This window comes from Bradyrhizobium ontarionense (assembly GCF_021088345.1).
In the GTDB taxonomy this organism is placed as follows: Bacteria; Pseudomonadota; Alphaproteobacteria; order Rhizobiales; family Xanthobacteraceae; genus Bradyrhizobium; species Bradyrhizobium ontarionense.
The window spans coordinates 2228350-2341420 of record NZ_CP088156.1 but is presented as its reverse complement, the minus strand read 5'-3'; the positions used below and the strand labels follow the sequence as shown (position 1 = coordinate 2341420).

Annotated in this window: 101 protein-coding genes, 3 tRNA genes and 1 pseudogene; 65 read left to right on the top strand and 40 right to left on the bottom strand. The window is 65.0% G+C overall.

Going from position 1 to position 113071, the window contains the following annotated elements; all coding sequences use genetic code 11:
* Window positions 1–414 precede the first annotated feature (414 nt).
* Together LQG66_RS10690 and LQG66_RS10685 are read left to right on the top strand one after the other, a co-directional pair.
* A complete protein-coding gene (locus LQG66_RS10690) occupies window positions 415–2001 on the top strand; it encodes a Do family serine endopeptidase (protein ID WP_231326185.1) in 1587 nt (528 codons plus the stop codon).
* 291 nt (window positions 2002–2292) lie between these two features.
* Window positions 2293–2973 (top strand): response regulator transcription factor, encoded by a 681-nt coding sequence (locus LQG66_RS10685; protein ID WP_231327742.1) that lies wholly within the window; start codon window positions 2293–2295, stop codon window positions 2971–2973.
* 16 nt (window positions 2974–2989) lie between these two features.
* Here the strand turns inward: LQG66_RS10685 and LQG66_RS10680 are convergent, their stop codons facing one another.
* The 4 genes from LQG66_RS10680 to LQG66_RS10665 are packed head-to-tail and all read right to left on the bottom strand — an operon-like array spanning window position 2990 to window position 6825.
* The gene (locus LQG66_RS10680; RefSeq protein WP_231326184.1) at window positions 2990–3961 is read right to left on the bottom strand and encodes a peptidyl-alpha-hydroxyglycine alpha-amidating lyase family protein; all 972 of its coding nucleotides are present in this window, start codon (window positions 3959–3961) and stop codon (window positions 2990–2992) included.
* Between the two features lie 34 nt (window positions 3962–3995).
* Entirely contained in the window at window positions 3996–4829 is an 834-nt protein-coding gene (locus tag LQG66_RS10675) for an SDR family NAD(P)-dependent oxidoreductase (RefSeq protein ID WP_231326183.1), read from the bottom strand.
* On the bottom strand, window positions 4826–5584 hold the full coding sequence (locus LQG66_RS10670) for an SDR family NAD(P)-dependent oxidoreductase (RefSeq protein WP_231326182.1): 759 nt from the start codon (window positions 5582–5584) through the stop codon (window positions 4826–4828). Before LQG66_RS10670 ends, LQG66_RS10675 begins: the two co-directional genes overlap by 4 nt.
* Window positions 5581–6825 carry an enolase C-terminal domain-like protein gene (locus tag LQG66_RS10665; RefSeq protein WP_231326181.1) on the bottom strand — a complete coding sequence of 415 codons (1245 nt, stop codon included), beginning with the start codon at window positions 6823–6825 and terminating at the stop codon, window positions 5581–5583. The genes LQG66_RS10670 and LQG66_RS10665 overlap by 4 nt, the downstream gene beginning before the upstream one ends.
* A gap of 280 nt (window positions 6826–7105) precedes the next feature.
* On the opposite strand from LQG66_RS10665, the gene LQG66_RS10660 reads away from it, so the two are divergent.
* From LQG66_RS10660 to LQG66_RS10635, 6 genes are read left to right on the top strand one after another with little or no spacing between them, the layout of a single operon-like run.
* On the top strand, window positions 7106–8767 hold the full coding sequence (locus LQG66_RS10660) for a GH3 auxin-responsive promoter family protein (protein WP_231326180.1): 1662 nt from the start codon (window positions 7106–7108) through the stop codon (window positions 8765–8767).
* 27 nt (window positions 8768–8794) lie between these two features.
* Window positions 8795–9877 (top strand): phytanoyl-CoA dioxygenase family protein, encoded by a 1083-nt coding sequence (locus LQG66_RS10655; RefSeq protein WP_231326179.1) that lies wholly within the window; start codon window positions 8795–8797, stop codon window positions 9875–9877.
* A gap of 10 nt (window positions 9878–9887) precedes the next feature.
* Entirely contained in the window at window positions 9888–10724 is an 837-nt protein-coding gene (locus LQG66_RS10650) for an alpha/beta hydrolase (protein WP_231326178.1), read from the top strand.
* Entirely contained in the window at window positions 10721–11719 is a 999-nt protein-coding gene (locus LQG66_RS10645) for an NAD(P)-dependent oxidoreductase (RefSeq protein ID WP_231326177.1), read from the top strand. The genes LQG66_RS10650 and LQG66_RS10645 overlap by 4 nt, the downstream gene beginning before the upstream one ends.
* Entirely contained in the window at window positions 11661–12830 is a 1170-nt protein-coding gene (locus LQG66_RS10640; protein WP_231327741.1) for a 2-hydroxyacid dehydrogenase, read from the top strand. The genes LQG66_RS10645 and LQG66_RS10640 overlap by 59 nt, the downstream gene beginning before the upstream one ends.
* A 5-nt stretch (window positions 12831–12835) precedes the next feature.
* Window positions 12836–13852 carry a quinone oxidoreductase family protein gene (locus LQG66_RS10635; protein WP_231327740.1) on the top strand — a complete coding sequence of 339 codons (1017 nt, stop codon included), beginning with the start codon at window positions 12836–12838 and terminating at the stop codon, window positions 13850–13852.
* A 33-nt stretch (window positions 13853–13885) separates the two neighbouring features.
* Here LQG66_RS10635 and LQG66_RS10630 read toward each other — a convergent pair whose 3' ends face one another.
* Entirely contained in the window at window positions 13886–14818 is a 933-nt protein-coding gene (locus tag LQG66_RS10630) for a DMT family transporter (RefSeq protein WP_231326176.1), read from the bottom strand.
* A 364-nt stretch (window positions 14819–15182) separates the two neighbouring features.
* Here LQG66_RS10630 and LQG66_RS10625 point away from each other — a divergent pair, with 364 nt between their 5' ends.
* On the top strand, window positions 15183–16160 hold the full coding sequence (locus LQG66_RS10625) for a LysR family transcriptional regulator (protein ID WP_231326175.1): 978 nt from the start codon (window positions 15183–15185) through the stop codon (window positions 16158–16160).
* A gap of 13 nt (window positions 16161–16173) precedes the next feature.
* On the opposite strand, the gene LQG66_RS10620 is transcribed toward LQG66_RS10625, so the two are convergent.
* Both LQG66_RS10620 and LQG66_RS10615 read right to left on the bottom strand, forming a co-directional pair.
* Window positions 16174–17379, bottom strand: a complete 1206-nt coding sequence (locus LQG66_RS10620) for an MFS transporter (RefSeq protein ID WP_231326174.1) — start codon at window positions 17377–17379, stop codon at window positions 16174–16176.
* A 30-nt stretch (window positions 17380–17409) separates the two neighbouring features.
* Window positions 17410–17796, bottom strand: a complete 387-nt coding sequence (locus LQG66_RS10615) for an ectoine synthase (protein WP_231326173.1) — start codon at window positions 17794–17796, stop codon at window positions 17410–17412.
* Between the two features lie 105 nt (window positions 17797–17901).
* Here LQG66_RS10615 and LQG66_RS10610 point away from each other — a divergent pair, with 105 nt between their 5' ends.
* Genes LQG66_RS10610 through LQG66_RS10600 form a run of 3 tightly spaced genes read left to right on the top strand, consistent with a single transcriptional unit; the run spans window position 17902 to window position 21610 of the window.
* Window positions 17902–19389: a class I adenylate-forming enzyme family protein gene (locus LQG66_RS10610; RefSeq protein ID WP_256460612.1), complete on the top strand. Its 1488-nt coding sequence runs from the start codon at window positions 17902–17904 to the stop codon at window positions 19387–19389.
* Between the two features lie 51 nt (window positions 19390–19440).
* The gene (locus LQG66_RS10605) at window positions 19441–20442 is read left to right on the top strand and encodes a hypothetical protein (protein ID WP_231326171.1); all 1002 of its coding nucleotides are present in this window, start codon (window positions 19441–19443) and stop codon (window positions 20440–20442) included.
* Complete coding sequence (locus tag LQG66_RS10600; RefSeq protein ID WP_231326170.1) at window positions 20435–21610, top strand: acyl-CoA dehydrogenase family protein; 1176 nt, start codon at window positions 20435–20437, stop codon at window positions 21608–21610. The genes LQG66_RS10605 and LQG66_RS10600 overlap by 8 nt, the downstream gene beginning before the upstream one ends.
* A gap of 28 nt (window positions 21611–21638) precedes the next feature.
* On the opposite strand, the gene gcvA is transcribed toward LQG66_RS10600, so the two are convergent.
* A complete protein-coding gene (gcvA, locus tag LQG66_RS10595; protein WP_256460611.1) occupies window positions 21639–22565 on the bottom strand; it encodes a transcriptional regulator GcvA in 927 nt (308 codons plus the stop codon).
* 364 nt (window positions 22566–22929) lie between these two features.
* Between gcvA and LQG66_RS10590 the strand changes: the two genes are divergently transcribed.
* The 3 genes from LQG66_RS10590 to LQG66_RS10580 all read left to right on the top strand — a co-directional run bounded on the left by LQG66_RS10590 (window position 22930) and on the right by LQG66_RS10580 (window position 28083).
* Window positions 22930–23169: a hypothetical protein gene (locus tag LQG66_RS10590; protein ID WP_231326168.1), complete on the top strand. Its 240-nt coding sequence runs from the start codon at window positions 22930–22932 to the stop codon at window positions 23167–23169.
* 496 nt (window positions 23170–23665) lie between these two features.
* Window positions 23666–25126: an ATP-binding protein gene (locus LQG66_RS10585; RefSeq protein ID WP_231326167.1), complete on the top strand. Its 1461-nt coding sequence runs from the start codon at window positions 23666–23668 to the stop codon at window positions 25124–25126.
* Complete coding sequence (locus tag LQG66_RS10580; RefSeq protein ID WP_231326166.1) at window positions 25123–28083, top strand: bifunctional [glutamine synthetase] adenylyltransferase/[glutamine synthetase]-adenylyl-L-tyrosine phosphorylase; 2961 nt, start codon at window positions 25123–25125, stop codon at window positions 28081–28083. Before LQG66_RS10585 ends, LQG66_RS10580 begins: the two co-directional genes overlap by 4 nt.
* Before the next feature lie 36 nt (window positions 28084–28119).
* On the opposite strand, the gene LQG66_RS10575 is transcribed toward LQG66_RS10580, so the two are convergent.
* From LQG66_RS10575 to LQG66_RS10555, 5 genes are read right to left on the bottom strand one after another with little or no spacing between them, the layout of a single operon-like run.
* Window positions 28120–28362, bottom strand: coding sequence for a formate dehydrogenase subunit delta (locus LQG66_RS10575; protein ID WP_231326165.1), 243 nt, complete (start codon window positions 28360–28362; stop codon window positions 28120–28122).
* The gene (gene fdhD, locus LQG66_RS10570) at window positions 28352–29200 is read right to left on the bottom strand and encodes a formate dehydrogenase accessory sulfurtransferase FdhD (protein WP_231326164.1); all 849 of its coding nucleotides are present in this window, start codon (window positions 29198–29200) and stop codon (window positions 28352–28354) included. The genes LQG66_RS10575 and fdhD overlap by 11 nt, the downstream gene beginning before the upstream one ends.
* 1 nt (window position 29201) lies before the next feature.
* Entirely contained in the window at window positions 29202–32081 is a 2880-nt protein-coding gene (gene fdhF, locus LQG66_RS10565; RefSeq protein WP_231326163.1) for a formate dehydrogenase subunit alpha, read from the bottom strand.
* A 22-nt stretch (window positions 32082–32103) separates the two neighbouring features.
* The gene (locus LQG66_RS10560) at window positions 32104–33660 is read right to left on the bottom strand and encodes a formate dehydrogenase beta subunit (RefSeq protein ID WP_231326162.1); all 1557 of its coding nucleotides are present in this window, start codon (window positions 33658–33660) and stop codon (window positions 32104–32106) included.
* The gene (locus tag LQG66_RS10555) at window positions 33657–34133 is read right to left on the bottom strand and encodes a formate dehydrogenase subunit gamma (RefSeq protein WP_231326161.1); all 477 of its coding nucleotides are present in this window, start codon (window positions 34131–34133) and stop codon (window positions 33657–33659) included. The genes LQG66_RS10560 and LQG66_RS10555 overlap by 4 nt, the downstream gene beginning before the upstream one ends.
* 265 nt (window positions 34134–34398) lie before the next feature.
* Here LQG66_RS10555 and LQG66_RS10550 point away from each other — a divergent pair, with 265 nt between their 5' ends.
* Window positions 34399–35292 carry a LysR family transcriptional regulator gene (locus LQG66_RS10550; protein ID WP_231326160.1) on the top strand — a complete coding sequence of 298 codons (894 nt, stop codon included), beginning with the start codon at window positions 34399–34401 and terminating at the stop codon, window positions 35290–35292.
* Between the two features lie 266 nt (window positions 35293–35558).
* Window positions 35559–36230, top strand: coding sequence for a toll/interleukin-1 receptor domain-containing protein (locus tag LQG66_RS10545; RefSeq protein WP_231326159.1), 672 nt, complete (start codon window positions 35559–35561; stop codon window positions 36228–36230).
* A gap of 15 nt (window positions 36231–36245) precedes the next feature.
* Here the strand turns inward: LQG66_RS10545 and LQG66_RS10540 are convergent, their stop codons facing one another.
* The gene (locus LQG66_RS10540) at window positions 36246–36767 is read right to left on the bottom strand and encodes an isoprenylcysteine carboxyl methyltransferase family protein (RefSeq protein WP_231326158.1); all 522 of its coding nucleotides are present in this window, start codon (window positions 36765–36767) and stop codon (window positions 36246–36248) included.
* Between the two features lie 1165 nt (window positions 36768–37932).
* On the opposite strand from LQG66_RS10540, the gene LQG66_RS10535 reads away from it, so the two are divergent.
* Window positions 37933–38772, top strand: a complete 840-nt coding sequence (locus LQG66_RS10535) for a sensor histidine kinase (RefSeq protein WP_231326157.1) — start codon at window positions 37933–37935, stop codon at window positions 38770–38772.
* On the opposite strand, the gene LQG66_RS10530 is transcribed toward LQG66_RS10535, so the two are convergent.
* Window positions 38750–39667 carry a DMT family transporter gene (locus LQG66_RS10530; protein ID WP_231326156.1) on the bottom strand — a complete coding sequence of 306 codons (918 nt, stop codon included), beginning with the start codon at window positions 39665–39667 and terminating at the stop codon, window positions 38750–38752. The two genes, LQG66_RS10535 and LQG66_RS10530, sit on opposite strands and share 23 nt — an antisense overlap.
* Before the next feature lie 227 nt (window positions 39668–39894).
* Between LQG66_RS10530 and LQG66_RS37240 the strand changes: the two genes are divergently transcribed.
* On the top strand, window positions 39895–40029 hold the full coding sequence (locus LQG66_RS37240; protein WP_256460610.1) for a hypothetical protein: 135 nt from the start codon (window positions 39895–39897) through the stop codon (window positions 40027–40029).
* Window positions 40030–40219: 190 nt separating this feature from the next.
* On the opposite strand, the gene LQG66_RS10525 is transcribed toward LQG66_RS37240, so the two are convergent.
* From LQG66_RS10525 to LQG66_RS10505, 5 genes are all read right to left on the bottom strand, one after another.
* On the bottom strand, window positions 40220–41392 hold the full coding sequence (locus LQG66_RS10525) for a M20 aminoacylase family protein (protein WP_231326155.1): 1173 nt from the start codon (window positions 41390–41392) through the stop codon (window positions 40220–40222).
* Window positions 41393–41599: 207 nt separating this feature from the next.
* Window positions 41600–41812 carry a zinc-ribbon domain-containing protein gene (locus tag LQG66_RS10520; protein ID WP_231326154.1) on the bottom strand — a complete coding sequence of 71 codons (213 nt, stop codon included), beginning with the start codon at window positions 41810–41812 and terminating at the stop codon, window positions 41600–41602.
* 85 nt (window positions 41813–41897) lie between these two features.
* The gene (locus tag LQG66_RS10515; RefSeq protein WP_231326153.1) at window positions 41898–43643 is read right to left on the bottom strand and encodes a CYTH and CHAD domain-containing protein; all 1746 of its coding nucleotides are present in this window, start codon (window positions 43641–43643) and stop codon (window positions 41898–41900) included.
* 250 nt (window positions 43644–43893) lie between these two features.
* On the bottom strand, window positions 43894–44835 hold the full coding sequence (locus LQG66_RS10510; RefSeq protein ID WP_231326152.1) for an exopolysaccharide biosynthesis protein: 942 nt from the start codon (window positions 44833–44835) through the stop codon (window positions 43894–43896).
* A 31-nt stretch (window positions 44836–44866) separates the two neighbouring features.
* On the bottom strand, window positions 44867–45844 hold the full coding sequence (locus tag LQG66_RS10505) for a TerC family protein (protein WP_231326151.1): 978 nt from the start codon (window positions 45842–45844) through the stop codon (window positions 44867–44869).
* A gap of 554 nt (window positions 45845–46398) precedes the next feature.
* Here LQG66_RS10505 and LQG66_RS10500 point away from each other — a divergent pair.
* Window positions 46399–47352: a lipid kinase gene (locus LQG66_RS10500; RefSeq protein ID WP_231326150.1), complete on the top strand. Its 954-nt coding sequence runs from the start codon at window positions 46399–46401 to the stop codon at window positions 47350–47352.
* A gap of 66 nt (window positions 47353–47418) precedes the next feature.
* Entirely contained in the window at window positions 47419–49269 is a 1851-nt protein-coding gene (ftsH, locus tag LQG66_RS10495; RefSeq protein ID WP_231326149.1) for an ATP-dependent zinc metalloprotease FtsH, read from the top strand.
* 260 nt (window positions 49270–49529) lie between these two features.
* On the opposite strand, the gene LQG66_RS10490 is transcribed toward ftsH, so the two are convergent.
* Complete coding sequence (locus LQG66_RS10490; RefSeq protein ID WP_231326148.1) at window positions 49530–50084, bottom strand: cytochrome b; 555 nt, start codon at window positions 50082–50084, stop codon at window positions 49530–49532.
* A 382-nt stretch (window positions 50085–50466) separates the two neighbouring features.
* Here LQG66_RS10490 and LQG66_RS10485 point away from each other — a divergent pair, with 382 nt between their 5' ends.
* Window positions 50467–52902, top strand: coding sequence for a DUF2235 domain-containing protein (locus tag LQG66_RS10485; protein ID WP_231326147.1), 2436 nt, complete (start codon window positions 50467–50469; stop codon window positions 52900–52902).
* A 12-nt stretch (window positions 52903–52914) separates the two neighbouring features.
* Here the strand turns inward: LQG66_RS10485 and purB are convergent, their stop codons facing one another.
* Window positions 52915–54225, bottom strand: a complete 1311-nt coding sequence (purB, locus tag LQG66_RS10480; RefSeq protein WP_231326146.1) for an adenylosuccinate lyase — start codon at window positions 54223–54225, stop codon at window positions 52915–52917.
* A gap of 280 nt (window positions 54226–54505) precedes the next feature.
* On the opposite strand from purB, the gene LQG66_RS10475 reads away from it, so the two are divergent.
* Together LQG66_RS10475 and LQG66_RS10470 are read left to right on the top strand one after the other, a co-directional pair.
* Window positions 54506–54679: a hypothetical protein gene (locus LQG66_RS10475; RefSeq protein WP_231326145.1), complete on the top strand. Its 174-nt coding sequence runs from the start codon at window positions 54506–54508 to the stop codon at window positions 54677–54679.
* Window positions 54676–55272, top strand: a complete 597-nt coding sequence (locus LQG66_RS10470; protein ID WP_231326144.1) for a TetR/AcrR family transcriptional regulator — start codon at window positions 54676–54678, stop codon at window positions 55270–55272. Before LQG66_RS10475 ends, LQG66_RS10470 begins: the two co-directional genes overlap by 4 nt.
* A gap of 190 nt (window positions 55273–55462) precedes the next feature.
* Here LQG66_RS10470 and LQG66_RS10465 read toward each other — a convergent pair whose 3' ends face one another.
* Together LQG66_RS10465 and LQG66_RS10460 are read right to left on the bottom strand one after the other, a co-directional pair.
* Window positions 55463–56110, bottom strand: a complete 648-nt coding sequence (locus LQG66_RS10465) for a response regulator (protein ID WP_231326143.1) — start codon at window positions 56108–56110, stop codon at window positions 55463–55465.
* 17 nt (window positions 56111–56127) lie between these two features.
* Window positions 56128–57486, bottom strand: a complete 1359-nt coding sequence (locus tag LQG66_RS10460) for a sensor histidine kinase (RefSeq protein ID WP_345778956.1) — start codon at window positions 57484–57486, stop codon at window positions 56128–56130.
* Between the two features lie 194 nt (window positions 57487–57680).
* Here LQG66_RS10460 and LQG66_RS10455 point away from each other — a divergent pair, with 194 nt between their 5' ends.
* From LQG66_RS10455 to LQG66_RS10440, 4 genes are all read left to right on the top strand, one after another.
* On the top strand, window positions 57681–58460 hold the full coding sequence (locus tag LQG66_RS10455; RefSeq protein ID WP_231326141.1) for a MotA/TolQ/ExbB proton channel family protein: 780 nt from the start codon (window positions 57681–57683) through the stop codon (window positions 58458–58460).
* A complete protein-coding gene (locus LQG66_RS10450) occupies window positions 58457–59128 on the top strand; it encodes a hypothetical protein (RefSeq protein ID WP_231326140.1) in 672 nt (223 codons plus the stop codon). Before LQG66_RS10455 ends, LQG66_RS10450 begins: the two co-directional genes overlap by 4 nt.
* Window positions 59125–59733 (top strand): hypothetical protein, encoded by a 609-nt coding sequence (locus LQG66_RS10445; RefSeq protein ID WP_231326139.1) that lies wholly within the window; start codon window positions 59125–59127, stop codon window positions 59731–59733. Before LQG66_RS10450 ends, LQG66_RS10445 begins: the two co-directional genes overlap by 4 nt.
* 338 nt (window positions 59734–60071) lie before the next feature.
* Window positions 60072–60581: a DUF2867 domain-containing protein gene (locus LQG66_RS10440; RefSeq protein ID WP_231326138.1), complete on the top strand. Its 510-nt coding sequence runs from the start codon at window positions 60072–60074 to the stop codon at window positions 60579–60581.
* 184 nt (window positions 60582–60765) lie between these two features.
* On the opposite strand, the gene LQG66_RS37395 is transcribed toward LQG66_RS10440, so the two are convergent.
* Window positions 60766–61125 (bottom strand): 7-cyano-7-deazaguanine synthase, encoded by a 360-nt coding sequence (locus LQG66_RS37395; RefSeq protein ID WP_425601335.1) that lies wholly within the window; start codon window positions 61123–61125, stop codon window positions 60766–60768.
* Between the two features lie 1708 nt (window positions 61126–62833).
* Between LQG66_RS37395 and LQG66_RS10435 the strand changes: the two genes are divergently transcribed.
* From LQG66_RS10435 to LQG66_RS10425, 3 genes are all read left to right on the top strand, one after another.
* Window positions 62834–63574, top strand: a complete 741-nt coding sequence (locus LQG66_RS10435) for a metallophosphoesterase family protein (RefSeq protein ID WP_231326137.1) — start codon at window positions 62834–62836, stop codon at window positions 63572–63574.
* 4 nt (window positions 63575–63578) lie between these two features.
* Window positions 63579–65033, top strand: a complete 1455-nt coding sequence (locus tag LQG66_RS10430) for a serine/threonine protein kinase (protein ID WP_231326136.1) — start codon at window positions 63579–63581, stop codon at window positions 65031–65033.
* 552 nt (window positions 65034–65585) lie between these two features.
* Window positions 65586–66917: a dicarboxylate/amino acid:cation symporter gene (locus tag LQG66_RS10425; RefSeq protein ID WP_231326135.1), complete on the top strand. Its 1332-nt coding sequence runs from the start codon at window positions 65586–65588 to the stop codon at window positions 66915–66917.
* Window positions 66918–67058: 141 nt separating this feature from the next.
* On the opposite strand, the gene LQG66_RS10420 is transcribed toward LQG66_RS10425, so the two are convergent.
* Genes LQG66_RS10420 through rpe form a run of 4 tightly spaced genes read right to left on the bottom strand, consistent with a single transcriptional unit; the run spans window position 67059 to window position 69701 of the window.
* Window positions 67059–67574 carry a hypothetical protein gene (locus tag LQG66_RS10420; RefSeq protein WP_231326134.1) on the bottom strand — a complete coding sequence of 172 codons (516 nt, stop codon included), beginning with the start codon at window positions 67572–67574 and terminating at the stop codon, window positions 67059–67061.
* Between the two features lie 42 nt (window positions 67575–67616).
* Entirely contained in the window at window positions 67617–68447 is an 831-nt protein-coding gene (locus LQG66_RS10415) for a bifunctional allantoicase/(S)-ureidoglycine aminohydrolase (protein WP_231326133.1), read from the bottom strand.
* 51 nt (window positions 68448–68498) lie between these two features.
* Window positions 68499–68984 carry an ureidoglycolate lyase gene (locus tag LQG66_RS10410; protein ID WP_231326132.1) on the bottom strand — a complete coding sequence of 162 codons (486 nt, stop codon included), beginning with the start codon at window positions 68982–68984 and terminating at the stop codon, window positions 68499–68501.
* A 15-nt stretch (window positions 68985–68999) separates the two neighbouring features.
* Window positions 69000–69701, bottom strand: coding sequence for a ribulose-phosphate 3-epimerase (rpe, locus tag LQG66_RS10405; protein ID WP_231326131.1), 702 nt, complete (start codon window positions 69699–69701; stop codon window positions 69000–69002).
* Between the two features lie 227 nt (window positions 69702–69928).
* Here rpe and LQG66_RS10400 point away from each other — a divergent pair, with 227 nt between their 5' ends.
* Window positions 69929–70699 carry an EF-hand domain-containing protein gene (locus tag LQG66_RS10400; protein ID WP_231326130.1) on the top strand — a complete coding sequence of 257 codons (771 nt, stop codon included), beginning with the start codon at window positions 69929–69931 and terminating at the stop codon, window positions 70697–70699.
* A gap of 2 nt (window positions 70700–70701) precedes the next feature.
* On the opposite strand, the gene LQG66_RS10395 is transcribed toward LQG66_RS10400, so the two are convergent.
* Together LQG66_RS10395 and LQG66_RS10390 are read right to left on the bottom strand one after the other, a co-directional pair.
* Window positions 70702–71700, bottom strand: a complete 999-nt coding sequence (locus LQG66_RS10395) for a P1 family peptidase (protein ID WP_231326129.1) — start codon at window positions 71698–71700, stop codon at window positions 70702–70704.
* A 57-nt stretch (window positions 71701–71757) separates the two neighbouring features.
* A complete protein-coding gene (locus LQG66_RS10390) occupies window positions 71758–74535 on the bottom strand; it encodes a PAS domain S-box protein (protein ID WP_231326128.1) in 2778 nt (925 codons plus the stop codon).
* 236 nt (window positions 74536–74771) lie between these two features.
* Here LQG66_RS10390 and LQG66_RS10385 point away from each other — a divergent pair, with 236 nt between their 5' ends.
* Window positions 74772–75173: a response regulator gene (locus LQG66_RS10385; protein ID WP_231326127.1), complete on the top strand. Its 402-nt coding sequence runs from the start codon at window positions 74772–74774 to the stop codon at window positions 75171–75173.
* 137 nt (window positions 75174–75310) lie between these two features.
* Here the strand turns inward: LQG66_RS10385 and LQG66_RS10380 are convergent, their stop codons facing one another.
* The 5 genes from LQG66_RS10380 to LQG66_RS10360 form a co-directional block, all read right to left on the bottom strand.
* Window positions 75311–76429: a branched-chain amino acid ABC transporter substrate-binding protein gene (locus LQG66_RS10380; protein WP_231326126.1), complete on the bottom strand. Its 1119-nt coding sequence runs from the start codon at window positions 76427–76429 to the stop codon at window positions 75311–75313.
* A gap of 318 nt (window positions 76430–76747) precedes the next feature.
* A complete protein-coding gene (locus tag LQG66_RS10375) occupies window positions 76748–77479 on the bottom strand; it encodes an ABC transporter ATP-binding protein (RefSeq protein ID WP_231326125.1) in 732 nt (243 codons plus the stop codon).
* A complete protein-coding gene (locus LQG66_RS10370) occupies window positions 77476–78309 on the bottom strand; it encodes an ABC transporter ATP-binding protein (RefSeq protein ID WP_231326124.1) in 834 nt (277 codons plus the stop codon). The genes LQG66_RS10375 and LQG66_RS10370 overlap by 4 nt, the downstream gene beginning before the upstream one ends.
* Window positions 78306–79634 (bottom strand): high-affinity branched-chain amino acid ABC transporter permease LivM, encoded by a 1329-nt coding sequence (gene livM / locus LQG66_RS10365; RefSeq protein WP_231326123.1) that lies wholly within the window; start codon window positions 79632–79634, stop codon window positions 78306–78308. The genes LQG66_RS10370 and livM overlap by 4 nt, the downstream gene beginning before the upstream one ends.
* A 13-nt stretch (window positions 79635–79647) precedes the next feature.
* Window positions 79648–80565 carry an ABC transporter permease subunit gene (locus tag LQG66_RS10360; RefSeq protein WP_015667827.1) on the bottom strand — a complete coding sequence of 306 codons (918 nt, stop codon included), beginning with the start codon at window positions 80563–80565 and terminating at the stop codon, window positions 79648–79650.
* A 556-nt stretch (window positions 80566–81121) separates the two neighbouring features.
* Between LQG66_RS10360 and LQG66_RS10355 the strand changes: the two genes are divergently transcribed.
* Window positions 81122–81679, top strand: a complete 558-nt coding sequence (locus tag LQG66_RS10355) for a hypothetical protein (protein ID WP_231326122.1) — start codon at window positions 81122–81124, stop codon at window positions 81677–81679.
* Window positions 81680–81722: 43 nt separating this feature from the next.
* Here the strand turns inward: LQG66_RS10355 and pcaD are convergent, their stop codons facing one another.
* Window positions 81723–82505: a 3-oxoadipate enol-lactonase gene (gene pcaD / locus LQG66_RS10350; protein WP_231326121.1), complete on the bottom strand. Its 783-nt coding sequence runs from the start codon at window positions 82503–82505 to the stop codon at window positions 81723–81725.
* Between the two features lie 229 nt (window positions 82506–82734).
* On the opposite strand from pcaD, the gene LQG66_RS10345 reads away from it, so the two are divergent.
* The 17 genes from LQG66_RS10345 to LQG66_RS10265 all read left to right on the top strand — a co-directional run bounded on the left by LQG66_RS10345 (window position 82735) and on the right by LQG66_RS10265 (window position 98864).
* On the top strand, window positions 82735–83181 hold the full coding sequence (locus tag LQG66_RS10345) for an SRPBCC family protein (RefSeq protein ID WP_231326120.1): 447 nt from the start codon (window positions 82735–82737) through the stop codon (window positions 83179–83181).
* Between the two features lie 135 nt (window positions 83182–83316).
* On the top strand, window positions 83317–83802 hold the full coding sequence (locus tag LQG66_RS10340; RefSeq protein ID WP_231326119.1) for a (2Fe-2S)-binding protein: 486 nt from the start codon (window positions 83317–83319) through the stop codon (window positions 83800–83802).
* A 28-nt stretch (window positions 83803–83830) separates the two neighbouring features.
* Window positions 83831–84688, top strand: a complete 858-nt coding sequence (locus LQG66_RS10335) for an FAD binding domain-containing protein (RefSeq protein ID WP_231326118.1) — start codon at window positions 83831–83833, stop codon at window positions 84686–84688.
* Window positions 84689–84722: 34 nt separating this feature from the next.
* Window positions 84723–85631 carry an AAA family ATPase gene (locus LQG66_RS10330; protein ID WP_231326117.1) on the top strand — a complete coding sequence of 303 codons (909 nt, stop codon included), beginning with the start codon at window positions 84723–84725 and terminating at the stop codon, window positions 85629–85631.
* Between the two features lie 134 nt (window positions 85632–85765).
* Window positions 85766–86971, top strand: coding sequence for a vWA domain-containing protein (locus LQG66_RS10325; RefSeq protein WP_231326116.1), 1206 nt, complete (start codon window positions 85766–85768; stop codon window positions 86969–86971).
* 13 nt (window positions 86972–86984) lie between these two features.
* Window positions 86985–87308, top strand: a complete 324-nt coding sequence (locus LQG66_RS10320; protein WP_231326115.1) for an XdhC family protein — start codon at window positions 86985–86987, stop codon at window positions 87306–87308.
* A gap of 3 nt (window positions 87309–87311) precedes the next feature.
* The gene (locus LQG66_RS10315) at window positions 87312–88013 is read left to right on the top strand and encodes an XdhC family protein (RefSeq protein ID WP_231326114.1); all 702 of its coding nucleotides are present in this window, start codon (window positions 87312–87314) and stop codon (window positions 88011–88013) included.
* Window positions 88010–89614 carry an NTP transferase domain-containing protein gene (locus LQG66_RS10310; protein WP_231326113.1) on the top strand — a complete coding sequence of 535 codons (1605 nt, stop codon included), beginning with the start codon at window positions 88010–88012 and terminating at the stop codon, window positions 89612–89614. Before LQG66_RS10315 ends, LQG66_RS10310 begins: the two co-directional genes overlap by 4 nt.
* A 323-nt stretch (window positions 89615–89937) precedes the next feature.
* Complete coding sequence (locus tag LQG66_RS10305) at window positions 89938–90342, top strand: DUF4189 domain-containing protein (protein WP_231326112.1); 405 nt, start codon at window positions 89938–89940, stop codon at window positions 90340–90342.
* Between the two features lie 117 nt (window positions 90343–90459).
* Window positions 90460–90873 carry a DUF2000 family protein gene (locus LQG66_RS10300; protein ID WP_231326111.1) on the top strand — a complete coding sequence of 138 codons (414 nt, stop codon included), beginning with the start codon at window positions 90460–90462 and terminating at the stop codon, window positions 90871–90873.
* Between the two features lie 135 nt (window positions 90874–91008).
* Window positions 91009–92034 (top strand): alcohol dehydrogenase AdhP, encoded by a 1026-nt coding sequence (adhP, locus tag LQG66_RS10295; RefSeq protein WP_231326110.1) that lies wholly within the window; start codon window positions 91009–91011, stop codon window positions 92032–92034.
* 158 nt (window positions 92035–92192) lie between these two features.
* The gene (locus LQG66_RS10290; RefSeq protein WP_231326109.1) at window positions 92193–92867 is read left to right on the top strand and encodes a TetR/AcrR family transcriptional regulator; all 675 of its coding nucleotides are present in this window, start codon (window positions 92193–92195) and stop codon (window positions 92865–92867) included.
* Window positions 92864–93640: an HlyD family secretion protein gene (locus LQG66_RS10285; RefSeq protein ID WP_231326108.1), complete on the top strand. Its 777-nt coding sequence runs from the start codon at window positions 92864–92866 to the stop codon at window positions 93638–93640. Before LQG66_RS10290 ends, LQG66_RS10285 begins: the two co-directional genes overlap by 4 nt.
* The gene (locus LQG66_RS10280) at window positions 93637–94575 is read left to right on the top strand and encodes an ABC transporter ATP-binding protein (RefSeq protein WP_231326107.1); all 939 of its coding nucleotides are present in this window, start codon (window positions 93637–93639) and stop codon (window positions 94573–94575) included. Before LQG66_RS10285 ends, LQG66_RS10280 begins: the two co-directional genes overlap by 4 nt.
* Window positions 94572–95732 carry an ABC transporter permease gene (locus LQG66_RS10275; RefSeq protein WP_231326106.1) on the top strand — a complete coding sequence of 387 codons (1161 nt, stop codon included), beginning with the start codon at window positions 94572–94574 and terminating at the stop codon, window positions 95730–95732. Before LQG66_RS10280 ends, LQG66_RS10275 begins: the two co-directional genes overlap by 4 nt.
* A 39-nt stretch (window positions 95733–95771) precedes the next feature.
* Window positions 95772–97085: an adenylate/guanylate cyclase domain-containing protein gene (locus LQG66_RS10270; protein WP_231327739.1), complete on the top strand. Its 1314-nt coding sequence runs from the start codon at window positions 95772–95774 to the stop codon at window positions 97083–97085.
* 93 nt (window positions 97086–97178) lie between these two features.
* Window positions 97179–98864, top strand: coding sequence for a tannase/feruloyl esterase family alpha/beta hydrolase (locus LQG66_RS10265; RefSeq protein WP_231326105.1), 1686 nt, complete (start codon window positions 97179–97181; stop codon window positions 98862–98864).
* A gap of 3 nt (window positions 98865–98867) precedes the next feature.
* Here LQG66_RS10265 and LQG66_RS10260 read toward each other — a convergent pair whose 3' ends face one another.
* Window positions 98868–99329 (bottom strand): DUF488 domain-containing protein, encoded by a 462-nt coding sequence (locus tag LQG66_RS10260; protein WP_231326104.1) that lies wholly within the window; start codon window positions 99327–99329, stop codon window positions 98868–98870.
* Window positions 99330–99343: 14 nt separating this feature from the next.
* Entirely contained in the window at window positions 99344–100168 is an 825-nt protein-coding gene (locus LQG66_RS10255; RefSeq protein ID WP_231326103.1) for a DUF72 domain-containing protein, read from the bottom strand.
* 156 nt (window positions 100169–100324) lie between these two features.
* Here LQG66_RS10255 and LQG66_RS10250 point away from each other — a divergent pair, with 156 nt between their 5' ends.
* From LQG66_RS10250 to LQG66_RS10240, 3 genes are all read left to right on the top strand, one after another.
* Window positions 100325–100525: a hypothetical protein gene (locus LQG66_RS10250; protein ID WP_231326102.1), complete on the top strand. Its 201-nt coding sequence runs from the start codon at window positions 100325–100327 to the stop codon at window positions 100523–100525.
* A 357-nt stretch (window positions 100526–100882) separates the two neighbouring features.
* On the top strand, window positions 100883–102016 hold the full coding sequence (locus tag LQG66_RS10245; RefSeq protein WP_231326101.1) for a glycosyltransferase family 2 protein: 1134 nt from the start codon (window positions 100883–100885) through the stop codon (window positions 102014–102016).
* Complete coding sequence (locus LQG66_RS10240) at window positions 102013–103530, top strand: glycosyltransferase family 39 protein (protein ID WP_231326100.1); 1518 nt, start codon at window positions 102013–102015, stop codon at window positions 103528–103530. The genes LQG66_RS10245 and LQG66_RS10240 overlap by 4 nt, the downstream gene beginning before the upstream one ends.
* Window positions 103531–103538: 8 nt before the next feature.
* Here the strand turns inward: LQG66_RS10240 and LQG66_RS10235 are convergent, their stop codons facing one another.
* Window positions 103539–104339, bottom strand: a complete 801-nt coding sequence (locus LQG66_RS10235; protein WP_231326099.1) for an FkbM family methyltransferase — start codon at window positions 104337–104339, stop codon at window positions 103539–103541.
* Window positions 104340–104397: 58 nt separating this feature from the next.
* Here LQG66_RS10235 and LQG66_RS10230 point away from each other — a divergent pair, with 58 nt between their 5' ends.
* From LQG66_RS10230 to LQG66_RS10180, 11 genes and pseudogenes are all read left to right on the top strand, one after another.
* Window positions 104398–104703: a hypothetical protein gene (locus LQG66_RS10230; protein ID WP_231326098.1), complete on the top strand. Its 306-nt coding sequence runs from the start codon at window positions 104398–104400 to the stop codon at window positions 104701–104703.
* Window positions 104704–104984: 281 nt separating this feature from the next.
* Window positions 104985–106121 (top strand): DUF2778 domain-containing protein, encoded by a 1137-nt coding sequence (locus LQG66_RS10225; RefSeq protein WP_231326097.1) that lies wholly within the window; start codon window positions 104985–104987, stop codon window positions 106119–106121.
* Between the two features lie 1028 nt (window positions 106122–107149).
* The gene (locus LQG66_RS10220; protein WP_231326096.1) at window positions 107150–108337 is read left to right on the top strand and encodes an OpgC domain-containing protein; all 1188 of its coding nucleotides are present in this window, start codon (window positions 107150–107152) and stop codon (window positions 108335–108337) included.
* Between the two features lie 68 nt (window positions 108338–108405).
* Window positions 108406–108894, top strand: a complete 489-nt coding sequence (locus tag LQG66_RS10215; RefSeq protein WP_231326095.1) for a DUF2059 domain-containing protein — start codon at window positions 108406–108408, stop codon at window positions 108892–108894.
* A gap of 518 nt (window positions 108895–109412) precedes the next feature.
* Entirely contained in the window at window positions 109413–109601 is a 189-nt protein-coding gene (locus tag LQG66_RS10210; protein WP_231326094.1) for a hypothetical protein, read from the top strand.
* Window positions 109602–109653: 52 nt separating this feature from the next.
* Window positions 109654–109728: transfer RNA gene (locus tag LQG66_RS10205), tRNA-Asp, on the top strand.
* 43 nt (window positions 109729–109771) lie between these two features.
* Window positions 109772–110308, top strand: coding sequence for an HNH endonuclease (locus LQG66_RS10200; protein WP_231326093.1), 537 nt, complete (start codon window positions 109772–109774; stop codon window positions 110306–110308).
* A gap of 334 nt (window positions 110309–110642) precedes the next feature.
* A tRNA-Ser gene (locus LQG66_RS10195) sits at window positions 110643–110712 on the top strand.
* Window positions 110713–110714: 2 nt separating this feature from the next.
* Window positions 110715–110780 (top strand) — tRNA-His (locus tag LQG66_RS10190).
* Window positions 110781–111149: 369 nt separating this feature from the next.
* Window positions 111150–112301: a slipin family protein gene (locus LQG66_RS10185; protein WP_231326091.1), complete on the top strand. Its 1152-nt coding sequence runs from the start codon at window positions 111150–111152 to the stop codon at window positions 112299–112301.
* A gap of 287 nt (window positions 112302–112588) precedes the next feature.
* Window positions 112589–112878, top strand: a pseudogene (locus tag LQG66_RS10180) (GIY-YIG nuclease family protein).
* The last annotated feature ends 193 nt before the right edge of the window (window positions 112879–113071 follow it).

Below are 113071 nucleotides of genomic sequence, written 5' to 3'. Positions count from 1 at the left end.
GCTGCCCAGGCGCAGCCGCGACGGGAGGGCGGATGGGCGCGAGCATCATCGGCCGTGGTGGCCGGGCGGTGGAGCGGCGGCGGGTTACGCCTGCGGCTAACCCGCCCTACGGAGTGAGGGTGGGGCGCATACGGAGCGAGGGCGGGGCGCTATGCGACTTTGGTCGGGCCGGCCACATTGATGGCGGTCTTGCGGCCTCAAGGGACTTCGGCAAGCGGCTGAAAAGGAAGGGATTTTTGCCTGTGGCCCACCATCTGCGCCATTCCGCCACAGTCCCGATGTCCATCTATTACAAAAGTTTAACGCCGCAGCCAGCGCGCCGTAAGGCGGCAGGGACCATGTTCACTGCCGAACGGGGCGCACAGCCCGGGACCGAGTTTCATCTTGACCAAAATCGCTTGCGGAGAAAACCGTATGACTGACCGTCCGACCGACCTGTCTTCCCTTCCGTCCTATCGCCCGTCGCGCCGCGGCCTGTTCTCGGCGCGCAAGTTCGCGCTGATGGCCTCCGTCGTCGCGGGCCTCGGTGTCGCCGCCTATGGCCTCAGCCCCTCGAACGCGCCGCTCGATCTGTTTGCGACCCCGGCGCATGCGCAGGTCGCCAATGAGGTCAGCAAGGTCGCGCGCCCCGTCGGCTTTGCCGACATCGTTGAGCGGGTGAAGCCGTCGGTGATCTCGGTCAAGGTCAACATCCAGGAGAAGGTCGCCAAGGACGACAGCGCCGACGAGGATACGCCGTTCCAGCCGGGCTCGCCGATGGAGCGCTTCTTCCGCCGCTTCGGCGGTGAGAACGGCATGCCCGGAATGCCGGGCGGGCGTGGCGGCCGCGGCGGCCGTGCCGTGACCGGGCAGGGCTCCGGCTTCTTCATCTCCGCCGACGGCTATGCCGTGACCAACAACCACGTGGTCGACGGCGCCAACAAGGTCGAGGTGACGACCGACGACGGCAAGACCTACAGCGCCAAGGTGATCGGCACCGACCAGCGCACGGATCTGGCGCTGATCAAGGTCGAGGGCAGCTCGAACTTCCCGTTCGCCAAGCTCGCCGACGGCAAGCCGCGCATCGGCGACTGGGTGCTGGCGGTCGGCAATCCGTTCGGCCTCGGCGGCACCGTGACCGCGGGCATCGTCTCGGCCGTCGGCCGCGACATCGGCAACGGCCCGTATGACGATTTCATCCAGATCGATGCGCCCGTGAACAAGGGCAACTCCGGCGGGCCCGCGTTCGACGTTGACGGCAACGTCGTCGGCGTCAACACCGCGATCTATTCGCCCTCCGGCGGCAGCGTCGGCATCGCGTTCTCGATTCCCGCCTCGACCGTCAAGACCGTGATCGCGCAGCTCAAGGACAGCGGCTCGGTCAGCCGTGGCTGGATCGGCGTGCAGATCCAGCCGGTCACGCAGGACATCGCCGACAGCCTCGGCATGAAGAAGGCCGAAGGCGCGCTGGTCGCCGAGCCGCAGGCCAACGGTCCGGCCGCCAAGGCAGGCATCGAATCCGGTGACGTCATCACCTCGGTCAATGGCGAGGCGGTGAAGGACGCGCGCGAGCTCGCCCGCACCATCGGCGGCCTCGCGCCCGGGGCCTCGGTCAAGCTCAACGTCCTGCACAAGGGCCAGGAGAAGGCCATCAACCTGACGCTCGGCAAGCTGCCCAACACGGTGGAAGCCAAGGCCGACACCGGCGGCGACAGTGCCAGCCCGACCCGCGGCGCCGACGTGCCGAAGCTCGGCATGACCGTCGCGCCGGCCTCCAGCGTGGCCGGTGCCGGCAAGGATGGCGTCGTCGTCACCGAGGTCGATCCGAAGAGTGCGGCGGCCGATCGCGGCTTCAAGGAAGGCGACGTGATCCTCGAAGTCGCCGGCAAGACCGTCGCTTCGGCCGGTGATGTGCGCGACGCCATCAATGCGGCCAAGTCCGACAACAAGAACAGCGTGCTGATGCGGGTGAAGAGCGGCGGCCAGTCGCGCTTCGTCGCGGTGCCGCTGGCCAAGGGCTGAGCAAGGGCTGAGCCGGAGGTTTCACGAGATGGGAGGGTCGCCGGCACGTTGCCCCCGCGTCGGCGGTCCTTCCTGGGGGCGGGCGAAGTCCTGCTCCCATTACACCTTCCGTTGGACAACGCCCCCCTCCGTCGGAAGGAACTCGGGCGGTGAAGTCCCCCAGCTTCACCGCCCACCTTACCAGCCAGGCTTGCGCGCTCCGTTAACCCCCCTGGTGCGGTCCGCCTTGCGCGGAAACCGCGGCCGCGCCATGTAGATGGACATCGAACCGTGACCGCCCCCGTTTCCGAAATGCGCCTCCTGATCATCGAAGACGACCGCGAGTCCGCCGACTATCTCGTCAAGGCGTTCCGCGAGGTCGGCCATGTCGCCGATCTCGCCAGCGATGGCGAGGAGGGCCTGTCGATGGCCGAGAGCGGCGATTACGACGTGCTGGTGGTCGACCGCATGCTGCCGAAGCGCGACGGCCTGTCGCTGATCGGCCTGTTGCGCGACAGGGGCAACCGCACCCCGGTTCTCATTCTGTCCGCGCTCGGCCAGGTCGATGACCGCATCAAGGGCCTGCGCGCCGGCGGCGACGATTATCTGCCGAAACCCTATGCCTTCGCCGAGCTGCTCGCCCGCGTCGAGGTGCTGTCGCGCCGCCATGGCGGTCCCGCCGAGGAGACGACCTACAAGGTCGGCGATCTCGAGCTCGACCGTCTCTCCCATCGCGTCGCCCGCGGCAAGGACGAGCTGACCTTGCAGCCGCGCGAATTCCGCCTGCTCGAATATCTGATGAAGCATGCCGGCCAGGTGGTGACGCGCACGATGCTGTTGGAAAACGTCTGGGACTATCACTTCGACCCGCAGACCAACGTGATCGACGTCCACATCTCGCGGCTGCGCTCCAAGATCGACAAGGGCTTCGATCGCCCGCTGCTCCATACCATCCGCGGCGCCGGGTACATGATCCGTGACGGGATGAGATGAGATCCAGACCGCGGCCTCAAGCAGGCGCCGAGGCAAGCCTGGTCAGCTTCTGCAGGCAGCGCAGCTCCCGCGGCGGCTCGAGCGGCGGCTTGATGGACGGCCAGACCGCATTGGACACTTCGGCAACATAGATGTCTCCGTGGGAATCGACGGCCACACCATGCGGCGCGATGAACTGACCGGGCGCTTCGCCGGCATGCAAATGGCCGAGCCGAACGACGGTCGCGCCGCGGCTGTCGACGATGGTCACGCGCGGTCCGAGATTCGGGGCATTCTTGTTGACGGGAAGCGAGGGGCCGAGCTCTCCGACGTAGCAGAGCTGCTGCTTTCCCGGCGGCATGTAAAGTCCGCATGGACGATGAAGGTTGTTCCATTGAGTCTCGTAGCGACCGTTCGCATCGAACACCTGGATGCGGTGGTTCTCTCGATCCGCGACATAGACCCATCCCTCCGCGTCGCAGCAGATGTTGTGCACGATGTTGAACTGGCCCGGGTCGCTGCCGGATTCGCCCCATGACATCAGATGTTTCCCAGATGGCGAGAATTTGTGGCAGCACGCGTTGCCATAGCCGTCGGACACGTAGATGTCGCCGTTCGGCGCGTGAGCCGTATGCGTACACCGATGGAACGGCTCTCCACTCATGTAGGGCGACGGCCGCATCGGAATTCCGATCGTGAGCACAACCTTCCCATCCAACGTGCACTGTCTGATGGTATGATCGCCGTCGTCGGTCAGGAAGATCGTGTCGTCCGGTCCCATGTGCAGCCCATGCGGCCGCGCGAACAAGCCTTCACCCCAGGACCGGAGGAACCGGCCGTCCTGATCATAGACGATCACGGGATGCGCGCCGCGGTTGAAGACGTAGACGCGATCCTTCCGGTCGACGCCGACCGCGGCGACGTCGCCATAAGACCAGCCGTCCGGCAGCTCGCCCCAGCCCTCGGTGACCATGTAGCGAAAATCGCCGCTGCCCAGGATGACTGACATTCGCTGCTCCTCCATCGATACGCGCTTCCGGCCGTTATTTGCGTTCGGCCACCAACGCCTGCCCGGCCGTGACGCCGCCATCGACCACCACGGTCTGCCCCGTCACATAGGAAGCCATGGGAGAGCAGAGCCAGAGAACAGCCTGTGCAATCTCATCCGGCTGTCCGATCCGGCCGAGTGGCGCGCGTGATCCGCGAGCGCTCAGTTGCCCCTCGGTCGGGTAGATGCTCCTGAGCATCGGCGTGTCCGTGCTGCCGGGGCTCACCGCGTTGACCCGAATGCCGCGGCGCGCGTATTGAAGTGCGGCCGACTTGCTGAGGCCGATGACGCCATGTTTGGTTGCGCTGTAGATGGCGCTCTGGGCATGTCCGATATGCCCCGCGACCGATGCGCAATTGACGATCGCGCCGCCGCCCGACTCCAGCATCGCGCGAATCTCATGCTTGGTGCACAGCCATGTTCCGCGCAGATTGGTCGCGACGACCTGATCGAAATTGTCGCGATCGTCCTCGTGGAGCGGAGCGAATTTGCCGAACGTGCCTGCGTTGTTGAACGCAGCGTCCAGCCGGCCAAACCGGCGGACGGTCATGTCGACGAGACGCGTGACGCTCTGCTCGTCCCGCACGTCGGTCGGCACGATCATCGTTTGATCCGGCGGGAGCGCGGCCAACGCCTGATCGCTGGAGCCGATCTGTCGTCCCGCCAGGACGACACGAGCTCCGCAGGCCGCGAATGCCAGCGCGGCGGCGCGGCCGATGCCTCGGCCGGCGCCGGTGACGATGATGACCTTGCCGCCTAACCCGTAGTCCGCTGATGGGCTGGCGACCCGCTCGGCCGTCGCCGTTCGTTCCGTGGTCGTCCAGTTCATATGAACAGCCCCCCATTGATGTCGATCACCGTCCCGGTGGTGTAACCCGCCTCCTGCGAACACAGATGGATCACAATGGCAGCTGCCTCATCCACAGTGCCCAGTCGCCCGATCGGAATGCGTTCGGTAATATTTCGTCGCCGCTCAGGGCTATGCTTCGCCCAGGCTGCCTGGATGCGGTCGGTGGCGATCGGGCCGTGCGCGACTGCATTGACGCAGACGCCGTCGGCCGCAAGCTCATAGGCCGTTTGCTTGGTCAGCCCGATGACGGCCGCCTTTGCTGCGACATAGGCGGCGTTGCTGAAGTAGGAGTAGGTGCGGCCGGCGATCGACGCAAAGTTGACGATGCGACCCCACCGTCGCCGACGCATCGCCGGCGCGCAGAGACGCGTCATGGTGAAGGCGGTCGTCAGATTGTGCCGCACCGATGTCTCCAGGTAAGTTTCATCGAGGTCCGCAAGCGGGATGGAGTTCGCGTCGCCTCCGACGGCATTCACCAGGATGTCCGGACGCTGGGCATCCGAGAGCCCTTGGATGGCGTCGCTGATTGCTGCGATATCGGTGACGTCGATCGGCAGGCACAGGGCACGGTGATCGCCGATCTGACGGCGGAGGGCGTTGAGTGCGGCCGTGTCTTTGTCGACCAGCAGGAGCCGTGCTCCTGCATCTGCAAGCCGGCGCGCGACCTCGGCGCCGATGCCGGCGCCCGCTCCGGTGACGAGGGCCATTTTGTGTTCGATCGACGATGTCGTCATCCCCGAGCCTCAGCGTTCCAAGTGGTAACGCGCCGTTCTGCCTCGACGAGAGCGGAACGAGGTGTTGTCGCGACATGCGAGAAGGCGTGCCTTGCGTGCGCCCACAACGCCGGTCCCGGAACGAGACCGTGCCCGTGGCCAGACAGTGGCGGCGCAAGATAGGTTTTGCGATCAATCTGGAAGGGAGGGATCGTCGTGTCGTGAGGAAACCATTCGTCTGCGCGTCCAACCTCGCAGGCGCTGGCGTGACGTAGCGATGTCGCGAGCGCGCGTCCCGCGGCCCAGAGCGGGCCATGTTCGCCAACCTGGACGCCGATCTGATAGCCGAGGCCGGAATGAAACGCCGTATCGGCCAGGCCTGCCGCTCGAAGTGGGCCACCACATTTCGATACGCGGATATTGACGAGATCGCAGGCGCGCTGGTCGATCGCCGCGGCGAGATCGTTCTCTTCCACGAATGATTCATCCAGCATCAAAGGGATGCCGGTCTCCTCGCGCAATTGCCGGAGGCCCGCCCAGTCCCTGGGCCGCAGCGGTTCCTCGAGCCATGCCACGCCAAGACCCTGCAACTGCCTGCAGGCGGCAATCGCCTGTGGCAGAGTCCATGCCGCGTTCACATCCACGGAAAGCGAGATCGATGGCGCAATCAGGTCGCGAAACCGTCTCACGCGTTCCACCGCCTGATCGCCATCCGCTCCGACTTTCAGCTTGACGTGCTTGATGCCGTTCGCCAGTGCGAGCTCGTGCGCGACCATCTCCTCTGGAGAGGTCGAGAGGTCGACGACCAGAGCGGCTGAAATGGCGCAAGGCACGGGTCGCAACATGTCTTCGCCGAGGCCTGCGGCGTGCAATGCAGAAGCCATTGGTCGGCCGTGGAGTCGGCAGGCCACGTCAAGAAGGGCCATCTCCAAGGCGCAGGCCGCAGCGGGCGACAGCCGACCATCGACGGACAGCATCTTCGGCAGCGCCAGATCCTTCAGGCTTGCGACGACGGCCTGAAGCGAACGCCAGTCGATCAGCGCATCGAGTTCGTTCAATGCGCAAGAGGCGAGGGCCTTCAGAACGGTCCCGGTGGTTTCGCCCGTGACGTAAGGACGAGGGGCTGCTTCGCCATAGCCGGTTACGCCATCGACATCGACGCAGACCAGAATGCCATCGCTCTCGTGGCGCGCCATGGTTGCATGAACGAAGACCCGGTGCATCGGCATCGCAATCGCGTAGACGTCCATCAACTGTATCATTGCATCCGTCCGATCCGCTGAGACCAAGACATTGCCAAACTCCGAAGTGAACGTCGTTTTAGAATTTCTAGAACCGGGACAGGAAATCTAAATTGACGCTTTGCGCGAGCCGTCAGTATCAATCCCTGCGAGACGTCGATGATCTACAAATGAAGATAGGTCGGACATCATGCAGGACCTTTCCACAGAACAGAGTCGTGTTTCCCGCATCCAGCATGGTGGAACGGCTGGCGTCCGAACGACGAGCGTCGTCGGAGGCGGCGCCGACGACGTGAGCCGCATGGCCCGCTTTTGCGCGCAGAGCGAGGCGGCGCTCGATCGCCAGCGCCTGATCTGTCAATCTCCGCATGCGACTGTTGGGACGGTCTTCCACGATGTGTTGCGCGAACTGACTGGAACGGCATTCGAGCGGGAGCACGCGCTCGCGGGCGTGTGCAGCTTCGATGAATTCAGGCGGGCAGTGCCGATCCGCAGTTACGGTCAGCTCAGGGGCTATATCGATCGACAGCTTTCCCGGGAGCGAAAGGTACTTACGCGGGACGATCCCTATGCGTTTCTGAAGACGTCAGGAACCACCGGCCAAGAAAAGCTGGTCCCGACGACACGGCATTGGCGGCTCGCCTATCGCGGACCGGCGCTTTACGCGCAATGGGGCCTCTATTTCAGGCTGCTCCGGCTGGATACGCCGAAGGTCGAGAACGTGCTGGATCTGTCATGGGAGCCGCAGACCGCGAGGCAGAGCATTCAGGGATTTCCCGTCTACAGCATTACACAGCGGCCGGAGCCGCTCGGGGAGTCCGACTGGTTGCCGCCATGGTACGGCGCGCCCTGGTTCTCATGCGAGAGCGATCCCGACGGGTATGCCGAGCGGCTCTACCAGCGGCTGCGCATGCAGGCATTCTGTGACGTGCGGCTGATCGTTTCGGTGAACCCGAGCAAGATCATCATGTTGGCGGAGACGCTGCGGCAATTTGCAACGCGGCTGATCCGCGACGTCAGGGGCAGCGCCTCGGCTCCGGGCGGTCAGGACCTCGCGCGACGCCTGGAAGGGCAGCTCAAATTGCGCGGCGGTGAATTGCTTCTCTCTGATCTCTGGCCCAATCTGTCGCTCATCGTCTGCTGGAACAGCGCGTCAGCGCAGCTCTACGAGAATTGGCTCGATCGCCTGATCCCCGATGCTACGCGGCTTCCCTTCAGCACGACGGGTACCGAAGGCATCGTCACGCTGCCGGTCGACATGCACCGCAGTGCCGGCCCTCTCGCCGTGACCCAGGGACTCTACGAGTTCGTTCCGGTCGACGATATTCTGGAAAACGTCGCGCCATCGGAAAGTGCCGAAACGCTGACTTTCGAGGAGCTGGAGTTCGGGCGCTGCTACAGGCTCGTGATGACCCAGGCCAACGGTCTCTATCGGTATGACGTCGGCGATGTGTATCGCGTTGTGGGCTGGGTTGGGGCGGTGCCGAGGCTCGAGTTCGTCGGAAGAAGCGGCGCATGTAGTTCGTTCACCGGCGAAAAGCTGACCGAAGCTGATGTGTTCTCGGCGGTGTCGCGTACGATCGAATCTGGGTCGGCCGAGACGCCGAACTTCTGCTGCTTCCCGGTCTGGGGCACGCCGCCTCACTACGCTGTCGCGCTCGAGTGGTCGCCGAAGCTCGAGCTGATGCAGGCGACACTGGCAACGCGCATCGATGCGGCGCTCGGCAGGGTCAATCTGGAATACGGCGACAAGCTGTCCAGCGGCCGACTGGCGCCGCTGACGATAGTCAAGCTGGTCCCCGGCGCCTTCACCAGGCTTGCCGAGCACAGGATCAGCGGTGGAGTGGCTTCGGCGCAGGTCAAGCATCACTGGCTGCAGCGCGACGCCTCGGGGCTGAAGATCCTTCGCGATATTGGCATGCTGCTCGACGGGGCAGGCTCGTTCATTCCGTCATCGACGTGAATCGATCCATAGATGGAGTTGGCCACCATGACCGTATCAGGTTTGCGCATGCCGGCGCTCGACGCAGCCGACGTCGCTCGCTTCCAGGAGCAGGGATATCTGGTCGTCCGAGGTGTTCTGGACGAGGCGGATTTCGTTCCCGTGAGACGTGAGTACGACGAGTTGTTGCGGGAGCGGGTCAGGACGTGGCGCGCAAAAGGACTGTTCTCGGGCGGTGAGGATCATGGCGGGCTGCCGTTCCAGGAACACCTCAGGCGGCTGGTCGAGCTTCCGGGGTTTCCGCTTACGCTGCTTGCCGAGCTCGATATCACGTTGCCGCACATGCCGTTCTCGTTCATCCAGGATGACAGCGAGTTTCATGTCGGCCCCGGCGTGTTGTCGCTGGTCCAGAATCCGAAGGTGCTGGATGTGGTCGAGTGCATCCTCGGATCCGAGATCAATGCAAGCCCGAATCAGCATTGCCGGATCAAGCTGCCGGCGCGGGAGGTCCAGCAGTTCGGCGGCCGGAAGGGCGAGACGATCTACGCGCCGACCCTCTGGCACCAGGACGCGATGGGCCAGCTCCCGCAGTCGAACGACACGACCGTGCTGACGGTCTGGATTCCGACGACTGATGTCGACGAGGAGAACGGATGCTTGGCTGTCGTGGGGGGCGAACATAATGACGACTCGTTGCTGCCTTGGCCGATGGACGCTGCGCTGATCGATCGTCTTGAGAGGAAGAGCATCCCGTTGCCGGTCAAGTTCGGCGATATCGTGCTGTTGGACAAGAAGGCGCCGCATGGCTCCAGGTTGAACAAGACGGCACAGGTGCGCTGGAGCTTCGACTTCCGCTACTACCCGGCGCATCAACCGACCGATCGGCCGTGGTTCCCGAATATCCGCGTACGCAGCAAGGCGGACCCCGGTTCTGCCGTGGTTGATGCAGGAGCATGGCGGAAATCCTGGGAGGACGCCCGCGCGATGCTTGCGGGTCAGAAGCTGCCGCTGCCAGGGCGGCGTGAGTTCGCACAGGTCGTCGCGGACGGAATGATCCGGCGGTGGGAGGCCGGCGAATATCCGAGCTTTCCAGTGAAGGACGTTGCCGCAGCTTCGACTCCCACAGCCTGAGGCGCCTGAGATGGAGCGGGCGGCGATCAAGTGGATACGGGCGGTCGATGGCACCGAGCTCGCGCTTCATTGCTGGGCGCCTGCCAAGCCGAGAGCTGCCCTGTTCTACATCCACGGCATCCAGAGTCATGCCGGATGGTTGTTCGAGACGGGGCCGCAACTGGCGGCCAGGGACGTGGCAGTTGTCGCGCTGGACCGCCGCGGATCGGGCCGGAGTGGCGGCGAGCGTGGTCACGTCGCCACGCTCGAGCTTCTGCTGTCGGACTATCTGATGGGCATAAAGGCCGCGCGGGAGGTGATGCCGGATGCGCCGCTGGCGGTGCTGGGCCAGAGCCTGGGCGGCAGCATTCTCGCAGGATTATGCACCAGTGGGCGGTTGCGCGCGGAGGCATTGATTTTCTGCGCGCCCGCGCTGGGGCAGCAGCGGGCTCGCCATGATCCGGACAAGCTCGGCCGGTTCCGCGCGTGCAGAGGTCTTAGCCGATCCGCGGTCACGCTCAAGGACGAGGACTACACGGAGGAGGAGGTCTATCTGCGCTTCATGTTGGCGGATGCCCTGATGCTTCGCGAGGTTACTGACAGCACGCGGTCGACGCTGGTCCATCTTGAAGACGCATACGCGGAGACTGCAGCGACGCTGAGAGTGCCGACCTTCCTCGCCGCGCCGGAGCGCGATCCGATCATCGATCTCGCCGTTGCCCGCCGGTGGCTCGGCCGGCTGGTCGGGCCCTATCGCGAAACGGTCTTCGCAACCACGCATCACTATATCGAGTTCAGCCGGCAACAAGAGAGCTATTGGGACTGGCTTGCGGCGTGCGCGATTCCAGTCGAGGAGTTGCAGAGATGACCGACGGACGACGTCTTGCCGTATCCGGGTCGCTTCTGCACGATCGTCGCGTCGACATCACCGTTCCGGATTGCGGCGGCAACCCAGTCATTGAAGCCGCCTTTCGGCGACACCTGCAGGGGCAGGCCGGCGTGTTCATCCATCACGACCGTCCGGAGGACGCCGATGCGCTGGCGCGGCGGATCGGCGACGTGACAACGGTGCTCCAGTTCTTCTCGGCGCGCCCGCTGTCTGCCGGGGTGCTCGAGGCGTCGTCGGCCAAGCGGATCATTGTGGCGGGCCCGATCGGCGCGAGCGTCGATCTCGAAGCCGCCAGACGCAGGAACATGGCGGTCTACGAGACCCCCGGACTGGCGTCGGCCTCGGTTGCCGAATACACGATCGCGCTGGCGCTCGCCCTTGGCAGGCGGATGACGGATGGGTGTCTGGAGCTGAGGTCCGGACGATGGCATGCGACCTTCGGCCGGGGGCTGTTCGGCAAGACGGTCGGTATCGTCGGACTGGGCCGCGTCGGAGGCCGTGTCGCGGACCTGTGTAAGGCGTTCTCCGCGCGGGTTCTCGCCTGGAGCCCGTCGCTGACGGATGTGCGAGCCGCCGAACTCGGTGTCCGGCGAACGGAGCTGGACGAACTCGCAGCCGGCAGTGACGTGATCAGTCTGCATATGAGACTGAGCCCGACGACGAAAGGCTTGTTCGATGCGCGATTGATCGATCTGATGCGACCCACGGCGTTTCTGATCAACACCGCCCGCGCGGGTCTCGTGGATGGGGAAGCATTGCGGCAGGCGTTGAGCGCGCGTCGGATCGCCGGTGCGGCACTCGACGTTTTTGATGATGAGCCGATCGGACCGGGATCGCCCTGGCTCCAGACCGACAACGTCCTGCTCTCGCCGCACATGGCATGGATGAGCGAGGAGGCGCTGGAGGCATTTGTCGGTGCTGCCGTCGATTTTGCCATTCGTGGAGACGAATCGCGTGTCCGTCGTGTTGTCTGAGCCGGCGCAAGCCCGAGTAGCTGGCGTCACGGTGTTCGTCGGGAGCGACCGGGTTCTCGGTGACACCTTGGACCACGCCGCCGCAGCCTTGGGAGCGGCAGGTTGCAATGTTATCCGCGGACACAGCGAACCGCCGCCACACCGCACGCGCTACCAGCTTCCGACCGCCCGACGATACTTCGAGGCGGCATCTGTGCTCCTGATCAGCTCGCGGACCATCATCGATGCGGCGACGCTCGAGGTCGCGCCGCGGCTACACGGTGTCGTCTTCGCCTCGATAGGCACGGATTCGATCGATCTGCCGGCGGCGACCGACCGCGGCATCATCGTCGCAAACGGCGCGACGGCCGAAAACGTGGAAAGCCTGGCGGAAGCGACCGTGATGCTCATTGCGGCTCTCCTGCTGGACCTGCCGCGCAAGCAGCGCCAGTTCGCGTTGCGGTCCGCCCGTGCGCGGGCGGATGAACTTTCGGCGCGCATGGTGTCCGGCAGGACCATCGGGCTGATCGGGTTCGGTCGCATCGCGCGCTCCGTCACGCGACGTCTGCACGGCTGGGGCACCGAGATTCTGGCCTATGACCGACATCCGGATGATACGCCGGTCGCCGGCGTGCGCTTCGTGGAGCTTGACGAATTGCTGGCGCGCAGCGACGTCGTCAGCGTTCACTTGCCGTTGACCGCCGAGACGCGCGGGCTGCTCGGACCCGCGGAGTTCGCGCGGATGAAGCGCGAGGCCTGCGTCATCAACACCTCGCGCGGTGGCATCGTCGACGAGGCGGCGCTGGCGCAGGCGCTTTCTGCCGGACGGATCGCCGGCGCGGCCATCGACGTCTTTGAGACGGAGCCTCCCCCTGCAGATCATCCGCTTCGCGGCCTGGAGAATGTCATCCTCACCGAGCATACGGTCGGCTGTACGCGGGAGCTGTTCGCCTCGCTCGCGCCGACCGCGGTTGAGAACGTCATGTGTGTGATCCAGGGGCGGGATCCGCGGCACATCCGCAATCCGGCCGTGCTGCTCCGCTGGCGCGAACGATTTCGGCGGCTGTCGGCGCAGCAGCCGTGGCCGGGCGGCGACGCGAATTTGCAGTACGGGACAGGGGAGTACCGATGACCGCGATGCCATTGAAGGCTGTGGGCCGCACCGACGCGCTCGCCGAGGACACCGAGGTTGTCCTTATTCGTCAAACCGGCGGACCGGAGGTGCTCTCTGTCGAGCAGTCGAGGCTCGATCCGCCAGGGCCGGGCCAGGTGAGGTTGCGGCAGACCGCCATCGGCCTGAACTATGTCGACACCTACTACCGCACCGGGCTCTACAAGGCGCCGCTGCCCAGCGGCATCGGCTTCGAAGCCGCCGGGGTCGTCGAATGCCTCGGAGAAGGAGTGGCCGGTCTGCGGCCCGGAGATCGTGTCGTCTACGCGATTGCGAGCCTGGGCGCCTACGCCCGACTGCGCAACGTTCCCGCAGAGCGGCTGGTGAAGCTGCCCGATGACATCACCGATCATCAAGCCGCCGCCATCGCGCTTCAGGGCATGACCGCGCACTATCTGCTTCGGCGCGCCTATTCCGTGCAGCCCGGCGACACGATCCTGGTGCACGCTGCCGCCGGCGGTGTCGGTCTCATTCTCTGCCAGTGGGCGGCCAGCCTCGGTGCGACCGTCATTGGAACCGTAGGCACGGAAGAGAAGGCCGAGTTCGCACGCGCCAACGGATGCACTCATACGATCCTGTATCGGAGCGAGAACCTGGTCGAGCGTGTCTGCGACCTCACCAAGGGCGCAAAGCTGCGCGTGGTCTACGACTCGGTTGGCCGCGATACCTTCGTGAGCTCGCTGGATTGCCTTCAGCCGTTCGGGCTGCTGGTCTCGTTCGGCCAATCCTCCGGCGCGATCGGGCCCTTCGAGACGCGAATTCTCGCCGAAAAGGGCTCGTTATACCTGACGCGGCCGACGCTTTGGACGTACATCGCACGTCGCGAGGATCTCGTGGCGTCTGCTTCGGAGCTGATGGCTGCGGTCTCGCGAGGAACCATCAAGCCAAGGATCAGCCAGACCCTTCCCTTGGTGGAGGCGGCCCAGGCGCACCGTGATCTTCACAGCCGCAAGACGGTCGGAAAGACACTTCTCATCCCCTGAGCAGCATGTGCTGCGGCCGGGCCGGATGATCGGCTATTTCTTGTCCATGGCGCGGGCCTGGGCGGCAACGATGAGCACGCCGATCACGACCAGCAGGCCGCCGGCCGACTGAAGCGGCGACATCCTCTCGTCCAGCCCGAGATATCCTGAAACGACGGTGGCCACAGGACCGAGGGCGCTGATCATCGCGACGCGGCTTGCGCCGATCCGGCGCAGCGCCTCGGCCATCATGAAGACGGGCATCACGGTGCTGAACAGCGCCATGCAGAGGGCGAGCAGGTAGACCCGGGTGGGCAGCACGAGCGCGCTCAGCGGGCGGAGCGCCATGAACTGGACGATGCAATATACGCTGGCCGTGGTCGTGGCATAGGCCGTGAAGCGTATCGAACCGAGCCTCGGCACGACCTCGCCGCTTCCAACGAGATAGACCGAGAAACTCACCGCGCTCAGCATGACGAGCAGTGCGCCGAGCCAGAAATTTTCACTGCTCTTGTCGAACTGTCCCGAAAGAACCAGCGCGACACCGATATACGTGATCGCCAGCGCGATCAGCTCGCGTCGGGTAATCGGCTTCCTGAGGACGACCGAGGAGATCACCACCACGATGGTCGGGTACACGAACAGGATCAGCCGGCCGACGCCGGCGGCGACATATTGCAGCCCGATCATGTCGAGGAAGCTTGACAGATAGTAGCCGACGAAGCCCAGGGCGGCGAGCGCCATCGCGTCGTGCACGGTGATCGGCGGAAGCTTCCGGCCGCCGGAAGGCCCCCGATACACGGCGAGCGCAATGACGAAGAACGGCAGTGAGAAGATCATTCTCAGGGCCAGCAGCGTCACGGGATCGCTCATGTCCTCATAGGCGAGCTTGACGAATATCGCGCGAAGGGAAAACGCCACCGCCCCGATAGCCGCCAGCGATACACCGACAATATTGTGTGTCCTGGACACGGTCGTCGTTGACATGCCGGGGCCGAGCGTCTCCGGCGCAGGCCCGAGCGGCCGCGAGATTGCAAGGTCATGTCTTTCGGAGATTCCGGCCATCGTCCGTCTCACTGACTCCCAGGTGGTGGCAGGATGATGAGCCCTGCCGGAGAGCGCCAACGCTTTTTAGGCAAGGCACCATTCGCATTCGACGAAGGCTTGCCGGCAGCTGCGGCGAGACATGGGACCTCGAAGATCACTCACGCCCTGGAGGGATTTACGGCTTCTTTCGACCTTGACCGGCGCGTGGTGGGTCGGGCTTACTTGCGGTCGTGGCGCGCACTGGCCGCGCGGCGGCGGAGGTCGTCGGGAGGATCGCTCATGGCCTACGGGACTTGAAGGACTGATGCGGCAAATCAACAATCTCATCCGGCGTATCGATTTGACGTCGCTCCAGCTCTTCGTCGCGGTGTGCGAGGAGGGGACGCTGACGCGCGCGGCGTCGCGGGAAAACATTGCCATGAGCGCGGTGAGCAAGCGCCTGGCGGAGCTTGAAGAGGCGCTTGGAACCGACCTCTTTGTCCGGCACTCCAAGGGCATGATGCTGGCTCCCGCCGGGGAATCCCTGCTGCATCACGCGCGATCGATGCTGACGAGCGTCGAGAAGATGGGGGCGGAGCTCGACGAATACCGCATGGGCATCAGGGGCCACATCCGGATGCTCGCGAACGTGTCGGCCATCGTCGAATTCCTTCCCGACGAGCTGCCGGCCTTCTTCGCGACCCACAGCCTGGTCAAGATCCATCTTGAGGAAAGACTGAGTGCGGGTGTCGTCAAGGCCGTCGAGGAGGGGTATGCGGAAGTCGGGATCTGTGTGTCCACGACCAACAGCCGTGACCTCTTTGCGCGTCCCTATCGCAGCGACCGGCTTGCGCTGGCGGTGCCGCAGGATCATCCGCTGGCTGATCGGGCATCGATCGATTTCGTGGAAAGCCTGGATTTTGATCACATCGGCTTCCACGCCGACAGCGCGATCTACACCCGTTCGCGCGCGGCAGCCGCCGAGGCGGGAAAGGCGGTCAATCTGCGGATCAACGTACCGAGCTTTGATGCCATTTGTCGGATGGTGCAGTGTGGCCTGGGTGTCGGGTTGATCCCGGATCGGGCGTTCGAAGTGTTGGCTTCAGGCATGGGCATCAAGGCGGTCCAGCTCAGAGATGACTGGGCCTATCGGGAATTGAAGATCGTGACCCGCGATCCTGCCGGGCTCTCGACCGTGACCAAGATGCTCGTTGAGCATCTGGCGCAATCGGGCAGCAATCGCGCGCCGGCGTCAACGGCGGCAGCTGCGGTGTCGGCGCCGAGCCCCCGCCAAGGTCGATGACGCGGCGGGGACATCATCGTTGGTCCAGCTTGACCGTTCGGGCGGTCCGGCGAAGCCAGATCGCCGCGACCAGCGGGCCGAGCAGGCCCATGAAGAGAGACAGCGCGACAATGACCGTGCCTGCGCCGTAGAGGCCGGCGAACAGGCTGACCAGGAGGCCGGCGAGAGGTTGGGACAGGTTGTTCAGCATGATGATGAGGCCCGTCGTCTTGCCGAGATCTTCCCGGGGAATGATCTTCATGCGCAGGCTGCGAATGAAGACACTGAACATCTTGTCGAAACCGACAATGAGAACGAAGCCGAGCGCGTAGACGTGGGCGTCGGAAGCCAGTCCCGAGACGGCGCCGCCGGCAAAGATCATCGCATAGCTGATGACGCCCAAGACCTGCAAGGACGCGGGCGCATGCGCGGTGGCGAACAAGATGGCGACGGTCGCAATCGCGCCTGCGGCCTGAAGAACGGCGTAATAGGAGTCTGTTTCTCCGTGGACACCGGTCACCATCGCCGCTGACGTTGCGAGGGTCACGCCAATGATGAGGTTGACGGCGGCTGCGAGAAGAACGGTCTCCACCAGGCCCGGTCGTCCGATGACGTGCCGCAGTGCGGTTTTCATCGGCAGGGCCCAACCGCTTGGCGCCGGCGTCGGTTCGGCCAATGCCGGCCGGACGAATCGCTGCCAGATGATCATGGCGCCGTCAGCCGCCATGAACAGGGCGGTCGTCGAGACCACCACGTATTCCCAGGACCATAGCTTGAGAAGGCCGGCGGCGACCAGCGGCCCGAGCACCATGCCGAGCTGATCGGCAATCTGGGTGTAGGAGGCGACCTTCTCGAACCTGTGCCGATGAAAGACTTGAGGCAGCAGAACCTCGCGCGCCATCAGCCCCTGCGTCGTCAGAACGCCGCAGGCGACGGATATCCCGATCAGCCAGCCGACTCCGCCGAAGCCCGCGTAGGCGGTCATGCCTGCGAAGCAGGCCACGGCACGAAACTGCTGACTAATATGCAACAGCGCCAAAGGTGATTTTCGATCGCACAGCACGCCGCAGATCGGAAACGACAAGTAGCGCGGCAATGTCTCGAGCAGGAATGCCGCTCCCGACCAGGCGACGCTGCCGGTCAACTGGAAAATGACCAGCGGGACCAGAAACAGAAGGATCTGGTCCGCGAGCCGTGAGAGGAAGAGAGAGTAGAAGAAGGCTTGATGCTTCAGTTCCAACGAGCAACCCCAACCAGCTGATGAACCGCCTCAGTAAGACGATCCGCTGTCTGCGTCGAGATTGTGCTGCTCGTGGCCGGCGAGCGGCGGGTTGAACACGCTTACCAGCACCAGATCCTGCGCCGGGCCGCCGCGCAGATAGTGTTCGTCATGTTCGTTGAGAACATAGATGCTGCCCGGGCGGAGCCGATACACATTGCCTTGCATGTCCTCGACTTCACCTTCCCCCGCAATGCAATAGCATGCTTCCAGGTGAGATCGGTATTGCAGCCTTGATACTGTGCCGGCGCGAACCACGGTGTGGCATACGGCGAAACCCATTCCATCGCTTGCCGTCAATAGCCGGTGGCTCGTGCCATTTCCCCACTCGACGAACCTGCCTGTTTTTTCGACTTCTTCGAGATCGCGTACAAACATGTTTCCTCAGTCATTTTGCACAACACGACGTGTAACGGAATTCTCCTACCATGAGCTGCGACTCTTTGTTATAAAAACTCATCCAGAGGTTGCGGGAGCTTCCGAGTGTGCCTTTTCCATCACTATATTGAACGCAGTGTTCGAGACTATCCAGAGAAGATCGCAGTGAAGATCGATGGCGCGCGCGCGACCTATCGCGAGCTGGATGATATCGGCAATCAGGTCGCCGCTCGCCTCGTCGATGACGGCATCCGTGCTGGAGACAGGGTCGCGATCTATGGCGCGATTTCCGTTCGTTTGCTCGGTGTTGTTCTCGGCATATTCAAGGCCGGTGCGGTTCTCGTGGGAGTTCATCACACCTTCGGGCTCCGAAAGCTGATGTTCGAGCTTCAGGATTCCGGTGCTTGTGCGGTGATCACCGATCGGGCGGCCGAATTGCGGGAGCTCCAGTCAGGCATCACAATCTATGGTTGTGAAGACGATTTTTCTGCCGCCGTGCCAGAACGCGACTGTTCGTTTTGCCGGGAGGTGCGGGAAGAGGATATTTCAGTCATCTTCTATACGTCGGGCTCGACGTCGCGCCCGAAGGGCGTCGCCGTCAATCACAAAAATATGATCGCTGCGTTCAAATCGGTGACCGGCTATCTCAAGAACACATCCGAGGATGTGGTTCTGAGCTATTCGACCTTGGGCTCCGACTACGGCTTCTATAATGTGATGATGCCGCTCATGTTCGGGGGGACCGCGCTCGTCGAGCGGGCTTTGCCGGATGACCCCGATGAGATCATCGATCTGATCGACGCACACGGCGTGACTGGGCTGCAGGTTTTTCCTCCCTTCATCTTCCACCTGTTAAAGGCGACCGCGCTGGGAAGGCGCGCGCCGAGATCGCTGCGTTACATCTCCACGAGCGGCCAGGCCCTGCCGGTGAAGCATATCCGCCGCTTGCGAGAGGCGTGGCCGAGCGTCCAGATCTTCTCCAACTATGGGCTCACGGAGTGCAAGCGCGTCTCGTTTCTGCCGCCCGACGAGATCGATCAACGGCCGCAGTCGGTCGGCCGGGCCATTCCCGGCGTGCGGACCTATCTGTTTGGCGAGGATCGCTCCCTCATGGCCGAGCCGGGGCAGGTCGGCGAGCTCGGTGTTGCCGGCGATCTGCTGATGCAGAAATATTGGAACATGCCGGAAGAGACCTCCGACCGAATGATTGAGGGGGTGGCCGGTGAAGCTCGGGTGTTCCTGACGGGCGACCTGTTCCGCGTCGATGGCCAGGGGTATCTCTATTACGTCGCAAGGAAGGACGACGCCTTTGCGCGGAGCGGGTTCAAGGTCAATCCGCGAGAGATCGAGCAATTGCTCATAACCCACCCCGCGGTTTCGGAAGCCGCCGTAGTCCCCGTCGCCGACGAAACCGTCGGACATCTCCCCAAGGCATTGATCGTGGCGGAGCAGGCGACGTCCATCACGAGCCAGGAACTGGTCGAATACTGCACGATGCATCTCGATTGGCACATGGTGCCTGCCTTCGTGGAGTTCGTACCGGCGCTGCCGCGGACCGCGTCGGGAAAAACCGCGACCCGCGCATTGTCCTGATCCCTATCCCCATCCTCATCCTCGGCCCAGCATCAGTGGAGGTCTTCGGGCATGACCAATCGACCTGCGACCGACGTCGACGCCTATCTTCAGCAATCTTCGATGATCCGATTGGCGCGGCAATTCGAGCAATTGGCGACCGGAGCGGCACAAGTGCCGCGGCAGCCGGTGCTGACGCGGATCCGCAACCGGATAGCGGATGCCGACGTGCTGGAGTATCACGACCGGCTGGTACCGAAGGCAGGACCACTGTTCTCGCATTTCCTCGCCAGCATTCCAGGCATCCTCGAGGAAATGTCGCGCGTGGGCGTGGCGCTGAGCCGTCTGTCGAGACCGCGGGCCGAAAGCAGCGGTCGGCCCTGCCTGCTTTATGAGATCGATGCCTTCGATGGCTCCAACGCGCGGACGCTTGCCGCGTTTTCCGGCGGCGCCGTCAAGACACTGACTTGTTCTCCGAACAAGGCGAACGAGGAGCACTTTGATCGCTTTGCCGATCCGGCCCTGTCGAGATTCGTTCCGATGTCGTTCCTGAAGCTCGACCAGGACGTCCTTCGCACGCTGGTGGACGACGAGGATTTCCACGGCGGCTTTGATTATATCTACGAAACCGCCGCCTTTCAGTTTTACGGCAAGGACCGCGATTTCCAGATCGAGCAGGGCTGTCGCATGCTCAGGGACGATGGGCTGGTCTTCTTTCTCGAAAAGCTCAATCACACCGACCGCCTCGAGTACGAACGACGGGAACGCGTCAAGGACGAGCAGCACAAGGCGCATTATTTTACGCTCGAAGAGATCGAGTGGAAACGGCAGCAGATGCTGCTGCGCATGTATGAGGGGGAGGTTCTCCTCGACGAGCTCGTGAGCTCGATTGGACGACACTTCTCGCACTGCTATCTGTTGTGGAATAGCACGAATTTCTACGAGTTCGTCGCCTCGAACGACGGGCAGCGCATCGAAGAGTTCGTCCGCCTTCTCGGCCCGCCCTTGATTGAAGATCAGTTCGTCTTCGAGCAGCCAATGTTGCGAAAGGTTCTGGAGCGTGCGCATGGATAGGCTGGACGGGACGGTCTATTGGGGAGCGGACCAGCCGTCGCTTGCGACGCTCTATGCGACAGTCGAGGCGCTGCTCCCACGATGGCGCAAACGTGCGGAGGAAGCCCGCAGGCTTGGGAAGCTGCCGCGCGAGTCGGTCGATGAGCTGTTCGACGCCGGATTGCTTCAGCTCGCGATGCCGAAGCGTTTCGGCGGCCTCGAATTGGATTGGCCCGTCCTAGCAGAAGTGGCAAGGCTCGCGGCGCGCGCGTGCCCTTCGACAGCATGGATCGTGGGCCTGGTCGGAGGACACATTCAGATCGTATCGCGATTTCCAGCAGAGGCCGTGAACGCGGTCTTCCGGAGCGGGGCCCGTCAACTTGTCGCGACGGGATCGGCGACGGCGGCCGGCGGAATATCCCTGGACGGTGGCGCATATCGGGTCGATGGTCGGTGGCGACTCGGCTCCGGCGTGGACTATGCGACATGGGTGGTCGTGTCCGGTCCATGCCTGCATCCGTCCCGACGCGACGCCCGGACGGTTATGGCGCTGCTGCCAGCCATCGACATCGAGATCGGCGATGATTGGCAGGCCATCGGAATGGCAGGGACCGGTTCGCGCGACATCATTATCCGCGATCGTTCGATTTCAGAAAGCTGGGCGCAGCCGCTGGACAATGTTCTGGGGCGTTCGGCGGAACGCGGTGGTCACTACTTGCAGTCGGTTTCTCTTATTCCCTATCTGACCAGCGTCATCGTCGGCCCTCTGCTCGGCTGTGCGGAGGGAGCGGTCGCGGCGGGACTTGCGATCATGCGAGAGCGCCATGGACGGCAGCCGAATGGGAATCAATGGGCGTTCGCCATGCGCGCCGGCGAGATCATCGCCGATATCGAATGCGCACGACTTTTGTATCGCAGCATTCTATCAAGACTGCATGAGGCGGGTTGCTACAGCCGCGATCTCTCCGATCGAGACTATGCAGCGATCAAGCGGGATCGGGCCAGGCTGACCCGCTTGTGCGTGAACGCCGTGCAACAACTGGTGTCCCAGCTTGGAACCTCCGTCATCGCACAGACGCACCCGGTGCAGCGCCACTGGTGCGATCTCCAGGTCATGGCTGCACACATGGATGTGAATTGGGATCGCGCGATGGCAGACTACGGCACGGCTCTTCTTGCGCAGCCCTGAAAACAAGTGCTTGAAGCGCGCTGATGGTCTAAGGATCGGATCGCCGGATGTACTTCTTGATCGCCTCCATCGTTTCGATACCTTCATTTACGATCCAGTCGCGAAATCGGGCAATCTCGGGGCGTCGTGCGGCGGTGTCCTGACAGACCAGATAGTAGGACATAGGATTTGACATCCGCGCCGCAAATGGCGCCACCAATCGTCCTGATGCGAGTGCGGAAATGACCAGCGGCGTTCGGCCGATCGCAAGTCCCAACCCGTATTCGGCCATCTCGAGCGCGAGCGCAGAATTTTCACAATGAAATCCTGAGGTGGCATCGAAATCCTCGAGTCCGGCCTCGACCTGCCAAGCGTGCCAGTCCGTCGGCCGAACGATGGTGTGGACCAGCGAATGGCAACGAAGCAGGTCTGATCCAGCAGGGAGTGTCGCTTCGCGCAGCAGGGTGGGCGAGCAGACCGGGAACAGTTCTTCGTTCATCACGAACGTCGAATGGAGCCCCGGCCAGGATCCGTAGCCGAGCCGCAAGGCGACATCGATATCCTCTCTCGTAAAATCGACCAGGCGGAACGACGTTGAGACGGCGACGGCAATATCCGGGAATTGTCGCCGAAACCCGATCAACCTCGGCGCCAGCCATCTCTGGGCGACGGTCGCCAGAAAGCTGGTTCTGAGTTTCGTCGCGCTATGCGACGTCAGCCCGGTGACTGCTGACGAAATATCCGAAAAGGTTCGGCAAAGGACGGGAAAGAGCTGCTGGCCGTTTTCTGTCAACTCTACGCCGCGGCCGACGCGGCGGATCAAGCGACGGCCAAGCGCGTCTTCCAGAATCTTGAGCTGCTGTGTCACTGCGGCCGGCGTTACGCAGAGCTCGTCGGCTGCTTTCGTGACACTGAGGTTGCGAGCCGCTGCTTCGAAGGCGCGAAGCGCGTTCAACGGGGGAAGGCGGGGTCGCATCTGCAGACCATTCCGTGAAGCCCCGTCCAATACTCAACGCAGATCGGAAACCATCAGCAGAAACAGGCTCTATCGTTTAGCTCTAGCCGATGGGCGCCAGCCTTGACTAACTGTCCAGTGTTCGTTCCAGCCCTTCGCACGGCGACTGCCTCCCCGTCGATTGCATGGTAATAGAATACAAACTTAAGGTGGAATCAAGAGTTTCGAGTGAGATGGCTTCGTGAGACCCGATGTGCGCGCGCGTGTGCGGCGCTCCCGCCGGCCGATACGCCGTCCTTCACTGATTAGGTCGAATTGTTGCCTTCCAACTAACATCTGATTCATCTCGAATGGGCCACGGAGCCGCCCTCGTCGGCCTTCGGCGATGATCAAGGGCGTTGTAGTTCGCGGTTCGGAAACGCCGAACGTCACCTGGAGTTCGAATGTCGCCGGCATGGTCGGCCTCATGGTGACGGCATTCGCGGCCAGCAACCTCGAATGTGTTCGCCCAGGGGCCGTCGTTAGGTATCGGCAATCGCGACAACGCGTCGATTCCATCGTGCTGCGTCAGATGGCGGAATTGGTTGCGGCGCGCTCTTCCGTATGCGCGATCGCGACGCGCTGAGTGGGCAGGGCCCGCCTCGTTTGCGTCGAAAAACTCGGTGTCAATCCATGTCGCGGGCACTGCGATCAATGACCGGCAAGTCGAGTTCATCCAAGCCGGCTGCCCTATAGGCGACCGCTCTCGAGGTCGTTCGCGTCTCCGCCGGTGACGCGCCTTCGTACTGACCGCGTCCTCCGAGCTCACTCGTGGACAAGGGCCACGTTCCCGGATCAGTGGAAGGCTTTTCTTGTCGGTAAAATGGTAAAAGCCGCTTGTGCCCGACGGCGTCGTTTCACGATCTTTGTAACAAAAATGCTTCAAATCCGTCCTTTGGTGGTTCAATGCCTTCAATTGCGATCTTGGCGTGTCTTTGCGGGGCGCTGCGACGCGCGGGTTTGCGCTCACGTGAACGATTTGTCACTTCTGGCGCTCCGGAGAAACGGCTAGATTTGAGGGCATGCAAGACGCCAGCAAAATCATCCGCTTACAAAATCAACCGCTTAGAAGTACATGATCCGTGACGGCCTTCGGTAAGCTGATCCGAACCACCGCGTTCCGGCTGACGCTGGTCTATCTGCTGTTGTTCGCGCTGTTCGCGGCTTCGCTGCTCGGCTATTTCGCCTGGAATACGCGCCGCCTCATCACCGAGCAGATCTCGACCACGGTCACCGCCGAGATCAGCGAGATGACCGACATCTACACCCGCGGCGGCCTGCGCTGGACCGTCGGCGCCATCGAGAGTCGCGCGCTGCGACCCGGCGCCAATCTGTATCTCATCACCACCGCGACGGGCCAGATGATCGCCGGCAATGTCGGCTCGCTCGCGCCCGGCGTGATGGGCTCGTCCGGCTGGTCGGAAACCTTCTATCGCCGGCTCGATGACACCAGTGATCAGAACCATCGCGCGCTGGTCTATGTCACGCAGCTGTCGAGCGGCTTTCGTCTGCTGATCGGGCGCGACCTCGAGGAGCGGCGCCGGCTGTTCGGCATCGTCGCCAAGGCGGCGCAATGGTCGCTTCTGGTGGTCATCGTGCTCGGCATCGGCGGCGGCATCTTCGTCGCACGGCGCGTGCTGCGTCGGATCGATGCGATGACCGGCACGACGCAGCGGATCATGGCCGGCGACCTCACGGGGCGGCTGCCGGTCGGGCGCAGCGGCGACGAGCTCGATCGTCTCGCGGAAAACCTCAACGCGATGCTGGAGCGCATCGAGGCGCTGATGACCGGCCTCAAGGAGGTCTCCGACAACATCGCGCATGATCTGAAGACGCCGCTGACGCGGCTGCGCAACCGTGCCGAGGAGGCGCTGGCGAAGTCGCGGTCCGAGGAGGAATATCGCGCGGCGCTCGAGCGCACGATCGAGGAATCCGACGGCCTGATCCGCACCTTCAATGCGCTCTTGATGATCGCGCGCGCGGAGTCCGGACAGGCGCGCGGCGACATGGTCGAATTCGATGCCGCCGACGTCGCTGGCGGCATCCATGAGCTCTACGAGCCGCTCGCCGAGGACAATGAGATGACCTTGCGCGTCAAGTCTGCGGCAGCGCCAGTGCATGGCAATCGCGAGCTGATCAGCCAGGCGCTCGCCAATCTCGTCGAGAACGCGATCAAGTACGGCAGGCCGGCCGCGTTGCCGCTCGATTCCAATCTGGCTGCGAGCAGCCGGGAGATCCTGATCGAGGCGCGGCGGGAGGGCGGACAGGTGCTGCTCAGCGTCACCGATCATGGCCCGGGCATTCCCGAGGCCGAGCGCAAGCACGCCGTCGAGCGGTTCGTGCGGCTGGAGGCGAGCCGCACCTTGCCGGGTTCCGGGCTCGGCCTCAGTCTCGCCGCGGCGGTGGCGACCCTGCATGGCGGCGAGCTGAGGCTGGGCGACGCCCATCCCGGGCTGGTCGCGACCCTGGTCCTGCCCGCGGGCGCGGGCCTGTCCGCGAAGCTTGCGGCTCCAACACAGGATGTGCCACAGAAGGCGGCATGATCTCATCCGCGCCGGGAAACGCGGACGGGCAGAGCAGTCTGGCCGCGCGTTTTGTTGCCGGCCCGCATGTCCGTGCGCCTGCGACAGCAGAGCAACGTCTCGATGACTGGCTCGCCGAGCTCGCGCCGCCGCAGGCCACCGGCCTGAAGGCGTTGCTGGCGGAGGGCTGGGCCCGCACGATTCTGCTGGGGATCGCCGAGTGCTCGCCCTATCTGTTCGATCTCGTCCGCGCCGATGCCAGGCGGCTGGAGCGGCTGCTGCGCTCCGAGCCGCAGGCGCATCTTGCCGAGCTGATCGCGCGCACTGGCCGCGAGGTGTTCGCGGCCGCCAGCGAGGCCGAGGTGATGAGCCTGCTGCGTCGGCTCAAGTCGGAGGCGGCGCTGCTGATCGCACTGTGCGACATCGGCGGGGTTTGGCCGGTGATGCAGGTGACGGCGGCGCTGACCGATGTCGCGACCGCGTCGGTGCAGATGGCGCTGCGCCATCTGTTCCGCCAGGAGGCCGCGCGCGGCCGGCTCTCGCCCGAGGATGCCGAGCAGCCGGAGCTGGGCAGCGGTCTGTTCGTGCTGGCGATGGGCAAGATGGGCGCCGGCGAGCTGAATTATTCCAGCGACATCGACCTGATCGTGTTCTTCGATCCCGAGACCAGCACGCTGGCTCCCGACATCGAGCCGCAGCCGTTCTTCGTGCGCGTCACCCAGGCGCTGGCGCGGCTGCTGCAGCAGCGTACCGCTGACGGCTACGTGTTCCGGGTCGATCTCCGGCTGCGGCCGGATCCGGCCTCGACGCAGGTGGCGATGTCGACGGAGGCGGCGCTGCACTACTACGAGCGCGACGGGCGCACCTGGGAGCGTGCCGCCATGATCAAGGCGCGGGTGTGCGCCGGCGACATCGCCGCGGGCGAGGCGATGCTCGCCGAGCTGGCGCCCTTCGTCTGGCGCAAGCACCTGGATTTCCAGGCGCTGACCGACGTGCACGACATGAAGCGGCAGATGCAGGTCTATCGCGGTCACAGCGAGATCGCGGTCGAGGGCCACAACGTCAAGGTCGGCCGCGGCGGCATCCGCGAGATCGAGTTCTTCGCGCAGACCCAGCAGCTGATCGCCGGTGGCCGCCATCCGGAGCTGCGCGTGCGTCCGACCCTGCAGGCGCTCGACGTGCTCACCACCAGCAAGTGGATCACGGAACAGGCCCGTGACGAGCTCGGCGTCGCCTATCAGTTCCTGCGCCGCGTCGAGCATCGGCTGCAAATGATGGCGGACGAACAGATCCACAGCCTGCCGGACGACGTTGAGGGGATGGGGCGGTTCGCGTGCTTTTTCGGCTATGAGAGCCGCGAATGCTTCGCGATCGATCTGCTGTTCCACCTCAACATCGTGCTGGGACATTATGCCAGGCTGTTCGAAGGCGATCCCACCGGTACCGTCAGCCTGCCGCCGGTGAATTTCGGCGCCGGACCCGACGAGCCGCGCCTGATGGAACATCTTGCAGCGCTCGGTTTCCGCGATCCCGTCACGGTCGCGAAGATCCTGCAGCAATGGCTCGCGGGCGAGTATCGCGTGTTCCGTGCCGAAACGACGCGCACGGCCTTTGCCGAATTCCTTCCCGTGCTGATCGACGGTCTCGCCCATGCCGACGAGCCCGATCGCGCGGTGGTGGCGTTCGACCGCTTCCTGCAGGCGCTGCAGCGGGGCGGGCGCCTCATCACGCTGCTCGGGCAGAACCGCGACCTGGTCTCGCTGGTTGCGCTGGTGCTGGGAGCGGCGCCTCGGCTCGGCGACATGCTGGCGCGGCAGCCGCGGCTGATGGATGGCCTGATCGATCCGCGCTTCTTCGGCGCCATCCCGGACCAGCGCGAATTGTCGGCGCGGCTGGCCTCGACCCTGCGGGACGCCGGCACCTATGAGGAGTTCCTTGACCGCCTGCGCATGTTCGGCCAGGAGAGCCTGTTCCTGATCGGCACGCGCATCCTGTCCGGCACGATATCGGCGCAGCAGGCCGGCACCGCCTTCGCCGACGTCGCCGAGGGCATCGTGCACACCGTGCACGGCCTCGTCACCGATCGCTTCGCCGCCCAGCATGGCCGTATCAAGGGCCAGGAGACGGCGATCGTCGCGATGGGGCGGCTCGGGGCCCGCGAGATGACCGCGTCGTCCGACATCGACCTGATCCTGCTCTATGATTTCGATGCCGATGAACCCGACTCCGACGGCGAGCGCACGCTGCAGGGGGCGCACTACTTCGCCCGCTTCACGCAGCGGCTGATCTCGGCCTTCACCTCACGCACCAATTACGGCGTGCTCTACGACATCGACATGCGGCTGCGGCCGTCGGGCCGCGCCGGCCCGCTCGCCTCGCACATCGAGTCCTTCGCCCATTATCAGGAGCACGAGGCCTGGACCTGGGAGCACATGGCGCTGACGCGGGCGCGGGTGATCTCGGCCTCGCCCGCGTTTCGGGCCCGCATCGAGGAGATCATCCAGGCGGCGCTGCGGCGGGCGCGTGATACGTCCGCGATCGCACGCGACGTCGCCGACATGCGCCGCGCGATCGCAGCCGAGAAGGGCGAGGCCCATCTGTGGGATCTGAAGCATGCCGCCGGCGGCATGGTCGATATCGACTTCGTCGCGCAATATCTGCAGCTCATCCACGCGGCGACGAAGCCCGAGATCCTCGACGTCAGCTCGCTCCAGGTGCTGGACAATGCCGAGCGGCTCGGCGTGCTGCCGCGCGCCGAGGTCGTCATCCTGCGCCAGGCGGCGCGGCTCTATCACGATCTGACGCAGATACTCCGACTCTGCGTCAGCGACAGGTTCAAGCCGGATCTGGCCGGCGATGACCTGCTGCGGGTGATGGCGCGGGCCGGCGATGCACCGGACTTCTCGGCGCTGGAGGCGCGGCTGCGCGAGACGCAGAGCGAGGTGCGCCGCGTGTTCACGGCGCTGCTGGAGGGGTGAGCTGTTCGCGGCCTTGAAGCCGACGCGAACGCGACCTTACGCCTTTTCCTTCGCAGCCGCCGCCTGCTTCAGCCGGCCGATCGCCTCGGCCACGGCCGGATCGAGGCCGGCGCCGCCGGAATCGTGATGGGCGAAGATCGTCTTGAGCATCCGCGGATCCCAGAACTTCTTGATGTGCTCGGCGACGCCGGTCACGGCTTGATCGCCGCCCTGGGAATGGAAGAACTTGCCGATCTGGTTGGCCATGTAGACCAGGCGGTCGTGGGTGCTATGCGACATGGGATTGGTCCGCTTGTGTTGATCGCGCGCCCGGATCAGTGCCCGCGACGATCCGTTCGGGATGGGTGAAGATTTCAAAGCCGTCGTTGCGGGCGACGGCGATCAGGGTGATGCCGGCGGCGTCGGCCATGCGGATCGCAAGCGCTGTCGGCGCCGATACGGCCACCATGACCGGCGCGCCCATCGCGGCAGCCTTCTGCACCAGCTCGACGGAGACGCGACTCGTCAGCAGCACGATGCCGTCGCTCGCGCGCGCGCGCGTTTGCGCAAGGTGGCCGGCGAGCTTGTCGAGCGCGTTGTGGCGGCCGACATCCTCGCGCAGGGCGACGATGCCGCGGGCGGGGCTCCAGAACGCCGCGGCATGCACGGCACGGGTCTCGTGATTGAGCTTCTGCAGCGGCTCGATCGCGGCGAGCGCGGTCATCACGTCGCGCGGAAGGAAGCCGCGGCCTTCGGGCACGCGCGCCACCGGCCGCACCGCTTCGGCGATCGAATCGATGCCGCACAATCCGCAGCCGGTTGGTCCCGCGAAGGCGCGGCGACGCTCGGCCAGACGCTGCGCCAACGCGTCGGGCAACCACATCCTGAGCTCGATCCCGTCGGGAAGAGAAACGACGTCCAGCGAAATGATCTCGTCGCGCGCGGCGATCAGCCCTTCATTGAGACTGAAGCCGATGGCGAAGTCCGCAAGGTCCTGCGGCGTCGCCATCATGACCGCATAAGTGCCGCCATTATAGGTCAGCGCGACCGCGGTCTCCTCCGGCACGCGACGGGTGCCCTCACTGAGGGCTCCGTCGCGCCAGACCAGACGATTTGCGATGCGCACCGCATCGGCCATCTTACTCCGCCGCCTCCACGACCGGGGAGATACGACGCGAGTTGCGGGCCTGCTCATCATAGGCCTTCTGCCAGTCCGACGGACCGTTGGACTGCGACACCTGCACGGCAGTGACCTTGTACTCCGGACAGTTGGTGGCCCAGTCCGAATAGTCGGTCGTGATCACGTTCGCCTGCGTCAGCGGATGGTGGAACGTGGTGTAGACCACGCCCGGGGCCACACGCTCGGAGATCAGCGCATGCAGCGTGGTCTCGCCGGCGCGGCTGATCAGCCGCACCCAGTCGCCGTCGCGAATGCCGCGCTGCTCGGCGTCGTGCGGATGGATCTCCAGCACGTCCTCGCCATGCCACACCACGTTGTCGGTGCGCCGCGTCTGGGCGCCGACATTGTACTGCGACAGGATGCGCCCCGTCGTGAGCAGCAGCGGAAAACGTGGCCCGGTTCGCTCGTCGGTCGCGACATATTCGGTGACGACGAACTTGCCCTTGCCGCGGACGAAGCCGTCGACATGCATGATCGGCGAGCCCTCGGGGAACTTCTCGTTGCAGGGCCACTGCACCGAGCCCATCTCCTCGAGCTTCTGATAGGAGACGCCGGTGAAGGTCGGCGTCAGCGCCGCGATCTCGTCCATGATCTCGGACGGATGGTTGTACTTCATCTCGAAGCCCATCGCCTTGGCGAGCCCGATCGTGACCTCCCAGTCGGCGAGGCCGTTACGCGGGGTCATCACCTTGCGCACGCGCTGGATGCGGCGCTCGGCGTTGGTGAAGGTGCCGTCCTTCTCCAGGAAGGTCGAGCCGGGCAGGAACACGTGGGCGTAGTTGGCGGTCTCGTTCAGGAACAGGTCCTGCACGATCACGCATTCCATCGACGACAGCGCCTGCACCACATGGGTGGTGTTGGGATCGGACTGCAGGATGTCCTCACCCTGCACGTAGAGGCCCATGAAGGTGCCGTCGATCGCCGAGTCGAACATGTTGGGGATGCGCAGGCCCGGCTCGGGGTTGAGCTTGACGTTCCACATCGCCTCGAACTGGTCGCGCACCGCGTCGCCCGAGATGTGCCGGTAGCCCGGCAGCTCGTGCGGGAACGAGCCCATGTCGCAGGAACCCTGCACGTTGTTCTGGCCGCGCAGCGGGTTCACGCCGACGCCGCGGCGGCCGATATTGCCGGTCGCCATCGCGAGATTGGCGATCGCGATCACCGTGGTCGAGCCCTGGCTGTGCTCGGTGACCCCGAGCCCGTAATAGATCGCGCCATTGCCGCCAGTGGCATAGAGCCGTGCTGCGCCGCGGATCGCCTCTGCATCCACGCCGGAGATCTTGGCGATCGCCTCGGGGCTGTTCTTCTCCTGGGAGACGAATTCGGCCCAGTCCTGGAATTCGCTCCAGTCACAGCGCTCGCGCACGAAGGCCTCGTTGACGAGGCCTTCGGTGACGATCACATGCGCCATCGCGGTCATGATCGCGACGTTGGTGCCGGGCAGCAGCGGCAGATGATAGTCCGCCTCGACATGCGCCGACTTCACCAGGTCGATCTTGCGCGGATCGACCACGATCAGCCTGGCGCCCTCGCGCAGCCGCTTCTTCATACGCGAGCCGAACACCGGATGCGCATCGGTCGGGTTGGCGCCGATCACCATGATGACGTCGCTGTCCTCGACGGAGTCGAAGTCCTGCGTGCCGGCGGAGGTGCCGAAGGTCGTCGCGAGGCCGTAGCCGGTCGGCGAGTGGCAGACGCGGGCGCAGGTGTCGACGTTGTTGTTGCCGAAGCCGCCGCGGATCAGCTTCTGAACGAGGTAGGTTTCCTCGTTGGTGCAGCGGGAGGAGGTGATGCCGCCGATCGAGTCGCGGCCGTATTTGGCCTGGATCCCGCGCATCTTCTTGGCGGCGAAGGTGAAGGCCTCGTCATAGGAGACTTCGCGCCAGGGCTGGTCGATGGTCTCGCGGATCATCGGCTTGAGGATGCGCTCCTTGTGGGTCGCATAGCCCCAGGCGAAGCGGCCCTTGACGCAGGAATGGCCGCGATTGGCCTTGCCGTCCTTGTACGGCACCATGCGCACGACTTCCTCGCCGCGCATCTCGGCCTTGAAGGTGCAGCCGACGCCGCAATAGGCGCAGGTGGTCACCGCCGAATGCTCGGGCTGGCCGATCTCGATCACGCTCTTCTCGGTCAGGGTCGCGGTCGGGCAGGCCTGCACGCAGGCGCCGCAGGACACGCACTCGGAGCCTAAGAAGCTTTCGCTCATGCCCGGCGACACCCGGCTGTCGAAGCCGCGGCCGGAGATCGTCAGCGCGAACGTGCCCTGGACCTCTTCGCAGGCGCGGACGCAGCGCGAGCAGACGATGCATTTGGAAGGATCATAGGTGAAATAGGGATTGGACTCGTCCTTGGGCAACCAGGCCGGGTTGGCCTCGCCGCAGGCGTCCGCGAACACGTGGTTCTCACCCTGGTTGCCGTAGCGCACGTCGCGCAGGCCGACGGCGCCGGCCATGTCCTGCAGCTCGCAATCGCCATTGGCGGCGCAGGTCAGGCAGTCGAGCGGATGGTCGGAGATGTAGAGCTCCATCACGCCCTTGCGGATCTTCTTCAGCCGCTCGGTCTGGGTGTGGACGACGAGCCCGGCCGCGACCGGCGTCGTGCACGACGCCGGCGTGCCGTTGCGGCCCTCGACCTCGACGAGGCAGAGCCGGCAGGAGCCGAACGCATCGACCATGTCGGTCGCGCACAGCTTCGGGATCTGCGTGCCGGCCTCCATGGCCGCGCGCATGATCGAGGTGCCCTCGGGCACGGTGATGCTCTGGCCGTCGATGGTGAGCGTGACCATCGTCTCGGACTTGGAGCGGGGTGTGCCGTAATCGGTTTCGTGGATGAGCGACATGGCCGATGTCCTGTTCCGATTGCTATTCCGCAGCCTGCAAACGCGGCTGCTGGGGTCCGAAATCTTCGCGGAAATGCTTGAGCGCCGACAGCACCGGGTAGGGCGTGAAGCCGCCGAGTGCGCACAGCGAGCCGAGCTTCATGGTGCCGCAGAGGTCCTCGACCAGGGCGATGTTCTCAGGCACGCGCTCGCCGCGGCGGATCTTGTCGATGGTCTCGGCGCCGCGGGTCGAGCCGATGCGGCAGGGCGTGCACTTGCCGCAGGATTCGATGGCGCAGAACTCCATCGCGAAACGCGCCTGCTTCGACATGTCGACGCTGTCGTCGAACACGACGATGCCGCCATGGCCGATCAGGCCATCCCTGGCAGCAAATGCCTCGTAGTCGAACGGGGTGTCGAACAGCGCGCGCGGGAAGTAGGCCCCGAGCGGGCCGCCGACCTGGACCGCGCGGACGGGACGGCCGGTGAAGGTGCCGCCGCCGACGTCGTCGACGATGTCGCCCAGCGTGATGCCGAACGCGGTCTCGAACAGGCCGCCGAACTTGACGTTGCCGGCGATCTGGATCGGCATCGTGCCGCGCGAGCGCCCCATGCCGAAATCGGCATAGGCCTTGGCGCCCTCGTCGAGGATGAAAGGGATAGCCGCGAACGACAAGAGATTGTTGACCACGGTCGGCTTGCCGAACAGGCCGTGATGGGCGGGCAGCGGCGGCTTGGCGCGCACCAGGCCGCGCTTGCCCTCGAGGCTCTCCATCAGCGCGGTCTCTTCGCCGCAGACATAGGCGCCGGCGCCGGTGCGGACCTCGAGATCGAAGGTATAGTTGGAGCCGGCGACCTTGTCGCCGAGCAAGCCGGCCTTCCTGGCGATCTCGATCGCCTTGGCCATGGTCGCGATCGCGTGCGGGTATTCCGATCGCGTGTAGATGTAGCCCTTGGTGGCGCCCACCGCGAGGCCGCAGATGGTCATGCCTTCGATCAGCACGAAGGGGTCGCCTTCCATCAGCATGCGGTCGGCGAAGGTGCCGCTGTCGCCCTCGTCGGCATTGCAGATGACGTATTTGCGGTCGGCCGCGGTCTGCGACACCGTCTTCCACTTGATGCCGGTCGGGAAGCCGGCGCCGCCGCGGCCGCGCAGGCCCGACGTCGTGACCTCGGCGATGACGGCATCCGGCGTCAGGGTCAGCGCGCGGGTCAGGCCCTTGTAGCCGCCATGGGCGCGGTAGTCGTCGAGCGAGAGCGGATCGACGATGCCGCAGCGGGCGAAGGTGAGGCGGGTCTGCCGCTTCAGCCAGGGAATCTCCTCGGTCAGGCCGAGCGACAGCTTGTGCGGCTTGTCGGCAATGATGGCGTCGAGCAGCGACGGCACGTCATCAGTGGTCACCGGGCCGAAGGCGAAGCGGCCCTGCGCGGTCGCCAGTTCGACCAATGGCTCCAGCCAGTACAACCCACGCGAGCCGTTCCTGACGATCTCGATTTCGACACCGCGTTCCAGCGCCGCGCCGTGCAGCGCCTGCGCAACCTCATCGGCGCCGACGGCGAGTGCGCCGGCATCGCACGGGACAAAAAGACGCAGGCTCATCGTTGGGCCTCCGACACGAGGGCATCGATGCGGGCTTCATCGAGACGGCCGACGAGGCGGCCATCGAGCATGGCGGACGGCGCGGTGGCGCACAGGCCGAGGCAGTAGATCGGCTCGAGCGTCACGCGCTCGTCCGCCGTGGTGTTGCCGAGCGCGATGCCCAGCTTGGCTTCGGCGCGGGCCGCCAGCGCATCCCCGCCCGCGGCCTGGCAGGCTTCCGCGCGGCACAACTTCAGGACGTGCCGTCCGGCCGGTCGGCTGCGAAAATCGTGATAAAAGGTGAAGACGCCGTAGACTTCGGCGCGCGACAGGTTCAGCGCCGACGCGATCATCGGCAGCGCATCCTCCGGCACATGGCCGAATGTTTCCTGCAAGGCATGGAGGATCGGCAGGGTTGCGCCCTCCAGCTTGCTGTGCTCGGCGATGATGTCGGCGCCGCGCGCCGCCTCCCAGGGTTCATAGACCGGCGTCATTCTCATCCCGATTGTTGCGTTGCGAATGGTTGGCGGCATCAGAGTTGGAATCGTTCGAGATATCAATAAAGCTGTCCCGTGCTGCGATAGCGAAAAGCAATCGACGGATTGTTAAAAATTGACTGAAAAGCGGCGGCCGCAAGTCGGCGCCGTGGCGCCCTTTGCGGTGTCGAGAGCTGTCCGGCCGTGCTATGGAAACGCGCGGTGATGACGATGCGCTTCGCACGGGCGACGCCCGCGATTGCAACTTCTGGGGGCCCGCTGCTTGATCGATAAGCTCGAATTGTTGCTGGCACTCGCCAAGGAGCGGCATTTCGGCCGCGCCGCCGAGACCTGCGGCGTCACCCAGCCGACCATGTCGACCAGCATCAAGCAGCTCGAGGAGATCCTCGGGGTGATGCTGGTGCAGCGCGGCTCGCGCTTCCAGGGGTTCACGCCCGAAGGCGAGCGCACGCTGGACTGGGCGCGCCGCATCGTCGGGGATTTCCGGGCGATGCGCCAGGAGATCAACGGCCTCAAGGACAAGCTGTCCGGGGAAATCCGGATCGCGGCGGTGCCGACCGTGCTCGGTATGGTCGCGTCGCTGACGACGCCGTTTCGCGCGCGTCATCCGGAGGTGCGTTTCCGCATCATGTCGTGCACGTCCGCCGACGTGCTCGGCCTGCTGGAAAACCTCGAAGTCGACGCCGGGCTGACCTACATCGAGAACGAGCCGATCGGCCGCGTCCGCACCATCCCGCTGTACAACGAAAGCTATCGGCTGCTGACCGCGCCGGATGCAATGTTCGGCGATCGCGAGCAGGTGACCTGGCAGGAGGTCGGGCAGGTGCCGCTGTGCCTGCTGACGCCGGACATGCAGAACCGCCGCATCATCGATCGCGCGCTGCGCGCCGCCGGGAACGAGGTCACGCCGACGCTCACGTCGAATTCCCTGCTCGTGCTCTACACCCATGTGAAGACGGGCCGCTGGGCCAGCGTGATGCCGGCCAAGCTTGCGGAGACGCTGGGGCTCGCCGACAAGGTGCGCTCGATTCCGATCAACGATCCCGTGATCAACTATCAGATCGGCCTCGTCATCCCGCAGCGCGACCCGATGACGCCGCTGATCGCGGCTCTCGTTCAAATCGCGCGCGAGGTCGCGCCGAGCCTGCAGGCGTAAAGGCCTTCACCTCGCGCTGGGTTACGTCTGATGGACTCGGCGCGCAAACGACCGGGCGGCCGTCCTCGACCTGTCCGAGGCAGGAAGCGCGCCTGAGACCGGACAGCCATCGATATTTGTTGCGGCCGTGCTTCACCGTCGTTTCGACCCCCGGTTTAGGGCGGTAGAGGCGGCGCTTGACCTGCACGTGGAGGGCGAGGCAAGCTCATCGTGCCTGACGTGCGGTCTGGAATCCAACTCCCGCGAGTGAAACAGGGAATTGAGCGATGATGCCGGTGCAGCGCGGTGCGAAGCGAACAGCCGTTCCTGACATTTTTCTCAGTCACTCGTCGCGAGACAAGAAGGCCGCCGTTCAACTCGCAAAGACGCTGAACTTCTGCTCACTCGACGTTTGGCTGGATGATTGGGAGATGGAAGTCGGCCAGAGCCTCACCGACGAAATCGCAAAGGCCATGGATGCCTCGCGTTACATCGCGATCCTCATCACCGAGAACTACAACAAGACGGTCTGGACCAAGACCGAGTACAAGAAGGCTCTCGCGCGGGAGCAGAAGGAAGGACGCACCGTGATGCTTCCGCTCATCGTGGGCGAGGCCGAGGTGCCCGATTTTCTGGAAGACAAGATCTATATCGACCTCCGCAAAGATTACTTCACGGGCATCGTCAATCTCGTCGCCATGGTGCGCGGGCTTTCTCGCTTCCGGGTATCGGAAGCCCTGGGCAGGCGCCAACCGGAGACCCTTGGTGACGTATGGGCTTTGCTGCAGTCGATCGGCTTTGAGCCCTACGTCGTTCTGGGGCGGGATGATTTCAAGGAGATACTCGACCACGGTGGTGACCTCATCAGGGAGGACTTCGCGGAATTCGACCCTTTCGCAATCATGAACAGTCCCAACGTCTCCGAGCACGTAAGGGAACTTGCCGCTCAACTGATCTGACGGCCTCCGGTCGACTCAATAAGCCGCAAACCTCTCCCGCATGACCTGCTCCTCCTGCCTGATGCGCAGGGTGAGCGGGATGGCATAGACGACCAGGCCGACCACCAGCGTGATGAAGGCGTGCAGGGTCAGCGCATAGCCGATCAGCTCGGGCAGGATGTTGAGGAAGTAGTTCGGGTGGCGGACCATGCGGAACAGGGGATGCGTCACCAACTGATGGTCGCGTGCGATCATCAGCTTGACCGTCCAGACGCGCCCGAGCAGCCGTGACACCACGAACAGCATGACTGCGCCGAACAGGTAGATGACGAACCCGACGATGCCGATGGCGTCAAGCGGCGCATCGCGAACAAGGCCCTCGGCGGTCGCCGCGAGGTAGAAGGCGACATGCGCGATCGCCAGCCAGCGCGACACTGACGCGCCATATTCGGTGGCCCCCTCGGCGCGCAGCCGTTTCTCGTTGCGGATCGAGACGGCCAGCATGGCGAATCGATAGGCAAAGGCGGCAACGATGAAGACGATGATCACGCTCGGCACTCCAAATCTCGAAGCCGATTGCCTTAGTAGCTGATGCCTGGACACGTCAACATCCATTGCCGAGAGCAGGGCGCCGCGGCGGATGAACGGTCCCTCGTCATCGCGTTCGCAGTTGTCGTGATCCTGTCATCCGGATGTGCCGCGCGAAGATGCATCGCTTGCATCATCCATGCAGGAGAGTGTGCCTGATTTGCCCGGCGGGCATGATGGCCCGCTACGGACGCGCATCTGCGCGATTGCCGTGATCCGGATTGGTCTGCGCCGAAGCGTCGAATTCATGAGCGAATTCAAGGCGCGACTCGCTGTCCAGACGGTGTGTGAAAAATATTCTTGTTTTCAGAATTGTCGAAATCTGCTTCTCTCTTGGCCATCCCGCCTCATGCAAGGGGCGTTGCGCGCGATCGTCACGACACGCGGGGCGGGGAGCGATGGCCGCGAGGTGCCGCAGCGTAGCTTGCTACGCGGACGAAGGGCATGGCGCGGACGTGAAGTCGCAGCGGCCTGACACCCCGATGCTGGTGTCCCGCGCGACGTGCCTCGGCGCGTCGTCGCGAATGGTGGCCAACAAGCCGGCGCACCAGGGCGACTGCGTATAAGCGTGAGACCATTGCGCGGGGAAGGCCGGGGGATCTCGGCCGTACCTGTGGTTCCTACCCCGTGCTTTTTATTCGCACGGGGGCCATGGGAGCGGCGAGCTCCCGGCCTTCCCCGCGCCCTCTCGATTTTCGGAAGGGACATGGTCTCGGCAGGACTCGGACGCTTCGCGTCGCGAGAACGCGACACCATGTCCGATGCTGTTTGACATGTGGATCCGCGCTAGCTCACCGATGATCGCGCCTCGAGTGGCCAAGGATGCGTACGCTTTGGCATGCAGCATCGTAGGCCGCTCGACGGAGCGGCGTACTGCGGGGAACCGATGTTCACGTCGAGGAAGACCAGTTCCGTGGAACGAGAAACGCAACGCGCGGAACGCACTTACATCAAAAAAGTTCCAAAACTTTTTCGCTACGCGGCGCAGTTCCACCAGCTTGTTCCGGTTCGCGCACGGCGATACATGTTGCGTTCGGGGTCGAACGTGCACGTGGGTCGGAGTCTTTCAGATTGGATCGTCCGGAGCAGACCGTGGTCGGCGACCACGTTCCTGCTGACTGGGCTCGTTGTTGCCATGTCGACCGCTGGTCGCATCGCGCTCGATCTCGCCGGCGCAACCCTGCCTTATGCGACTTTCTTCCCCTCCGTGTTGCTTGCGGCGTTGTTTGGCGGCGTTCCGGCTGCCGTCTTTGCAGCGTGGCTGTCGGCTGCCGTGGTGCTCGTCGGGTTCACCGACCGTCCGGGACAGACGGAGGCTGTCAACCTCGTCGCATTCCTGGGCACATCGGCGCTGATCATATGGCTCGCAAATCTGTGCCGGGACGCGCTGCTGGAACTCAAGCGCAGCGAACATGGGCGCGAATTGCTGCTCGGAGAGCTGAGGCATCGCGTGCACAACCAGCTTGCGGTGTTTCAGGCGATCGTCCGCTCGAGCCTGTCCGGCGAGGACCGGACGAAGGGGGAGGCGATCGCGCTCAGGCTGGATGCCGTTGCCCGCGCCAACAGCCTCGCTTGGTCGGATCATCGCGTCATGACGTTGCGTGTGCTGCTCGAAGCCGAGTTGGCGCCGTATCGCGCATCGGGGGCGGTGGAGGTCGAAGGGCCGGATGTGCAATTGGGCCCGGAGGCCGTCCGCAATCTCGCTCTGGTGTTCCACGAACTCGCGACCAACGCCGTCAAATACGGTGCGCTTCGCGGCGATGGCGGGCGAGTGGACGTCCAGCTCGCCCATGAAAGCAGCCGCAGCCTCGTGACTTGGCGCGAGCAGGGCCCACACGCGATCGCGGCGCCGCAGGGCGAAGGTTTCGGCACGCGCATGATCCGCGCGAGTCTTGCGGCCATCGGCGGCAGCATCGAGCAGGACTATCACGACGAGGGGCTGGTGTGCCGCATCAGGTTCGAGGCGGATGCATGATGGCGCGGTGCGCTGGCGCCGGCAACGCCATGGCGATGACGCCCGCCACCACGCAGGCAAGTCCGGCCCAGGCGGTGGGCGACAGCCGCTCGCCGAGCAGCAGCACACCGATGCCGACGCCGATCGGCACGCGCAGATAGGACTGCGCGGTCGCGCCGAGCGAACCGAGCGTCTGCACCAGGCGGAAATAGATCACCATGGCCAGCGCCGTCGAGATCGTTGCGAGCGCCAGCAGCGCCGCCAGCGAAGCCGCCGACGGGGTCAATGTCCAGGGCCGGTCGACGACGAGCGCGACCGGACCGAGAAGCGCTGCGCCCGACAACAGCGAGCCTGCCGCCGGCAGCATCGGATCGAGACCCTTGAAGCCGCGACCCGTGATCGCCGCGCCCGCATAGCAGATGGTGGCCGCGACGATGGCGAGCTGGGCGAGCAGGCCATTGCCCAATCCGTCGAGCGCCTGCGGGCCGACGATGAGACAGGTGCCGAGCAGTCCGGCCACGACCCCGAACAGCTTCCGCGAGGTCAGCGGCTCATGGCGCGTCACCAGAGCGGTGAGAAGGAAGACAAAGATGGGCGAGGTCGAATTGAGAATGGTCGCGAGCCCCGCATCCGTCATCTGCTCGGCCCAGGCGATCAGGGTGAAGGGGACGACGCTGTTGAGGCAGGCCTGCACGAGGAACTTCCGCCAGGTGGCGCGGTCTGCCGGCCAGCCGAGGCGGCGGCCGTGGATGATGACGGCGAGCACGGCGCCGGCGATCAGGGTGCGCGCAGCGATGAAGGTCAGCGGCGGGATCGTCGCCACGCCGAGTTTGATGAAGCTGTAGGAGGCGCCCCACAGCGTGGAGAGCAACAGCAGAAGCGCAAGCTCGGTCGCGAGCGGGGATTTCTCGGTCATGGTGAAGCCCGGTGGCGGGAAGGGGTCTCACCCTCTAGCCCCGGATCCGCCCGTAACGCTTCGATCAGGGACGAACTGTCTGCGCAACGAACCCGAGCCGAGCCCCTCGCGCCGGGGACCGCGGCCGCCCCACCGCGTGGGAGTTCCATGTCCGACCGCGTGCGGCATGGCTCCAATGTGAAACGGTCGCATCATGGCGGCGTATTTGTGCAATGGACCGACGCGACATGATGCTGCTGGCCGCAGTGCTGCTGATTTCCACCGTCATGACCTGGCTTGGCACGGAATATGTGCTCAACTACGTCGTGATCCCCCTGATCGACGACGACCGGCTGCCGGCGCCCGGCCGGTTCGCGCCGTGATGCCCTGGACGCGCGGCACGGTTCCCGTTGTTTGGCCGTCGCCCGGAGCCGAGGCCGGCTTGAAAGCCGGTGGTCGAGCGCGTGTTTTGCGTTCGGTGAGGTCCGCGAGGGCGTTCCACCACGCGGTCGGGGAGCGACGTCATTCCGGACGACGCCCGCGTCGATCCGGAATGACGTAGCAGAGGCGCAACTAATTCGCCGGCATGCTCTTCTCGGCCAGCTTCACCCAGTACGACGCGCCGGCGCTGAGGATGTTGTCGTTGAAGCGATAGCCGGGGTGGTGGCATTCGTTGCCCGGGCCCATGCCGAGGAAGACGAACGCGCCGGGTCGCGCTTCCAGCATGAAGGCGAAGTCCTCGCCGCCCATCAACGGAATGGCGCGGTCGTTGACGCGCTCATTGCCTGCGACCTCGCGGGCGACGTCGGCGGCGAACGCGGCCTGGGCGGCGTGGTTCATCGTCACCGGGTATTTGCGCTCGTAGATCGCTTCCGCCGAGCCGCCATAGGCGCGCGCGGTGGCCTCGCAGACTTCGACGATGCGCTTCTCGACGAGATCGCGGATCTCGGGATCGAGCGTGCGCACGGTGCCGAGCATCTCGACCGTCTCGGGGATCACGTTGAAGGTGGTGCCGCCATGGATCGCGCAGATCGAGATCACCGCCGACTTCAGCGGATCGACGTTGCGCGCGACGATCGACTGCAGCGCGTTGACGATTTGCGATGCGATCAGGATGCTGTCGATCGCCCTGTGCGGGCCGGCGCCGCCATGGCCGCCCTTGCCGGTGACCTTGATGTGGATCGCATCGGCCGAGGCCAGCATCGCGCCCGGCGAGATCTCGAAATGGCCTTCGGGAACGCCGGGCATGTTGTGCATGCCGTAGACCTCCTGGATGCCCCAGCGCGTCATCAGGCCGTCGTCGACCATCGCCTTGCCGCCGGCGCCGCCTTCCTCGGCCGGCTGGAAGATGACGATCACGGTGCCGTCGAAATTGCGGGTCTCGGCGAGATACTTTGCGGCGCCGAGCAGCATCGCCGTGTGGCCGTCATGGCCGCAGGCATGCATGAGGCCGGGCGTCTTGGAGGCATAGGGGACGCCCGAGGTCTCCTCGATCGGCAGCGCGTCCATGTCGGCGCGCAGGCCGATGGTCCTTCCGGACGCCGATTTGCGGCCACGGATCACGCCGACCACGCCGGTGCGGCCGATACCGGTCACGACCTCGTCGCAGCCGAACGCGCGCAGCTTGTCGGCAACGATGCCGGCGGTGCGATGCACCTCGTAGAGCAGTTCGGGATGTTCGTGGAAGTCGTGGCGCCAGGCGGCCATTTCGTCGGAAAGCGCGGCGATGCTGTTGATGACGGGCATGTGGGACAAACGACTCGCTAGGTGGATTGGAGACGCTGCGGCAGCTGCAGCCGGACCGGCCGCACCTTCACCGCGCGGTGGTGCGACTATGACCCGCTCCAAAAGACGAGGCAAGTTGCGGCCCGCCATGGGGCCATGCAGGGATGTGCGGCCAAGCCGCGCGCGGCGAGACGTTCCGTAAAACGGAACGCAGGAGATCTGGTCGTCTCAGGCGGGGGAGGGAGGCGCCGGCACGCGCGGATATTTGTGCTCGGGCGGCACCTCCAGGCGGAAGGCCCGCAGCTTCGGCTCGTCCCACGCCGACAATGGCGTGCCGCAGACGCCGCAGTCGAACCGACCGGCAGCGCCCACCGCGGACGTCGACTCCGCGATCTCGTAGGCGGCACGGCAATGCGGACACGTCACGCTGGATATCTTCATAAGACCTCCCTGACACACATCATGACCGGGCGTCTTGAACCAGATCAATGCGGCGCAAGAACCGACCTCGTCGGCACCCCGGTCGTCACGCCTCCTCGGGCGACCACGGCGTCGGCGCCTTCGTGAACTCGCGCCATGCCTCGCGCAACGGGCTCTCGACGCCAGCCATCGCATGCGCCTGCCAGCCGGTGATCGCGGCCGCAGCGATCGCCGCGTCGGTCGAGGTGGTGTCGAGCGTCTCGATCACGCCGGCGGTGACGGCCATGTCATTGTAGTGGCCGAGCCGCTCCTGCAGGCCGGCGAGCGTCCTGGCATATTTCTTCGCCGGCTTGCTCGCACCGTAGAGCGGCAGCAGGAAGTCGATGCTGTAGCGTAGTTTCTTCAGCGCGAGCCGCAGCCGGTGGCGGCGCTCGGCGGGAAGCTTCTTGAAGCCGCGGCCACGCTTGATCGCCTTCTGATGCCGCTCCGACAAAACGTGTCCGGCAAAATCGATCGCGGGCTCGGCAAGGCGTCTGAGGTCGTCGGGAGAGACGTCGTTGCGCCAGCCCCGGGTCGCGATCCATCCGCCGAGCCCCAACACGAACGAGGCGCAGCGGCGCTCGGCCAGCGCGATGCGCAGCTTGCGGTAGGCGAGATCGCGCCGCCGCTCCGCGAGCGCGCTCAGCGCGTCGAAACCGGCGACCGTCGTGCAGGCGCAGGCGATCTCCGGCAGCGTCTCGGTCAGGAACACGTCGAGGTCGCGCGCCGCCGAGAGGTTCTGCGCCAGCCAGCGCGCATCGGCCGCGAGCCCGTCGAGCGTGCTCGAACGTCCGACCGGTTGCATCAGGTGCAGCGCGGCGCGCAGGCGGCGCAGCGCCACCCGCAACTGATGCACGCCTTCGGGATTGCGGCCGTCCTCGGCCGCCGGCATCGCCTGCAGCAGATGATGCAGGCTGCTTTGCAGGATGATGGCGAAAGCTTCGTCGAGCGACACGGCCGGATCGAGACGCGGCTTGCGCGGCTTCTCTGCGCCGGGCGCCGCACCTGCGACGAGATCGAAGCCGCGGGCGGACTTGCTGCGGATGGAGGGCCGCACCGAGCCGTGCTCGGCAAGGCGCAGCGCAATCTCGTAGATGGTCGCGGGATTGCCGCTCTTGAGCTCCAGCTCGATCTCGCTCACGATCTCATTGTGCTCGCCGGCCTTGATGACACCGCTGTCGAACGCGATCTCGACCGTCGCGCTCGGCAGGTCGAGCAGGCGCGCGTGGCGATGGACGTCGGTGGTGAACACCGCCTCCAGCCTGTGGGCTTCGAGGTCGGCGCGAAGCTCCTCGGGAAGCAGCGCAGCCGCCAGCGCCGGATCGGGCGCGAGCGAGGCGACGCTCGCCTCCCATTCACCGCGCTTGAGCGGATCGTCGCTGTGCTGCGCCTTCACGGTTTGCACGAAACGCGAGCCGCTCTGGCGTACCCGCAGCGTGAAGCCGTTCTTCCACAGCGTGCGCTTCGGCGTGTCGTAGTAGACGGATGTCAGATGCTTGCGGGCACCCTTGTTGCGCGCATGCGCGGTCACCACCGGCGCGTTGTTGAAGCCGGCGAGCTGGTCGGGATCGACCAGGAGCTTCAGCTCGATCTCGTGGCCCGTGCCGGCGACCGGATCGGGCAAGAACGGCGCCAGGACATCAGTGCTCGCTGCCGCTGCGTCACCTTTTGCGACCATCTCCTCGCTGAGATGCTGCGCCGCGAGGGTGTTGGCGGTATCGCTTTGATCGCTGCTCGCGAAATCACCTTTGGCCGGCGTTTCGACGGCACGGTCGCTACCGTGGATCGACGCGGTTGCGTTCGAATCGGGCATGTGTCGATTCTGTAACCGTTTAGTGACAGTCATGTTCCGTATAGTCGCCGCCGGCGAAAAGGGACAGTGGCATTTCTCGCAGGCGGCTGACGGTGCTCGGCACGCCCAGGCTCATGGGTCGCATTTTTTGTTGCTGCTTCAATGACAAATGCTCGCCACGGAGGTCGAGGGGCGCTCACGAAAATATGTTCGCTGCCCCGGTGCGCCGCAACGCGCCCTCACTGAGGTCTGGCCCGCCACCTGCGGAACTTCAGATCGAGCCTGTCAGCATGAAGCGCGTCGCGATGAAGATCGCGGTGGCGGCCGTCGCGATGCTCGCGGCTGCCACGAGGCCGCGGCCCGCCAAGGCGCGCGAGCGCTCGCGCGGAGGCTCGGCCGGATCGACCGCCGCGCGGCGGCCCTGCCGATGGCGTATGGCTTGAATCCAGAAGGTGAGGGCGGTGATGCCGGCCGCGGTCGCAAACGTTGTCGCAACGCCGGCGGCAAAGCCGAGATCGACGCCGACGCTCTCCAGCATGGCGCGCAATTGCACGGCGAGGCCTGCCAGCAGCGTGGCGGCGTAATCTGCCGCGGCCGCGCCGGTGTAGAGCAGAACGGCCGTCCACACGACCGCGGCCATCGCGATCAGCAGCGCCACCAGCACGGCAAGGCCGTCGCAGGCCATGAAGCCGATCGAGGCGGCGATCAGCGCCAGCGCCGGCATCACGTTGCCCATCGGAATCGGGAGGATGATGGTGACGGCCATCAGCAGCAGCGGCAGTGCCAGCAGCATTCGCGCGCGGCGGCCGGTCAGCCAGGCCAGGCGGTCCTCGCGCAGGCCGCGCTCGGCAAAGCCGGCCCAGTCGAGCCCGGCGCGGATCACCTTGCGCAGCAGCCGCTGCGGCACCGGCCGCCGGCGCAGCGTCTCCGGCAGCCAAAGCCGTTCGGCGCCGAACAGGATCTGCAGTGCGACTATGGCAACCAGCGTGCCGAACACCATGCCGAACGGGCCCGGCAGCGGGATCAGCGCCGGCAGCGTCAGCAGCAGCAGGGTGAGGCCCAGACCCTCCGACTCCAGGCCGTCGAACAGTTCGCCGACGGAAGGCTCGTCCGATCGAACGGTGCGCGCGATGGCGATCAGACGCCGGCTGATCGGCCCATTGTGACGGCGTGGCGCCGACGACATCTCCTCGTTGGATACGACATCGTTCATTGCGACGCTCGACCTTGCTTGCTTGAGTTTGTCACTCGGCCTGCTCGACCGCAGGCCGGGTCTTCCACAACGAATAGGCAATGCCGGCGCCGAGCAGACCGAAGGTGATGCCGAGCGAGAGCGCCGGCGGAAACTTCTCGAGCCCGAGCAGATCGGCAAGGAAGATCTTCGAGCCGATGAAGATCATCACGGCGGCCAGCGCCAGCTTGAGATACTGGAAGCGGTCGACCATCGCGGCCAGCGCGAAATAGAGGGCGCGCAGACCCAGGATCGCGAAGATGTTCGAGGTGTAGACCACGAACGGATCGGTCGAGATCGCGAAGATCGCGGGCACGGAGTCGACGGCGAAGATGACGTCGGCGAACTCGATCAGGATCAGCGCCAGGAACAGCGGCGTCATGAACCAGACCAGCCTGCCGCTCGCGTCCTTCTGCCGCACGAAGAAGCGCTCATCGTGCAGGCGATCGGTGACGTCGAAGCGGCGGCGCACCCAGGCCAGCGCCGGGTTCGAGCCGACGTCGTGCGGCTTGTCCTTGAATACCAGCATCTTGATGCCGGTCGCCACCAGGAACAGCGCGAACACGTAGAGCACCCAGCTTGCCTGTGCGACGATGGCAGCGCCGAGGCCGATCATGATGGCGCGCAGCACGATGACGCCGACGATGCCCCAGAACAGCACGCGGTGCTGATAGGCGCGCGGAATCGAGAAGTAGCTGAAGATCATCGCGATGACGAAGACGTTGTCCATCGCCAACGCCTTCTCGATCGTGAACGCGGTGAGATAGGCCGTGCCGGCTTCGCCGCCCAGCTGCCACCACACCAAGCCGCCGAAGGCGAGGCCGAGCATGATGTAGACGGCGCTCATGACCAGGCTCTCCCGCACCGAGATCTCGCGCGTCTTGCGATGGACGACACCGAGATCGAACACGAGCAGGGCAAGCACGATGGCGATAAAGGCGAGCCACATCCAGACGGGTTTGCCGGCAAACGCGATGAGCAGGAATTCCACGACGGGTCCTCTTAAGCCGGTGTGATTGATGTCGTCAGGTCCGACATCGTGAGAGCACCAGCAGCTTCACCAGAGGGGCCCGGACCAAGGGATACGCTGCGGAAATATGCGCGGGCCGGCCTGGTTTCAAGAGCCGGCTCGTGAGAGTCCACGTTCAGCAAGATGAATGACGAGGTGCGACAGAGTGTCTGCTGTCTTGCAGCCGCGTGACCGCGAACTAATTCGAAAGGACCGGAGATCCCGGCCCCTCTGATCGTCTGCAAGGCTATGATGTCGGACTCTCGTTCGTGACAGATACCGGTGACGGTGTGTCGCTCTTCGGAGCGCTCCAGGGAGTTCGATGAGATGCGGCCACACGCGTCGCTTGTGACGATTGACCTTTACGAATTCGGTTTCGAGCTTCTCCATTCCAGCCGCTTTCCCGACGTCGTTCAGCGGTCCCCGGATCAACGGTCCGGTGACGACGATCGTGATGGAACCCGGAGGCCACATCGGAACTTTGTAAGCAACTCGCGCCTCAGTGCGCGCTGGCATACTGTGTACGGGAGCATGTCGTGACCGCGGGGGACGATCAGGTATCGATCGCGAAGGCACGTCCATCGCGGCCGGAAGTTGCGACGCGCCGGCTCTTGATGATCATCAACCGCGGCAGTCGCTCCGGCGGCGCGGCCGCGGGTATTGCCGTGTCGCGGCTGAGCGCCGCGGGCTATGATCTCGTGATCTCCGCGCCGCATAGTCCGCGCGAGGTGGCGCCGTGGATCGAAGCCCATGCCGATGATGCGGAAGCGGTCGTCGTTGCCGGGGGAGACGGCAGCCTGAATGCGGCTGCGCCTGCGCTGGTGAGAACCGGCCTGCCGCTCGGCATCATTCCAGCCGGCACCGCCAATGATCTTGCGCGCACGCTCGGCCTGCCCGAGGACATGGAGGCGGCAGCGGATGTGATTGCGGCGGGCCATCGCCGCCAGATCGATCTCGGCGAGGTCAACGGTCATCCATTCTTCAACGTGGCCAGCCTCGGTCTCAGCGCCGACCTCGCCCGCCAGCTGACGAAGGAGACCAAGCGGCGGTTCGGGCGGCTCGGTTATGCGATCACGGCGCTCAAGGTGCTGGTCAACGCGCGACCGTTCCGCGCCATGATCGTGTCGTCGGACGGCGCGGTGCGTGTGAAGACCTTGCAGATCGCGGTGGGCAACGGCCGCTACTACGGCGGCGGGATGGCCGTCGATCACCGCGCGGAGATCGATGATTCCCATCTCGATCTCTATTCGCTCGAGATCGGTCGGGTCTGGAAGCTGCTGGCGATGGCCTATGATTTCCGCAAGGGCCGCCACGGCCTGTGGCAAGAAGTGCGGGCCTCGCGCGACACATCGTTCGAGATCCGGACGCGGCGTCCGCGCCCGATCAATGCCGATGGCGAGCTCGTCACCTTCACGCCGGCGCGCTTCGGCGTCCGGCCGCGCGCGGTCTCCGTGTTTGTCCCCAAAGCCGCAGGGCAGGACCGTACCTGACGCGAAGCCGCTTGATCTGCAGTTTGCGGCTACTCGTTTTCGATTGATCGCCAAGTTGAGAGCACCATGACCAAGCAGACCCGCTTCAATCTCTGGTACGCGCTGATTGCGATCTTCGTCGCGATGATGGTCCACAATGCCTGGACCAGCTATCGCCAGGTCGCCGCCATTCCCTACAGCCAGTTCCAGGATCTCCTGGCCGCCGGCAAGGTCAAGGAGGTCGGCGTCTCCGAGAACTACCTGGAAGGCACCTTGAAGGAGCCGCTGCCCGGCGGCCAGACCCGCTTCGCGACGACGCGCGTCGATCAGGAATTCGCCAAGGAGCTCGGCAAGGCCAATGTCACGTTCACCGGACGTGTCGAGAGCAACATCCTCGGCGACATCCTCTCGCTGGTGATGCCGATCGCGCTGTTCTTCGGCGTCTGGTTCTGGCTGTCGCGCCGAATGATGGGCGGCGGCGGTCTCGGCGGCGGCTTGATGCAGATCGGCAAGAGCAAGGCCAAGGTCTATGTCGAATCCAATACGGGGGTCCGGTTCGAGGACGTGGCCGGTGTCGACGAGGCCAAGGACGAGCTGCGCGAGATCGTCTCTTTCCTGAAGGACCCGAAATCCTATGGCCGGCTCGGCGGCCGCATGCCGAAGGGCGTGCTGCTGGTCGGCCCGCCCGGCACCGGCAAGACGCTGCTCGCCAAGGCCGTCGCAGGCGAGGCCGGCGTGCCGTTCTTCTCGATCTCGGGCTCCGAATTCGTCGAGATGTTCGTCGGCGTCGGTGCGGCGCGGGTGCGCGACCTGTTCGAGCAGGCCCGCGCCAAGGCGCCTGCCATCATCTTCATCGACGAGCTCGATGCGCTCGGCCGTGCCCGCGGCATGGGCCCGTTCGCCGGTGGCCATGACGAGAAGGAGCAGACGCTGAACCAGCTGCTGGTTGAGCTCGACGGCTTCGACTCCTCGACCGGCTTGGTGCTGCTGGCGGCGACCAACCGGCCGGAGATCCTCGATCCGGCGCTGCTGCGCGCCGGGCGCTTCGACCGCCAGGTGCTGGTCGACCGTCCCGACAAGCCGGGCCGCATCCAGATCCTGCAGGTGCATCTGAAGAAGGCGAAGCTCGGCGCCGACGTCGATCCCGAGAAGGTCGCGGCGCTGACGCCGGGCTTCACCGGTGCCGATCTGGCCAATCTCGTCAACGAGGCGACCTTGCTGGCGACCCGGCGCGGCGCCGATGAGGTCACGCTCGCCGACTTCAACAACGCGATCGAGCGCATCGTGGCTGGTCTCGAGAAGCGCAACCGGCTGCTCAATCCCCGGGAGCGCGAGATCGTCGCCTATCACGAGATGGGCCATGCAATCGTCGCGATGAGCCTGCCGGGCACCGATCCCGTGCACAAGGTGTCGATCATTCCGCGCGGCGTCGGCGCGCTCGGCTACACCATCCAGCGTCCGACCGAGGACCGCTTCCTGATGACCCGCGAGGAGCTGGAGAACAAGATGGCCGTGCTGCTCGGCGGCCGCGCCGCGGAGCTCGTCGTCTACGGCCATCTGTCGACCGGTGCCGCCGACGATCTGCGCCGCGTCACCGACATCGCGCGCGCGATGGTGACGCGCTACGGCATGTCGGAGACATTGGGCTCGATCGCCTACGAGCGCGACAACCAGTCCTTCCTGGCGCCGGGCGCCTCGCGCAACGCCGATTATGGCGAGGCGTCGGGCGATGCGATCGACGCCGAGGTGCGCACGATCGTCACTGGTGCTTTGGAGCGCACCCGCAAGCTGCTGCAGGACAAGCGCGACGTGCTGGAGCGTGCCGCGCGCCGGCTGCTGGTCAAGGAGACGCTCGACGAGAGCGAGCTCGTCTCACTGATGAAGCAGGACCAGCGCGCCGGCGATCTGGTGGCCGCCGCCCAGCCGATGTCGGCGTAGCAACGCTGAACTCATCCCAGCGGCGCGAGACAATCGAAAGATGAGCTGCGGTGCCCATGAATGCGCCCTCTCCCCTTGCGGGAGAGGGCATGTAGGACCGGGCGGCAGGCTCGGTCGGGTGAGGGGTATGTCGCCACGCGCGGTGTTTGCGGAGAGATACCCCTCACCCAACCGAGTGCATGGATGGGCCTGAGATGCCCTCTCCCGCAAGGGGAGAGGGCACTGTATCGCACAGCGCAACGCCGGCTGGCGACTGAATGTCAGCGGCGGTCCACCCGCCGCGGCCACATCCGGGCCAGCGTCTCGTCCTTCTTGATGAACTCGTGCCAGAGCGTGGCTGCAACGTGCAGACCGACCACGAGATAGACCAGATAGGCCAGCGTATCGTGCGTGATCTCGCCGGCATGGGCGATCGCCTTGTCGCCGGCGAACAGGCGCGGCCAGCTGAAGGTCCAGAAATAGCGCAGCGAGTAGCCGCCGGCCGACGAGAACATGTAGCCCGTCACCGGCATGATCAGCAGCAGGGCATAGAGCGCCCAATGATTGAGCTGCGACAGCGCGCGGACGATCGCGCCGAATGCTGCAGGGGCGGGCGGCGCGGTCGTCCGCCCGCGCACGATCAGGCGGAGAATCGCCAGCAGAAACAGCGTCACGCCGAGCGATTTGTGAATCTCCAGCAGCTCGCGCCGCGGCGACGTGCCTGCCGGCTGCAGGCCGCAATAGAGCCCGATCAGCATGGCTGCAATGAACAGCAGCGCCGTTGCCCAATGGATCCGTCGCAGCAGAGGATCATAGGTCGCCAGTGTCTCCGGCATGTCGGTTTCTCGTCAGTGGTGGAGCAGGGCGACCTGCATAGGCGGTCGTCCGGTCGGTGTCGAAGGATCAGAGGTCGACGATGAGATGTCGGACAACCGCATGCAGGTGTCTGCTGATCATTTTCGAGTGATTCATCCGTGCCGCCCTCTCGGTCACGCCTACGGTGATCCTCGTGGGCGCTGACGCGGCCTGCGGAGCCCGCGACATGCTGCGCCAGTTCGATGTCCGGGATCATCGCATAGACGCGACGATGTTGCCTTGCGGATGATGTGCGGTGCTGCGAACTGAGCGGGTTTCCTGGGCGCTCGCGCAAAGATTGCGCCTTGATTTTCCTGCAATTGCAGACCAAGCTTTCGCCCGGCATTCTGGTCGGGGGGCCTCATGTCCAACACTGCTCCAAAGAACATCGTGCTGTTGTCGGACGGGACCGGCAACAGCGCCAAGGCCGTGTTCAAGACCAATGTGTGGCGCCTGTTCCAGCTGCTGGACCTGCGCGATCCGCGCCGGCAGATCGCCTTCTACGACGACGGCGTCGGCACCTCGTCCTTCAAGCTGTTCGCAGCGCTCGGCGGCATCTTCGGCTTCGGCCTGATGCGCAACGTCATTGCGATCTACAGCTTCTGCTGCCGCAACTACAAGGCGGGCGACCGCATCTACTGCTTCGGCTTCAGCCGCGGAGCCTTCACGATCCGCATCGTGGCGGCGATGATCGCGGGGCAGGGGCTCGTCGCCTACAATAACAATGAAGCGGACCTCGCGCGCTTCGCCGCAGACGCCTATCGCCGCTACAGGCGGCGCTACAACACCGGAATTCTCAGATATCTCGGCAAGATCGGACTGGACCTGCGTGGATGGCGCGACCGGGGGATCAAGCTGCTGCGCAGACTGCAGGGCGTCGCGCCGGAGGCACCGCCGGCGGTCGGGGTGGAGAGCGTCCACTTCGTCGGCATCTGGGACACGGTCGATGCCTATGGCGGGCCGATCGAGGAGATGACCCGCGCCATCGACTATTGGATCTGGCCGCTGTCGATGCCGGACCAGTTCATGAGCGCCAAGATCCATCGCGCCTGCCATGCGCTGGCGATCGAGGAGGAGCGCGACGCCTTCCGCCCGGTGATCTGGGACGAGCGTTACGTGTGGGGACGGGACGAGGCTGTTCCAGGCCGCAGTGACAAGAAGGATTGGCTGTTCGACATCGACCATGATCCGCGCAGCGAGGCCGCGAAGCTCGCCGAGCCGGCGCCGCATCTGCGCACCGATCTGCCGCCGCGCGATCGCGAGCGCATCAGCCAGGTGTGGTTCACCGGCGTGCATTCCGACATCGGCGGCGGCTATCCGCGGGACGGCCTGTCCTATGTGACGCTCGACTGGATGCTCGATCGCGCCAAGGCCTATGGCCTCGTCTATCTCGATGACCGGCGCAGGGTGCTCTACGATCCCGAGATCGATCCGCTCGATATGCTCAACGATTCGCGCAAGGGACTCGCGGCCTATTACCGCTACAAGCCGCGCAATCTGCGCGAGATCTATGACGCGCCGCCTTACAAACTATCGCTCTGGTACGATGTTAGTCGCATCAAGTGGCTGCTTCATTCGCCGTTCAAGGCACAGACCGGGCTTCTCGCGGACGATCTGCATCCGAGCCTGCCGCAGCCACCTTTGCCGCCGGTGAAGCCGACCATTCACCGCACCGTCTTCGAGCGTATCCGGTCAGGCCCCGATCATTACGCGCCTGTGGTCGTGCCTGCCACCTACCGCGTCACGGACGAGACCGATACCCCGGTCGATGCGCCGCATCCGCTCGATCGCGGGCATGCGCGGACGCGGGTGCAGGACGATGTCTGGAACTGGGTGTGGTTGCGTCGCGTGGTCTATTTCGCCACGATGTTCGCGCTGTTGTTCGTCGCGGCAATCCCGTTGTTCGTCATCTATTGGCCGCGCTTCCTCTATGTCCCCCTGCGCGTGGTGGGCGATCCGGTGGTCAACGCAGCCGCTGCGTTCCTGCCAAAGTTTCTCGATCCCTGGTTCGTGGCGTTTCGGGATTCGCCCGGCTTCCTGCTGATCGGAGCGGCCGTGGCGCTCGGCTTGACGTCGTGGGGCACCTCACTGCAGCGAACGATCCGCGACGCCGCACGTATCGCCTGGAACGATCCATCCCGGCACAAGCCGGTGACGGGCTGGCGCGCGACGGTCTATTCGCTGCGGCGCCGCGGCTGGTACATCGCCGGCTTCTACGTGCTCAAATCCTGGATCTTCCCAACCGCCATCATGTTCTGGCTGTTCTGGTGGCTGGCCTTCGGCACGGCCAACACGGCTGGTCTGTTCTGCAAGGCAACGCTGAGGCCAACCGAGGTCAACGAGACAGAAATCGGCGCATACCATGGTGGAAGCATCCGGCCAATGTTCGAGACACGGCACCATTGCTATCCGACAGCGCTCAGCGTGGCGCAGGACGAGACGTATCGGATTACGCTCGATGTCGGAGAGGGATGGAGCGACGGCGGCATCCCTGCGACCCCGGCCGGCTTTGGTTACGGCACCTGGACGCAACTGCCGGGCGTGCCGTTCAAGCGGCTGATCTGGTCGAACTGGTTCGCGCCCATCGTGCGGGTGGGCAGCACGGGATTGGAGGAGCATCTCCCCATCTTCCGACCGGAAGCACCCGGCAGTAGCCGCTGGACGGCCGAGTTCACCGCACGCAGCGATGGGGAGGTGTTCGTCTACGTCAACGACACCTCCATCCTGTTTCCTTGGTTGTTGTATCGATTCTATTTCAACAACAAAGGTAATGCGGCCGTTTCTTTGAAGAAGCTGTAGCGGCGCGCGCCGTCACGCCGCATTGCCGAACACGCGCCTGAATATCGTGTCGACGTGCTTCAAGTGGTAGCCGAGGTCGAACTGCTCGTCGATCTCTGCGTCGGTGAGATATTTCTTCACCTCGGCGTCGGCCTTGAGCAGGGTCCGGAAGTCGCCTTCGCCGCGCCACACCGGCATCGCGTTGCGCTGCACGAGCTTGTAGGACTCCTCGCGGCTCGCGCCCTTCTGCGTCAGCGCGATCAGCACGCGCTGCGAATGCACCAGGCCGCCGAGCCGATCGAGGTTCTTTTCCATGTTGGCGGGATAGACCAGCAGCTTCTCGACCAGGCCGGCGAGGCGCACCAGCGCGAAGTCGAGCGTCACGGTGGCGTCGGGGCCGATCATGCGCTCGACCGACGAGTGGGAAATGTCGCGCTCGTGCCAGAGCACGACGTTCTCCATTGCCGGCGTCACATAGGCGCGCACCATGCGGGCGAGGCCGGTGAGATTCTCCGACAGCACCGGGTTGCGCTTGTGCGGCATTGCCGACGAGCCCTTCTGGCCCTCGGAGAAGAACTCCTCGGCTTCCAGCACCTCGGTGCGCTGCAGATGGCGAACTTCGGTGGCGAAGCGCTCCACGGACGAGGCGATGACGCCGAGGGTTGCAAAGAACATCGCGTGACGGTCGCGCGGAATGACCTGCGTCGAGATCGGCTCGGGGCTGAGGCCCATCGCCTTGGCGACGTGCTCCTCCACGCGCGGATCGATCTGCGCGAAGGTGCCGACCGCCCCCGAGATGGCGCAGGTCGCGACTTCCTTGCGCGCCGCGATCAGGCGCTCGCGGGCACGCGAGAACTCGGCATAGGCGTAGGCGAGCTTGAGGCCGAACGTGACCGGCTCGGCATGGATGCCGTGCGAGCGGCCGATCGTCGGGGTCATCTTGTGCTCGAGGGCGCGCGTCTTCAGCGCGGCGAGCACGCGGTCGAGATCGGCCAGCAGCAGGTCGGCGGCACGGGTGAGCTGGACGTTGAGGCAGGTGTCGAGCACGTCCGACGAGGTCATGCCCTGGTGCACGAAGCGCGCCTCGGGCCCGACGATCTCGGCGAGGTGGGTCAGGAAGGCGATGACGTCGTGCTTGGTCTCGCGCTCGATCTCGTCGATGCGGGCGACGTCGAAGGTGGCGTCCTTGGCCTTGGTCCAGATGGTCTTGGCGGCATCCTTCGGGATCACGCCGAGCTCGGCCAGCGCGTCCGCTGCATGCGCCTCGATCTCGAACCAGATCTTGAACCGGGTCTGCGGCTCCCAGATCGAGGCCATTTCGGGACGGCTATAGCGGGGGATCATCGACGGCGCTCCAAGGCGGGAGGGAAGGCGGGCGGGACCAAGCGTCCGCGCCAGCATTTTACGCCGCGCTTTACCAGAGCGGCCGGATCGACACAAACGGGGCGCTCTTCGTTCGACCGGCGCAAGGTCGGCGGATTATAATACCATTTTTAAAAATCTCGCTGACAGATATTGAAATCTGTCAGTACGATGGTGTATATGGATCGTGCCACCGTGCTTAAGACCAACTTACACTGCCTGACCATGGGTTCAGCGGTTTCAACTGCGAAGGACCGCTTCGATGAAGATTGAAAAGCGATTGTTGCACTCACAATTCCAGGACTGGCTGAATCTCCAGGTCGCGCGTCACCTGGAGGCGCAGGCCGCCAAGTTTCGCGTCTCGTCGTCCGTCGACGGGGCGGAGACGATCCAGATCAAGGCGCACACGTCCGACGCCGATATGGTGCACGCATGAATGAGGCCGTGGTTCTGACATCCGAGCGCATCCTCGAAGTTACCGAGGATGTGTTGCGCCGTTACGGGCTCGCCAAAGCGACGGTCGTCGACGTCGCGAGAGCGCTCGATGTCAGCCACGGCTCCGTCTATCGTCACTTTCCGAGCAAGGCGTCGCTGCGCGAAGCCGTCGCGAGACGCTGGCTCGAGCGGGTCAGCGCGCCCTTGAAGCAGATTGCGGCCGAGCCGGGACCGGCGCCCGCGAAGCTGGAACGCTGGCTGCGCGAGCTGTTCGGCGCCAAGCAGAAACGGGTCTGTGAAGATCCCGAGATGTTCGCGACCTATTTGACGCTCGCGCGCGAGGCGTGCTCGGTGGTCAAGGCGCACAAGCAGGACCTGATCGCCCAGGTCGAAGGCATCATCGCCGAGGGCGTCGCGCAGGGCACGTTCGATGTCACCGATCCCAAGACCGCGGCCGCCGCGATCTTCGACGCTACCAGAAGCTTTCATCATCCCGCCCATGCCGAGGAGTGGGCCGATTGCACCTGCTCGGCCCGGGTCGACGCCGTTTTGACCCTGCTGCTGCGTGGCCTCGCCGCGTCGGAGCGGCGCTGAAGGACGCAGTGTCCGGAGCCCGTAGGGTGGGCAAAGGCGCATGGCACGACATCAGCTTGGGCCGAGATCGCGCGCGCCGTGCCCACCGTCGATCAGCGAACTCATCAGCAAGATAGTGGGCACGGCGCCATTGCGATCTCGCATGTGGCGACAGCACCGCAGCGCCTTTGCCCACGCTACGCGATCCGTTCTACAGATCCGTCAGCCCGCTGGTGACGGCGAGCCGCACCAATTGTGCGTCGGTCTGCAATCCCGTCTTGGCCTTCACCAGATAATGATAGTTCTGGACCGTCTTGACGCTGAGATGGAGGTTCTCCGCGATCTGCTCGGTGGTCAGGCCCGAGGCGAGCTGGCGCAGGATCTCGATCTCGCGCTCGCCGAGCCGGTCCAGCACGGTCTGCTGGGGATCGAGGCTGTCGGCGGCCAGCACATGGGCGACGTCGTCGCTGAGTGCGCGTTCGCCACGCACCACCATGCGGATGGCGCGGACCAGCGCCGCGGGCTCGCTGCTCTTGGTGACGAAGCCGCTCGCGCCGGCCGCGAAGGCGGCCTTCACCAGCGGCGCCTCGCCATGCATCGAGAATACGAGGATGCAGGCGCGAGCATCGCGGGCGCGGATGTTGCGGATCGCCTCCAGCCCGCTGGCGCCCTTCATCGAGATGTCGAGCACGACGACATCGGGCGCATGGGCCTTGAAGGCGGCGTAGGCCGCCGCCGCGCTGTCCGCTTCGGCGATCACCCGGAACCCCTCCTGGCTCTCCAGCACGCGGCGATAGCCTTGCCGGACCACCGGGTGGTCGTCGACCAGGAGAATCGAGATCCCTGAGCTGTCGGCCATCGCGGTTCGGCGTCCCGTCAGGCCGCGAGGGGAATGGTCGCGGTGACGCTGAGCCCGCGCGCGGCCGGCCCGATCGACAGCGAGCCGCCGACCGCGGCGATGCGTTCGCGGATGCCGGTCAGGCCGAGGCCGGTCGACTGCGCGAGCAGCGTCGCGTCGCCGCCGCCGTCATCCTCGATCGAGATCAGCAGCGCGCTGTCGGGACCGTAACGGCGCTCGACGCGCAGCGACACCTCGCTCGCATCCGTGTGCCGCAGCGCATTGGTCAGGCATTCCTGCGCCATGCGATAGGCCGTGACCGCGACCGGGCCCTGGATGTCGGCGAGGTCGCCCTGCAGGTCGAGCCGGATCGCGGGCCGTGCCGCGTGCTGGCAATTCTCCGTCAGCGCGATCAGGCCGGCCGCGAGCCCCAGCTCTTCGGTGAGCGGGCGGCGCAGCCGGCTGAGCGTGCCGCGCAGGCACGCCATCAGATGGCTGACCGACTGCGTGATCATGCGGGCATCCTGCGCCACCTGATCGTTGCGGCGTGCGCCGGCGCTCTCGATCGTCGAGGCAAAGGCGAGGATCGCGGTCAGGTTCTGGCCGAACTCGTCGTGCAGCTCGCGGGCGAGCGCGCGCCGCTCCTCGTCGCGAATGTCGAGCAGGCGCTCGGTCAGGGCCGCGCGCTGCTCGTTCGACTGCGCCAGCCGGTCGCCGAGCTCGCCGACCGCGCGGCCGATCATCGCGAGCTCCATCGAGCGGAAGCGCGGCAGCGCCGGGCGGTGATCGCCTTCGGCCATCCGCTGCAGCGCGGAGACGATGCTGCGCGCCGGCGCCAGCGCATGGGCAATCGCGAGCGAAGCCAGCACGCCAATCGCGATCGCCATCGCCAGCGCCACGCCAAAGCTGTCCTGGATGCGCTGCCAGGCGAGCTGGATCGCCGCATCGGGATCAGCGATCGCCGACACGGTCCCGGCAGTCGTGGCGCGGGCGCTGATCGGCTGCGCGACCGCGGCATGGTCGCCGAGCACCGTTTCGACCAACCCCGAGAACCAGCGCGGCGGCGCCGCTCCAAGACCCTTGTTCTGGCCGCACAGGGGCTTTTCGAAGGCGGCCTCGGGTTTGAACCGCACGCAGATGCCCGGCGCGATCAGCTTCATCGTCTCGGTCGTCCGCCAGTCGGGCAGCGGCACGAGGTGGTCGCGCGATCTGTTGCTGCGCAACAGCAGCTCGCGCCAATACAGCGCCTCCAGCGCCTGCGAAACGCGGTCGGCCGACGTCGCGGTGGCGCGATCGACGCTGCGATAGGCGTCGACGGTAACCCATACGGCTGCGGCCGCCAGACACAGCAGCACGATCAGCGCGAGGCGCGCGATGAGCTGGAGCACGAGGCGCATGCGATCATCTCCGAAGGCTGTTGCCGCAGCGTAACAACGCGCCGGTGCGCCGCCAAGCAAATGCACTGCAGCAAGCGCAGATCGGGCAATTTTCCCGAAGCCTTCGAGGCAGATGTCTTTGGACGCGGTTCCGCGGCTCTGCTTAACTTCGCGGACCGGCTCGCCAGCATGGCGCGCCCATCGGGAGTTCATGCATGAGCGCAGTCAGCAGTGCTGAAGTGGTGGAACCTGCGCGCGAGAGCGCCGAGCGCGGGCCGCTGCTGCTCTGGATGATCTTCACGGGCCTGACGGTGTTCGCCGCCGTGGTGTTGTGGCGTTACGGCTACTTCCACCTGATGGTCGCCTCCGACCGCACCTACATTTCGAGCATCGTCGCCGTGCTCTACGTGATGACATGCGGCCATTGCTTCTGGCGCACCAGGGCGATCGCGCGCGAGGCCGATGCCGCCCGGCGCTGCCGCGCCGTCCTGATCGGACCGGATGCCGCGCGCGCGCTCGATCCCGATGCGCAACTGCTGCCCGCAGGGCTCGTGACCAACCACATCAGGAACCTCGTCACCAAGGCGCGGACACAAGGGCAGGGGCGCATCGACCAGACGCTGCTGCTGCGCACCTTGGCCGACCGCCTGCGCGGCTCCAACGGCTTCGGCAGCTTCGCCTCGGATACGCTGATGAAGCTCGGCCTGCTCGGCACCATCATCGGCTTCATCATCATGCTGGCGCCGATCGCGGGTCTCGACGTCAACGACAAGCTGGCGATGAAATCGTCGATGGGGCTGATGAGCGACGGCATGGCGGTGGCGATGTACACCACGCTCGCCGGCCTCGTCGGCTCGATCCTGGTGCGCATCCAGTACTACATGCTGGACGGGGCGACGGGACGCGTGTTCTCGGATGCGGTCATGCTGACGGAGACGCGGGTGACGCCGCGCCTCGAGCGCGCGATGGCGCGCGCTCCGGAGCAGACGGCATGATGGACGATTTCGGGCTCTATCCGCGCGAGGAGCAGTTCGACCCGTTCAGCGTGATGCTGTTCAAGGCGCTGCAGATCGTCGCGTTCTTCTTCTTCATCGCGGTGCTCGCGATCTCGCCGGACGCCAAGGACGGCAAGGTGGACTCCAAGGCCGAGTTCCTGATCACGATGGACTGGCCGGACAACCATCCCGACGATCTCGACCTGTTCGTGCAGGACCCCGTCGGCAACATCGCCTGGTACCGGCATCGCGAGGCCGGTTTCCTGACGCTCGACCGCGACGATCGCGGCGGCGCCAACGACTTCATCCTGGTCAACGGCCTGAAGATCCCGTCGCCGATCCGCGAGGAGATCGTGACCGTGCGCGGCATCGTGGCCGGTGAGTACACCGTCAACATCTCGCATTTCCAGAACGTCAGCGGCCAGCCGGTCGAGGCCAAGGTGAAGGTGCAGAAGCTGAACCCGACCGCGCAGGTGATCTTCGACGACAAGGTCGTGCTCGATCATTCCGGCGACGAGAAGACGGCGCTGCGCTTCAAGCTCGACGCCGAAGGCAAGGTGGTCGACGTGCAGCGGCGGCCGAAATCGCTGCTCGAGACGTTCCGCAGCACCTCGCGCAACGGCGCCGACCTCGATCCCAAGACCGGCGTCAGGACGATCAGGCGATGACGAGCAATCTGCAGACCGTCATCGTCATCATGTCCGTGTGCTACGCGCTGATCGGCGCGCTGCTCTTGCTGGTGCTGGTCTATGCGCGGCTGCCATGGCAAGCCAAGGCGGTGGCCGTCATCGTCACCAGCGCGTTCTATGTCGGCAGCTTCGTCGGCGCCCGCGGCCTGCTCGGCTGGGCCAGCGTCGACCGCCTGCCGAAGAGCTTCAAGGTCCTGCAGGTGCGGATCGTCGATCCGCACACCGTCGATGGCGATCCCGGCGCGGTCTATCTCTGGGTCGAGACGCTCGACGACGACAACAGGCCGAGCGGCGTGCCGCGCGCCTATCGCATTCCCTTTAGCGACAAGCTCGCCGAGAAGGCCCAGCACGCCGCCGACCAGATCGCCGCCGGTCATCCGCAAGGCGGCCGCGCCGCCGATTTCGGCACCGGCGACGGCGGCGTCATCGACGCCGCCCGCGAATACATTCTCCCGAAGACCATCATCGAAACCGCCGGCGGCGATCCTTCCAGCGGCGAATTCAAGGCCGCCAAGAACGCCGGCGACGGCGTCTCCTTCACCCCGCTGCTGCCGCCGCGCATGCCGCCGAAGGACGAGCAGTAGGGGGGCTGCAGCCATATCCTTCCCCACGAAGCGAGGGGCGAGATGAGCAAAGCTCGCTTGGGTGGATCGGCGTCGTCGCGATGAAATCTCAAATCCTCACGGTGCGCTTGCGACGTGTCTCGGGCCGCGAGACGACGAAGCGCGTAGCCGGAGTTGTCGGCAGCGTCACCATAATTCCTGTCGCCGGTTCGCATGGGTCGGTGAATGACCCAACTGAGATATGTGCGCCGCTGGAGTGTTGCGGTGCAGAGCGCGTGGATATAAAAAGGACCACGGCGGCAAGATCGTCCGCAACGCCGACTGCGCTACGACCCTCCCGAGCATCCGGTACCTGGCCCATGACCAAAGCGCGCGCCGTGCCCATGCCCAGCAACAGCGTGCTTGCGCCGCTTTACGCGGGCGCGGACCTTTTGGACGCCTTTGCAATTCAACTGCCGGCGGGCGCCAGCGATGATGTAGAGGTGCTGGCACGCGCCGCGCTCGAGCGACAGGCGTGGTGGATTCGTGCGCTTACGCGTGTCCGCGATGTGGTGATGGCGACAGTCGCCGTTAAATCGTCGCGCGCCGTCGGTCTTGCCGCAGCGGCGCGTGGGCCGGTTATCGGCTTCTTCCCGGTGCTGTCAAAGAACGCGACGGAGTTGGTCGTGGGCGCGGATGACCGGCATCTCGACTTCCGCGTCACCATTCAACTTCGCGCCGACGCAGCAAATGGACGCGAGCTGGTCGCGGGCACCGTGGTGCATTGCCATAACCGACTGGGGCGTATCTATCTTATGACGATAGCACCGTTTCATCGCGTGATTGTGCCGGCCAGCTTAGAACAGGCGGCAAGAGCAATGAAGATTTAAGTACGCTTTGGTGGTCGCGACCGGCTGCGGTCGACGAACGAGTCTGCTTCTGCCCCATCAGCGACATTAGGCCCAATGAGCGTCTGAGGTTGCTTGTGTGCCAATTTCTAACTCGATGCCCGAGCAGCGCGGCACCAAGCTAGGCAAGAAGCGACCGCTTGCTACTCGCTGTGTCTGTCCGTTTTCACTGCTTCCGATACCGCGTGGGGTCCTGAACTTTAGATTTGGCAAAGGCCGCCCTACGCTCTTGGCATTTTGGACACTCGCCACACTGCAGTTCGCCCGACCAAGAGCAACTCCAGGTCATATCGAGGGGCACTTGCAGAGACCGTGCCTTTTGTATGATTTCTGCTTTGTTCATTGCGAGGTACGGTGCCTCAATCCGAAAGGAGGCATTGCCAGTATTAATTCCAACCATTTCTCCCGCGAGCTCTAGCATCCGACCTAGTTGCGGCAATCTAGCTTTGTCTTCCATCGTGTACCCGGCGAATAGAACCTCGGACCCGCTTGTCGCGGCGAGTAAGGATGCGGTAGTGAGCGACATACAGCTGTCCCCGCAATCGGACATCGCTTCGGCCACGCGGGTGTGAGGAGGCTGAGTTAAACCTTCCAGCACCCTGTTTGCCTCGACCACATCAAGAGCAAGGTCAAGACGAAGGCTGTGTTTCCTTGCAAAGTATCGTTGATTGTCATGAGATGTCTGACCAGCATTGATGTAGATCCCGCGCGGCCTCATACTTTTTTTGATGAGATCATACCAAAGCGTTATCGAATCGAGACCAGCTGAAACCATGATTGAACAGTTCATATGCCTTGCCTCTTATGTTTGAGTTGCCTAGCGCACCACCTTCAATATTGAAGTGAGACATAATCGCTGCCGATCTAGTCCGACGACTATGAGTTAATGCCCAATAGCGCCCAACCAACCAGACGCTCTTTGATCTAGCGCAATTATTGCGTGTGAATGCGGCGAGCAAAGAGAGCTAGTTGCTGAGATGCACCCGGTCGCTATTGGCCCATCGCGGCCGTCCGGCATGCCAATCGCGCCGTCGGCTATCCGGCCTAAAAGCCGACCTATCCTGTTCAATCCCGCGCGGCGACCGTTCCTGCGCGAAGCTCGATCGAGCAGAGCAAGGCCACCATAACTTGGCGTACGGTGCGCCGTCGGCCGACGATTGTTCCGTCCATGTGCTCAGATTCATTTCTGTGCAATCTCAACACGATTGGCCCCGTCCAGCCTGCGACGAGAATATTTCTATTTCCTTTTTTCAGAAATCGTGCTTTGATGCCGCCATCCCGCCTCGAGCAGAGGGGCGTTGCGCGCGATCGTCACGACACGTGAGGCGGGGATGCGATGGACGTTGGGCTGGCGTGAGACGAACGCTTAAGCCGGCGGACGTGAAGTCGTGTGGTCCTGGCATCCCGACGCTGATGCTAAGCTGCCTGGAGATGATCCGAGCGGCGACGGTGGCCAAAAAGCCCGGTGCACCGAGGAGATCACGATATAAGCGTTAAAACCGTCGCGCGGGGAATGCCGGATGTTCGGCTGAACCTGTGGTGACTGCCGCCTGCTTTTTTTCTGCAGGCGGGCCATGGGTGAGGCCTTCACCCGGCATTCCCCGCGCCCTCTCGCTTTTTCGACAGGGCACCGCGATCGCATGGCTCGGGCGTGATCCGCCGCGAGAACGAGCGGTCGTGCTCCGTGGAGTTCGTGCTCAGTGGAGTTGGAGACATGGATCGGGGACGTATCATCCGATCGGGTAGCCGCGGGCGGTGCCGTACTCTCGTCGCGGGCCTTTCCAGTGCAGGACTGTCGCATATCGCGGATATCTCGCGCGCCCAGCGCGCTGGCCACGGTCTTTCGCGACTTGGAAGGTCGGTCCCAATGAGCTCGTCATTCCGGGGCATTCGCGCGCAAAATGGCGAGCCATTTTGAACCAGCGCGAATGAGCCCGGAATCCATACCCACGGGAAGATGTCGCGAGGTGCGATGCCAACCACCAGCGTGCCTCACACTGTGGCCTGTGGGTATGGGTTCCGGCCTCAAGCTCCGCGCCCCCCGGAACGACATCGAATGCGGTTGCGCGGCCCTCATGGGAGGAGGCTTCGGGCGACTGCACCGAAATCGCTGCGTTCGTCTGCTCTGCCGGATCGGCCGGGCCCAAAAAACCCCTTGCTCGGGTTCGTCTTGTTTGATGTTGCTCAAATTGCGTGCGAAGGCCGCTCGTAGGGTAGGGATCGGGAGGACACGGGTGCTGCTGGCGATCTTCACGGACATCCATGCCAATCGGCAGGCCTTTGCGGCCTGTCTGGAGGTGGCGCGCGCCCGTGGCGCCGAGCGCTTCGTCTGCCTCGGCGACATCGTCGGCTATGGCGCCGATCCGGAATGGTCGGTCGACACGGTGATGGAGATGGTGGCCAATGGCGGCCTCGCGGTGCGCGGCAACCATGACAATGCCGTCTCCACCGCCAGCGAGAGCATGAATGCCGAGGCGCAGGCCGCCATGGACTGGACGCGCGGGCGGCTCAGCGCCGAGCAGCGCCGCTTCCTGGCGGAGCTGCCGATGAGCGTCGGCGACGAGGACCGGCTGTTCGTCCATTCGGAAGCCTCCAGCCCGCCGCGCTGGCGCTATGTGCAGTCGGCGACCGACGCCGCGCGCAGCATGATCGCGACCGAGGCGCAGGTGACGTTCTGCGGCCACATCCACCGTCCCGCTTTGTACTCGATGTCGGCCACCGCCAAGATGACGAGCTTCACGCCGACCGCCAACATGCCCGTCCAGCTGCTGCGCGGCCGGCAATGGCTCGCCGTGGTCGGCTCGGTCGGGCAGCCGCGCGACGGCGATCCGGCCGCGTCGTTCGCGACCTTCGACACCAGGACGCGCGAGCTGACCTATTGGCGCGTGCCGTATGACGTCGAGACGGCGGCGCAGCGCATTCGCGACAACGGCCTGCCGCCGTGGCTGGCGCAGCGTCTCACGGTCGGGCGCTGATCCGATGGTGCGCTCGCTCGTCAAATCCGGCGCCGTCGTCGACGGCTTCACGATCGGCGAATGCCTGCATTCCGGCGGCATGGCGACGCTGTGGAGCGTCACCCGTCCCGACATCGACCGTCCCGTTCTGATGAAGGTCCCGCGCGTCTCCGAGGGCGAGGATCCCGCGGCGATCGTCAGCTTCGAGATGGAGCAGATGATCCTGCCGAAGCTGTCGGGGCCGCACGTGCCCACCTGTTTCGCCGCCGGCGATTTCGCGACGCAAGCCTATGTCGTGATCGAGCGCATCCCGGGCGAGACGCTGTACCAGCGGCTGTCCGAACTGCCGCTGCCTTACGAGGAGGTGCGCGGGCTGGTCGCCAAGATCGCGACCGCGCTGGCCGACCTGCACCGGCAGCACGTGATCCATCACGACATCAAGCCGTCCAGCATCATGTTCCGCTCCTCCGGCGAGGCGGTGCTGATCGACTACGGGCTGTCCTGCCACAAGCATCTGCCGGACCTGCTGCAGGAGGAATTCCGCCTGCCTTACGGCACCGCGCCGTACATGGCGCCGGAGCGCATGATGGGCACCCGCAGCGATCCGCGCAGCGACCTGTTCTCGCTCGGCGTGCTGCTCTACTTTTTCACCACCGGCGTGCGGCCGTTCGGAGAGACCGAGACCCTGCGTGGCATGCGCCGGCGGCTGTGGCGCGATCCCTATCCGCCGCGGCAATTGAAGCCGGACTATCCGCCCTGGCTGCAGGAGATCGTGCTGCGCTGTCTCGAGATCGAGCCGGTGTGGCGCTATCCGACCGCATCGCAGCTGGCCTTCGACCTCACCCATCCCGACCAGGTCAAGCTCACAGCGCGCTCGGAGAAGGTCAAGCGCGATCCGATCACGACGGTCTGGCGCCGCCGCTTCAATCGCGGCCTGGTCCAGCCGGAGAGCCGATCCGATGTCGCGGTGCAGCTTGCGTCCAGCCCGATCGTGGCGGTCGCGATCGACACGTCGGAAGGCACCGAAGAGCTCAGCACCGCGCTGCGCGTGACCGTCCAGCGCATCCTCGCAACGCTCCCTGCGGCGCGGCTCGCCTGCGTCAATGTTCTGAAGCTCGGCCGCATCACCATCGACCGCACCTTGGACGAGGAGGGCAACAACAAGCACATCGACCGCATGGTGGCGCTCAAGCACTGGGCGACGCCGCTCAAGCTCGATGCCAGCCGGCTGACGGTGCATGTGCTGGAGGCGATCGATCCGGCCGCGGCCATCGTGGAGTTCGCCGAGGTCAACCAGGTCGATCACATCATCATCGGTGCGCGTCGCGATTCGGTGTTGCGCACGTTGCTCGGCAGTGTCTCGGCCAAGGTCGCGGCCGAGGCCAATTGCACCGTGACCGTCGTGCGTCCGCCCCGGCTCGCGGCGCGCGGGGTGGATGATGAGGACGATGGGCCGGCGAAAGCTGCGTCGGAGGCATGAAAGCTCAACCGCCAGTTCGTGCCGCTCATCTTTCTTTGCCGAGGACTGAGCTGTGCGAACGTCTCTGAGAGTCGGATCCGAGCTGGTTCGGCGACAGCGGTGCGCTCCCTCGCCCCGTTCTTACGGGGCCGCGACGAGCTTCGCTCGCGCTGAGAGGGCTGGGGTGAGGGGCAGACGCACGGGAAGTGTGAATGGTCGGACCTGTACCCCCTCACCCCGATTGCATCTGGCGATGCGATCCGACCTCTCAGCGCGAGCGAAGCTCGTCGCGCCCCCGCATCCGCCTTCGCTCTGCGAGCTACGGCGGACAAGAGCGGGGCGAGGTGCACCCAGCGCGCTGCAATATTGTCGGCGCCCAATAGCAAGAAGGTTCTTATCTCGTCGGTGCAGCAGATCATCCTCCTCTCTTCACGTTTCAAGCATGATGATCGAAGCGGCAGCCTACGCCTCAATTTGCGGCGCGGCCGCCGTTGCGTTTCAAAAGTTCCACCGCCAGAGTGGTCCCCGGGGCGCGCGTGGGGCGCGCCGGTACTTGTTGGTGGGGGGACTTCGATGGCGGCAACGGATGTGAGCGTGGCGGGGACGGCCGCGCCGAAGGGCAGCCTGTTCGGCTCGCTGTTCTTCCAGGTCGTGGCGGCGCTCGTGCTCGGCATCCTCATCGGCGTCGTTGCGCCGGAGACCGGGCAGGGGCTGAAATTCTTCAGCGACGCCTTCCTGCGCCTGATTGCCATGGTTGTCGCGCCGATCGTGTTCTGCGTCGTCGTGCACGGCATCGCCAGCGCCGGCGACCTCAGGAAGGTCGGCCGCGTCGGCGTCAAGTCGCTGATCTATTTCGAGGGCATGACCACGGTCGCGCTCGCCTTCGGCCTCGTGCTGGCGCTTTTGTTCGGGCCCGGCCACGGCATGGACATCGACGTCTCCAAGCTCGACGCCAAGCAGCTCGCGAGCTTTGCCGACAACGCCCACAAGCTGCAGGGCGGCGGTTTCGGCGGCTTCGTCCTCAACATCATTCCGCCAACGGCGTTCGATGCCTTCGCCCGCAACGACGTGCTGCAGGTGCTGTTCTTCGCCGTCATCTTCGGCGTCAGCCTGGCGCTGGTCGGCGAGCCCGGCAAGCCCGTGGTCAACCTGATCGACTCCATCGCCAAGGTGCTGTTCAAGGCGATGGGGCTGATCGTGCGCGTGGCGCCGCTCGGCGTGCTCGGCGCCATCGGCTTCACCGTCGGAAAATATGGCATAGGCTCGCTCAAGCAGCTGCTGGCGCTGGTCGTGCTGTTCTATGTTTCGGTGGCGCTGTTCGTGGTCATCGCGCTTGGCATCGTCATGCGGATCGCCGGGCTCAGCCTGTTCAAGTTCCTGCGCTATTTGAAGGAGGAGCTGCTGATCGTGCTGGCGACGGCGTCGTCCGATTCCGTGCTGCCGCAGATCATGCGCAAGCTCGAGGCGATGGGCGTCAAGCAGGAGGTCGTCGGCCTCGTCATCCCCACCGGCTATTCGTTCAACCTCGATGCGTTCTCGATCTACCTCACGCTCGCCGTGGTGTTCATCGCCCAGGCCACCAACACGCCGCTGTCGGTGAGCGACCTGCTGCTCGTGCTCGGCGTGTCCCTGGTGACGTCCAAGGGCGCGCATGGCGTGCCCGGCTCGGCGATCGTGATCCTGGCGGCGACGCTCGGCGCCGTGCCGGCGATCCCCGCGATCGGCCTCGTGCTGGTGCTCTCGGTCGACTGGTTCGTCGGCATCGCCCGCGCCGTCGGCAATCTGATCGGCAATTGCGTCGCGACCGTCGTCGTCGCCGCCTGGGAGAACGATCTCGACTACGCCAAGGCAGTGGCCGTGCTCGACCGCGGCACGGCGGAGGAGGTGGAGTATCAGGGGGCGTGAGGGATCATCGCTAGGGGCAGAATGACGGAGCGAGTACGGCATGGATTGGTCGAGCGCGCGATCGAGCCGCTGTTCGAGGCCGATGAGGAGAAGCTCCTCATCGGCCTGCCATCGGTTACGGCCGAAGATCCGAGGAGCGCATCAGGTGGCAGTCTTGCGATAGCCGATGTCGTGGCCGCATTCATAGCGGCTGGCCGGATCATGATCGCGCAATTCGTAGACGCGCTGCCATGTGCTTTCCCACGCGCCTTCGTCGCTCAGACAGGTCCAGGTGCGGTCTGCATCGATCCTGATCACCTTCCAGATCGGAAGCGCCACGCAGGCGAAAGAGTCGAAAAACGCATCCAGAAACGACGTGAACCAGCCGGAGTCCATGCCGATATGGCGGCACTCCGGCGCGTCCGCAGAACTCACGAGGCCCCAGGGGCAGCGCGGTCCGAAGCCTTGCTGACAATAGGCGATCTCGGCGCCGGATTGTGGATCGCGAAGCACGAACCAGCAGGGATATTGCTGGCCAGGTTGGCCGTAATCCCAATCGCGCAACACCATGTGAGGTGCGACGAGCATGCCGCGGATATGCGAGAGCACACGCTTGTCGGAAAGCTGAGCCAATTCCCCTTCGATCAAGCTCTCCAGACGTTTGGGAATGATCGACATCAGATCTGCGTCCAGGACTTATTCAGAGGATGCTGCTGGCCTTCACCTAAACGGCCGCAGCTTCATGTGGCGGTTGGCGTCCTTGTAGAGCAGGTAGCGGAAGCGGCCGGGGCCGCCAGCGTAGCAGGCCTGCGGGCAGAACGAGCGCAGCCACATGAAGTCGCCGGCCTCGACCTCGACCCAGTCGCGGTTGAGCTTGTAGACCGCCTTGCCCTCGAGCACGTAAAGCCCGTGCTCCATCACATGCGTCTCCAGGAACGGGATTACGGCGCCGGGCTCGAAGGTCACGATGTTGACGTGCATGTCGTGGCGGACGTCGAGTGGATCGACGAAGCGCGTGGTCGCCCAGCGGCCCTGGGTGTCGGGCATCGCAGCAGGGGCGATGGTCGCCTCGTTGGTGACGAAGGCCTCGGGGACGGGGATGCCGGGCACGGCCTCGTAGGCCTTGCGGATCCAGTGGAAGGTCGCAGGCGCCTGGCCGTCGTTGCGCAGCGTCCATTTGCAGGCCGGCGGCAGGAAGGCGTAGCCGCCGGTACCGAGACGATGTTCTGTGCCGGCGATGGTGAGCGCGATCTCGCCGCCGACCACGAACAGCACGCCCTCGGCCTCCGGATCGGGCTCCGGCTTGCTGCTGCCGCCGCCCGGCGAGACTTCGACGATGTATTGCGAGAACGTCTCGGCGAAGCCCGAGAGCGGCCGCGCGATCACCCAGGTCCGGGTCTTGTCCCAGAACGGCAGCGCCGAGGTGACGATGTCGCGCATCACGCCCTTGGGGATGACGGCATAGGCCTCGGTGAACACGGCACGCCCGGTGAGGAGATCGGTTTGCGGCGGATGGCCGCCGTGGGGAACGAAGTAGTTGGGCTTGTCCATCGTCGGTCTCCAGGCGCGCGGACCAGGCGATCCGTCCGGCCGTGCGGTTACTCAGGGGATCGTCAGGAACAGTGGCTGGTCGAGCCACACTTCCTCGAGATTGTCGGCGCTGACGCGATCGACGACCATGAAGCGCTCGCCCTCATCGAACACCAGCAACGGATGGTGCCAGACGTTGCGGGCATAGTTTACGCCCTGGCGTCCGCTCGCCATGAAGGCGTGGTAGCTCGCCGGCTCACGCGGATCGTCGCATACCAGCACCAGCCAGGGCCGGTCCTGCAGCGGCATGAACAGCTGGCTGCCGAGCGGATGCCGCTCCATCAGCTTGATCTCGATCGGCAGCGGCCGCGGCTTGGCTTCGAACAGGCTGACGTTCACGGCTGTGCCGCCCGACGTGACGTCGATGCCGGCGAGGGCGTTGCAGCGGCGCGCAAAGCCCTGGTTGATCTCGATCGGCTGGGCGCCATCGGTCTCGACGACATCGCCGAAATCAGCGAACGCGGCCTTGGTCAGCGGCTGCGGTGTGAGCGTGGGCATGTTCGGTTGCCGGCCTCAGATCGCTTCGCCGCGCGCATCGGCGGCCGCATTGCGGATCGCCGCGATGTTGCTGCGATAGGATTCCGTTGTGCCACCCTTGAACACGGACGAGCCTGCAACAAACGCATTGACGCCGGCTGCGGCCAGGGGACCTGCCACATTCGGACCGACGCCGCCATCGACCTCGATATCGATCGGCCGGCCCGCGATCATGGCGCGCAGGTCCTGGACCTTGCCGATCGCCGAGGGAATGAAGGCCTGGCCGCCGAAACCGGGGTTGACCGACATGATCAGCACGAGGTCGACCAGGTCGAGCACGTAGTCGAGCACGTTGAGGGGCGTCGACGGATTGAGCGAGACGCCGGCCTTCTTTCCCAGCGCGCGGATCGCCTGCAGCGAGCGGTGCAGATGCGGGCCGGCCTCGGCATGCACCGTGATGTGGTCGCAGCCCGCCTTGGCGAAGGCTTCGAGATAGGGATCGCACGGCGTGATCATCAGATGCGCGTCGAAGATCTTCTTCGTATGCGGGCGCAGCGCCTTGATGACGTCGGGGCCGTAGGAGATGTTCGGCACGAAATGCCCGTCCATGACGTCGAGATGGATCCAGTCGGCGCCGCCGGCATCGACGGCCCGCACCTCCTCGCCCAGCTTGGAGAAATCCGACGCCAGGATCGAGGGCGCGATGACGAGCGGACGCGGCGTGAAGGACTGGGTCATGGGCAGTTGTTCCAGTGCGATCGGGGATGTCGCCGTATCATGCGGGGGCGGCTGCGGCAACGCGAGCGGGAAAAATCTGCCGGGCGCGGCATGATCTGCCGGGTTTCGGTGTTGGCAACATCGCGAAATATCCGGACATATCAGCGGTTTGGCGCTGGCACGGGGATTGCGAGGGTGAGCCTGAGATGTTTCGCCGCGATCGCTCGCGGCCTTGCGGGAGTTTCGCCATGTGGTTTGCACTGGGGGCCGCTGCGTCGGTCCTGGACGGCCTGCAGTCGCTGGGGTCGACGAAGTCCGGTTCCGGCAAGTCGGGCGGCTCCGGCAGTGGCTTGTTCAGTCTGGACAGCGGCAGCTCGAGCAGCTCGGGCATTTTCAGTCCCGGGTCGAGCTCCAGCAGCAGCGGATCGGGGCAGATCGCGCCGGAGACCATGAGCGCGCTGCTCGCTGCGCAGAGCCAGTCGGGCACGTCCTCGAGCGCGAGCTCATCGACCAACCCGCTGCAGGACCTGTTCTCGCAGATCGATGGTGACAGCGATGGCAAGATCACGAAGTCGGAGTTCGAGACCGCGCTCGGCGCCGGCGGCACCAACACCGCCAATGCCGACAAGGTGTTCGGCGAGCTCGACAAGAACGGCGACGGCAGTGTCAGCATGGACGAGCTGACATCGGCCCTGAAGGGCGGTCGCCACGGCCATCATCACCATCAGGCCGCGAATGCGGGTAGCGCCAGCGGCGCCGGCAGTTCGGGAGGAGCAGGTGCGGATGCGCTGATGCAGGCGCTGTCGGGCGCCTCGAGCTCCTCGTCGACCAACAGTGACGGCTCGACGACGACCACCATCACCTATGCCGACGGCTCGAAGGTGACGCTGAACACGCCGGCTGCAACGACGGCATCGAGCGCCGCGACCTCGTCGTACAATCTGATCGAGAAGCTGATCCAGCGTCAGTCGAAGATGCTGTCGGCCTCGACGTCGTCCACGACCGCCGTGAGCGCGTAGGCTCAGCTGCCGAAGCGCTCCTGCCAGGAGGGCAGTGCGCCGTCGAACGGCAGAGGCCTCGCGTGATAGACGCCGCGGGCGATCGCGCGGGCCAGCACATTGGCCGCGACCATGCCGAGCTCGCTCAGCTCGACCAGCGGCTCGATCGGCTTGGCGCAGGTCGCCGCCGCGAACACGATGTCGCCATCCAGCGGCAGATGCACCGGATAGATCGCCCGCGCCATGCCGGTCTGCGCCATCATCGCGAGCCGCTTGGCCTGCGCCTTGGTCAGGATGGCGTCGGTCACGACCAGGGTGATCGTCGTATTCTCGCAGCTTGACGCGGCCGGTCCGCCCTTGATGCGCATCGCCAGCATGTCCGGCGTGAAGGCGGGCGGCAGGCCGCGGCCGCCGAGCTCGCCGTCCACCTCGTAAGGAGCGGCCCAGAACCAGGGACCGTCGCCGACGGTGACGCTGCCGACCGCATTCACCACCGCGATGGCCGCAACCTTGATGCCGCGACTGGTCGTGGCCGACGCCGAGCCGAGCCCGCCCTGGAGATTGGCGGTGGTGGCGCCGAGCCCGGCGCCGACGCTGCCGAGCGCGAAGGTCGTACCAGCCGCGGCTGCCGCCGCATAGCCAAGCTCGCGATACGGCGCGTAGCGGCCCCAGGCCTTGTTGCCGCCGTTGAGCAGGTCGAACACGATCGCGCCGGGCACGATCGGGATCAGCGCGTCACGCACGGCAAAGCCGCGGCCTTGTTCGGCCAGCCAGGCCTGGATACCGCTCGCGGCCTCGAGCCCGAAGACCGAGCCGCCCGACAGCGCAATGCCGTCGATCCGTTCCACCGTGTTGGCGGGATCGAGCAGGGCATCCTCACGCACGCCGGGTCCGCCGCCGCGGATGTCGATCGCGGCCACGGCGGGTTGATCGAACAGGATCGCGGTCACGCCGGAGGCGAGCGCATGGTCGTCGGCATGGCCCACGCGCACGCCCGCGACGTCGGTCAGGAGGTTTTGCACGCTCGCGCTCGCTCAATGGTGACGTTGGCGAAGGAATAGCGCAGCCCGCGCGGCCGCTCAACGATCGAGCGCGATGCGGATCATGCGGGCGAGTTCCGGCTTGCGGTAGGGCTTGGCCAGCAGCAGCACGCCGGCATCGAGGCGGCCATGGTGCACGATCGCGTTCTCGGTATAGCCGGACGTGAACAGCGTCTTCAGCGACGGCCGCAGCGCGCGCGCCGCGTCTGCGAGCTGCCGTCCGTTCATGGCGCCAGGCATGATCACGTCGGTGAACAGCAGGTCGATCTCCGGATGGCGTTCGAGCACGACGAGCGCCTCGGCGGCATCGGCCGCGGCCAACGTCGCATAGCCGAGGTTCGCGACCTGTGTCACGACGTGCTGGCGGACCAGCGGATCGTCCTCGACGATCAGAATGGTCTCGTTGCCGCCGCTTGTGTCATGTGTCTCCTGGCTCGCGGTCGCAGACGGAGTCGATGCGGTTGAGGGCGGCAGATAGAGCTTGATCGAGGTGCCGTGACCGACCTCGCTGTAGACCTTGATGTGGCCGCCGGACTGCTTGACGAAGCCGAACACCATGCTCAGGCCCAGCCCCGTGCCTTTACCGACGCCCTTGGTCGAGAAGAACGGATCGAACACCTTATCGAGATAGGCCGGCGGGATGCCGCAGCCGGTGTCGCTTACCGCGATCATGACGTAGTCACCGACGACGACCTCGCTGTTGGCGTCGGCGTAGTCCTGGTCGAGCGCGACGTTCGCCGTCTCCAAGGTCAGCTTGCCGCCCTGCGGCATCGCATCGCGCGCATTGAGCGCGAGATTGACGATCGAGGTGGTCAGCTGGTTCGGGTCGGCCAGCGCCGTGCTCGGATCGGCGCAGAGAATGCGCTCGATCTCGATGTGCTCGCCGAGCGTTGGACGCAGCAGCGCGGCGGTCTCGTTCATCAACGCGTTGACGTCGAGATCGGTCGGCTGCAGCGGCTGCTTGCGGGCGAAGGCCAGCAGTTGGCGCGTCAGATGAGCGCCGCGGTCGGCGGAATCGTCGATCAGCCTCGCGACGGACGCGAGCTCTGGCCGCTCAGCGACAGCATCGGCGAGAATGCCGATGCTGCCGGTGATGACGGTGAGGATGTTGTTGAAGTCGTGGGCGACGCCGCCGGTGAGCTGACCGACTGCCTCCATCTTCTGTGCCTGGCGGATCTGCGCCTCGGCGGCACGCTTCTCGGTGAGGTCGCGGCCGATGAAGAAATGGCGCTGCACGGGCTCCGACCAGCTCGCCATCCAGTTCAGGACGACGCCGCGGCCCTCCTTGTGCAGGAGCTGCGCCTCGAAATTGTGGATGTCACGGCCGCGGCGGCAGTCGCGCATCTGGCTGCGGACGGCTTCCAGCTCGGGCGGATAGACGAAGTCGCTGGCGTTGCGGCCGACCATCTCTTCCGGCCGATAGCCGAGCACGGCCGCAGCGCTCGGACTGACCTGCATCAGCTGACCGCGTGAATCGGCGATTAGAATGAGGTCCTGGGAGGTCTCGAAGATCCGCCGCCGTTCCTCGGTTTCGCGGGTCAAGGCGTGGCGGGTGCGCTTGCTCTCGGTGATGTCGCGCGCAACCTTCGAGGCGCCGATCACGGCGCCGCGCGCGTCGAGGATCGGGGACATACTCAACGACACCTCGATCTCGCGGCCATCCTTGTGACGGCGGACCGTTTCGTGATGCTCGATCTTCTCGCCGCCGCCGATCAGGCTCAGGATCCGATCGACCTCGCTGCGCCGCTCGGCAGGCACGATGAGGCCGATGTCGCTGCCGAGCGCTTCTCCGGTATGGTATCCGAAGAGCTGCTCGGCGGCGCGATTCCAGGACGTGATCTTGCCATGCAGCGTCAGCGTGATGATGGCATCGCTGGAGGACTCCACCACCGCGCTGAACAGCCGCTCGCGCGCGATGAAGCGCGCCCGCTCGCTTTCGTTCTGCCTGCGCTGCTGCTGCAGAAGACGCGCGAGCTGCGTCTGCAGGCCGACATTGTCGGCGAGCAGAACGCCGAGCACGAAGCTTGCCGCCAGCAGGGCGTAGATGCGGCCGGCGTAGTAGCCGAGATCGAACCTGGTGGCATTGAGCAGCGAGGAGAGGGAGAGATCGAACAACCAGGCGCACAGCACCACCATGACCCAGAGATCGAGGATGCTGTGCGGCCGGCTCCACGCCAGCACCACCAGCGTGGCGAGCGTCGCGCACCAGATCGTCGCGACGATACCCTTCAGAGCCGGTGATGCTGCCCCCTCCATGACCAGGACTGGGAGCGACCCTTCGTAGACGATCGCGATCCAGGTCAGCATGGAGAGCGCGATCGCCACGCCTGTCATGGCGAGCAGGAGGGACGTCGCAACCGAGGCGACGGGCCTGGGCCGGCCGCGGCTTTGCAGCGCATAGGCCAGGACGAACAGCGGGAACCCACCGTGCCAGAGCATGTAGATCCAGGCCGCGCTCTGCGGCCCGGCGCCGAGGAGGCCGGTCGGTGAATAGAGGCCGGGAAACACGAGCGTGTGCAGCAATGCGGCCGGCGCGGTGAACAGGTAGCCGGAGGCCAGGCACAGCAGCGCGCGGGAGCGCAGCAGCACGAACTGGGTGAACAGCAGGAACGCGGTGATCAGATCATTCAGCGCCAGCGCCGACTGGTAGCTCGCGACGAACGCCGGCATCGCCGCCAGCTGCAGCTTCGCAAAGGGAGCGACAGCAGCGAACAGCAGCGTTGAGATCACAACCGCGGCGAGTGCTGCGAACTGGTCCCGATGCGTTGCGGTGGAAGTCGATAAGAGAACTTCGCGAGTATCCTCGATGCTCTGCATCTCCAAAGTCCCGCGCATCAGGCATCAACGCGCAAACCGGGCACTGACGCGACTGTTGCGCGAAAAAAAACCATATTCTAGCAAAGGTTGTATGGTGCCAATTTGAAACGTTCTGTAGAATGAGTTGTGATTTGGAGTAACTGCACCTTTACCGCAATCGGGCTAAATATACCCGTAGTTGTACCTGATTTCTTTTTATGTTGTAGGCTGTCCACGAAAATTTTCTGGAGAAGTTGATGCCACGGATCTTGGTGGTCGACGATCAGAAGGACGTGCGTGCCATGATCAGCATGGTGCTGCGCGTCAACCAGTTCGATGTGGTCGAGGCGGGAACCGCGACGGCCGGACTCCAGTTGTTCCGCGACCAGCCGTTCGACGCAGTGATCGTCGACATCTATCTCGATGATTCCAACGGTCTCGAACTGGTCAGCGGCATGCGTGCGCTGGTTCCCGATGTTCCGGTCGTGGCCGTCTCCGGCATGAGCGCGTTCGACGGGGCCGCGATGTCGGAGGAGTTGACCCGCGTTGTCTACCTGCAGAAGCCGTTCCGGCCGGCCGAGCTGATGCGGGCTGTCGAGATGGCCCGCTCGGCGGTCAAGGACAAGAGTCCGGCGCCGCTCACGGCCTGCGCGAACTGATTGGTTTCCCGCACTTCTCTCTCGCGTTCCCGCGTGAAGTGCGGAGGCGAGGGGCGAGGCGGTGTCGCGATGGACTGACAGGCAAAACGCCCCGGTCTTGGACCGGGGCGTTTGTATTTGATGACGGTCAACCGGGATCAGGAGCCTTTGCCGCCGAGCTCGGTATAGCCGCCCTTGGCGTCCCACTTGTAGACGACGTAGTCGATCTGCTTGATGTCGCCCTTGGCGTCGAAGCCGAGCTTGCCGAGAACAGTGTCCCACTCGCCGGCCTTGATCACGTCCATCACCTTCTTGGCGTCGGTCGTATTGGCCTTCTTCACGGCCTGCGACCAGACCTGGATCGCGGCATAGGTGTAGAGCGTGTAGCCCTCGGGATCGATGTTCTTGGCCTTGAACTTGTCGACGATCGCCTTGGCGGTCGGCTTGTTGCGCGGCTCGGGGCCGAAGGTGAACAGCGTGCCTTCCGCGGCAGGACCGGTGATCGAGGCGAATTCCTTGTCGTTCATGGCGTCGCCCGCCATCAGGATCGTCTTGAGGCCCTGGTCGCGCATCTGGCGCAGGATCAGCCCGGCTTCCTGATGATAGCCGCCGACATAGACGAGGTCGATGTTCTCACGCTTCAGGCGCGAGACGATCGCGTTGAAGTCCTTGTCGCCCTTGTTGTAGGACTCGAACATCTTCTCGGTGACGCCGGCCTTGTTGAGCGACTTCTTGGTCTCGTCCGCAAGACCCTTGCCGTAGGTGGTCTTGTCGTTGAGGATCGCGATGTTCTTGCCCTTGAAGTTCTTCGCGATGTAGTTGGCGGCGACGAGGCCCTGCTGATCGTCACGGCCGCAGACGCGCGCCACGTTCCACAGCTTGCGCTCGGTGAACAGCGGGTTGGTCGAGGCCGGCGTGATCTGCAGGACGTTGCTGTCGGCATAGGCCTCGGAGGCCGGGATCGATGATGACGAGCAGAAATGGCCGGCGACGAAAGGAATGCCGGAGCCCGCGAGCTTCTCGGCGACCGAACGCGCCTGCTTCGGGTCGCAGGCGTCGTCACCCACCTGCAGCGCGAGCTTCTTGCCCAGCACACCGCCTGCGGCGTTGAGGTCGGCAATCGCCATCTCGGCGCCGTTCTGCATCTGGCGGCCGAAGGCCGATTCACTGCCGGTCATGGGGCCGGCCACGGCGATGTTGATGTCTTCGGCGAAAGCGGCGGTCGAGAGCGCCAGCGATGCGCCCAGAGCCAAGCCGATGAGTTTGAGTGGTTTCATGAGAAATCCTCGCGGGGGGTAGTCGACACGGAACAGCCCGAAGGCCGGGCTGGAGACCGGGCGCATTGTGGCTGATTTTCCGCCGAAGTCACCGGCAATTTTCACGGCTGCCAGTGCGACGTTTCCGAAGTTCGTATCAGATCGCGGCACGTTCTGTTGCGACCTGCGAGGACGAAGAGCGCCGGCAAAGCTTTGATTCCAGTGCCGCTTCGAACTTGAAGCTGCGATGACGAGCACGCGGGGCAGGCTGATCGAAACGGCGGATTCGCCGCACTAGACGAAGGGCTAAGGCATTTCTGGCCGTGCCCTCGCGGCCGCTCAGTGCCGACCGCCCTCGAGATAGGCCGCGCGGATCTCCGGCCGTTGCAGCAGTTCGTCGCCGCTGCCCGACAGCGTGATCAGGCCGTTGACCAGCACATAGCCGCGGTGCGCGAGCTTCAGCGCATGGTTGGCATTCTGCTCCACGATCAGGACGGTCAACCCGTCCTGCCGGTTGAGCGTCCGAATGGCATCGAAGATCTGGCGGGCGATCAGCGGTGCAAGGCCAAGCGAAGGCTCATCGAGAAGCAGGAGACGCGGCCGGCTCATCAGCGCACGGCCGATCGCGAGCATCTGCTGCTCGCCGCCGGACAGCGTGCCGCCGCGCTGATCGATGCGTTCCTTCAACCGTGGGAACAGCGCGAGCACGCGCTCGAGGCTGACGGTGCGCTCGGCCTCCGTCGAGCCGCCTGCGTCGGCTCCCATCTGCAGATTTTCGGCCACGCTCATGCGCGGGAAGACGCGGCGGCCCTCCGGCGACTGCGCGATGCGCAGCCGTGCGATCTGATGCGTCGGCACCTGTGTGATGTCGTTGCCGTCATAGACGATGTGGCCGGAGCTCGCGCGGGGGCGGCCGAAGATCGACATCATCAAAGTCGACTTGCCGGCGCCGTTGGCGCCGATCAGCGCGACGATCTCACCGGCCTTGATGTCGAGATCGACGCCTTTGAGTGCTTCGATCTTGCCGTAGGAGGCGCGCAGGTTGTGGATCTCGAGGAGAGAAGTGCTCACGCCTCGGCCTCCATGACGGCGACGGCTTCTTCCTCATCGGTGCCGAGATAGGCGGCAATGACCTTCGGGTTGTCGCGAATTTCGCGTGGCGTCCCTTCCGCGATCTTGACGCCGTAATCCATCACGACGATTCGGTCCGAGATTTCCATCACGACGCTCATGTCGTGCTCGATCAGGAGGATCGACGTGCCGTGGTCCGCCCGGATCGACAGCAGCAGCTCGCTCAAGGCGCCGCTCTCGCGTGCGTTGAGGCCTGCGGCCGGTTCGTCGAGGCAGAGCAGGGCGGGAGAGGTGCACATCGCCCGCGCGATCTCCAGCCGCCGCTGGTCGCCGTAGGCGAGATTGCCGGCAGCTTCATCGGCGCGGTCAATCAGCCCGACGCGTTTCAGCCAGAACACGGCTGCGTCGATCGCGCTCCGCTCCGCCGCGCGCCAGGATGGAACGCCGAGGAGCCCGAGGAAAGTCAGGCCGGACGCGCGCATCAAGGCGTTATGCTGGGCGACCATCAGGTTCTCCAGCGCCGTCATGCCTGGAAACAGACGGATGTTCTGGAAGGTGCGCGCCACCTTGGCCTGTTTGGAGATGTTGAAGTCCTTGAGCTTCTGCATCTCATACTGCGCGCCGTCGTCATGCGTCAGGCGAATGATGCCCGAGGTCGGCTTGTAAAATCCCGTGATGCAGTTGAACACGGTGGTCTTGCCGGCGCCGTTGGGACCGATCAGCGCGGTGATCTGCTCGCGGCCGGCGACGAACGACAGCGCGTTGACGGCGACGATGCCGCCGAAGCGCATGGTGAGATTTTCGAGCGCGAGGATAGGGGCGGAGTTCATCCGTGGCCTTCCTTGACGAGGTCCGAGGAGATGGCCTTGGACTTCTCGAGAAAAACGGTCGGCGCACGATGGCCGACGATGCCGCGTGGGCGCCAGATCATCACCAGCACCATGGCGAGGCCGAACACGAGCATGCGATAGACCTCGAGGCTGCGGAACAGCTCGAAGCCGCCGATCATGGCCAGCGCCGACAGCGCAACGCCGAGCTGTGATCCCATGCCGCCGAGCACGACGATGGCGAGCACCAGGGCCGATTCCTGGAAAGTGAAGGATTCAGGGCTGATGAAGCCCTGACGTGTGGCAAAGAAGGCGCCGGCAAAACCGCCGAACATGGCGCCCGTGGCAAACGCCGTCAGCTTGGTCGTGGTGGTGTTGATGCCCAGCGCGCGGCAGGCGACCTCATCCTCGCGCAGGGCTTCCCAGGCCCGGCCGATCGGCAGGCGACGCAGCCGGATCGTGACCCAGTTGGTGAGCAGCGCCAGCGCCAGGATCAGGTAGAACAGGAAGACGATGCGATGCGTCGGCGAGAACGGAATGCCGAGCAGGGCGGCAAGGCCGTCGGGGCCGGGGGTCAGCGGAATGCCGAACAGGCTCGGGCGCGGGATGCCGGAGACGCCGTTGGGACCGCCGGTCACGTCCTGCCAGTTGATCAGCACGAGGCGGATGATCTCGCCGAAGGCCAAGGTGACGATGGCGAGATAATCGCCGCGCAGGCGCAGCACGGGGAAGCCGAGCAGCACGCCCCAGAACGCGGCGAGAATGCCGGCGAGCGGCAGGCAGACCCAGAACGACAGGCCGAAGGTGGTCGACAGCAGCCCGTAGGAATAGGCGCCGACCGCATAGAAGGCGACGTAGCCGAGGTCGAGCAGGCCGGCGAGCCCGACCACGACGTTGAGGCCCCAGCCCAGCATCACGTAGGTGAGAACCAGAATACCGAGATCCAGAATGTAGCGCTGATTGTAGAAAATGACCGGCACGAGCAAGGCGAAGATCAAAAGCGCCGGCGCGAGATAGCGCCCGGCGACGGACAGCCCGCTATGGACCGATTGCGGAACGAAGCTGCCGAGGCCGCCGCGCGGGCCAAGCCACATCCGCAGCAACTCGACCACGATCGAGCCGACGAACACAGCGCCGACCAGGCTCGCGAGGTCGCCGAAGCGGGTCCAGTATTCCAGCTGGCCGCTCTGGCCCGCTTCGGTGCGGACGCCGATCATCAGCGAGAACAGGCCGAGCGCCACCAGCGCGCTGAGGAAGGCCTTCCTGAGGATGAATGCGACTCCGACCGGTTCGGAGCCTTTCGAGGAAGCGGGAATTGACGCGCTCACACGGGCTCCGTCGTCAGACTTTTTCGACTTCCGGCCGGCCCAGCAGGCCGGTCGGAAGGAAGATCAGCACCACGATCAGGATCGAGAACGCCGCGACGTCCTTGTACTCGACGGAGAAATAGGCCGACCAGAACGTCTCGATCAATCCGATCGCAAGGCCTCCCAGCATGGCGCCGGGCAGTGAGCCGATGCCGCCGAGCACGGCGGCCGTGAACGCCTTGATGCCCGCGACGAAGCCCATGAAGAAATCGACGAGGCCATAATAGAGCAGGTACATCATGCCGGCGACGGCCGCGAGCGCGGCGCCGATCACGAAGGTCATCGAGATGGTACGGTCGACGTCGACGCCGAGCAGCGCGGCCATGGTCTGATCCTGCTCGCAGGCGCGCATGTCGCGGCCGAGCCGTGTGCGCGACACCAGCCAGGTGAACAGCAGGAGCAGCACGATGGTGGTGATCACCACCACGATCTGGACGTTGGAGAGCTGCACCACGAAGCCGCTCGCGCCCTCGTGCAGCGTGTAGCCGCCGGTGATGATCGGCGGCACCGGCTTGACGCGCGCGCCCTGCGAGACCTGCGAATAGTTGGTGAGCACGAACGACATGCCGATGGCGGAGAGCATCGGCGCCAGACGGAACGAGTGCCGCAGCGGACGGTAGGCGATGCGCTCCACCGTCCAGCCATAGAGCGCCGTGATCGCCATGGAGACCAGCAGCACGATCAGCAGAATGACGGGAACCACCGTCAGGCCCATCGACACCAGGATCAGGAAGGAGATCAGTGCGATGAAGCCGCCGATCATGAAGATGTCGCCATGCGCGAAATTGATCATGCCGACGATGCCATAGACCATCGTATAACCGATGGCGATGAGGCCGTAGATCGAGCCGAGGACGAGGCCGTTGATGAGCTGCTGCGCGAAATAATCCATGGACTGCCGATAGTGGTTCGCAACGCGGCGGGGGCCTTCGGGGGGACGAGTGCTGGCATGCCTGGAGCTGCACCCGCGGCCGGAGGCGACGCGTGGTCAAGTACTAACAGGTAGGAACAGGGCGCGGCAACAGCGTGCACTGCCGCAATTGCGGGCTTATCCCGCCTCCTTTGATGGCGCGGTTCCCCTGCCTTCCTCGGGGCCGGCAATCGCCATCAAATGACCGCTGGGGAACATAGTGTCCGGGGTCGGGAGGTGTTCCCGCGTTGGTTGTATGCCGTCACGAAGGAGATCCTCATGAGGAGCTCGACGGACAAGGACCAAGGTCACCAGAATCCCGAGCGGGATCGCTACATCGACATGTCCCGACCTGCCGGCAGGGGTGTCCGGGTGCTTCCTGACGACCTCGGGGAGGCCGGGCCGGATACCCGACGCCGGCGGTCCCGCGCCCTGTTAAGGTAAACAAAGGGTTTAAATTGCCCAGGGCATTTGTCGCGCGTTACCTCCTTCGGAACCTGCCGGACGGGCGGTTGGTGGGATGTAAAGGCGGCGTGACATGATCAAGAACTGCATGATCAAGAATTGGCGGCTGAGCTGCTTCAACGGCGTCCTGCTGGCGTTCTATTTCGTGCCTGCCTGGACCATCATCGCCTTCCACATCATGGTCTCGCCCGTCCAGGGACTGTTCGAGCGTCCGAACATCGCGGTTGCGCTGTTCGTCAGCGACCACATGCACCTCTCAGGGGTCGAGACGGTCCGTGCGGCTTGGCTGCTCGCGCTGGCGCGGCTGACTGTCGCAGGCTTCTTCGCGATGTTCCTGGTGCTGATCAGCGTGCCGCGGGTACGAAAGGTGTCGGGCTACGTTGAAGCACTATCGATCGCGCTCGGCCTCGGCAGCGTGCTCAGCTTCTTCAGCATGATCATGGCCGCGAAGGTCGGAGAAACGGAGGCGCTGCGGCTGCACGCCACCGAGCTTCTGATGCTGCTCGGCACGGCCATCGTGATGCTGGTGGAGAATCCGGCGACGCAGACCGTCGCGTCATCGCACGGGTTCGTTTCGCCGAAGCGCGTCGAGCCCACGGCGGCCCCGAGCGGGCAGGCGCAGCAAGCGTAAAGCTCCGATCGCTCGCCGGGCGAGCGTCGAATCGCGGGCGCGATTAGCGCTGGGTCAAAAAGCCGAGCGCCGCGTCGTTGAACTGGCCCGCCGCTTCCACGTTCGAGATGTGCGCAGCATCGAGGATGGTCATGCTGGCGCCGAGGATCCGGCTGCGAATCGCTTCGGCCATCGCGATCGGCGTCGACTTGTCGTAGCGGCCCGCAATGACAAGGGTCGGGCTCTTGATGTCAGCCAGGTCTTCGCGCAGGTCGAGCTGGCTCAATGCCTCGCAGCAGGCGAGATAACCCTCGACCGGCGTCGCCAGCAGCATCGCCTTCATGCGGTCGGCCACGTCGGGATTGCGATCGCGGAATTCCTGCGTCAGCCAGCCGGCGATGACCGTATCAGCGATTCCGGCGAGACCGCTTTCCTGGACCGCCTTGATGCGTGCGTCCCAGATCGACGGATCGGGGTAGTAGCAGGTGGTATTGGCGAGCACGATCTTGCCGATACGTTCGGGGGCATGCGCCGCGAGCCACTGGCCGACCATCCCGCCCATCGATATGCCGCACCAGTGCACCTTCTCGATATTGAGATCATCGAGAATGGCCAGCGCATCGCGGCCGAAGCGCGCGATGGAGTAGGGGCCGGGCGGCACGGTCGACTTGCCGTGGCCGCGGCGATCATAACGGATGACGCGGAAAACCTGCGTGAAGGCGCGCATCTGCGGCTCCCACATCTGCAGGGTCGAGCCAAGCGAGTTCGACAGCATCAGGGTCGGCCCGCCGTCGCGGCCCTCGACGGTGACATTCAAGAGGCAACCGTCGGCATCGATCATCGGCATGGGCGAGATCCTCGTTGCAGGCGGTGACCGCCGCACGAATCGTGCAGATTCCGTGGCGAACTAACCATTGCCGTCGCCGTCTGCCAATCAAAACCCGTACGGCTGTGGACCGCAATGCTGCAGTGCTCCAGCTTTTCTGCAACGCTTCCGGGCGCTGCTCGCCCTTCCTTTTGGGCGTTCGGTGCTTTACTTGAATGCCTCTAACCGCGCCAATCCGGGGGAGATGCATATGGCAATGACGATGACGGGCGAGGTCCAACTGGCGGCTCCGCGAGAGTCGGTCTGGGCCAAGCTGAATGATCCGGAGGTCCTCAAGACCTGCATCCCCGGCTGCGAGGAACTCGAGCGAACCGAGGATGGCGGGTTGCGCGCGGTGGCCAAGATGAAGGTCGGCCCGGTGTCTGCGCGCTTCAAGGGCAAGGTGACCCTGAGCGATCTCGATCCGCCCAACGGCTACAAGATTTCAGGCGAGGGCGAGGGCGGCGTGGCCGGCTTCGCCAAGGGGGGCGCGACCGTCGCGCTGACAGACAAGGATGGCGGGACGCTGCTGACCTACAATGTCGAGGCGCAGATCGGCGGCAAGCTCGCGCAGCTCGGCCAGCGCCTGATCAACGGCACGGCCAAGAAGCTTGCTGACGAGTTCTTTGCGAACTTCGCGAAGGCCGTGCAGGGGTAAGCTCACTGGACACGTTCATAGGGACCCACCCGGCTGGTTGCCCGCTGCCGGGAGGGCCCATATGATGGTTTTCGACTGATTTTGCTGGGCTGTGCTGCGGTGCAATGCCGTGGCGCGGATAATAGAGAGTCATGAATGGCCAAGATTTCCCTGATTGTGAACGGTAATCCCGTCACGGCGAACGTCGATCCGCGGACGCTGCTCGTGCAGTTCCTGCGCGAAAATCTGCGCCTGACCGGCACGCATGTCGGCTGCGACACCTCGCAATGCGGCGCCTGTGTGGTTCATCTCGACGGCAAGGCCGTGAAGTCCTGCACGACGCTGGCCGTGATGGCCGACGGCCACGAGGTCAGGACCATCGAGGGGCTTGCGGCCGACGGTGCGCCGCTGCATCCGATGCAGGAGGCCTTCCGCGAGCACCACGGTCTGCAGTGTGGCTTCTGCACGCCCGGCATGATCATGACGGCGGTCGACCTCGTCCATCGCAAGGGGCACGAGCTCAGCGAAGAGACCATCCGCGAGGAGCTGGAAGGCAATCTCTGCCGCTGCACCGGATATCAGAACATCGTGCAGTCGATCGCCGCCGGCGCCAAGGCGATGGCGAACTCGGACCTCGCGTAAGTCGGCCCGCCGCGGACAGGACAATCCCATGTACGAATTTAAATATCATCGTCCCGCCACCGTGCGGCAAGCCGCCAACCTCCTGGTCAAGAACGAGGACGCCAAGCTGATCGCGGGCGGTCATACGCTGGTGCCGGTCATGAAGCAGCGGCTCGCCAGCCCGCCGCATCTGGTCGACCTCTCCCAGGTCGAGGGGATCGGCGGCATCGAGATCAAAGGCCGCAACCTGGTGATCGGCGCCATGGCGCGTCACGCCGAGGTGGCAAATTCACCTGCTGTCGGCGAGGCGATTCCCGCGCTCGCTCATCTGGCAAGCCTGATCGGCGATCCCGCGGTGCGTCACCGCGGGACGATCGGCGGCTCGATCGCCAACAACGATCCGACTGCGGACTATCCGGCGGCCTGTCTCGCGCTCGGCGCCACCATCGTCACCAACAAGCGCAAGCTGAAGGCCGAGGAGTTCTTCTTGGGGCTGTTCACGACCGCGCTGGAGCCGGACGAGATCATCACCAAGGTGAGCTTCCCGCTGGCGAAGAAGGCCGCCTATGTGAAGTTCCGCAACCAGGCTTCGCGCTACGCGCTGGTCGGCGTGTTCGTTGCGCGCCGTCCGTCGGACGTGCGCGTCGCAGTGACCGGCGCCGGAGGCAATGGCGTGTTCCGCGTCACCGCGTTCGAGGAGGCGCTGCAGAAGCGCTTCTCGCCGAAGGTGCTGGAGGGCATTCCCGTCTCGGCGGAAGGCCTCAACAGCGACATCCACGGCAGCGCCGAATATCGCGCTCACCTGATCGGGGTGCTGGCGCGGCGCGCGGTCGATGCCGCGAATTCCGGCGCCAAGGCATCCCCCGCATCGGAGGGCGCCGCTGAGCCCGAGGCTCCGGCTTCGTGACGGGCGTGCGCGGTCAGGGAAGGCGGTCTCGCCCATGAGTGCTGTAGCGCTGCCAGCATCGGTCGATGCGATGCTCGAATTGTTGTCGTCGCGCGGCTATCTGGCCGAGCGGGCGCTGGCAACAGTGACCTATCTGTCGCTGCGCATGGGCCGGCCGCTGTTCCTCGAAGGCGAGGCCGGTGTCGGCAAGACCGAGATCGCCAAGGTGCTGTCGGCCGCGCTGGGCCGCAAGCTGATCCGGCTGCAGTGCTATGAGGGGCTCGACGTTGCGTCCGCGGTCTACGAGTGGAACTCGGCGGCCCAGATGATCGCGATCCGGCTGGCGGAGGCCGGCGGCGATGTCGACCGCGACCAGCTCACGTCGGACATCTTCGCCGAGCGCTATTTGATCAAGCGGCCGCTGCTCCAGGCGCTGGAGCCGGATGTCGCCGGCAGCCCCGTGCTCCTGATCGACGAGCTCGACCGCGCCGACGAGGCGTTCGAGGCCTATCTGCTCGAGATTCTCTCCGATTTCCAGGTCACGATCCCCGAGTTCGGCACCGTCAAGGCGCCGCATCCGCCGATCGTCATCATCACCTCGAACAGAACCCGCGAGATCCACGACGCGCTGAAACGGCGCTGCCTGTATCACTGGGTCGACTACCCCTCTGCCGAGCGCGAACTCGCTATCGTCAAGACCCGGCTGCCGGGGATCTCGCAGCGGCTGTCGCAGCAGGTCGTGCGTTTCGTCCAGGCGCTGCGCGACCAGGATTTCTACAAATCGCCGGGCGTTGCCGAGACGCTCGACTGGGCGACCGCCTTGACCGAGCTCGACGCGCGCTCGCTCAACGCCGAGGTCGTCGGCGACACGCTGGGGGCGTTGCTGAAGTATCAGGACGACATCGCGCGCATGCAGGGCGATCAGTTGCAGAAGGCGATCAAGGACGCCACCAGCGAGACTTGAGCCGAGGTCGCCCAACAACAAAGGCCGTCATTCCGGGGCGCCCGGAGGGCGAGCCCGGACTCCATACTCACGATCGTGGTTATGGATCCCAGGCCCATGCTTCGCATGTCCCGGAATGACGAGGGGGTAGAGCCATGCCTACAAGCATCAATCACCTCGCGCCGCCGACGGGCGGTATCGCCGATAATATCGCGGGCTTTGCGCGGGCGCTGCGTGCTGCCGGACTCCCGGTCGGTCCGGGCGCGGTGATCGATGCCATGACCGCGCTGGAGGTGATCGACATCGGCAAGCGCCCCGACGTCTTCACCACGCTCGAGTCCATTTTCGTCAAGCGCCACGAGCATGCGCTGATCTTCGCCCAGGCCTTCGACCTGTTCTTCCGTCCCGCCGAGGAATGGAAGTCGATGCTCGACTCGGTGCCGCTGCCCGACCACGCCAAGAAGAAGCCGCCACCGGCCTCGCGCCGGGTCCAGGAGGCGATGTCCCAGCCGCACACCCATGAGGAGCCGCAGGCCCAGGAGCAGGATCTGCGGCTGTCGGTGTCCGACCGCGAGGTGCTGCAGAAGAAGGACTTTGCGCAGATGAGCGCGGCGGAGATCGCCGAGGTCGCGCGCGCCATCGCCAAGATGCGGCTGCCGCAGGCCGAGCTGAAAACCCGCCGCTATACCGCCGACCCGCGCGGCCACCGCATCGACATGCGAAAGACGCTGCGCCAGGCGCTGCGCACCGAAGGCGAGATCATCAACTTCCATCGTCTGGGCCGGCTCGAGAAGCCGGCGCCGATCGTGGCCTTGCTCGACATCTCCGGCTCGATGAGCGAGTACACCCGCCTGTTCCTGCATTTCCTGCATGCGATCACCGACGCGCGCAAGCGCGTCTCGGTGTTCCTGTTCGGCACGCGGCTGACCAACGTGACGCGGTCGCTGCGCCAGCGTGATCCAGACGAGGCGCTGGCGAGCTGCTCGGCCAATGTCGAGGACTGGGCCGGCGGCACAAGGATCGCGACCTCGCTGCAGACCTTCAACAAGCAGTGGGCGCGGCGCGTGCTCGGGCAGGGCGCAATCGTTCTCCTGATCTCCGACGGACTGGAGCGCGAGGCCGACGCCAAGCTCGCCTTCGAGATGGACCGGCTGCACCGCTCCTGCCGCCGCCTGATCTGGCTGAACCCGTTGTTGCGCTATTCCGGCTTCGAGGCCAAGGCGCAGGGCATCAAAACCATGCTGCCCCACGTTGACGAATTTCGCCCCGTACATAACTTGACGTCGATCGAGGCGCTGATCTCGGCGCTGTCGTCGCCGCTGCCGGCGCATAGCCGCAACGTGATCCGGCCAGCCGCCTGAGAGGGAGATATCCATGCTCAACCGCGACGAAGACATCCTCAAGGCTGCCGAGGACTGGCACAAGTCCGGACACGGTGTCGCGCTTGCCACCGTGGTCGAGACCTGGGGCTCGGCGCCGCGCCCGGTGGGCTCGAACCTCGTCATCAACGATGAGGGAACGTTCCTGGGCTCGGTGTCCGGCGGGTGCGTCGAGGGCGCCGTTGTGACCGAGGCGCTGGACGTGATCTCCAGCGGCCAGCCGAAGATGCTAGAGTTCGGCGTGGCCGACGAGACCGCCTGGAATGTCGGGCTGTCCTGCGGCGGCACCATCCGCGTGTTCGTCGAGAAGGTGGGCTGAGGCATGAAGAGCGAGACGCTTGCCGAACTCAATGCCGAGCGCGCGGCGCGCCGCCCGGCCATTCTCGTCACCGACGTCGCCTCCGGCGTGCAGCGCCTGGTCAAGGCCGCCGACATCGCCGCTGATCCCCTGCGCAACGAGCTGTCAGCGCATCTGCGGATGGGCAAGAGCGGCATGGTGGAGGCGGGCGGCACGCGGCTGTTCCTCAACGTCTATGCTCCGACGGCCCGGCTCGTCATCATCGGTGCTGTCCATATCAGCCAGGCATTGGCGCCGATCGCCAAGTCGCTCGGCTACGACGTCACCGTCGTCGATCCGCGCACGGCCTTTGCGAGCCCGGAGCGCTTTCCCGACGTGCCGCTGATCGCCGAATGGCCCGACGTGGCGCTGCCGCCGCTCAACGTCGATCACTACACCGCGTTCGTCGCGCTGACCCACGATCCGAAGATCGACGATCCGGCCCTGCTGCACGCGTTCGCGCGCGACTGCTTCTATATCGGCGCGCTGGGCTCGCGGAAAACGCACGCCAAGCGCGGCGACCGGCTGCGCGGGCAGGGCGCCAGTGAGGCCGACATCGCGCGCATTCATGCGCCGATCGGGCTTGCGATTGGCGCCGTGTCACCGTCGGAAATCGCAGTCTCGATCATGGCCCAGATCACGGCCACGCTGCGCCTGCTGCCCAAGGAGAAAGACCAGGCGGCATGAAGTTCGGTCCGGCCAGTCCGAAAGAGGCGATCGGTGGTGTGACCGTGCACACCCTGCGCAAGGGATCGTTGGTGCTGAAGAAGGGCACGACGATCGGTCCCGCCGAGGTCGACGCGCTGGTCGAGGAAGGCGTCAAGGAGATCGTGGTCGTCCGGCTCGAAGCCGGCGATGTCTCGGAGGACGAGGCGGCGGCTGATATCGCCAAGGTCGTCGCGGGCGAAGGCATTCGTGTCGACCGCGCCTTCACCGGTCGTGCCAATCTGTTTGCCGCGCAGGCCGGCGTGCTGATGGTCGACCGCGCCGCCGTCGACCGCATCAACGGCGTCGACGAGGCCATCACCTTTGCGACGCTGCCGGCCTTCAAGCCGGTCGTCGAGGGCGAGATGATCGGTACCGTCAAGCTGATTCCGTTCGGCGTCGAGGGCCGCTTGCGCGATGCCGCCGTGGCGGCCGCGGGCAGAGACGCGCTCGGCATTGCGCCCTATGTCGTCAAGCGCGTCGGCGTGGTCTCGACGCTTCTTCCGGGACTCGCATCGAAGGTCATCGACAAGACTCTGCGCGTGACGGCCGAGCGTCTGGCGCCGGCTGGCGCCACGATCATTGCTGAGCGTCGCGTGCCGCATGAGCAGGCCGCGCTGGCCGCCGCGATCCAGGAGCTTTTGGGGCTCGGTGCCCAGCTCGTGATCGTGTTCGGCGCCTCGGCCATCGCCGACCGGCGCGACGTGATTCCCGCCGCGATCACCGGCATTGGCGGCGCCATCGAACATTTCGGCATGCCGGTCGATCCGGGCAACCTGTTGCTGATCGGCAGCGCTGGCGGCGTGCCGGTGCTGGGTGCGCCCGGTTGCGCTCGCTCTCCGGCCGAGAACGGCTTCGACTGGGTGCTGATGCGGCTCCTCGCCGGCATCAAGGTGACCCGCGCCGAGTTGACCGCCATGGGTGTGGGCGGGCTGCTGATGGAGATCGTGACGCGGCCGCAGCCGCGCGCCAAGCCGGAGGCCGAGAGCGGACGCAAGGTCGCCGCGGTCGTGCTGGCCGCCGGCCGCTCGACGCGGATGGGCGGGCCGAACAAGCTTTTGGCCGAGCTCGGTGGCAAGAAGCTGGTGCGCATCGTCGCCGAGCAGGCGCTGGCGTCCGGCGCCAGCGAGGTCGTCGTCGTGACCGGCCACCAGGCCGAGCTGGTCGAGCAGGCGCTGTCCGACCTGGATGTCCGATTCGTCCGCAATCCCGACTTCGCCGGCGGGCTCGCGAGCTCCGTGAAGGCCGGGATCGCCGCTGTGCCGGCGGGCGTGGACGGGGCGGTCGTCTGCCTCGGCGACATGCCGATGGTGTCCTCGGATCTGCTCGACCGTCTGATCGGCGCGTTCGACCCCGATCGCGGCAATTTGATCGTCATTCCCGTGGCGGAGGGCCGCCGCGGCAATCCGGTGCTTTGGTCGCGCCGCTTCTTCGCCGAGCTGATGACGCTGGACGGCGATGTCGGCGCCCGTCACCTGATCGCCAAGCACACGGAGGCTGTGGCCGAGGTGCCGGTCGAGGGCGACGGCGCGTTCCTCGACATCGACACGCCGCAAGCGCTGGAGGCCGCGCGGCGGGGATAAGTCCCGTAGCCCGCGGAGTTCTCGCCGGCTACGCGCTCTTTTCTCCTCGTCATTCCGGGGCGCGCGGAGCGCGAGCCCGGAATCCATACCCACAGGATACCGTGTGAGGCAGACAAGTGGTGGGAGCTTGCTTCCCAACATCTCCCCCTGTGGTTATGGATTCCGGGCTCATTCGCGTGGCTTCAAAATGGCTTCGCCATTTTGCGCGCGAATGCCCCGGAATGACGGCGTGGCGGGAGCGCGTCCCGATCTCAACCTCCCATTCACCAAGTTTCAACGACCCCCGGCTAGATTTGCCGACATTGGGCCTCGGGGAGGAAAAGGTGATCATTTCCACCGCCGCGCGACGTCTCGCGCTGTTTGCATTCGGATTGACCGTGCTCGTCGGTGCTGCGCGCGTCGCGACCTTCAACGTCATCAGCCCGGCGCATGCCGCCGGCGCCTTCGCTATCGGCCAGTGCGCCGCCTATGGCCAGGCCTTCGACTATCCGGCGGAGCATCTGGCCAAGGCCGCGGCGCTCAAGCAGTGCAAGGGCGAATGCACGGCAGTGACGATGAAGAAGGCCTGTGCCGCGTTCGCGATCGATCTCACCAATCCCTGTGGCCCCCATGGCTACGCTGTGCGGCCGAAGATCTCGACCTCGCTCAACGATGCGACCAGGGAATGCTACAAATATGGTGGCAAGGAGTGCGTGATCCGCGCCTGGGTCTGCGACGCCAAGGGCTGATCAAGGCTTGATGGCCTGAGTTCCAACGTCCACGGCACTCGCTGTCGATTTGACGCTGCACGCCCGGAATAGATCGGCTATTCCAGGCGTTCGCGTACATCGGATTATGGAAGCGACATGCAATTCGACACCAAGATCGCGCTGATCATTCGTACCGATCTCGAAGCCTGGCAGAAGCTCAACGTGGCGGCGTTTCTCGCCAGCGGCATCGCCGCCGCGTTTCCCGAATGTATCGGCGCGCCCTATGAGGACGGCTCTGCGACGCCCTATCACGCGCTGATCGGTCAGCCGATCCTGATCTACGGCGCGCCGGACGGCGCTGCTCTGTCGCGCGCGCTGGATCGCGCACTGTCGCGTAACGTGAAGCCGGCGCTCTACACCGAGGACATGTTCAAGACGACGCATGACGAGGCCAACCGCGCCGCGGTGAGGGCTGTGGTGCGCACGGATCTCAACCTGGTGGGATTGGCATTTCGTGCCGAACGCAAGGTGGCGGACAAGATCGTCGATGGGCTGAAGTTTCACGCGTGAGACCAGCCGCGTGCCATCGGCGATGTCATGAAACCGTTACATGCTGCGCAATAGTGCGGCAGCATGGTTTGATACCGATCAAGACCGGCAGACATAGCTCTCGTTAGTTTGCGCCTCAACACGAGGAGCAGACAGATGCAGACCATGAAAGCCGCCGTCGTCAAAGCCTTCGGCAAGCCGCTCGTCATCGAGGACGTCCCGATTCCCGTGCCTGGTCGGGGCGAACTTCTCGTCAAGGTGAAGACCTGTGGCGTCTGTCACACCGATCTCCATGCGGCTTCCGGCGATTGGCCGGTGAAGCCGGTGCCGCCGTTCATTCCGGGCCACGAGGCGGCCGGCATCGTTGCCGCGCTCGGACCGGATGTCACCGATTTCAAGGTCGGCGATGCCGTCGGCGTGGCGTGGCTGCACGATGCCTGCTTGCGCTGCGAATATTGCGAGACCGGCTGGGAGACTCTGTGCGAGCACCAGCACAACACCGGCTACAGCGTGAACGGCGGCTTCGCGGAATATGTGATCGCGTCGGCGGCGTTCGCCGCGCGCCTTCCTGCGAACGTCAACTTCGCCAAGATTGCGCCGATCCTGTGCGCCGGTGTCACGACCTACAAGGGCCTTAAGGAGACCGATACGCGTCCGGGCGAATGGGTTGTCATTTCCGGCGTCGGCGGTCTCGGCCATGTCGCCATCCAGTACGCGAAGGCGATGGGCCTGAAGGCGATCGGACTGGACATCGCCGAGGACAAGCTGAAGCTGGCGCTGGAGGCGGGGGCCGAGCATGCCGTCAATGCGCTGGACAAGGATGCCGTCGAGCGGGTGATCCAGATCACCGGGGGAGGAGCTCATGGCGTGCTGGTCACGGCGGTGTCCACGCCGGCCTTTGCGCAGGCGTTGCACATGGTCCGTCGCAAGGGAACCGTCGCTCTGGTGGGTCTGCCGCCAGGCGAATTCCCGACTCCTATTTTTGATGTCGTGCTGAAGCGCATCACCGTGCGCGGCTCCATCGTCGGCACGCGGCGCGATCTCGACGAAGCCATCGCCTTCGCCGTCGAAGGCAAGGTGAGGGCCGAGGTGACCACGGCGCCGCTGTCGGAGATCAATGCGATCTTCGATCGCATGAAGGCCGGAAAGATCGACGGCCGCGTGGTGCTCGACTTCAGCTGACCGGCAACGCGCCAGGTCCTTAGGCGAGCCACCGGCGCGGAGGACCACTCCGCGCCTCTTTTTCCTGCTCGCCGCCGTCGGGCGATTCCCCCTCAACCCGGCCCCCGTGTCGATCGGATGCCATTGACAATGACTGACTAGTCAGTCATAAAGTAAGAATGCCGGAGAGGACATCCAAATCGAGCGGGGGCGGGACTCGTGCCTCGAAGGCGCGAGCTGGCGGCACGGCCGCATCGCGGGCCGATCGCGCTGCCGAGCGCCGCGCGGCCATCGTCCAGGCCGCGATGGACGAGTTCATTGCACGCGGCTTTGCGGCGACAAGGCTCGACGACATCGCCAGGCGCGCCGGCGTCGCCAAGGGCACGATCTATCTGCATTTCAAGGACAAGGAATCGATGTTCGAGGAATTGATCCGCACCGCGATCCTGCCCTTCGTCAGCCGTCTCGCCGCGCCGCCGCCGCCGAGCGGCTCGGTGCGTGACATGGTCGAGGTCCTGGCGAAGATGTTCCTTCAGGAGGTCGCCGGCACCCGGCGGGCTGATCTCGTGCGTCTCATCATCGCGGAGGGACCGCGCTTTCCCGCGATCGCCGACTTCTATTACCGCGAGGTCGTCTCCCGCGGCCTCGCCGCGATGCGCGGCCTGATCCAGCTTGCGATCGCGCGCGGCGAGATCCGCGAGCCCAAGCTCGTACAGTTTCCGCAACTGATGATCGCGCCCATGATGGTCGCGGTGATCTGGAAGAGCCTGTTCGAGCATCATGCGCCGCTCGACGCAGAGGCGATGCTGCACACTCATCTCGATCTGATCTTTGGCGCGAGGAGGCCGACATGAGCCTGCTGCACTGCCTTGCCGTGCTGGTTACGGCTTTCACCTTCAACGGCTGCAACGAAACGCGCGATCCCGGCTATCAGGGCTGGGTCGAGGCCGACATGATCTTCGTCAGTCCGGACGAGGCCGGGCGTGTCACGAAGCTGAACGTCCGCGAGGGCGACGAGGTCAAGGTGGGCGATCCGCTCTATTCGGTCGATGACGATCTGCAGCAGGCCGATCTCAACCAGACCAAGGCGACGCTCGCCAATGCGCAGCAGACCTATGATCGCGCCGCGGCCTTGAGCAAGACCGGGGCGGGGACGCAGGCGACGCTCGATTCGGCGGTCTCGGCCCTCCGCGTCGCGGAAGCCCATGTCGTGACCTCGCAGACCCGGCTGGCGCGCCGCAGGGGGAGCGCGCCGGTCGCGGGCACAATCCAGCAGATCTACTTTCGCGAAGGCGAGATGGTTGCGGCGCAGCGACCGGTATTATCGATCATGCCGCCCGGCAACATGAAGCTGCGCTTCTACGTGCCGGAGACGGATCTGCCGAAATTCACCATTGGCGACGAGGTCCGCGTCAGCTGCGACAATTGTGCTGCTGACCTCACGGCGCGGGTCTATTTCCTCGCAACCGCGGCGGAGTATACCCCGCCGGTCATCTACAGCCTCGATGAGCGCAACAAGCTCGTCTACCTGATCCAGGCCCGGCCCTCGCGGCCAGACGCGCTCCGCGTCGGCCAGCCCGTCAGCATCTATGCGCAACCCAAGACTCCGGTGGCGGACAAGCGATGAACGGGACAGCGCAAGCCGACATCGCGATCGACGTGAAGGGACTGACCAAGTCGTTCGGCGGCCGCGAGGTCGTGCATGATCTGTCGATGCAGGTGCGGCGCGGATCGATCTACGGCTTTCTCGGTCCGAACGGCTCCGGCAAGACGACCACGATCCGCATGCTGTGCGGTCTGCTGACGCCGGATGACGGCGAGGGCCGCTGCCTCGGCTTCGACATCCGCCGCGATGCCGACAAGATCAAGCGCCGCGTCGGCTACATGACGCAGCGCTTCAGCCTGTACCAGGATCTGTCGGTGCGCGAGAATCTCGAATTCGTGGCCCGGCTCTATGGCATGGCGGATCCGCGCCAGGCGGCCAGCGACATGGTGAAGAGGCTCGGGCTCTCCGGGCGCGAGGGGCAGCTTGCCGGTGAACTGTCGGGCGGCTGGAAGCAGCGGCTGGCGCTCGGCGCCTGCACCCTGCCGAATCCGCAACTGCTGCTGCTTGACGAGCCGACGGCCGGTGTCGATCCCAAGGCGCGCCGCGACTTCTGGAACGAGATCCATGCGCTCGCGGGCGAGGGCCTGACCGTGCTGGTCTCGACCCACTACATGGACGAGGCCGAGCGCTGTCACGAGATCGCTTACATCGCCTACGGTCATTTGCTGGCGCATGGCACGGTCTCCGAGGTGATCGCGCAGTCCGAGCTGACGACGTACACGGTCAGCGGCGATGATCTGCGCGAGCTTGCGGCCGGACTCGCGGGCAAGCCAGGCGTCGACATGGTGGCGCCGTTCGGGACCAGCCTCCACGTGTCGGGTCGCGACCGCACGGCTTTGGAGGGTTCGATCGCGCCATGGCGCAATAAGGAGGGGCTCCGCTGGCAGCCCGCCGCGCCGTCGCTCGAGGACGTCTTCATCGACCTGATGAATCGCTCCCGGGACAATTTCCAATGAGCGACGCGGGCACCCGCCATGACGCGACGTCGGAGCCGCGGTTCGGCTTCTGGCGCCGCACCTATGCGATGCTGGTCAAGGAATTCATCCAGCTGCGCCGCGACCGGGTGTCGTTCGCGATGATCGTGATGATCCCGGTGATGCAACTGATGCTGTTCGGCTATGCCATCAACACGACGCCGCACCATCTGCCGGCGGCGGTGCTGCTGCAGGAGGACAGCGATCTCGGGCGCTCCATTCTGAAAGCGATGGAGAACACGGCCTATTTCCGATTCACCCGCGAGGTTCGCGACGTCGCCGAGTTCGACGACCTGCTGTTGTCCGGCAAGGTCCTGTTCGGCGTCGAGATCCCGCGCGGCTTCGAGCGTGCGGTCCGCCGCGGCGATCGTCCGGCGCTGCTCGTCGCTGCCGATGCGACCGACCCGGTCGCCGCGTCCTCGGCGCTGTCCTCGCTCGGCATGATCGTGCAAACCGCACTCGCGCATGATCTGTACACGGGAGACCCGGTTGCGCCGCCGTTCGAGATCCGGGCTCACGCGCGCTACAATCCGGCGGCCTCGTCGCGGCTCAACATCGTGCCGGGCCTCGTCGGCACCATCCTGACCATGACGATGCTGATCTTCACGGCGCTCTCGGTGACGCGGGAGATCGAGCGCGGCACGATGGAAAGTCTGCTGTCGATGCCGATCACGCCGGTCGAGGTCATGCTGGGCAAGATCATCCCTTACGTGCTGGTCGGCTTCCTTCAGGCTTCCATCATCATCGGCATCGGCGTGCTGCTGTTCGGCGTCCCGATTTTCGGCAGCCTGCTTCTGCTGGCGCTGCTCTCGACCCTGTTCATCGCCACCAATCTGTCGATCGGCTACACCTTCTCGACCCTGGCACAGAACCAGCTGCAGGCGATGCAGCTGTCGATGATGTTCTTCCTGCCGAGCATCCTGCTGTCCGGTTTCATGTTTCCGTTTCTCGGCATGCCGCAATGGGCGCAGGTTCTCGGCGAGTGCCTGCCGCTGACGCATTACCTGCGCATCGTGCGCGCGATCATGCTCAAGGGCTCGACCTTGCCGAACCTGCAGCACGACACCATCGCCCTGTTCGGCCTCATGCTGTTCGCGATGACGGTCGCCGTGATGCGCTTCCGCCGCACCCTCGATTGAGGCACAATGCCGCCCGGCGGTAGAAACAGCTGGGGCAGCATGCAGATCTCGGGGGCAGGAAAAGCTGGCGAAGACCCGGCGGGGGCGTCGGCAGAGTTCAACCAGGCGCTCATGCGTCAGACGTTGAACACCGAGCTGCTGCGCGTGAAGGCACTGATCGCGACGGCAGCGCTCTTTCTGCTGATATCCGGATCGACCGACATCTTCGCACCCGAAATCGTGAAGTGGATCTGGCCAAGCAGGATAGGAGTCCTCGCGATCTACACGATCCTTCCTTCATTCATTGCTTTCGAGACCCTCGTTCTCTTCAGGATCAAGGCCGACATTCGTCATGGCCGGGATGTTCCGGTCGTCTGGCGCTATGTTAGTGCCCTGGTCGAGACCTCGCTGCCCACTCTCGTGCTGGTCCTGCAGATCGAGGGTATCGGGCCAGAGAAGGCGTTGGGCTTCGGTACGCCGCTGGTCTACTTCATCTTCATCATTCTCTCCACGCTTCGCCTCGATTTCTGGTTGTCGAGCTTCACCGGCCTGGTCGCCGCGGCGGAATTGCTAACCGTGGCGCTGGTGAACCGGCCGACCATCGATGTCAGCCAGAATCCCGAGATCTACTATCACGGTGAGCGGAGCTTCATCATTCTGTTGTGCGGCATTCTGGCGGGTGCTGTCGGCGTGCAGCTGCGACGCCAGTTCGCCGCGAGCATCGAGGCCGCGTCCGCGCGCGACCGCGTGACCGACTTGTTCGGTCAGCACGTCTCGCCCCAGGTCGTGGAAAGGCTGATGAAGGAAGGGACGGCGGAAGCGCGTGACATCCGGCATGTCGCGGTGATGTTTGTCGATTTCCGCGGCTTCACCGCGGCCTCCCGTTCGAAGACACCGCAGGAGGTCGTCGACCGTCTCGACGGCGCGTTTGCCGTCCTGGTCGAAATCCTCGAGCGCCACGGCGGCATCGTCAACAAATTCCTCGGCGATGGCTTTCTCGCGCTGTTCGGCGCGCCGTTCGAATCCCAGGATGCCGCGGCGCAGGCGGTCGAAGCCGCCCGCGAGATGGTGGCTGCAATGCAGCGCGTGAACACGGCATCGTCCTGGCCGTTGCGGATCGGTATCGGTATCCATCTCGGCGAGGTCGTGGCCGGCAGCATCGGCTCGCCGCGACGCAAGGAATACACGGTCATCGGCGATACCGTGAACTTCGCCTCGCGGCTGGAGGCGCTGAACAAGGAGTTCGATTCGCAGCTGCTGATCTCGGCCGAGGTGCGGCAAGCGGCTGGAGACGGGGCGCGCGATGCCGTCTTCCATGGCGAGGTTGCGGTGCGAGGCTATGACCGCCCGTTCGAGGTGTGGCAATTGCAATGAAGCGGGCGCTGTGGTGCCTGATCTCGGCGATTTACATTGCGCATTCCCCGCGTTTAACTGCGCGCCAACGAACAGCATAATCAGGGGAAATGCATGATCCGAACCGGGGCGTCGTTTGTGGTTGGACTGGGCCTCGTCTGCGCGGCCGCCATGGGCTCTGCGCAGGCCGAGGAGACCGGCTGCAGCAAGGTGACGGCCGAGGCACTTAATGTCTCCGGGCTGACCTTGACGGGATCGAAGCTGCAGGAAGCCGCCGACGGCCTGCCGCGGCATTGCATTCTCTCCGGCAAAGTCAACGAGCGCACCGGCGTTGACGGCCACGCCTATGCAATCCAGTTTGAAATACGCCTGCCGGAGACGTGGAACGGTCGCTTCCTGCACCAGGTCAATGGCGGCAATGACGGCGTCGTCGTGCCGGCGCTCGGCGACAAGGCCGATGGTCTGGTCAGCGGCGGCGTGACGCCGCTGGCGCGCGGCTTTGCCGTGTTATCGTCCGATAGCGGCCATTCCGGCAACGATCCCGCGAACAAGCAGCGCGGGCTGGCGGGGGGCTCGGCGTTCGGGCTCGATCCGCAGGCGCGGCGCGACTATGGCTATGCGGCCGATATCACGCTGGCGCCGATCGCGAAGGCGATCATCTCGGCGCATTACGGCAAGAAGCCCGATTACTCCTACATCGCCGGCTGCTCCAATGGCGGACGCCACACCATGGTCGCCGCCGAGCGGATGCCCGAGCAATATGACGGCTTCCTGGTCGGCAATCCCGGCTTCAACCTGCCGCGCGCGGCCGTGCAGCACGCCTGGGACGTGCAGGCGCTGACCAAGGCCGATGCCGACATCCGCAAGTCGATCACCCGTGAGGACGCCAAGCTGATCTCGTCGAAGATCACCGAGGTCTGCGACGGGCTCGACGGCGCCAAGGACGGGCTGACAGCGAACCTGAAGGCCTGCCAGAAGGCCTTCAATTTTGACAGCCTGCGCTGCGCAGCTGGAGCGACTGAGGCCTGCCTGCCGGCCGCCAAGGTGGATGCGCTGAAGACGAGCTTCGCCGGTCCGCACGACTCCAAGGGCGAGCCGCTCTACTCGGATTGGCCGGTCGATGGCGGTGTCGGCACCGGCAACTGGCGCGCCTGGAAGGTCGAGAGCCCGGTCGCGCCCTGGAACAATCTTCCGATCATCGCCACCATGGGCGGCGCCTCGCTGAACTACATCTTCTCGACGCCGCCGGTCGAGATCGAAGGTTCGCCCGACAAGCTGGTCGAGAAGCTGCAGTCCTACGACTTCGACAAGGATGCGCCGAAGATCTACGCCAAGGACGGCCCGTTCACGGAGTCCGCGATGGACTTCATGGCGCCGCCCGCGGTCGACAATCCGACCCTGCCGGCGTTCCAGGGCGGCGCCCGCAAGATGCTGATCTATCACGGCCAGGCGGATCCGGTGTTTTCGATCAACGACACCATCCGCTGGTACGAGAAGCTCGATGCCAATGTGCAGGGCAAGGCCGATACGTTCGCGCGTCTGTTCGCGCTGCCGGGTGAGACCCATTGCGGCGGCGGCATCACGCTCGAGAAGTTCGATGCGCTGGGCGCGCTGGTGGACTGGGTCGAGAAGGGCCGGGCGCCCGAGGCGATCACGGCCTCGGTCAATACGGCCAACAAGGAGCTGCCATCGACCTGGAGCCCGCAGCGGACGCGGCCGCTGTGCCCGTGGCCGAAATTCGCCAAATACACCAGCGGCGACGTCGAGCAGGCGTCGTCCTTCACCTGCGCCGCGGACTAGCGGCTAGGACTGAGGCGCGACCAGGTTCTTCACCTTGACCTGGTCGCGATCCTCGATGATCTCGGCGATCCATTGCCGGTGGCAATGGGCGTGGTCGCGCTCGTAGCACAGCAGGCACACGGGGCCGGCGCTCTTCACCAGCGAAGCGAGCTCGTCCATCTGCTCCTTCGCCTGTGGCGTCCTGAGGTGCGCGTTGTAGATCTTGTGTAGCGTGTCGTAATGGCCGCTGCGAGCGGCCTCGCGGCCCTCTTTCGGCGTGCCGAGCCCGCGCAGATGGACATAGCCGATGCCGCGCTCGTCGAGCCCCGCCGCGAGCTGGCTCTTGGAAAACCCTGGCCGCCGTGACGCCGCCACGGCGCGCACGTCGACCAGCAGCTTGACGCCGGCGGACTGCAGTTCGTCCAGCACCGCCTTGGCCGGCGTCTGTTCGTAGCCGATGGTGAACAGCGTCTTCGTCTTGGCCATATGCGCCTCGTGCTTCAGCTCACCCGCTCGATCAGTTCCATCGCGCCGGCCGGCGCGCGCACCTTGCCCTCGTGGATGACATAGGCGAACACGTCGCGCGGCGTCTTCTTCAGCGCCTTGTCGTCGACCCTTGGCAGATCGTCCGGCTCGCCACCGCTGGCCCAGAGCTGCAGCCGCTTTGCCCAGGCATCGAGCTGCTTCGGCGGATAGCAGGTCGCAAGCTCGTCATTGCCCTTCTGCAGCCGGGCATAGACGAAGTCGGCGGCGACGTCGGCAATCGCCGGATACTTGCCGTGCTCGGCGTACACGACCGGCGTTGCGAACTCGCGCAGCAACGTGACGAAGCCGGGCACGCAGAAGCTGTCGTGCCGGACCTCGACGACGTGGCGCAGCTTGCGGCCGTCGATCTCGCGCGGCAGGAGTTCGAGGAACTTGCCGAAATCGGCCTCGTCGAATTTCTTCGTCGGCGCGAACTGCCACAGCACCGGCCCAAGCCGGTCGCCGAGCTCGAGCACGCCGGTGTCGTAGAAGCGCTTCACGGAATCGCCGGCCTCGGCGAGCACGCGGCGGTTGGTCGCGAAGCGCGGTCCCTTCAGCGAAAAGATGAAACCATCGGGCACCTCGCGGGCCCATTTGCGGAAGCTTTCCGGCTTCTGCGAGCCGTAATAGGTGCCGTTGATCTCGATCGAGGTCAGTTTGGAGGCGGCGTATTCGAGCTCCTTCGATTGCGGCAGCTTGTCCGGATAGAACACGCCGCGCCAGGGCGCGAAGGTCCAGCCGCCGATGCCGATGTAGATGTGGTTCTTGGATTGCGAAGCGCGTGCAGGAGCTTTGCTCACGGAGTTGTTCCGTTGCCGATGAGGAGGGGTGTTGCGGTAGGGACAGTAGTCAACTGCGGCGGTCCTGGCCAGTTCAGTGCTGTTGCGCGGCGGGCTCTTCCAGCCGTCCGGCGCCTCGTGTATCCAGGGAACGGGGCGGGTAGGGGAGATGTGCACATGAGAGCAGAATCGGTCGGCGGCCTTCTGGGCGCGATCGTCGCAGCCGCGGTGCTTGCGGCTGCCTTCTACTATGTTCCAGTCGGACCGATGGCCCGCTCGATGCAGCCCGCCAGAGTGGAGGTGCCGCCGACGCAGGTGCAGACGGTGCCTGTGGCCCCGGCCGTGCGTGGACCTGTCGTCCGCGAGGTTCCAAACTAGGCGGAATCCGTAGCCCGGATGAGCGCAGCGACATCCGGGTTCTTCCGCGCGGTTCGTGGGACCCCGGATGTCGCTGGCGGTCATCCGGGCTACGGCCGCGAGGGCCCCTTGCATTCCAGCCGCGACACCCCATTTACCGGGGGACGGTGACGTCGAGCTTAGGGGCTCCGGCACCGAGACGACCACGGCAGAGCGGTTGCGCCGGATGTACGCGCGCCCTTTGTTTGTGGTCGTTGGCATTTTGGGCCTTCGTCGTCCCAAGAGGTGCACGGCGGCACCACAGGCCGGCCTTTTTGCACCTCCCCAGGGCTGTTGCGCTTGGCAGTGTTGGATGCGGCAGATATACGCATCCGCACCATGAACGAAGCCATCCGACCGGCCCCGCCAGTGCCCCTGCAAACCGTTGATATTCCGATCGTTTCGGTGGTCGTCCCGACCTTCAACGAGCGCGACAATGTCACCACGCTGTACCGGCGGCTGGAGGCGGCGTTCAAGGACGTGCCCTGGGAGGTCGTATTTGTCGACGACAACTCCCCCGACGGCACCTGGCAGGTGGTGCGCGAATTGTCGCGCAGCGACAGCCGCGTCCGCTGCATCCGCCGCGTCGGGCGCCGCGGCCTGTCCGGCGCCTGCATCGAGGGCATCCTGGCGGCCAGCGCGCCTTTTGCGGCCGTGATCGACGCCGACCTGCAGCATGACGAGACGCAGTTGCCGAAGATGCTGTCGCTGCTGCAGAGCGGCGCGGCCGAGCTCGTCGTCGGCAGCCGCTACATCGAGGGCGGCAGCGCGGCGAGCTTCGACACCAAGCGCGCCGGCGCCAGCGCCTTCGCCACCGAGATCGCGCGCCGCGCGCTCAAGGTCGAGGTCAACGATCCCATGAGCGGCTTCTTCATGATCCGCCGCGACCGCTTCGAACAGATTGCGCCGAAGCTGTCGACGCAGGGCTTCAAGATCCTGCTCGATATCGTCGCCAGCGCTGACGGCGGACTGCGCACGGTCGAGATTCCCTACACCTTCGGCTCGCGCCTGCATGGCGAGAGCAAGCTCGACTCGATGGTCGCGCTCGACTTTCTCGGCCTCGTACTGGCCAAGATGACCAACGACGTGGTGTCGCTGCGCTTCCTCTTGTTCGCCATGGTCGGCGGCATCGGCCTGTTCGTGCATCTGGCCACGCTCTTTCTCGGTCTCAATTTGTTCGACCTGCCGTTCGCGGAAGCGCAGGCGCTCGGCGCCTTCATCGCGATGACCTCGAACTTCATCCTCAACAACTTCCTCACCTATCGCGACCAGCGGCTGAAGGGCTTTGCCATCCTGCGCGGCCTGCTCGCGTTCTATCTGGTCTGTTCGGTCGGCCTGCTCGCCAATGTCGGCGTCGCCTTCTCGGTCTACGACCAGGAGCCGATCTGGTGGCTGGCCGGAGCCGCCGGCGCGCTGATGGGCGTGGTCTGGAATTACGCGATCTCCGGACTGTTCGTCTGGCGCAAGCGATGATCGCTGCGGCAGGCGCCGACGACGCCCGGCTGGTCCGCAATGTCTGGCTGACCATCGCCGGCCTCGTCGTGCTCAGGCTGATCGCCGCCGCGGTCACGCCGATCACCTTCGACGAAGCCTATTATTGGATGTGGTCGAAGCATCTCGCCGGCGGCTATTACGATCATCCGCCGATGGTCGCGGTCGTGATCCGCGCCGGCACCATGATCGCAGGCGCCACCGAGTTCGGCGTGCGGCTGGTCTCGATCCTGCTCGGCCTGCCGATGAGCTATGCGCTCTATCGCACCGCGCAGATCCTGTTCGGCAGCGTGCGCGTGGCGGCGACCGCGGCGCTGTTGCTCAACGTCACCTTGATGGCCGCCGTCGGCACGCTGATCGTGACACCCGACGCGCCGCTGCTGGTGGCCTCGAGCTTCGTGCTGTTCTTCTGCGCCAAGATTCTGGAGACGGGCAGGGGCGCCTGGTGGCTCGCGCTCGGTGTTGCCGTTGGCGTGGCGCTGCTGTCGAAATACACCGCGATGTTCTTCGGCGCGGCGATCCTGATCTGGCTGCTCGCCGTGCCGAAAATGCGTCATTGGCTGGCGTCGCCCTGGCCTTATCTCGGCGGCGCGGTTGCGTTTGCGATCTTTGCTCCCGTGATCCTGTGGAATGCCGATCACCAGTGGGTGTCGTTCATCAAGCAGCTCGGCCGCGCCAGGATCGAGGATTTCCGTCCCGTCTACATCGCCGAGCTCGTTCCGACCCAGTTCGCCTTCGCCACGCCGCTCGTCTTCATCCTCGGTGTGATGGGGCTCTATGCGCTGGCGCGGCGCAAGGCTGGCGAGGCCGCCTCGCGCGTCCTGATCGAGACCATGGTCTGGGTCATCGTGGCCTATTTCTTCTGGCATGGGTTGCATGCTCGCGTCGAGGCCAACTGGTTTGCGCCGGTCTATCCGGCCTTCGTCGTGGCCGCTGCGGCTGCCGCCCATCTCGTCACCTGGCAGCCGCGCGAGCAGCGCACCGTCGCGTTCTGCCTGCGCTGGGCGATGCCCGCCGGCGTCGTGATGTTCGTCGCGCTGATCGTGCAGGCCGACACCGGCTGGTTGTCGGGCTATCGGCGCGACGCCACCGTGCGCAGCGTCGGGGTCGGCTGGCGTCCGCTGGCCGCCGCGATCGAAGCGGCCCGTGTTCGCGCTGGCGCCTCCTGCGTGCTCGCGATGGATTATGGTACCACCGCGTGGCTGTCCTTCTACCTGCCGCCGGGGACCTGCGTGCTGCAGCCGATCCAGCGCATCCGCTGGGTCAATTTTCCGGAGCCGGATCCGAGCAAGCTTACCGGCACGCAGCTGTTCGTGGATGAGGCGCAGATCGGAATGCGGTTTTACGTCAGCAATACTTTCGCTCGCGTCGAGAAGGTCGGCGAGGCCGCGCGCCGGCGGGGGCCCTTGACCATCGAAACCTACGCGTTCTACGCGCTCAGCCAGCCGAGGGGCGAGATCGTCGATCGCACCCCTCCGCCGGAGCTGCAGCGCTAACACGCGCCTCAGGCCTGCTGCGGAATGATCTCCGCCAGCGCCTTGTCCTGACCGTGGATCGCGACCATGTTGATGCCGGCGTCGATGGTCTTGTAGCCGCGGCTTTCGAGCCATTGCCGCAACTGGTCCGCGTCGGTCTTGATCTTCTCGATCAGCATGATCGGTGTACAGCGTTCGATCGTTGCCGCGGCCCCTTCGAGCGCCTCCAGCTCCATGCCCTCGACATCGAGCTTGATCAGGTCGCAGCGCGGCAGGTTGAAATCGTCCAGCGGCAGCTTGCGCACCTCGACGGTGTTGTCCGTGTAGTCGATGGCCTGGCCGATAAACTCGGTGTTGGGACGCTGGCGCAGCTCGAGGCTGCCGAAGCTCGACGGGGTCAGATAGTCCGGGCTCGGAATGTTGAGCACGCCGCGCTCCGACGACACCGCGGCATGGATAGCGATCGCGTTGAAGCAGTTGTTGATCGCGATATTGCCGGCGAGCGCGTAGTAGATCCGCTCCTGTGCCTCGATCGAGAGCACCGATCCCCAGCCGGTCATCACCTTCGCCCATTCGATGGTGTGGACGCCGATATTGGCGCCACAGTCGATCGCGACCGCGCCATCGCCATGGTGCCTGCGGCGCAAGCCGAGCAGGCGGACGGCGAGCTGCACCTCGCCCGGATCGAAGGCGCCGGTGGTGAGGATCTGGAAGCCGACGCCGTAGCCGCGGTTGGCGTCGACCATGCGATAGTCGAGCCGGTTGACGATCATCGTACCGTGATTGGACGAGGCCAGCACGAAGGCAAGCTTGCGTTCGGCGGTCTGCATGTAGGCTCCTCGTGAGTCGTGTCGGCAGGCAGCGGACGCGGTACGATTTGCCGGCAGAATGTTGCTGGGAATCATTGCCTCTACCATACTGCCGCCGGTCGCACAGCTCCGGAAGGGGCGGACTGCCACGGATTTGGTCCGCTCGATCTGTGCCCGAGCCTCGATCCCGCCCGGTCTGCTCCGCGCGATACGGTCGCCCGACGCGCCGCTCTGCGTGGTCACGATTTTCAGCGGGGTCGAAAAGACCAGCAAGGGCGCACCCGGATCGGGGCTCTCGACCATCGTGCACGACGGTCTTGATGTCGTCGGCATGCCCAGGCGGGAGGTCATCGACCGCACAGCGCTGCCGAAGCTCAATCGTTAACGTGGCCTGCGATGTTTTACTGATCTGCGCAGAGTAAAGGCCCTGCGACATCGGAGTTTTACGGAGCCGTTTTCTCGGGTCCGTACCCGATTTTGCCCTGTTTCCGCCCTCTTTGCCGGCAAAACAGGGCCCCATGGTTAACCCGCCCTTAGTCTGCCAAAACTTAATCAGCATTTAACTAAAAGTCGCCTTAATGAAGCTCTGTGCTTCTGCGAGATGCAAAGCGGGTGTCCGTGGCGCATCGAGTGAGAGTTTTCGAGTATTCGTTCGGGCGTGAGTGAATGAGTAACAGTCGAGTTGTGTTGACCGCACGAAACCGCAGGAAGTCTTCCCTGATCGCGTTCTCTCACAAATTGATCGGTGGCGTGGCAGTCGCTTGCCTGATCGGAGGCTGCGCCGTCACGGTCTATACCAAGATCATCGCGGCCGATGCTTATCCGACGCTGGGCAGCGCGGAGCACGAGGAGCCCGTCGTTCGTCCGGCGCCGCGCCATGTCGCGCGCAGCGCCTCCGACGCCGTGGGCGATGCCTTCGCGGCTTTCCCGGACGTCGCGGCGCCGGCGACGGTCGCCACCATCACGCCGCAGATGTTCAACGACCGCTTCGGTGCGGCCGTGCCGCAGGGCGTGGCCTCCAACGCCGCCAGCGGAACGCCGCCACTGCCCAGGCTCGCCGAGGCCGCGCCGAAACCGCTCGAGGCTCCCAAGGTCGCTGAGGCGCCGAAGAAGGACGCCCGGCCGCCGATGCAGCTGGCGCTGGCCAACCCCAATCCCAAGCAGCCGCCGGCGCAGGCCGCGACGCCTTCGCAGGGCGCCGAGGCGAGTGGGCCGAAGAACGGATTCTCGCTGCGGTCGATGACCGACCGCGCCAAGGCCGCCGTGCTCTCGATCACCGGCGAACGCCATTCGATCCAGGAAAAGCTCTGGGGCAAGCCGGAGAACCAGGACGGCGGGCTGCTCGCCTATGCCTCGGCTGACGCCAGCATCACCGCGACCATCACCAAGGATCCGACCCGAGGCGGCCGGCCGCCCTACGACACCAGCACCGCGGTTTATGACATCTCGGCCAAGGCCGTGTATCTGCCCGACGGTACCAAGCTCGAAGCGCATTCCGGCCTCGGCGACAATCTCGACGATCCGCGCTCGGAGAAGGTCAAGATGCGCGGCGTCACGCCGCCGCACATCTACGAACTGAAGCCGCGCGAGGCGCTGTTCCACGGCGTGCCGGCGCTGCGGCTCAACCCGATCGGCGGCGAGGATGCGATCCACGGCCGCAACGGCCTGCTGGCGCACACCTTCATGCTCGGGCCGAACGGCGACTCCAACGGCTGCGTCTCGTTCCGCGACTACTCCGCGTTCCTCGATGCCTACAAGAACAAGGGCATCCGCAAGCTCGCCGTGCTCTCGCGCATCGACTGAGGCGGGCAGGCGGCGTTCTGCTGCAGTCTCAGTCATTGATCTACATTCTCTCCGCATCGTCATTCCGGGGCAGCCCACAGGGCTGAACCCGAAATCCATACCCACGATCGGGAGTATGGATTCCGGGCTCATCGCTGCGCGATGCCCCGGAATGACGAGCGGAGATGGTCGGTTGGGCGAAGGGGGGCATCCCCAACATGGTCGGGCCCAACGGTCTGCCTGTCATTGCGAGGCGCAACGCGCCGAAGCAATCCAGGAATCGCGCGATATGACGATTCCTGGATTGCTTCGCTTCGCTCGCAATGACGCTCGGCATGCATCAGCGTTCTCGCACCCGCTTTCGCGTCCGAGCGTTAGCTGTCGGATCGCCCTCCTGATCGTGAGAGGGCGCGGGGAATGCCGGGTGAGGACCTCACCCATGGCCCGCCTGCAACAAAGAACGCAGGCGGCAGTCACCACAGGTTCAGCCGCATCATCCGGCATTCCCCGCGCGATGGTCTGACGGCTTATACGTGGTCTCCCTGGTGCGCCGGGCTTTCTGGCCACCATCGGTCGGAGCGCTTGGCTCCCTCGACCTTGATACCAGCATCGGGGTATCAGGACATCACGACTTCACCGTGCGCACCGCCTCGTTCGTCGGCATGACCAGAGATCACGCTGCAAGACGACGCGCCCACCGCATCCCGCACCCGACGTTCGTGACGACGCGTACGTCCCTCTTGTGAGGCGGGACGGCGCTATATACGCACAGTTTCCGAAAAAACGAAATAGAAAAATTTTAGACCCGCCGTCCGGACTGGCGCATGCGTTTGAAGCTGCATGCGAAATGAGTTTCGCGGCGCAGGCGCGTTCTCCGCCGCGGACGGGGCGGCGCGACACGCCCGGCGGCGTGCCGTCCGGATCTCCCTGCCCGGGTGGCGGATAGGCGTCGACGGAAAATCCATTTACACTGCCATGGGATCGCGCCGAAAATGGCGCTCGCGTCAGATGTGCCGCCGCAGCATTTCGACACACGGGCAGGGACGATCATGGCCACTCCGAATGGCTTTGCCGGTCTACAGCGGATCGAGCGGGATGTCCGGCTGGACCTGTTTCGAGGGATCGGGCTCTGGATGATCTTTCTCGATCATATCCCGCATGACGTCGTCTCGTGGCTGACCCTGCGGAATTACGGCTTCAGCGATGCCGCTGAGTTCTTCGTCTTCATCTCGGGCTATCTGGTCGGCTTCATCTATGCGCCCGTCGTCCGCGCCGGCCTGTTCCTGGCCGCGGCCAAGCGACTGATCCGGCGGGCGCTGCAGATGTATGTCGCGCACATCATGCTGTTTCTGCTGTTCACGGCCCAGATCGCGCGCACCGCGCGGCGGTTCGACAGTAAGATGTACGAGGACGAGTTCAACGTCTTCAATTTCCTGCAGCATCCGGACGAGCTGATCGGGCAGGCGATCACGCTGCGCTACAAGCCGGTGAACCTGGACGTGCTGCCGCTCTACATCACCCTGATCGCAGCCTCGCCCTTCATGCTGTGGTGTCTCGTTCGTCGGCCGAACCTGACGCTCGCAGCTTCGTGTGTGCTCTATGCGCTGTCCCGCTGGTTCGACTGGAACATCCCGTCCTATCCTCCGGGGACGACCTGGTACTTCAATCCGTTCTGCTGGCAGCTATTGTTCGTGTTCGCGGCCTGGTGCGGCAATGGCGGGTTTGCCGCGATCGCCCGCTTCGTCTGGTCGCGCGCGGCGATGTGGCTCGCGGTGGCGTGGCTGGGGTTCGCTTTCCTGATCGTGATGACGTGGCACCTTCCGGCGCTGGCGGCGATGGTGCCGAAATGGATGATCAAGGTGATCTATCCGATCGACAAGACCGATCTCGACCTGTTCCGCCTGACGCACTTCTTCGCTCTGGCGACCTGGGTCTCCTATCTCGTGCCGCGCGACTGGCCGCCGCTGAAGGCGCGCTGGACATTCCCGATGCGGCTCTGCGGTCGGCATTCGCTGCCGATCTTCTGCCTCGGCGTATTCCTGTCGTTTTCAGCGCATTGGATTCTCATGCAATACACGCGCGGAGTCTGGGAGCAGCTCGCGGTCAGCATCGCCGGCATCCTGATCATGATAGGCGCCGCGTGGCTGCTGGAGCGCGCCGGAGAGGTGCCCGACCTGTTCGTCGATGTGCTGGACAGCAAGGACGTCGACGTCACGACCGAACGCGTGAAGGTGTGATGAGCTCGCGGAAAATGGCGCAAGCGCTCAGTCGGCTGCGCGGTTCGGATGTGAATGGGGGGAGACCGATGCGCGAACGCATCCTGATCACGGTGGCCGTTGTCCTGGCTCTGACCGGCGTCGCCCGCGCGCAGCCGCCCTCGCCAGACGGGCTTGCCGCCGCGCGTCGTCTGGTCGCGACGATGAAGCTTCCGGAGCAATACAAGGCCATGCTGCCGACCATTCTGCTCGGCATCAAGCCGGCGCTGGTGCAGGACCGTCCGGAGATCGAGCGCGACTACGACGCAATGGCGGCGGCGGTCAGTGACGCCTACGCGCCGTTCTACGACGCCATGGTCGACGGTGTCTCAGCGCTCTATGCCAACACGTTTACGGTCGACGAGCTGCGGCAGATCGAGGCGTTCTATCGTTCGGCAGTCGGCCAAAAGTTCCTGGCCGAGGCGCCTGCGCTCGCGCAACGGCGCGAGATCATCGTGCAGGACATCGGCCGCAAGGCTGGCGATGAGCTGAAGGCGCGCCTGACGGATTCGCTGCGGCAGAAGGGACATCGGCTGTGATGGCGCCGCGGCGTGGTCGCTTCGATCACGTTCATCAAACGACAGTCGCCATGCGCGTTCGTCTGATCGATGGCGCGTATCGCGCCGGGGCGCGACGACCATCGCGAGCTCTGTCGAGCGACGCCAATGGCGTCCGCAGGCCCGACCAGAACTGAGACGCCCTGCGACAGTGGCGCCAGCCGTGCAGGAATTCATCAGCCAATCGCTGCAGGCCCCGAGGGGCCTGCTTGACGGCCGCGCGAAAATCTGTGCATAGCTCTGCCCCATCGAAATCGACCGCCGACCGTCGTCGGCGCGCTCTTAAGGACCATGACCGTGTTGAGCCTACGCTCACATCTCGCGAACGCCGCCACCAACGAACGACCGTTTAGCCGGTCGGGCGATTGGTCGGGCAAGCGCGTCGCCTGTCAGGGTCCGAAGTATCTCGTGCTGTTACTGACGATATCGAGACTCCAAATTCCAGCAAGAGCGTAACCGGCGGCGGGATTTCACCCTCCGCACATACAGCGGAGGGTCGGATGACCCGCACCATGAGCCCAGATCCCGAGACATGTGACCACGCGCGAGCGCTGTGCTCGCCGGTGGCGCTTGCCTTCGTGCGCATCGCAATGGCGTGCCGCGGTGTTACCGAGGCGCAGGCTCGGCAGATCTATCTCGACTACATCAACCGCGTTCAACCGGATCACGCTTCAGTCGCACTCGATTGATTGACGACGATCATGTTGGCGGGCGGCAAGACGCCCCAGGCGTGATCACACGGCCCATGTCCCCATCTGGCGAAGGGACCGGATTGTCGATCCGGTAAGGCGGGTTCGATTCCCGTCATGGGCGCCAGCTATACCGAGCAGATCATCAACCCAGAGAGAGGAGGTCGACGATGTCAGCAACACACCCGGCGCTCGTTCTCAATGCCGATTTCCAGCCGCTGAGTTACTTTCCGCTGTCGGTCTTCAACTGGCAGGACGCGATCAGGGCCGTGGTCGGCGAGTCCCACGTCGTCGTCGCGGAGTACGAGCAGGTCGTGCGCAGCCCGAGTGTCACGATGCGGCTGCCATCGGTGATCGCGCTGCGCGACTATGTCAGGCCGGCGACGCGGGTCGCGTTCACGCGATTCAACGTCTTCCTGCGCGATCGCTTCCAGTGTCAGTACTGCGGCGGCCGGTATCTGCACGGCGAGCTCACGTTCGATCACGTGGTGCCGCGGGCGGATGGCGGCGAGACGTCCTGGACCAACATCGTGGCGGCGTGCAGTCCCTGCAACGCGCACAAGGACCGGCGCCGCCTCGCGCCGCGGCGACCGCCGTTCGAGCCGACACGGCACGAGCTGATGGCCGCGCAGCGCCTGTTCCCGCCGCGATTCCTGCATGAGACTTGGCAGGACTATCTCTACTGGGACGTGGAGCTCGAGCGTTGACGAAGCGGTCGTCTCTGCGTAGCCCGGATGAGCCTCCGCCGACGCCCAACGGGCGGCGGCGGAGGCGATATCCGGGGTTTCACGAGCGGCGCCGGTGAACCCGGATGTCGCTTCGCTCATCCGGGCTACGTGCTGATAGTCTGATCAGGAAGTCAGGCATGTAGCTGATTAGTAACAGAGTCATGTCTATCTACAAAAGACGTCGACAAACATCTTGCGCAAGAAATCTAATGTGTGTATCAGCGCGATCCTTCGCGATGACTTTGGTTCGGGCTCGTTGAGATCCCGACTGGCGCGGCCGGTGTCCGGTCCCGTGTTTCGTCATAGCGAAGACGCGCGTCGTAGCTCATGGAGAGCATCGGGGTGATACTCGAAGGCATCGGTTCGATTCCGATCGACACACAAAGGATAGCTCAGTTGGGTAGAGCAGGTGACCATGAATCATCGGGTCGCGGGTTCGATTCCCGCTCCAGCGCTTCGGTTTAGCCTGAACAGCTAATCACCTCTGACGAGGACCGGACGCGCGCTTCAGTCGCGGTCCGGCCGTTCTGCCGCAAGGCATTACGTTCGTACTTCACGACACTGCAGAACCGGCTCTGTGCCGCGGTGGATACCGCGTCGCGTGCTGTCGGGAAGGCTGCGCATGGACGCACGGGCTTACGGCTCGCGCGACCGCGCGCGTGCGCCCGTCATCGCGCGAGGCTCAAGCCTCGGCCCGCTCGGTTCACGCAGGAAGTGCCGTCCGGTCCTCACGTCCTTTGCAATGAAACCACGTCCCGGCCACGGCCGGACGTAACAGACGCACGGCTCGACTTGTGGAGCGTGCGAACAGGAGAGTGCCATGAGCTGGCAGATTGTGACCAAGGCCGTGACGGTTGCGGATGGTGAGCGGGCGCTGGTCTGGCGTGACGGCCAGCTCGCGCGTGTGCTCGGCCCCGGCCGTCATATGCTGCTCGATCCGCTGCACCGGCTGAAGGTGCAGGTGTACGACGTGGTCCGGACCGAATACACCGCCGAGCGCTACGCGGTGCTGAAGGCCGCACGGCCTGATCTCGCTGCCGAGCTGTTCGCAGCGGTCGAGACCGGCGCGAACGAGATCGCGATCGTCAGCCTCGACGGTCGGCCGACGCATCTGCTGACGCCCTGGCAGACGCGGGTGTTCTGGAAGGTCGCAACGTCAGTGGAGGTCGAGCGCATCGATGTCGCTGATGACGTGCGCGTGAGCGCGCGGCATCTGGCGATGATCGAGCGCAACCGGCCGAGCATCGTGACCGAGGTGGTGGTCGAGAACCACGAGGCGGGCCTGCTCCACGTCGAGGGCCGGCTGACCGAGCGGCTTGCGCCCGGCCGGCATGCCTTCTGGGTGGTCGGCCGCAAGATCGAGGTCAAGCGGCTCGACCTGCGGCCGTCGGCGCTCGAGATCACCGCGCAGGAGATGCTGACCAAGGATCGCATCGCGCTGCGGGTGACCTTGACGGCGTTCCGGCGGATCGTCGATCCCGAGCGGGTGGTGGCGACCACGCCGGACGTCGATGCGTGGCTGTATCGCCTGGTGCAGTTCGCGATCCGCGAGGCGGTGGCCTCACGCACGCTCGACGAGGTGCTGGCGGCCAAGGCCGCGCTCGATGCCGAGCTGCGCGACTACGTGCGTGCGCGTCTCGATGGGGCGGGCATCGAGGTGACGGAGCTCGGCGTGAAGGACGTGATCCTGCCCGGCGAGATCCGCGACCTCGTCAACAAGGTGGTGGAGGCGGAGCGGACGGCGAAGGCCAACCTGATCCGCCGGCAGGAGGAGACCGCGGCGACGCGCTCGCTCCTCAACACCGCCAAGCTGATGGAGGACAACCCGCTGCTGTTGCGGCTCAAGGAGCTGGAGTCGCTGGAGCGCCTTGTCGAGAAGGTCGGCCGCATCGACCTGCATGCCGGCGAGGGCGCAGGCCTCGATGCGCTGCTGACGGGGCTGATGCGGATGAAGCCGGCGGAGACGGTGTGACGGGGATGCATGATCGCTTGGTCGCTAAACCATTGAGAAAGGTCGCCCAAGGGCGGCCTTTCGTTCTTCTGGTACGTTGGAGTCGGAATCAAAGTCCCGTCGGCTCTTTCAGAATCTGTCGCGGCCATGGATTCCGGGCTCATCGCTGCGCGATGCCCCGGAATGACGGAGGAGGGGGTTATGGCTCATCGTCGGATATTGTTCGAGGTGAGATCGCGATCTATCCTCATCGTCATTCCGGGGCAGCCCGAAGGGCTGAGCCCGGAATCCATAACCACGGCTGTTCAATGGCGTATTATGTCTACCTGCTTGCGAGAAAAAAGCACGGCACGCTCTCTATCTCGGAGTGACGAACGATCTCGTGCGGCGGGTCTACGAACATCGAACGAAGGCAGTGCCTGGCTTCACCAGCCGATATGACGTGGGCAAGCTCGTCTGGTTCGAGATCTACGATGACGCCGTCACCGCCATCTCGCGCGAGAAGGAGCTGAAGAAATGGCGCCGCGATTGGAAGATCAGGCTGATCGAGGAGCAGAACCCGGATTGGGATGATCTGTATTCGGGGATTTGTGGTTGAAAGCGTGCCTTGAACCGCTTGTCGTGGTTATGGATTCCGGGCTCACGCTGCGCGCGCCCCGGAATGACGAGTGGATATATCACGCACTCTCTCCACTCGTCATTCCGGGGCAGCCCGTAGGGCTGAGCCCGGAATCCATAGCCACGACACTTCGTGACGCGCTCCGTCGGTGCCAGATCGCTACCATTTCATA

What these genes read in the sequence shown, in the direction of transcription:
- LQG66_RS10430 (WP_231326136.1), top strand. Translation starts at nt 63,579, where the DNA reads ATGGTGCGCTCGCTCGTCAAATCCGGCGCCGTCGTCGACGGCTTCACG.
- LQG66_RS10690 (WP_231326185.1), top strand. Translation starts at nt 415, where the DNA reads ATGACTGACCGTCCGACCGACCTGTCTTCCCTTCCGTCCTATCGCCCG.
- LQG66_RS10675 (WP_231326183.1), bottom strand. Translation starts at nt 4,829, where the DNA reads ATGAACTGGACGACCACGGAACGAACGGCGACGGCCGAGCGGGTCGCC.
- LQG66_RS10185 (WP_231326091.1), top strand. Translation starts at nt 111,150, where the DNA reads ATGAGCTGGCAGATTGTGACCAAGGCCGTGACGGTTGCGGATGGTGAG.
- LQG66_RS10580 (WP_231326166.1), top strand. Translation starts at nt 25,123, where the DNA reads ATGATCTCATCCGCGCCGGGAAACGCGGACGGGCAGAGCAGTCTGGCC.
- LQG66_RS37395 (WP_425601335.1), bottom strand. Translation starts at nt 61,125, where the DNA reads ATGTCGCTCACTACCGCATCCTTACTCGCCGCGACAAGCGGGTCCGAG.
- LQG66_RS10250 (WP_231326102.1), top strand. Translation starts at nt 100,325, where the DNA reads ATGAGAGCAGAATCGGTCGGCGGCCTTCTGGGCGCGATCGTCGCAGCC.
- LQG66_RS10660 (WP_231326180.1), top strand. Translation starts at nt 7,106, where the DNA reads ATGGCCCGCTTTTGCGCGCAGAGCGAGGCGGCGCTCGATCGCCAGCGC.
- LQG66_RS10320 (WP_231326115.1), top strand. Translation starts at nt 86,985, where the DNA reads ATGCTCAACCGCGACGAAGACATCCTCAAGGCTGCCGAGGACTGGCAC.
- LQG66_RS10665 (WP_231326181.1), bottom strand. Translation starts at nt 6,825, where the DNA reads ATGATACAGTTGATGGACGTCTACGCGATTGCGATGCCGATGCACCGG.
- LQG66_RS10230 (WP_231326098.1), top strand. Translation starts at nt 104,398, where the DNA reads ATGTTGCTGGGAATCATTGCCTCTACCATACTGCCGCCGGTCGCACAG.
- LQG66_RS10485 (WP_231326147.1), top strand. Translation starts at nt 50,467, where the DNA reads ATGTCCAACACTGCTCCAAAGAACATCGTGCTGTTGTCGGACGGGACC.
- LQG66_RS10520 (WP_231326154.1), bottom strand. Translation starts at nt 41,812, where the DNA reads ATGAAGATATCCAGCGTGACGTGTCCGCATTGCCGTGCCGCCTACGAG.
- pcaD (WP_231326121.1), bottom strand. Translation starts at nt 82,505, where the DNA reads ATGCCGATGATCGATGCCGACGGTTGCCTCTTGAATGTCACCGTCGAG.
- LQG66_RS10270 (WP_231327739.1), top strand. Translation starts at nt 95,772, where the DNA reads ATGCAGATCTCGGGGGCAGGAAAAGCTGGCGAAGACCCGGCGGGGGCG.
- gcvA (WP_256460611.1), bottom strand. Translation starts at nt 22,565, where the DNA reads ATGCGACCCCGCCTTCCCCCGTTGAACGCGCTTCGCGCCTTCGAAGCA.
- LQG66_RS10280 (WP_231326107.1), top strand. Translation starts at nt 93,637, where the DNA reads ATGAACGGGACAGCGCAAGCCGACATCGCGATCGACGTGAAGGGACTG.
- LQG66_RS10420 (WP_231326134.1), bottom strand. Translation starts at nt 67,574, where the DNA reads ATGTCGATCATTCCCAAACGTCTGGAGAGCTTGATCGAAGGGGAATTG.
- ftsH (WP_231326149.1), top strand. Translation starts at nt 47,419, where the DNA reads ATGACCAAGCAGACCCGCTTCAATCTCTGGTACGCGCTGATTGCGATC.
- LQG66_RS10555 (WP_231326161.1), bottom strand. Translation starts at nt 34,133, where the DNA reads ATGACGCCGGTCTATGAACCCTGGGAGGCGGCGCGCGGCGCCGACATC.
- LQG66_RS10410 (WP_231326132.1), bottom strand. Translation starts at nt 68,984, where the DNA reads ATGCCCACGCTCACACCGCAGCCGCTGACCAAGGCCGCGTTCGCTGAT.
- LQG66_RS10355 (WP_231326122.1), top strand. Translation starts at nt 81,122, where the DNA reads ATGATCAAGAACTGCATGATCAAGAATTGGCGGCTGAGCTGCTTCAAC.
- LQG66_RS10330 (WP_231326117.1), top strand. Translation starts at nt 84,723, where the DNA reads ATGAGTGCTGTAGCGCTGCCAGCATCGGTCGATGCGATGCTCGAATTG.
- LQG66_RS10545 (WP_231326159.1), top strand. Translation starts at nt 35,559, where the DNA reads ATGATGCCGGTGCAGCGCGGTGCGAAGCGAACAGCCGTTCCTGACATT.
- LQG66_RS10685 (WP_231327742.1), top strand. Translation starts at nt 2,293, where the DNA reads ATGCGCCTCCTGATCATCGAAGACGACCGCGAGTCCGCCGACTATCTC.
- LQG66_RS10240 (WP_231326100.1), top strand. Translation starts at nt 102,013, where the DNA reads ATGATCGCTGCGGCAGGCGCCGACGACGCCCGGCTGGTCCGCAATGTC.
- adhP (WP_231326110.1), top strand. Translation starts at nt 91,009, where the DNA reads ATGCAGACCATGAAAGCCGCCGTCGTCAAAGCCTTCGGCAAGCCGCTC.
- LQG66_RS10560 (WP_231326162.1), bottom strand. Translation starts at nt 33,660, where the DNA reads ATGAGCCTGCGTCTTTTTGTCCCGTGCGATGCCGGCGCACTCGCCGTC.
- LQG66_RS10235 (WP_231326099.1), bottom strand. Translation starts at nt 104,339, where the DNA reads ATGCAGACCGCCGAACGCAAGCTTGCCTTCGTGCTGGCCTCGTCCAAT.
- LQG66_RS10455 (WP_231326141.1), top strand. Translation starts at nt 57,681, where the DNA reads ATGAGCGCAGTCAGCAGTGCTGAAGTGGTGGAACCTGCGCGCGAGAGC.
- LQG66_RS10590 (WP_231326168.1), top strand. Translation starts at nt 22,930, where the DNA reads ATGATCAAGGGCGTTGTAGTTCGCGGTTCGGAAACGCCGAACGTCACC.
- LQG66_RS10335 (WP_231326118.1), top strand. Translation starts at nt 83,831, where the DNA reads ATGTACGAATTTAAATATCATCGTCCCGCCACCGTGCGGCAAGCCGCC.
- LQG66_RS10225 (WP_231326097.1), top strand. Translation starts at nt 104,985, where the DNA reads ATGAGTAACAGTCGAGTTGTGTTGACCGCACGAAACCGCAGGAAGTCT.
- LQG66_RS10460 (WP_345778956.1), bottom strand. Translation starts at nt 57,486, where the DNA reads ATGCGCCTCGTGCTCCAGCTCATCGCGCGCCTCGCGCTGATCGTGCTG.
- LQG66_RS10445 (WP_231326139.1), top strand. Translation starts at nt 59,125, where the DNA reads ATGACGAGCAATCTGCAGACCGTCATCGTCATCATGTCCGTGTGCTAC.
- fdhF (WP_231326163.1), bottom strand. Translation starts at nt 32,081, where the DNA reads ATGTCGCTCATCCACGAAACCGATTACGGCACACCCCGCTCCAAGTCC.
- LQG66_RS10515 (WP_231326153.1), bottom strand. Translation starts at nt 43,643, where the DNA reads ATGCCCGATTCGAACGCAACCGCGTCGATCCACGGTAGCGACCGTGCC.
- LQG66_RS10390 (WP_231326128.1), bottom strand. Translation starts at nt 74,535, where the DNA reads ATGCAGAGCATCGAGGATACTCGCGAAGTTCTCTTATCGACTTCCACC.
- LQG66_RS10600 (WP_231326170.1), top strand. Translation starts at nt 20,435, where the DNA reads ATGGATAGGCTGGACGGGACGGTCTATTGGGGAGCGGACCAGCCGTCG.
- LQG66_RS10630 (WP_231326176.1), bottom strand. Translation starts at nt 14,818, where the DNA reads ATGTCAACGACGACCGTGTCCAGGACACACAATATTGTCGGTGTATCG.
- LQG66_RS10265 (WP_231326105.1), top strand. Translation starts at nt 97,179, where the DNA reads ATGATCCGAACCGGGGCGTCGTTTGTGGTTGGACTGGGCCTCGTCTGC.
- rpe (WP_231326131.1), bottom strand. Translation starts at nt 69,701, where the DNA reads ATGACCCAGTCCTTCACGCCGCGTCCGCTCGTCATCGCGCCCTCGATC.
- LQG66_RS10475 (WP_231326145.1), top strand. Translation starts at nt 54,506, where the DNA reads ATGAAGATTGAAAAGCGATTGTTGCACTCACAATTCCAGGACTGGCTG.
- LQG66_RS10635 (WP_231327740.1), top strand. Translation starts at nt 12,836, where the DNA reads ATGCCATTGAAGGCTGTGGGCCGCACCGACGCGCTCGCCGAGGACACC.
- LQG66_RS10535 (WP_231326157.1), top strand. Translation starts at nt 37,933, where the DNA reads ATGTCGACCGCTGGTCGCATCGCGCTCGATCTCGCCGGCGCAACCCTG.
- LQG66_RS10605 (WP_231326171.1), top strand. Translation starts at nt 19,441, where the DNA reads ATGACCAATCGACCTGCGACCGACGTCGACGCCTATCTTCAGCAATCT.
- LQG66_RS10385 (WP_231326127.1), top strand. Translation starts at nt 74,772, where the DNA reads ATGCCACGGATCTTGGTGGTCGACGATCAGAAGGACGTGCGTGCCATG.
- LQG66_RS10615 (WP_231326173.1), bottom strand. Translation starts at nt 17,796, where the DNA reads ATGTTTGTACGCGATCTCGAAGAAGTCGAAAAAACAGGCAGGTTCGTC.
- LQG66_RS10670 (WP_231326182.1), bottom strand. Translation starts at nt 5,584, where the DNA reads ATGACGACATCGTCGATCGAACACAAAATGGCCCTCGTCACCGGAGCG.
- LQG66_RS10370 (WP_231326124.1), bottom strand. Translation starts at nt 78,309, where the DNA reads ATGAACTCCGCCCCTATCCTCGCGCTCGAAAATCTCACCATGCGCTTC.
- LQG66_RS10680 (WP_231326184.1), bottom strand. Translation starts at nt 3,961, where the DNA reads ATGTCAGTCATCCTGGGCAGCGGCGATTTTCGCTACATGGTCACCGAG.
- LQG66_RS10450 (WP_231326140.1), top strand. Translation starts at nt 58,457, where the DNA reads ATGATGGACGATTTCGGGCTCTATCCGCGCGAGGAGCAGTTCGACCCG.
- LQG66_RS10215 (WP_231326095.1), top strand. Translation starts at nt 108,406, where the DNA reads ATGCGCGAACGCATCCTGATCACGGTGGCCGTTGTCCTGGCTCTGACC.
- LQG66_RS10340 (WP_231326119.1), top strand. Translation starts at nt 83,317, where the DNA reads ATGGCCAAGATTTCCCTGATTGTGAACGGTAATCCCGTCACGGCGAAC.
- LQG66_RS10400 (WP_231326130.1), top strand. Translation starts at nt 69,929, where the DNA reads ATGTGGTTTGCACTGGGGGCCGCTGCGTCGGTCCTGGACGGCCTGCAG.
- LQG66_RS10310 (WP_231326113.1), top strand. Translation starts at nt 88,010, where the DNA reads ATGAAGTTCGGTCCGGCCAGTCCGAAAGAGGCGATCGGTGGTGTGACC.
- LQG66_RS10575 (WP_231326165.1), bottom strand. Translation starts at nt 28,362, where the DNA reads ATGTCGCATAGCACCCACGACCGCCTGGTCTACATGGCCAACCAGATC.
- LQG66_RS10200 (WP_231326093.1), top strand. Translation starts at nt 109,772, where the DNA reads ATGTCAGCAACACACCCGGCGCTCGTTCTCAATGCCGATTTCCAGCCG.
- LQG66_RS10290 (WP_231326109.1), top strand. Translation starts at nt 92,193, where the DNA reads ATGCCGGAGAGGACATCCAAATCGAGCGGGGGCGGGACTCGTGCCTCG.
- LQG66_RS10525 (WP_231326155.1), bottom strand. Translation starts at nt 41,392, where the DNA reads ATGCCCGTCATCAACAGCATCGCCGCGCTTTCCGACGAAATGGCCGCC.
- LQG66_RS10625 (WP_231326175.1), top strand. Translation starts at nt 15,183, where the DNA reads ATGCGGCAAATCAACAATCTCATCCGGCGTATCGATTTGACGTCGCTC.
- LQG66_RS10380 (WP_231326126.1), bottom strand. Translation starts at nt 76,429, where the DNA reads ATGAAACCACTCAAACTCATCGGCTTGGCTCTGGGCGCATCGCTGGCG.
- LQG66_RS10360 (WP_015667827.1), bottom strand. Translation starts at nt 80,565, where the DNA reads ATGGATTATTTCGCGCAGCAGCTCATCAACGGCCTCGTCCTCGGCTCG.
- LQG66_RS10470 (WP_231326144.1), top strand. Translation starts at nt 54,676, where the DNA reads ATGAATGAGGCCGTGGTTCTGACATCCGAGCGCATCCTCGAAGTTACC.
- LQG66_RS10300 (WP_231326111.1), top strand. Translation starts at nt 90,460, where the DNA reads ATGCAATTCGACACCAAGATCGCGCTGATCATTCGTACCGATCTCGAA.
- LQG66_RS10530 (WP_231326156.1), bottom strand. Translation starts at nt 39,667, where the DNA reads ATGACCGAGAAATCCCCGCTCGCGACCGAGCTTGCGCTTCTGCTGTTG.
- purB (WP_231326146.1), bottom strand. Translation starts at nt 54,225, where the DNA reads ATGATCCCCCGCTATAGCCGTCCCGAAATGGCCTCGATCTGGGAGCCG.
- LQG66_RS10655 (WP_231326179.1), top strand. Translation starts at nt 8,795, where the DNA reads ATGACCGTATCAGGTTTGCGCATGCCGGCGCTCGACGCAGCCGACGTC.
- LQG66_RS37240 (WP_256460610.1), top strand. Translation starts at nt 39,895, where the DNA reads ATGATGCTGCTGGCCGCAGTGCTGCTGATTTCCACCGTCATGACCTGG.
- LQG66_RS10245 (WP_231326101.1), top strand. Translation starts at nt 100,883, where the DNA reads ATGAACGAAGCCATCCGACCGGCCCCGCCAGTGCCCCTGCAAACCGTT.
- LQG66_RS10210 (WP_231326094.1), top strand. Translation starts at nt 109,413, where the DNA reads ATGACCCGCACCATGAGCCCAGATCCCGAGACATGTGACCACGCGCGA.
- LQG66_RS10220 (WP_231326096.1), top strand. Translation starts at nt 107,150, where the DNA reads ATGGCCACTCCGAATGGCTTTGCCGGTCTACAGCGGATCGAGCGGGAT.
- LQG66_RS10440 (WP_231326138.1), top strand. Translation starts at nt 60,072, where the DNA reads ATGACCAAAGCGCGCGCCGTGCCCATGCCCAGCAACAGCGTGCTTGCG.
- LQG66_RS10345 (WP_231326120.1), top strand. Translation starts at nt 82,735, where the DNA reads ATGGCAATGACGATGACGGGCGAGGTCCAACTGGCGGCTCCGCGAGAG.
- LQG66_RS10425 (WP_231326135.1), top strand. Translation starts at nt 65,586, where the DNA reads ATGGCGGCAACGGATGTGAGCGTGGCGGGGACGGCCGCGCCGAAGGGC.
- LQG66_RS10415 (WP_231326133.1), bottom strand. Translation starts at nt 68,447, where the DNA reads ATGGACAAGCCCAACTACTTCGTTCCCCACGGCGGCCATCCGCCGCAA.
- LQG66_RS10325 (WP_231326116.1), top strand. Translation starts at nt 85,766, where the DNA reads ATGCCTACAAGCATCAATCACCTCGCGCCGCCGACGGGCGGTATCGCC.
- LQG66_RS10650 (WP_231326178.1), top strand. Translation starts at nt 9,888, where the DNA reads ATGGAGCGGGCGGCGATCAAGTGGATACGGGCGGTCGATGGCACCGAG.
- LQG66_RS10510 (WP_231326152.1), bottom strand. Translation starts at nt 44,835, where the DNA reads ATGAACGATGTCGTATCCAACGAGGAGATGTCGTCGGCGCCACGCCGT.
- LQG66_RS10275 (WP_231326106.1), top strand. Translation starts at nt 94,572, where the DNA reads ATGAGCGACGCGGGCACCCGCCATGACGCGACGTCGGAGCCGCGGTTC.
- LQG66_RS10260 (WP_231326104.1), bottom strand. Translation starts at nt 99,329, where the DNA reads ATGGCCAAGACGAAGACGCTGTTCACCATCGGCTACGAACAGACGCCG.
- LQG66_RS10490 (WP_231326148.1), bottom strand. Translation starts at nt 50,084, where the DNA reads ATGCCGGAGACACTGGCGACCTATGATCCTCTGCTGCGACGGATCCAT.
- LQG66_RS10465 (WP_231326143.1), bottom strand. Translation starts at nt 56,110, where the DNA reads ATGGCCGACAGCTCAGGGATCTCGATTCTCCTGGTCGACGACCACCCG.
- LQG66_RS10285 (WP_231326108.1), top strand. Translation starts at nt 92,864, where the DNA reads ATGAGCCTGCTGCACTGCCTTGCCGTGCTGGTTACGGCTTTCACCTTC.
- LQG66_RS10645 (WP_231326177.1), top strand. Translation starts at nt 10,721, where the DNA reads ATGACCGACGGACGACGTCTTGCCGTATCCGGGTCGCTTCTGCACGAT.
- LQG66_RS10315 (WP_231326114.1), top strand. Translation starts at nt 87,312, where the DNA reads ATGAAGAGCGAGACGCTTGCCGAACTCAATGCCGAGCGCGCGGCGCGC.
- fdhD (WP_231326164.1), bottom strand. Translation starts at nt 29,200, where the DNA reads ATGGCCGATGCGGTGCGCATCGCAAATCGTCTGGTCTGGCGCGACGGA.